The sequence below is a fragment of the Sphingomonas sp. Leaf5 genome, assembly GCF_001421155.1.
Classification (GTDB): Bacteria; Pseudomonadota; Alphaproteobacteria; order Sphingomonadales; family Sphingomonadaceae; genus Sphingomonas.
On record NZ_LMJZ01000004.1, the window covers coordinates 57,518 to 145,077 of the forward strand.

The 87,560-nt window shown below is 64.9% G+C and carries 86 protein-coding genes and 2 tRNA genes (1 of these 88 cut by a window edge); 46 read left to right on the forward strand and 42 right to left on the reverse strand.

Annotated features, from left to right (window positions below; all coding sequences use genetic code 11):
- Positions 1-217, reverse strand: partial view of an ArsR/SmtB family transcription factor gene (locus ASE50_RS05195; protein ID WP_056396624.1) — the start only. It extends 737 nt beyond the left edge of the window; 217 of the gene's 954 nt are visible here — the first part of the coding sequence; the start codon lies at positions 215-217; the stop codon falls past the left edge of the window.
- 129 nt (positions 218-346) lie between these two features.
- Here ASE50_RS05195 and ASE50_RS05200 point away from each other — a divergent pair, with 129 nt between their 5' ends.
- The 3 genes from ASE50_RS05200 (at position 347) to ASE50_RS05205 (ending at position 1,900) form a co-directional block, all read left to right on the forward strand.
- Positions 347-688: a hypothetical protein gene (locus tag ASE50_RS05200; RefSeq protein WP_082438809.1), complete on the forward strand. Its 342-nt coding sequence runs from the start codon at positions 347-349 to the stop codon at positions 686-688.
- Between the two features lie 76 nt (positions 689-764).
- Positions 765-947, forward strand: a complete 183-nt coding sequence (locus ASE50_RS18470; RefSeq protein ID WP_156347302.1) for a hypothetical protein — start codon at positions 765-767, stop codon at positions 945-947.
- Positions 944-1,900 (forward strand): aldo/keto reductase, encoded by a 957-nt coding sequence (locus tag ASE50_RS05205; RefSeq protein ID WP_056396627.1) that lies wholly within the window; start codon positions 944-946, stop codon positions 1,898-1,900. Before ASE50_RS18470 ends, ASE50_RS05205 begins: the two co-directional genes overlap by 4 nt.
- Positions 1,901-1,940: 40 nt before the next feature.
- On the opposite strand, the gene trxB is transcribed toward ASE50_RS05205, so the two are convergent.
- Positions 1,941-2,888, reverse strand: a complete 948-nt coding sequence (gene trxB / locus ASE50_RS05210) for a thioredoxin-disulfide reductase (RefSeq protein ID WP_056396630.1) — start codon at positions 2,886-2,888, stop codon at positions 1,941-1,943.
- 129 nt (positions 2,889-3,017) lie between these two features.
- On the reverse strand, positions 3,018-3,149 hold the full coding sequence (locus ASE50_RS19595) for a hypothetical protein (protein ID WP_268794915.1): 132 nt from the start codon (positions 3,147-3,149) through the stop codon (positions 3,018-3,020).
- A gap of 584 nt (positions 3,150-3,733) precedes the next feature.
- Between ASE50_RS19595 and ASE50_RS05215 the strand changes: the two genes are divergently transcribed.
- Positions 3,734-4,507 (forward strand): hypothetical protein, encoded by a 774-nt coding sequence (locus ASE50_RS05215; RefSeq protein WP_056396633.1) that lies wholly within the window; start codon positions 3,734-3,736, stop codon positions 4,505-4,507.
- A 220-nt stretch (positions 4,508-4,727) separates the two neighbouring features.
- Here ASE50_RS05215 and ASE50_RS05220 read toward each other — a convergent pair whose 3' ends face one another.
- From ASE50_RS05220 to ASE50_RS05245, 7 genes are all read right to left on the reverse strand, one after another.
- Positions 4,728-5,039 carry a hypothetical protein gene (locus ASE50_RS05220; RefSeq protein WP_156347303.1) on the reverse strand — a complete coding sequence of 104 codons (312 nt, stop codon included), beginning with the start codon at positions 5,037-5,039 and terminating at the stop codon, positions 4,728-4,730.
- A 78-nt stretch (positions 5,040-5,117) separates the two neighbouring features.
- The gene (locus ASE50_RS05225) at positions 5,118-5,378 is read right to left on the reverse strand and encodes a hypothetical protein (protein WP_056396637.1); all 261 of its coding nucleotides are present in this window, start codon (positions 5,376-5,378) and stop codon (positions 5,118-5,120) included.
- A gap of 152 nt (positions 5,379-5,530) precedes the next feature.
- Complete coding sequence (locus ASE50_RS05230; RefSeq protein ID WP_156347304.1) at positions 5,531-6,154, reverse strand: hypothetical protein; 624 nt, start codon at positions 6,152-6,154, stop codon at positions 5,531-5,533.
- On the reverse strand, positions 6,135-6,509 hold the full coding sequence (locus tag ASE50_RS05235) for a LexA family protein (RefSeq protein WP_156347305.1): 375 nt from the start codon (positions 6,507-6,509) through the stop codon (positions 6,135-6,137). The genes ASE50_RS05230 and ASE50_RS05235 overlap by 20 nt, the downstream gene beginning before the upstream one ends.
- 52 nt (positions 6,510-6,561) lie before the next feature.
- A complete protein-coding gene (locus tag ASE50_RS18475; RefSeq protein ID WP_156347306.1) occupies positions 6,562-7,182 on the reverse strand; it encodes a hypothetical protein in 621 nt (206 codons plus the stop codon).
- A 15-nt stretch (positions 7,183-7,197) separates the two neighbouring features.
- Positions 7,198-7,623 (reverse strand): hypothetical protein, encoded by a 426-nt coding sequence (locus tag ASE50_RS05240; RefSeq protein WP_056396646.1) that lies wholly within the window; start codon positions 7,621-7,623, stop codon positions 7,198-7,200.
- Between the two features lie 279 nt (positions 7,624-7,902).
- Complete coding sequence (locus ASE50_RS05245; RefSeq protein WP_056396649.1) at positions 7,903-8,214, reverse strand: hypothetical protein; 312 nt, start codon at positions 8,212-8,214, stop codon at positions 7,903-7,905.
- Positions 8,215-9,780: 1,566 nt separating this feature from the next.
- Between ASE50_RS05245 and ASE50_RS18480 the strand changes: the two genes are divergently transcribed.
- Together ASE50_RS18480 and ASE50_RS18145 are read left to right on the forward strand one after the other, a co-directional pair.
- Positions 9,781-9,999, forward strand: coding sequence for a hypothetical protein (locus tag ASE50_RS18480; protein ID WP_156347307.1), 219 nt, complete (start codon positions 9,781-9,783; stop codon positions 9,997-9,999).
- Positions 10,000-10,158: 159 nt separating this feature from the next.
- A complete protein-coding gene (locus ASE50_RS18145) occupies positions 10,159-10,623 on the forward strand; it encodes a hypothetical protein (RefSeq protein ID WP_082438810.1) in 465 nt (154 codons plus the stop codon).
- 216 nt (positions 10,624-10,839) lie between these two features.
- Here the strand turns inward: ASE50_RS18145 and ASE50_RS05255 are convergent, their stop codons facing one another.
- Together ASE50_RS05255 and ASE50_RS05260 are read right to left on the reverse strand one after the other, a co-directional pair.
- Positions 10,840-11,325 carry an immunity 26/phosphotriesterase HocA family protein gene (locus ASE50_RS05255; RefSeq protein ID WP_056396652.1) on the reverse strand — a complete coding sequence of 162 codons (486 nt, stop codon included), beginning with the start codon at positions 11,323-11,325 and terminating at the stop codon, positions 10,840-10,842.
- A 145-nt stretch (positions 11,326-11,470) separates the two neighbouring features.
- On the reverse strand, positions 11,471-13,216 hold the full coding sequence (locus ASE50_RS05260; protein WP_056396657.1) for a hypothetical protein: 1,746 nt from the start codon (positions 13,214-13,216) through the stop codon (positions 11,471-11,473).
- 466 nt (positions 13,217-13,682) lie between these two features.
- Between ASE50_RS05260 and ASE50_RS05265 the strand changes: the two genes are divergently transcribed.
- Positions 13,683-14,081, forward strand: coding sequence for a VOC family protein (locus tag ASE50_RS05265; RefSeq protein ID WP_056396661.1), 399 nt, complete (start codon positions 13,683-13,685; stop codon positions 14,079-14,081).
- Positions 14,082-14,272: 191 nt separating this feature from the next.
- Here the strand turns inward: ASE50_RS05265 and ASE50_RS05270 are convergent, their stop codons facing one another.
- A complete protein-coding gene (locus ASE50_RS05270) occupies positions 14,273-15,253 on the reverse strand; it encodes an L-lactate dehydrogenase (protein ID WP_056396664.1) in 981 nt (326 codons plus the stop codon).
- 448 nt (positions 15,254-15,701) lie between these two features.
- Positions 15,702-16,124 (reverse strand): helix-turn-helix domain-containing protein, encoded by a 423-nt coding sequence (locus ASE50_RS18485; RefSeq protein ID WP_156347308.1) that lies wholly within the window; start codon positions 16,122-16,124, stop codon positions 15,702-15,704.
- Between the two features lie 8 nt (positions 16,125-16,132).
- Between ASE50_RS18485 and ASE50_RS05280 the strand changes: the two genes are divergently transcribed.
- From ASE50_RS05280 to ASE50_RS05305, 7 genes are read left to right on the forward strand one after another with little or no spacing between them, the layout of a single operon-like run.
- Positions 16,133-16,630 (forward strand): phage tail sheath C-terminal domain-containing protein, encoded by a 498-nt coding sequence (locus ASE50_RS05280; protein ID WP_235512198.1) that lies wholly within the window; start codon positions 16,133-16,135, stop codon positions 16,628-16,630.
- Positions 16,631-16,668: 38 nt separating this feature from the next.
- The gene (locus tag ASE50_RS05285; protein ID WP_056396673.1) at positions 16,669-17,178 is read left to right on the forward strand and encodes a phage major tail tube protein; all 510 of its coding nucleotides are present in this window, start codon (positions 16,669-16,671) and stop codon (positions 17,176-17,178) included.
- Positions 17,179-17,235: 57 nt separating this feature from the next.
- Positions 17,236-17,541: a phage tail assembly protein gene (locus tag ASE50_RS05290; RefSeq protein ID WP_056396676.1), complete on the forward strand. Its 306-nt coding sequence runs from the start codon at positions 17,236-17,238 to the stop codon at positions 17,539-17,541.
- An 8-nt stretch (positions 17,542-17,549) separates the two neighbouring features.
- Positions 17,550-17,684: a GpE family phage tail protein gene (locus ASE50_RS19400; protein WP_156347309.1), complete on the forward strand. Its 135-nt coding sequence runs from the start codon at positions 17,550-17,552 to the stop codon at positions 17,682-17,684.
- Positions 17,677-20,160 (forward strand): phage tail tape measure protein, encoded by a 2,484-nt coding sequence (locus ASE50_RS05295; RefSeq protein ID WP_200909484.1) that lies wholly within the window; start codon positions 17,677-17,679, stop codon positions 20,158-20,160. The genes ASE50_RS19400 and ASE50_RS05295 overlap by 8 nt, the downstream gene beginning before the upstream one ends.
- Positions 20,160-20,537, forward strand: coding sequence for a phage tail protein (locus ASE50_RS05300; protein WP_056396678.1), 378 nt, complete (start codon positions 20,160-20,162; stop codon positions 20,535-20,537). Before ASE50_RS05295 ends, ASE50_RS05300 begins: the two co-directional genes overlap by 1 nt.
- A complete protein-coding gene (locus tag ASE50_RS05305; RefSeq protein ID WP_056396681.1) occupies positions 20,534-21,553 on the forward strand; it encodes a contractile injection system protein, VgrG/Pvc8 family in 1,020 nt (339 codons plus the stop codon). The genes ASE50_RS05300 and ASE50_RS05305 overlap by 4 nt, the downstream gene beginning before the upstream one ends.
- A gap of 292 nt (positions 21,554-21,845) precedes the next feature.
- Here the strand turns inward: ASE50_RS05305 and ASE50_RS18950 are convergent, their stop codons facing one another.
- The 3 genes from ASE50_RS18950 to ASE50_RS05320 form a co-directional block, all read right to left on the reverse strand.
- Entirely contained in the window at positions 21,846-22,022 is a 177-nt protein-coding gene (locus ASE50_RS18950; RefSeq protein WP_162236159.1) for a helix-turn-helix domain-containing protein, read from the reverse strand.
- A gap of 116 nt (positions 22,023-22,138) precedes the next feature.
- A complete protein-coding gene (locus ASE50_RS05315) occupies positions 22,139-22,342 on the reverse strand; it encodes a hypothetical protein (protein ID WP_056396687.1) in 204 nt (67 codons plus the stop codon).
- 111 nt (positions 22,343-22,453) lie between these two features.
- Positions 22,454-22,987 carry a hypothetical protein gene (locus ASE50_RS05320; protein ID WP_156347310.1) on the reverse strand — a complete coding sequence of 178 codons (534 nt, stop codon included), beginning with the start codon at positions 22,985-22,987 and terminating at the stop codon, positions 22,454-22,456.
- A 196-nt stretch (positions 22,988-23,183) separates the two neighbouring features.
- Between ASE50_RS05320 and ASE50_RS05325 the strand changes: the two genes are divergently transcribed.
- The 3 genes from ASE50_RS05325 to ASE50_RS18500 all read left to right on the forward strand — a co-directional run bounded on the left by ASE50_RS05325 (position 23,184) and on the right by ASE50_RS18500 (position 26,124).
- The gene (locus ASE50_RS05325) at positions 23,184-23,840 is read left to right on the forward strand and encodes an SOS response-associated peptidase family protein (protein ID WP_056396693.1); all 657 of its coding nucleotides are present in this window, start codon (positions 23,184-23,186) and stop codon (positions 23,838-23,840) included.
- Positions 23,841-24,072: 232 nt separating this feature from the next.
- A complete protein-coding gene (locus ASE50_RS18495) occupies positions 24,073-24,822 on the forward strand; it encodes a hypothetical protein (protein ID WP_156347311.1) in 750 nt (249 codons plus the stop codon).
- A gap of 594 nt (positions 24,823-25,416) precedes the next feature.
- Positions 25,417-26,124 (forward strand): hypothetical protein, encoded by a 708-nt coding sequence (locus tag ASE50_RS18500; RefSeq protein ID WP_156347312.1) that lies wholly within the window; start codon positions 25,417-25,419, stop codon positions 26,122-26,124.
- A gap of 419 nt (positions 26,125-26,543) precedes the next feature.
- Here ASE50_RS18500 and ASE50_RS18505 read toward each other — a convergent pair whose 3' ends face one another.
- Positions 26,544-27,122, reverse strand: coding sequence for a helix-turn-helix domain-containing protein (locus tag ASE50_RS18505; RefSeq protein WP_156347313.1), 579 nt, complete (start codon positions 27,120-27,122; stop codon positions 26,544-26,546).
- A 53-nt stretch (positions 27,123-27,175) separates the two neighbouring features.
- Between ASE50_RS18505 and ASE50_RS05330 the strand changes: the two genes are divergently transcribed.
- The 9 genes from ASE50_RS05330 to ASE50_RS05360 all read left to right on the forward strand — a co-directional run bounded on the left by ASE50_RS05330 (position 27,176) and on the right by ASE50_RS05360 (position 31,519).
- A complete protein-coding gene (locus ASE50_RS05330) occupies positions 27,176-27,460 on the forward strand; it encodes a hypothetical protein (RefSeq protein WP_082438814.1) in 285 nt (94 codons plus the stop codon).
- Positions 27,461-27,676: 216 nt separating this feature from the next.
- Positions 27,677-28,186 (forward strand): hypothetical protein, encoded by a 510-nt coding sequence (locus ASE50_RS05335; protein WP_056396698.1) that lies wholly within the window; start codon positions 27,677-27,679, stop codon positions 28,184-28,186.
- Positions 28,183-28,503: an ogr/Delta-like zinc finger family protein gene (locus ASE50_RS05340; protein WP_056396701.1), complete on the forward strand. Its 321-nt coding sequence runs from the start codon at positions 28,183-28,185 to the stop codon at positions 28,501-28,503. The genes ASE50_RS05335 and ASE50_RS05340 overlap by 4 nt, the downstream gene beginning before the upstream one ends.
- Before the next feature lie 105 nt (positions 28,504-28,608).
- On the forward strand, positions 28,609-29,067 hold the full coding sequence (locus tag ASE50_RS05345; RefSeq protein WP_056396704.1) for a hypothetical protein: 459 nt from the start codon (positions 28,609-28,611) through the stop codon (positions 29,065-29,067).
- Positions 29,064-29,195: a hypothetical protein gene (locus ASE50_RS19600; RefSeq protein WP_268794916.1), complete on the forward strand. Its 132-nt coding sequence runs from the start codon at positions 29,064-29,066 to the stop codon at positions 29,193-29,195. The genes ASE50_RS05345 and ASE50_RS19600 overlap by 4 nt, the downstream gene beginning before the upstream one ends.
- Before the next feature lie 295 nt (positions 29,196-29,490).
- Positions 29,491-29,934, forward strand: coding sequence for a hypothetical protein (locus ASE50_RS05350; RefSeq protein ID WP_056396706.1), 444 nt, complete (start codon positions 29,491-29,493; stop codon positions 29,932-29,934).
- A complete protein-coding gene (locus ASE50_RS05355; protein WP_156347315.1) occupies positions 29,927-30,256 on the forward strand; it encodes a hypothetical protein in 330 nt (109 codons plus the stop codon). Before ASE50_RS05350 ends, ASE50_RS05355 begins: the two co-directional genes overlap by 8 nt.
- Complete coding sequence (locus tag ASE50_RS18155; protein WP_082438816.1) at positions 30,253-30,456, forward strand: hypothetical protein; 204 nt, start codon at positions 30,253-30,255, stop codon at positions 30,454-30,456. Before ASE50_RS05355 ends, ASE50_RS18155 begins: the two co-directional genes overlap by 4 nt.
- Complete coding sequence (locus ASE50_RS05360) at positions 30,446-31,519, forward strand: tyrosine-type recombinase/integrase (protein WP_056396712.1); 1,074 nt, start codon at positions 30,446-30,448, stop codon at positions 31,517-31,519. The genes ASE50_RS18155 and ASE50_RS05360 overlap by 11 nt, the downstream gene beginning before the upstream one ends.
- 101 nt (positions 31,520-31,620) lie before the next feature.
- Here ASE50_RS05360 and ASE50_RS05365 read toward each other — a convergent pair.
- From ASE50_RS05365 to ASE50_RS05390, 6 genes are all read right to left on the reverse strand, one after another.
- Positions 31,621-31,697: transfer RNA gene (locus ASE50_RS05365), tRNA-Met, on the reverse strand.
- A gap of 50 nt (positions 31,698-31,747) precedes the next feature.
- Entirely contained in the window at positions 31,748-32,266 is a 519-nt protein-coding gene (locus ASE50_RS05370; protein WP_056396715.1) for a 2'-5' RNA ligase family protein, read from the reverse strand.
- On the reverse strand, positions 32,263-34,188 hold the full coding sequence (locus ASE50_RS05375) for a potassium transporter Kup (RefSeq protein ID WP_235512180.1): 1,926 nt from the start codon (positions 34,186-34,188) through the stop codon (positions 32,263-32,265). Before ASE50_RS05375 ends, ASE50_RS05370 begins: the two co-directional genes overlap by 4 nt.
- 163 nt (positions 34,189-34,351) lie before the next feature.
- A complete protein-coding gene (locus tag ASE50_RS05380; protein WP_056396718.1) occupies positions 34,352-37,033 on the reverse strand; it encodes a hypothetical protein in 2,682 nt (893 codons plus the stop codon).
- Between the two features lie 17 nt (positions 37,034-37,050).
- The gene (locus tag ASE50_RS05385; protein ID WP_235512182.1) at positions 37,051-37,674 is read right to left on the reverse strand and encodes a DUF6250 domain-containing protein; all 624 of its coding nucleotides are present in this window, start codon (positions 37,672-37,674) and stop codon (positions 37,051-37,053) included.
- A gap of 92 nt (positions 37,675-37,766) precedes the next feature.
- Complete coding sequence (locus tag ASE50_RS05390; protein ID WP_082438817.1) at positions 37,767-40,982, reverse strand: TonB-dependent receptor; 3,216 nt, start codon at positions 40,980-40,982, stop codon at positions 37,767-37,769.
- A gap of 171 nt (positions 40,983-41,153) precedes the next feature.
- Here ASE50_RS05390 and ASE50_RS05395 point away from each other — a divergent pair, with 171 nt between their 5' ends.
- From ASE50_RS05395 to ASE50_RS05420, 6 genes are all read left to right on the forward strand, one after another.
- A complete protein-coding gene (locus ASE50_RS05395; RefSeq protein ID WP_162236160.1) occupies positions 41,154-43,040 on the forward strand; it encodes a rhamnogalacturonan lyase in 1,887 nt (628 codons plus the stop codon).
- Between the two features lie 14 nt (positions 43,041-43,054).
- A complete protein-coding gene (locus ASE50_RS05400) occupies positions 43,055-44,236 on the forward strand; it encodes a rhamnogalacturonan acetylesterase (RefSeq protein ID WP_056396830.1) in 1,182 nt (393 codons plus the stop codon).
- Entirely contained in the window at positions 44,236-45,723 is a 1,488-nt protein-coding gene (locus ASE50_RS05405) for a glycoside hydrolase family 28 protein (protein WP_414881815.1), read from the forward strand. Before ASE50_RS05400 ends, ASE50_RS05405 begins: the two co-directional genes overlap by 1 nt.
- A 66-nt stretch (positions 45,724-45,789) precedes the next feature.
- Entirely contained in the window at positions 45,790-46,104 is a 315-nt protein-coding gene (locus ASE50_RS05410) for an L-rhamnose mutarotase (RefSeq protein ID WP_056396727.1), read from the forward strand.
- Positions 46,101-49,094 carry a glycoside hydrolase family 35 protein gene (locus ASE50_RS05415; RefSeq protein ID WP_235512186.1) on the forward strand — a complete coding sequence of 998 codons (2,994 nt, stop codon included), beginning with the start codon at positions 46,101-46,103 and terminating at the stop codon, positions 49,092-49,094. Before ASE50_RS05410 ends, ASE50_RS05415 begins: the two co-directional genes overlap by 4 nt.
- Before the next feature lie 133 nt (positions 49,095-49,227).
- On the forward strand, positions 49,228-50,340 hold the full coding sequence (locus tag ASE50_RS05420) for a glycoside hydrolase family 105 protein (protein ID WP_056396732.1): 1,113 nt from the start codon (positions 49,228-49,230) through the stop codon (positions 50,338-50,340).
- 171 nt (positions 50,341-50,511) lie between these two features.
- Here ASE50_RS05420 and alaS read toward each other — a convergent pair whose 3' ends face one another.
- Positions 50,512-53,157, reverse strand: a complete 2,646-nt coding sequence (gene alaS, locus ASE50_RS05425) for an alanine--tRNA ligase (protein WP_056396734.1) — start codon at positions 53,155-53,157, stop codon at positions 50,512-50,514.
- A gap of 108 nt (positions 53,158-53,265) precedes the next feature.
- Between alaS and ASE50_RS05430 the strand changes: the two genes are divergently transcribed.
- The 4 genes from ASE50_RS05430 to ASE50_RS05445 are packed head-to-tail and all read left to right on the forward strand — an operon-like array spanning position 53,266 to position 56,917.
- Positions 53,266-54,600 carry a dicarboxylate/amino acid:cation symporter gene (locus ASE50_RS05430; protein WP_056396735.1) on the forward strand — a complete coding sequence of 445 codons (1,335 nt, stop codon included), beginning with the start codon at positions 53,266-53,268 and terminating at the stop codon, positions 54,598-54,600.
- Positions 54,600-55,424, forward strand: a complete 825-nt coding sequence (locus ASE50_RS05435) for a tryptophan 2,3-dioxygenase (RefSeq protein WP_056396738.1) — start codon at positions 54,600-54,602, stop codon at positions 55,422-55,424. The genes ASE50_RS05430 and ASE50_RS05435 overlap by 1 nt, the downstream gene beginning before the upstream one ends.
- Before the next feature lie 23 nt (positions 55,425-55,447).
- On the forward strand, positions 55,448-56,647 hold the full coding sequence (gene kynU / locus ASE50_RS05440; RefSeq protein ID WP_056396842.1) for a kynureninase: 1,200 nt from the start codon (positions 55,448-55,450) through the stop codon (positions 56,645-56,647).
- A 48-nt stretch (positions 56,648-56,695) separates the two neighbouring features.
- Positions 56,696-56,917 carry a DUF3072 domain-containing protein gene (locus tag ASE50_RS05445; protein ID WP_056396741.1) on the forward strand — a complete coding sequence of 74 codons (222 nt, stop codon included), beginning with the start codon at positions 56,696-56,698 and terminating at the stop codon, positions 56,915-56,917.
- Between the two features lie 348 nt (positions 56,918-57,265).
- Here the strand turns inward: ASE50_RS05445 and ASE50_RS05450 are convergent, their stop codons facing one another.
- From ASE50_RS05450 to ccmC, 6 genes are all read right to left on the reverse strand, one after another.
- A complete protein-coding gene (locus ASE50_RS05450) occupies positions 57,266-57,901 on the reverse strand; it encodes a tetratricopeptide repeat protein (protein WP_056396742.1) in 636 nt (211 codons plus the stop codon).
- Positions 57,898-58,302 carry a cytochrome c-type biogenesis protein CcmH gene (locus ASE50_RS05455; RefSeq protein WP_056396745.1) on the reverse strand — a complete coding sequence of 135 codons (405 nt, stop codon included), beginning with the start codon at positions 58,300-58,302 and terminating at the stop codon, positions 57,898-57,900. The genes ASE50_RS05450 and ASE50_RS05455 overlap by 4 nt, the downstream gene beginning before the upstream one ends.
- Positions 58,299-58,826, reverse strand: a complete 528-nt coding sequence (locus tag ASE50_RS05460; RefSeq protein WP_056396748.1) for a DsbE family thiol:disulfide interchange protein — start codon at positions 58,824-58,826, stop codon at positions 58,299-58,301. The genes ASE50_RS05455 and ASE50_RS05460 overlap by 4 nt, the downstream gene beginning before the upstream one ends.
- Positions 58,823-60,739, reverse strand: coding sequence for a heme lyase CcmF/NrfE family subunit (locus ASE50_RS05465; RefSeq protein ID WP_056396751.1), 1,917 nt, complete (start codon positions 60,737-60,739; stop codon positions 58,823-58,825). Before ASE50_RS05465 ends, ASE50_RS05460 begins: the two co-directional genes overlap by 4 nt.
- Positions 60,736-61,164 (reverse strand): cytochrome c maturation protein CcmE, encoded by a 429-nt coding sequence (gene ccmE / locus ASE50_RS05470; protein WP_056396756.1) that lies wholly within the window; start codon positions 61,162-61,164, stop codon positions 60,736-60,738. Before ccmE ends, ASE50_RS05465 begins: the two co-directional genes overlap by 4 nt.
- A 100-nt stretch (positions 61,165-61,264) precedes the next feature.
- Positions 61,265-61,990: a heme ABC transporter permease CcmC gene (gene ccmC, locus ASE50_RS05475; protein ID WP_082438818.1), complete on the reverse strand. Its 726-nt coding sequence runs from the start codon at positions 61,988-61,990 to the stop codon at positions 61,265-61,267.
- Positions 61,991-62,152: 162 nt separating this feature from the next.
- Here ccmC and ASE50_RS05480 point away from each other — a divergent pair, with 162 nt between their 5' ends.
- Positions 62,153-62,920 carry a Crp/Fnr family transcriptional regulator gene (locus ASE50_RS05480; protein WP_056396760.1) on the forward strand — a complete coding sequence of 256 codons (768 nt, stop codon included), beginning with the start codon at positions 62,153-62,155 and terminating at the stop codon, positions 62,918-62,920.
- Between the two features lie 87 nt (positions 62,921-63,007).
- On the opposite strand, the gene ASE50_RS05485 is transcribed toward ASE50_RS05480, so the two are convergent.
- Both ASE50_RS05485 and ASE50_RS05490 read right to left on the reverse strand, forming a co-directional pair.
- The gene (locus ASE50_RS05485; protein WP_056396763.1) at positions 63,008-64,015 is read right to left on the reverse strand and encodes a ferritin-like domain-containing protein; all 1,008 of its coding nucleotides are present in this window, start codon (positions 64,013-64,015) and stop codon (positions 63,008-63,010) included.
- Between the two features lie 17 nt (positions 64,016-64,032).
- Entirely contained in the window at positions 64,033-64,992 is a 960-nt protein-coding gene (locus ASE50_RS05490) for a ferritin-like domain-containing protein (protein ID WP_056396766.1), read from the reverse strand.
- 141 nt (positions 64,993-65,133) lie between these two features.
- On the opposite strand from ASE50_RS05490, the gene ASE50_RS05495 reads away from it, so the two are divergent.
- Complete coding sequence (locus ASE50_RS05495; RefSeq protein ID WP_056396769.1) at positions 65,134-65,874, forward strand: Crp/Fnr family transcriptional regulator; 741 nt, start codon at positions 65,134-65,136, stop codon at positions 65,872-65,874.
- Positions 65,875-65,877: 3 nt separating this feature from the next.
- On the opposite strand, the gene ASE50_RS05500 is transcribed toward ASE50_RS05495, so the two are convergent.
- Both ASE50_RS05500 and ASE50_RS05505 read right to left on the reverse strand, forming a co-directional pair.
- Positions 65,878-67,188, reverse strand: a complete 1,311-nt coding sequence (locus ASE50_RS05500; protein WP_056396773.1) for a sigma-54-dependent transcriptional regulator — start codon at positions 67,186-67,188, stop codon at positions 65,878-65,880.
- A complete protein-coding gene (locus ASE50_RS05505; RefSeq protein ID WP_056396776.1) occupies positions 67,185-68,903 on the reverse strand; it encodes a sensor histidine kinase in 1,719 nt (572 codons plus the stop codon). The genes ASE50_RS05500 and ASE50_RS05505 overlap by 4 nt, the downstream gene beginning before the upstream one ends.
- A 239-nt stretch (positions 68,904-69,142) precedes the next feature.
- On the opposite strand from ASE50_RS05505, the gene ASE50_RS05510 reads away from it, so the two are divergent.
- The 4 genes from ASE50_RS05510 to ASE50_RS05525 all read left to right on the forward strand — a co-directional run bounded on the left by ASE50_RS05510 (position 69,143) and on the right by ASE50_RS05525 (position 74,334).
- Positions 69,143-70,483, forward strand: a complete 1,341-nt coding sequence (locus ASE50_RS05510) for a dicarboxylate/amino acid:cation symporter (protein WP_056396848.1) — start codon at positions 69,143-69,145, stop codon at positions 70,481-70,483.
- Between the two features lie 84 nt (positions 70,484-70,567).
- The gene (locus ASE50_RS05515) at positions 70,568-72,151 is read left to right on the forward strand and encodes an alginate export family protein (protein WP_082438820.1); all 1,584 of its coding nucleotides are present in this window, start codon (positions 70,568-70,570) and stop codon (positions 72,149-72,151) included.
- A gap of 74 nt (positions 72,152-72,225) precedes the next feature.
- Complete coding sequence (locus ASE50_RS05520; RefSeq protein ID WP_156347316.1) at positions 72,226-73,839, forward strand: NAD-dependent malic enzyme; 1,614 nt, start codon at positions 72,226-72,228, stop codon at positions 73,837-73,839.
- A 105-nt stretch (positions 73,840-73,944) separates the two neighbouring features.
- Complete coding sequence (locus tag ASE50_RS05525) at positions 73,945-74,334, forward strand: hypothetical protein (protein WP_055994542.1); 390 nt, start codon at positions 73,945-73,947, stop codon at positions 74,332-74,334.
- 33 nt (positions 74,335-74,367) lie between these two features.
- Here the strand turns inward: ASE50_RS05525 and ASE50_RS05530 are convergent, their stop codons facing one another.
- Together ASE50_RS05530 and ASE50_RS05535 are read right to left on the reverse strand one after the other, a co-directional pair.
- Positions 74,368-74,568 (reverse strand): hypothetical protein, encoded by a 201-nt coding sequence (locus ASE50_RS05530; RefSeq protein ID WP_082438822.1) that lies wholly within the window; start codon positions 74,566-74,568, stop codon positions 74,368-74,370.
- Positions 74,569-74,606: 38 nt separating this feature from the next.
- The gene (locus tag ASE50_RS05535; protein ID WP_414881808.1) at positions 74,607-76,817 is read right to left on the reverse strand and encodes a TonB-dependent receptor; all 2,211 of its coding nucleotides are present in this window, start codon (positions 76,815-76,817) and stop codon (positions 74,607-74,609) included.
- Positions 76,818-76,890: 73 nt separating this feature from the next.
- On the opposite strand from ASE50_RS05535, the gene ASE50_RS05540 reads away from it, so the two are divergent.
- Complete coding sequence (locus ASE50_RS05540; protein WP_235512188.1) at positions 76,891-79,347, forward strand: PepSY domain-containing protein; 2,457 nt, start codon at positions 76,891-76,893, stop codon at positions 79,345-79,347.
- Between the two features lie 7 nt (positions 79,348-79,354).
- Here ASE50_RS05540 and hspQ read toward each other — a convergent pair whose 3' ends face one another.
- A complete protein-coding gene (hspQ, locus tag ASE50_RS05545; RefSeq protein WP_056396782.1) occupies positions 79,355-79,729 on the reverse strand; it encodes a heat shock protein HspQ in 375 nt (124 codons plus the stop codon).
- Positions 79,730-79,861: 132 nt separating this feature from the next.
- Here hspQ and ASE50_RS05550 point away from each other — a divergent pair.
- Both ASE50_RS05550 and ASE50_RS05555 read left to right on the forward strand, forming a co-directional pair.
- Positions 79,862-79,951, forward strand: a tRNA-Ser gene (locus ASE50_RS05550).
- A 283-nt stretch (positions 79,952-80,234) separates the two neighbouring features.
- Positions 80,235-83,537: a glycosyltransferase gene (locus ASE50_RS05555; RefSeq protein ID WP_056396784.1), complete on the forward strand. Its 3,303-nt coding sequence runs from the start codon at positions 80,235-80,237 to the stop codon at positions 83,535-83,537.
- A gap of 16 nt (positions 83,538-83,553) precedes the next feature.
- Here the strand turns inward: ASE50_RS05555 and ASE50_RS05560 are convergent, their stop codons facing one another.
- The 4 genes from ASE50_RS05560 to ASE50_RS05575 all read right to left on the reverse strand — a co-directional run bounded on the left by ASE50_RS05560 (position 83,554) and on the right by ASE50_RS05575 (position 86,267).
- Positions 83,554-83,856 carry a hypothetical protein gene (locus tag ASE50_RS05560; RefSeq protein WP_156347317.1) on the reverse strand — a complete coding sequence of 101 codons (303 nt, stop codon included), beginning with the start codon at positions 83,854-83,856 and terminating at the stop codon, positions 83,554-83,556.
- Between the two features lie 62 nt (positions 83,857-83,918).
- The gene (locus ASE50_RS05565; RefSeq protein ID WP_235512190.1) at positions 83,919-85,217 is read right to left on the reverse strand and encodes a sensor histidine kinase; all 1,299 of its coding nucleotides are present in this window, start codon (positions 85,215-85,217) and stop codon (positions 83,919-83,921) included.
- Between the two features lie 38 nt (positions 85,218-85,255).
- Positions 85,256-85,939, reverse strand: coding sequence for a response regulator transcription factor (locus tag ASE50_RS05570; RefSeq protein WP_056396794.1), 684 nt, complete (start codon positions 85,937-85,939; stop codon positions 85,256-85,258).
- The gene (locus ASE50_RS05575) at positions 85,911-86,267 is read right to left on the reverse strand and encodes a hypothetical protein (protein ID WP_056396797.1); all 357 of its coding nucleotides are present in this window, start codon (positions 86,265-86,267) and stop codon (positions 85,911-85,913) included. The genes ASE50_RS05570 and ASE50_RS05575 overlap by 29 nt, the downstream gene beginning before the upstream one ends.
- A 115-nt stretch (positions 86,268-86,382) precedes the next feature.
- On the opposite strand from ASE50_RS05575, the gene ASE50_RS05580 reads away from it, so the two are divergent.
- Complete coding sequence (locus tag ASE50_RS05580) at positions 86,383-87,465, forward strand: LacI family DNA-binding transcriptional regulator (RefSeq protein ID WP_235512191.1); 1,083 nt, start codon at positions 86,383-86,385, stop codon at positions 87,463-87,465.
- Positions 87,466-87,560: the final 95 nt, after the last annotated feature.

Below are 87,560 nucleotides of genomic sequence, written 5' to 3' on the forward strand. Positions count from 1 at the left end.
GTGTCCCGAGTGCAACGAAGACCCAGCTACCCTCCTTGCGGCGGACCGCCAGACCGGCATCGCACAGGATTTTCACGTGCCGGCTGACCCGTGGCTGGCTCTGGTCCAGCACCTGTGCCAACTCGCCGACCGACAATTCCATCGATCGCAACAGCGTCAGCACCCGCAGCCGGGTCGCGTCGCTTGCCGCGCGCAGGATATCGAGGGCGAATGCCATGAGTCATCATATAAAGATATCTTTATATGGGGTCAATCGACCGCGTGCTGCTTTGCGTCATCGTTGCGCAGATGAAACCGTACCGTTGCTGGCGCGTTGGGCCGCGATCATACCGGAAGGGAAACCGCCATGAAAAAGCTTCTTCTGCTGCCAATCGCCGCCGTCGCACTCTCGATCGGAGCCTGCAGCCAAAAGACCCAGAACGAAACCGGCGAGGCCGCCGATGCCGTTGCCGCCGACGTGAACGCCACGATGGGTGAGGCCGTGAACGACGTCCAGACCGCTGGCGAGCGTGCGCTGGGAGCAGCGGAGAACGCCACCGATCGCGCGGGCGACAAGATCGAGAACGCAGCCGATCGCGCCGGTGCCGCCATCGATCGCGGTGCTGCAAAGGCAGATGCGGCCACCGACAACGCCCAGCGCGAAGCCGGCCAGAGCCTCGAACGGGCCGGACGCGACCTCCAGCGCTGACGGAAGACGGTTATCTGGATCAAAAGGCCGTACCCCGACGCAACGGGGTGCGGCCTTTTTCGTAGGAAGACGATCGATGCGGCAGACCTATGTCCTACCCCTCCTGCTACTCGCCGCTTGTAGCGCGGGCGACGAGCCGAGTGCGCCGGGTGGAGTCACCGATAGCGAAGCGGCGGCTTTGAACGATGCTGCGGCGATGCTGGATGCGAACAGTGTCGACGCCAATGTGCTGACGGCGCAACAAAAGGAACCACGATGACCGATGTCCCGCTGCGCAATTTGGGTGCGACCGAACTCGCCACCCCGCCGCTGATCCTTGGCGGCAACGTCTTTGGCTGGACGATCGACCGCGCCGAAAGCTTCCGTATTCTCGACGCGTTCGTCGACATGGGCGGTACGATGATCGATACGGCCGACGTCTATTCGGCATGGGTCGACGGCCATCGCGGCGGGGAGTCCGAGACGATCATCGGCGAATGGTTACGGCAATCGGGCAAGCGCGACCGCGTGGTGCTCGCGACCAAGGTCGGGATGCTGCCCGGCGACGGTATCGAAAAGCTGGCACCGGCGCGCATCGCGGCAGCGGCGGAGGCGTCGCTCGCACGGCTCGGCACCGACCATATCGACCTCTATTATGCGCATCAGGATGACGAGGCGGTGCCGCAGGCCGAGTATCTGGCCGCATTCGGCCGGTTGATCGATGCCGGCAAGATCCGGGCACTCGGCGCGTCGAACTTCCGAGCGATGCGACTGAAATCGGCGATCGATATCGCCATTGCAGAAGGGTTGCCGCGCTTCCACGTCCTGCAACCCGAATATAATCTCGTCAGCCGGCATAAATATGAAGGCGAGCTTCAGAATTTATGCGTCGAACATAATATCGGCGTCGCGCCCTATTACGGCCTCGCCGCCGGCTTCCTGACCGGAAAATACCGCTCGATGCAGGACCTGTCGCAAAGCGTCCGGGGCGCGGGCATGGCGACGTTGCTGGAGGGCAAAGGTGCGGCGGTTCTGGCTGCAATGGATGCGGTAGCCGCGGAGACCGGTGCGACGCTCGCGCAACTGGCGCTGGCGTGGCTGGCCGCGCAGGAGGGTGTCGCGGCCCCGATCGCCAGTGCGACCAGCGTCGCGCAGTTGGAGGAGTTGGTTGGGTCGTGGCGCGTGCAACTGTCCGACGACCAACTCGCCCGACTGACCAACGCTGGCGTTTAGGGTTTCGTGCGGGGGTGCCGGAACACCCCCGCTCCCGGCGTCATTCCGCGGCTTCGGCCAGTGCGTCGAACTCGGCGGCCTGCAGAAACCGCTCGGCGTCCAGTGCGGCCATGCAACCGGTCCCCGCTGCCGTCACTGCCTGGCGGTACACCTTGTCCATCACGTCGCCGCAGGCAAATACGCCTGGTACGCTGGTGCGGGTCGATCCGGTCTCGACCGCGATATAGCCGTCCTCGTCGAGCGCCAGATGCCCGCGGAACAACTCGGTCGCCGGGTGATGACCGATCGCGACGAAGCCGCCATCAACCTGCAGCATCGACAGTTCGCCGGTCACCGTATCTTTCAGTTCGATACCGACCAGCCCGTGCGGACTGCCACCACCGACGAAACGTTCGACCTGCTTGTTCCATAGCACGCTGATCTTGTCGCTGGCGAAAAGCCGCTGCTGCAGGATGCGTTCAGCGCGGAAGCTGTCGCGGCGGTGGATGATCGTGACATCGTCGCTGTGATTGGTCAGGTACAGCGCCTCCTCGACCGCGGTGTTGCCGCCGCCGATGACCGCGACCTTCTTGCCGCGATAGAAAAACCCATCGCAGGTCGCGCAGGCCGATACGCCCTTGCCCTTCAACAACTCCTCGCTTTCGAGGCCGAGCCACCGGGCCTGTGCGCCGGTCGCAATCACCAGCACGTCGCCTTCGTATACGTCGCCGCTGTCGCCGGTCAGGCGGAACGGACGGCGCGTGAGGTCGACATCGACGATCGTGTCCCACATCATCCGGGTACCGACATGCTCGGCCTGTGCCTGCATCTCGCCCATCAGCCATGGACCCTGCACGACATCGCGAAAGCCCGGATAATTCTCGACGTCGGTGGTGGTCATCAACTGGCCACCGGGTTGGATACCCTGAACTACAATAGGCTCCATCCCGGCCCGCGCCCCGTAAATTGCTGCGGATAACCCCGCCGGGCCGGAGCCAAGGACGAGCATACGGGTGTGATGGACTACAGACATTGCGACATTTTCCGTTCGAGACACTCGACCCGTCTAATCAGAGCCGACATTCGAACGCAACATGGGGCGTCCCGAACCCGCTGCAAGCGCATCCTAGGGAACGGGTTAGAGGACGACGGCGAGGACCACTCCCCAGAATGGGAACGCCAGCAGGGTGCACAGGATCAACCCGGTCATGTTGGGCGGACGATCGCGCGACCCATCGATCATCGGGCGGCGTTGACTAATGGTAACCATGTCCGAACCTCTCCGTTATCGTTGTAGAAGCTAAACCAACGAACCGGGCAACAGTTCGATTTTGGGACACAAAAACCGACCGCACGGACGCCGGCATGGGCTGCTGGCCGTATTTTGCATCAATGGGTTTAGACGGACCACCATTGCGGTCCGGAACGGCGAAACCGCAGCCTTCACCAGACGCAAAGCTCCAGTCGCGGCTTGATCGTCCAAAGTAATGCGATCGACCCGATCTTGGCAAACCTGGAGTCCAGCCCACCGACTGATTCCGTCACACGCGGCCAAGCCGGAATATGAGGATGCTGCCACATCGGATGTCGTCGGAGCTACGGGAGCTCGGATGATGCTCTGACCGGATGGACAAAGTGGTAGCGAAGGAGCGCGACCACCACGACAGACCCCTCAAGCTCTATAAGGCTTGAGACGCCGGGCCGCTGCCCGCGGTCCCCCTCCATCCCGCAGAAGTCCACGAGTCCCGCCATAGTCGCGGCTCGCTGATCGAACCCATACACGATGCGCCGCGTCGGATGCGATTCCGGCAGCGCTTTCGTGCGCCCATCGACTTCCCTGTTGGGAGCCGACCGATGTCGCTTACCCCTTCGACCCCTCGCGAGATTGCCCGCGCATCACGCGCGGTCACCCGCGGCTTTGCCGCAAAGCTTTCCGGCCGCGAGCGCGGACACGATCGCGCCGTCCATCGCGAGAGCTATGACGTTCACGACAGCCGTGCGCAGGTGTCGCAGCGGTTGGCGGATGGCAGCGAGGCGGCGACGCACGCCTATGTCGACGCACTGGTGAAGACCGCGCGCGAGTACGACCTGTTCGAGCGGGGCAAAAAGAAGCCGCGGCCGTTGAAGGACACCGGCATCGTCGTGCTCGAGGCGCTGCTGCGCAACCATTGGCACGAGTTTAAGACCGGCCGGATCGATCCGGCCATCAGCCAGCTCATGAAGGCCACCAGCTATGTCCGCCAGACGATCGTCGACGCGCTCGCCCGTCTCGAACGGCACGGCTTCATAGGCTGGGTTCGCCGCACAATACGCATAAGCGACCCGGTGCCGGGCGGTCCGATCCGCCAGCAAACGAACAACAGCTATTTCGTCGACGAAGCGCGAATCGCCTCGCGCGCCGGCCGGAACGTCCGCGACCGCTTCCGACAGCTGCTCGCCCGCGCGAAGGCCCGGATGGTACTCCGGGCAAAGCAGCAGCCTTCGGCGCCACCCACTGTCACGCCCCGCCCTGCTCCCCGTCCGGTCCCTCCCAGTGACCTCGCCGCCGCCGTCGCCGCCTTGGGAGCCGCCTTCGATCGAGGATCAAGTCCGAGTCTGGAAAATGGACTGTCTCCCCCCTCAGAATGAAGATCAGAAAGTGTCGCTCCCGCGACACGCATCAATAGGCAGCACCACCCAGCCCAACCGACCCGCCTTGCGTTTTGTCCCCGCCTGCCACCGCCCGGCAGACGAACCCTCGCGTCCCGTGGACACCGCGGGACAGGGCGGCTGCGCCGCCCCGGGGCTTAGCGACGGGGACGAGCACGGACCGTGCCGAAAGAGCCGCCCCGCCCCCCGCGGGGACAGGTCAGGCAGCAGGGAATAGGAGATCGGCCCAGATCTGCATCAGCCGGCGGCGCGCGCGGATCTGCTTCGATCGATTGTACGCACCCTCGACCTTCACGTTCACGTCGGCTTCCTTCTTCCCCGCGTGCGCCAGCGCGCGATCGATCGTCACGCGCTCAACGGGGAACCGCTCGTTCAGGATCAGGCCGAGCAGGATCTGACTGACGTTCCAGTAATAGGAGCCGCCGCTGCCCTGGTAATCCTGAAACCGCAGCTCGTATCTGACGTCGCCTTCCGGCGGGAAGGCCAGAGCCGAGCAGCTGCCGCAACGCACCAACGGTCATGCCCACAAGGGCGCTGTCGGGGTGTCCGGCGTCGATCACCTTCTGCATCTGATCGCGTACCGTCGCCATTACCATGCTGCCCTGGTGCCGTCGCGGCTCACGTAGAGCGGCGGGTTGGTGGGGTTGGCCCGACGGCCCCGAAAAATTGCCACCAGATCGGCAGCGATGGCCTGCGCCGCGCTCTCCAGCTCTTCGAACTGGTGAGGGGATGGGTCGCCCAAGCGCGCCCGGTGCGTCAGGCTGTCGAACCGGTCGGTGAGCCGTTCGAGCTGATCGGGCACGTTCGACCGCGCTTGGGCGGTACGACAGTGGTCGGAACGGGTGTGCATCGGATCAGCCTCCCTCGAACGCACGACGCCCGCTGATCCCGATGGGGGGAAGGATCAGCGGGCGTCGGACGCAACTATCGCGGGGTCATTTGTGCCGGTTCGGTGACCGCTTTCACACGTTCCCTTGTGGGAAGTTCCCCAAAGGTAACCCCCTAGACCCGTTTCCACCCGTCCAGTGCGCGGATCAGGATCGCCTTTGCCCGACGATTCGACATGCGCCAGCGCCGGGCCGCCTCGACCAGTCCCATGTCGTCGACGATGATCGCCAGCAGCATGGCACCGTCGACGCCGATCGCCTCGCGCCACCGGCTATAGGCCATCTCGCGCAGGACTGCGCCAACGCGCTCCGCCGATGCCGCGTTCGGGCCGCCTCCGGTACCACGCGGCTCGTATCGTGCCGTGCGAACCGCGACGTCGGCGGTGATCACTTGATGCGCCGTTGCGATCTCCTCGGCTGCGGCCAACTGGTGCACATCGAGCGCGCCGGTCACGACGAGGCGGGCGATCGCGCCCTCGCGCCGTAGCTCGGCCTGCGCAAACTCGTGCGTCTCGGCTGTGCCGAACGCCTTGTGCGACCAGCGCTCGCGCAGTTGCACGCGCTCCTCGATGCCGGGCGCGAGGCGGACGATCGTCGCGATCTTGCCCTTACGAGCCTTGTTACGTCCCGGCTTCGGCCGCGGCGCACCCATGACCAGGTGCGCGACGCGCTGTCTTTCCCGTTCGGCCGCGCAAATGTCCGCGACAATCGGCGTTCCGTTATTCGCTAGGTGTGCCATCGAAATCCCCCTCAGTGGGAGGAATATGATCGATGATCGCGACGAGCGGCAGATGACCTTGTGGTAACGGGACCGTTTTAAACGGGCACAGGAAATCGTCGTTGATGACGAAGCCGCCCATCTCGCGCATGCGTTGCTGAATATGCCGATCCATCAAACCGGGCACGGTAATCGCGCGCTGTGATCCGGGCGGTCGCTCGATCATTTTGTCGGCCGCGAGTTTCTTCACCAGCGCCTTGGCGCGAGTGTCGCTGACGACGAGAAACACAGCGATCTCGCGCATCGTGGGGCTGCGGCCTTCACGAACGATGTATCCCGAGATGAACGCCAGCGCCTGGTCTTTCTTGCTGGACACGCTCACCTTTTCCCTCGGTTCATATACCGACGACCTTACCGCCTGTTCCACATTATCGAAGACTAAAGTGGAGCCGATAACTGTCAAAAAGGTCTCGGCAGGTACCTGCATTTATCATGACTGCTTCAGCATCTACCCCGCTCAACGCAATCATGGCGTCTCTCATGATCACTTGATCATAGATCGAAACTCCATAGGCGGTACTAAATGTTCTGCTAGCCCTTACGGACCCAGAAGGTGAAAGCAGCTGAATGTTCTGATCTAAATAGCCGAACCCTAGTACGACATGAGTAGTTGCCCATTCCATTGCTTCTTTGACTATACCCCCAATATCGCTTTGTACACTTTCCGTGAACGTTCGGATACGTGGAACGATGTACGCAATATCTTCGACCGTCCCGCCGCCAAGAGGAACGGCGCTAGAACCACCGCTCCATGGGAGTGGGCCGAGCGACCCATACGGATGGATAAAGCGAACCTTGGAAAGAACCTCCGATGCCTCGTCAGCGCTAATCAAGAAGTAATCTTGCAGCGCAGACCAAATATATTGCTCAAAGCATCTATCGTAATTGAATATTATGAAACGTACATTCTCAAAGGCAGAGGTAATGTCTGACTTTTGAACTCCAGACATTAATAGCTGAGCAAAAGAAGGATACCAGCTCTTCAACATATCTGCATTACTTATTCAAAGCCTCTTCTCGGTTTTTTCATAGCGATATGAGGCAAGCGGGTCCGGCTGCAAAAATAGGTGGGAGCTCCCTTCCGCACGCAATATACAAATTGCAATCGCTAGTTTTCCCAAATACTCGACATCTCCATCTCCGTAATGGCTATGTAGAAAATTATCGATAGACATCGCTAGCGGCAATCCACGCCGGATGCGCTCTGCAGCTTGCTGCATTGGAGCAAGCTTAGCTTGAGCCTCCCATACGTCCGGTCCAACTCGCAGCCGCATAATCTCGATCATCGTTTTATCGACGAACCCGTAGACATTATCATCTGTAGGTTGCAGCAGGTCGAGGATCTGCAACTTGAGAGTCTCACCGGAAGGCAGCCCAAGTTCGCAGCTTGCTCCCGCTCCGATGACGAAGGTCGTTTTTTGTCTGAACATTCAGTAACGATAGAGCCTCGTGACCCAATCACGCTACTACTTATAAGGCAGAAATCGCTTTAATCGTCGTATGAAACTTTCTTGAAAACACCCGAATCACGCGACTAGGCAGATCCTCCGCTGGTCGGTAGAACCGGGTGTTTAGATTCGCCGCGAAAGCGGCGGACATGCGCTCCGTCTCCGTTGTACGAAAGCCCCAGAAAAGCGCGGTTCTCAGGATGGTCTAAACGATAAATACCCGCACGATACCCACGGTCGGTAGCGCCCGATTTCGGCCGCTCAATCCGCGGGGGTTGCATCGTTGCCGGGAAAGCGCTTGCCCATTTCGTTGAAGTGCTCGTCGCTGGTGAAGCCACCACCGAGGTCGTAGAGGTACAGTGTAACTGGGCACCGCTGCGCGTTTGCCCAGGCTATCGCGTCCTGAACCGAAACGGCTTCTAGCGCATCATAATCTACCACCAGCGACGGATCACTCTCCGGTGCTTGATCGGCATCATGACAACTATTGTCGTGCTGGACCGCTTCCACGATCGCGTTGACCTCGCGCCAGCGATAAGGGCGGGTGCGTTTGTCTATGACGTTCCAAAGCATGAAGGCGTTGTAGCCCGGCCGTGATCATCCGCAACGGCAGCTTTCCACCAATCTTCCGCAGTGGCAGCAACCGACCCTCTTGCGAGAATTGGGGTTCCCGATGATGATCCGCTGGTGAGCATTACGCCCGACATCCTGGCTGCAATACCGCTCTCGGAGGTAGACGCTGTTGTGTTCTACAAGCGGGACGAGATCACGACTGACTAGATCTGCTGCGATGTAGAGGTGGCAGGTCGATTTTGGACCTTTCATGAGGAGACAGCAGGCTGGAAAGACCTGATGGCACATCTTGCGAGCCTACCGGGCTTTCGGACAGACTGGTACGCCGATGTGGTCGATCCGCCGTTCGCATCAAGCGAGACTGTGGCATATCGAAACCGCTGAAGGTCCGCTCTCCAACAGTTGCAGACACCGGCCGGCTGACGACCCGTCCGCCGCCGCAAAGGAAGGGCCCCAGAAACCCGGCGTTCTGGCAATTACATTACCGGACGATACCCGCGCGATACCCGCGTCCGGTTACGCCCAGAAGCGGACTTCGTGCGGGTCAACTGCGATGCCCATTGCAGACATTCGAAAGATGAAGCAGCATGCCCTGATGCTGAGCTTCACCCGAGCATCATGGCCACTTGTTGCCGCGACAGCTATTATCAGTGGGGGCGCGGGCTGGGTCGCTGCCGAGGTGATGCGCTCGCCACATAAAGCTGGCTCGGAGATTGTCACAACTGTGGCGCAAGTGCGGTCTCGGCCAGATGATTACGCCGGTAAAAGGGTGCGCCTGACGGGGCAGCTTGACGAATGTTACCAGTGGGAGTGCTCGCTGTGCCCAGAAGGAATGACGAGCAAAAGCCGCAACGCGGACCGTTGTCTCGCGATTAGCTTCCGACCTCTGGTGAACGACACAGGCTTTGGCTCCGATGAACAAGAGAGTGTCTTTCGGTTCTCAAGCGTTAGCTTGAGCGCAAAGTTTGATCCTTCATGCTGGAAAGGCGGGTGCCTTGATCGGCAAACCGTTCTGGAGGACGCGACGGTTAACCGGGTCACGAAAAGGAGGGCTGGCGCTTCGGGTCTGTGGATCACCGACACAAACAAGCTTGTCAGGCTCGAAGGAGCCATCGCAAATGAGATAGTCGCGGCCGCACGTCGCTCAGGCTATCCCGGTAATCCTCCCATCAGAGCGTTCGCGACTAGCGGTTCTGAGCCTAGACTTGTTGTTTGTTGGTCGTTCCCGGCCTTCGGCGAGCAGGACCCCGGCGCATGGCCCCTTACACTTGAGAGCGCACTTTACGCTCGGAGCACCTTGGACTTCTTCCGATGCAACGAGGTGCGCAAAGCCGACGGGCAGATGGTGGTGCAAGCCAACGCGTGAAGTCCGGTGATCCCGAGATGCAAGCCGAAAGCCGCCATTTCGCCTTCCACGACCTATCGCCGTTCAGTGGCCCTTTAGCTGTCCGCGCCGCCCGGAAGCCGACCGGCAGCTATCGGGAGGAAAAGCAGCCATTCCGCTGACGCCCAGTTGCGGACCTTCGACGCTTCTGCCAGAAATTATCGCCGAAGGGACCGGACCTTATGACCAGCGACGCCCGCGACTCTGTTAGTGCTTTAGTGACTGTCGGTGCGTTCTTTGGCTTCACGTGGGCCGCACTGCATTACGGTTGGTTTGACGGCCTCTCGAACGCGTGGGTTGGCATTGTTGGCGGTGCACTAACTGCTACAAACTTGGTATGGTTCGTTCGAGGCATTTGGCAACGCCGCGCCGCGAACCCCAACAATCCAAACGTCCGCTGACCACCATAGCCGGACATTCGAGCGCCGGACGTACCGTCCGCCCCACGTGCAGATATCCGCAGGTTCCGAGGCGGGTGATACCCGGAATTTTGTCATGCAGTACCCGAACCTGGCTACCACCAGCTTGCGGCCAACCTGCCAAGCGTCCACCGTTGATACATGCGGTTCCACATCCTCCCTGCATTGGCGCTCTGGCTAGCAGCATGTGGTGGACCAAGCCCCCCCAAGCTGCAGCAATTGATGATCTGGGCACCCGGCTTGGAGGTCACGATCGATGATCAGGGCAAAGGCCGGTTCATAAAAAAATCTACCGGCGAAAAGGGGCGCTTCTTGCTAACGGCAAAGCAGTTTTACGAGCTTGTTGTCCGCATGGAAGTGTTCCGGCGCGCGCCTGATGCCGTTTCAGGCAAGGATATTGCAGCGTATCTCGCCAGCGGCGATCAATGTAGAGATTCATACGTCACCGATAGCGGAGGGATATCGTTTCAGTGGATTGGCCCGTCAGTCAATAATTTCTATTCCGTAGACTACGGTTGTGATCTTGAAAGGTATGTTTCGAGAAACAAGGAGCTTCAGGCAATTCTAAAATCGCTGCCTGTTCCAGAGCCAGATGGTTTGCCATAATTGGGGAGATCGGCGAGACGCGGGCCAGTTTCTCGGGCAGTTGAAACGACCGATCCACATCATGGCCGGATCTTCGGGCGGCGGACGTACGCTCCGCCGTTAAGGTATTAGGATTATGAAAATGAGCCGGTTTGACGGCTACAGGGGGCACCAAGTACCCTCACTATACGCCCGTCCTATCACGCCAACTTTGGCCATCGCACTGGCGCAGAAGGTTTACGACAGCGCCCTTTTGTCGATCCGCAGGCTTTCAAACCAACTGTTGGGTTGGCCCGCATAGTGGTCTCTGAGGCGGTCCTCCACGTGCTCTGCGTCCCACACCGCCGCACGTTCTAATCCCTCACAATCCGTGGCTGACGCAGGATGCTCCCAACCTGTATCTGCAAAGCTAGAATGGTGAAGGAACAGCCGCCCGGTTATCCTATCTTGCTTATAAAAATACGGCTCGGCCGCATGTTCGGGTGCAAGTGGTTGACTGCCGATAACCGGCCAAATGCCCTTCTTCACCGCATCATTGTGAACCCAAATACGGAAAAGCTTGGGGAGCCCAATAACGTCGTCGATAGGCAATTCCTCGCTCCATGCCCCATCAAAAAAAACGATCAGCGGCTCTTCGGCGACTTGCGCATACGAGTGGACGCCTCCGCCCAAACTGATCTTCAAAATATCGCCTACACGGCGTCGAATTCGCTTGTTCATCATGTTCGAAGCTAAATCGACACGCGGCCTCGCGCAATGCCGCTTACTACTAACCCTAGCCATCCTAGCGGCGGACGCACCGTCCGCCAGGACGACTAGACTTAGCCGTCCAGTGAAGCTTGCAGGCCCCGCTCGAGAAAAAACGGCCTTAGCGACTACCGGTTGTTCGTAGCAGAGCGGCGGCGGCGGGTTGTTCGGGGGTGTCGAACGGTCCGCGTGCGACGGGAAGTAGCGTGCTGCGGGCGTCGCCCTTTAGATCGCGGTCCAGCAGTTCCTTGCCAAGCGCGAGGCGTGACGTCGCTGCGGCGGGGACGGACTGGACGACCTTGTACAGCCCGCCGGCCGCCGCATCGGTGGCAGGGTCGCCCGCCACCGCGAAGCTGTCATAATAGGCGATCAGCGGCAGAATGCCTTCGGGGTCGATGCGGTTGGCCTTGACCAAGAAACTGCGCGCTTCGGCCAGTTTCTGCGAACGTTCAGCGGCGGGGGCGCGGGCGGCGAGCTGGATCAGCGCGGTGCCTTTCCAGACCAGCGCGCGCGTATCGGTCGGTGCCTGCGCGATCGCACGGTCGGCGGCGGCGAGGCACTGCTGCGGATTGTCGGCGCGGCATTCAGCCTCAGCGAGCAGCAGCTGATTCTCGATCAGGTCGGGAAAGCGGGTCGCGTTGCCGCGCAGCTGGTCGAGCCATGCCGCGCGGCGGGCGAGCGCCTTGTCGCGGTCGGGGCCGCTGTCGGGCACCTCGATCCGCGCGCCGAGTTCGAGGCGGCCACGGATCAGCCCGGCCTCGGCGCGGGTTAGGCGGCGGACGCTGGGTTCGGGGGCGCGCTCGGCGGGGAAGGTCAGGCGGTCATAGGGCGCCTTGCTGCCGCGAAAGATGGTCACCGCGCGTTGCAGGGCGCGGGGATCGCCGAAGGCCTTGGATGCGCGCTTCGGATCCACCCCGGCGGCGATGTCGGCTAGATATTTGTCGAGGCGCGGTTTCCATTCCTTCGAGAAGTAGAAGAAATGGACCAGCCGCCATGCGTGATACGGCGTCCATGCCTTACCCTCGCCCGACAGATAGCGGCCGTTGAGCACGTCCTTGACCGGATAATCGCCGTAGCGGTCGAGGACCTGGAAATAGCCTTCCGGCCGCTGGCCGTAGTCGACATAATCCTTGTCGGCGACCAAAGGTGCGAAGAGTTCGCCGAACCCTTGGACGAACCAACGGGGATAGGCCGCCGGGAAGTAGGTCATGAGATAGTTTTGCGCGAACGCGGCGTATAGCCGGGATTGTGCTGATTGGCAGATGGCGATCTCGTTCTTCCGTATTTGTGCGGCAAATTCTGCTGCGGTTAATTCACCGCTCGGGCCAGCTACAAGAAAATTATCGATTAACGGGCCATCATTTTCGGTACAATTTCGTCTCGTCGGCCGACCATCGGAGGGTTGCAGGATGAGGTTGACCCCCTCCTCGGTCGTCGCAAGTACCGGTCCATCCCTGCGCGGGTCGTAGTAGATCGATTTGGCGAAAGCAGCCGGGTACGGTCCATATTGCCATCGGCGATCGGTAAGGCGGAGTTGTTCAAACTCGGCGACATCGCCGATCATCGTCACCGCAACCTTTATCGTTTCGTCGGGCTTGTCGGCCCGGTCGAACAACGCGGACAGCAGGAAATGCAGCTTTTCGAGATTGTGCGCCGCCTCACGCAATTTCTTCTCGTCACCCTGACTGAACACAACCACATGCGGCGTTTCGGCCATGCGCCAGTCGCTTAACTCGACCTTGGCCTCGCGCGGACGTGCGCCGGTGACGGTGATGGTCTGGTCGCCGTTTTTGACCGGTCCGGTCAACTGCGCATGGGCGGGCAGGCTGATGGCCAGGGCGAGAACGGAAACCAGGGATCGCAGCATGACTCGAAGCTCCGCTTCAGAAGTCGATATCAAGCGCCAAGCAACCATCAAACTCAAGCAATATCGTTACTGAGCATTCTAGGTACGGACAGTTCAATTCAGAAGATCTAATAATGCTAGGTATATTTAATAAAATAGCGTTTCGCCATTGTCTCAACTTTTTCGCAAATACGGCATTTTGGTAACTGGAACCGACATTGCGGTGCACAATTTTATAATGTTATAGTTCAGATATAACCTCTGCGGAAACCTGCACGTGTAGCGGCGGACACTCCGTCCGCCGCCGCCTCCCTGATCTGCCGGTCCTGTAATTGCCGATACCCGCAATCTGCCCGGTCATACCCTCGCAACCGCTGCCGCCCGGTAGCGGACAGTACGAGGGCTTGGGGGTGACCGCGGGTTATGTACCGGTTAGGCGAGACCGGTAATGGCGATCGGAAGTCGATCAGCCTTTGGGAGAGTATTCGTGCTGTTTCACACCATGGTCGGATCGAACGACATTGAACGGTCCAAGCGCTTCTACGACACGGTGCTCGGCACCTTGGGTGCAGGAGAAGGGACGCGGAACATCGCCGACAGCGGCCATACACGGTTGATCTACAACAACGGCAACGGGACCAACTTCATCGTCAGCCAGCCCATCAACGACGAACCGGCAAGCGTCGCCAACGGCAGCACCGTCGCCTTCTCCTGCGACTCACCCGAGCAGGTAAAGGAACTTCACGATACCGCCGTTGCAGCCGGCGGAACCTCGATCGAAGCTCCGCCCGGACCGCGCGAAACTGCCTCGTTGGGCACCATCGAACTGGCCTATTTTCGTGACCCTGACGGCAACAAGCTGTGCGGAATTCATTTTCCCGCCTGATCCGTCCGGCACGGGTCCGCTTCTGACCCTTAGCGGACCCGAATCGGGCGATCCCGCGAATGCGACTCTTCGACAATTTCAAACATGCTAGCGGCGGACACACCGTCCGCCGCGACGGCCAATCCGCGCTGCTTCATACCACGCTGATACTCGCCGCCGCGCGAGGCATACCCTTCGCCCGCCCTAGTAGATCAGCGGACACCTAAGCCTTGATGTCCATTGTCGCTGTCAAGCTTGGAAAATGCCTCCGTCAGTTTCGCAGCAGACGCGCGTAACGCGGCTTCCTCGTCAGTATCGAGCGCCGGGAAAAGTACACGTTCGGTGCCACCAGCGCCGACGATGCACGGCAGGCTCAGGCATATGTCGCGCATGCCATATCCATGCTCAATCCATGCGGTAACGGGCAACACCGACCGTTCGTCCCGGACCACTGCCTCACAAATGCGGACGATGGCGGTGGCAACGCCGAAGGATGTGAAGCCTTTGCCCGTGACGATGCGATAACCGGCATCGCGGACATGCTCGCCCAACGCCGGCAGATCGAGCGGGCTACTGGTATCGATGAAGTCACCAAGTGGCTGCCCGCCAATCCGAACCGTTGAGAACGCCGCCACTTCGCTGTCGCCATGCTCCCCAAGCACGTAACCGTCGATCGCTCCGGCTGAGAGGTTGAGCGCTGCGGACAGGCTCTGCTTGAGCCGACTGGTGTCTAGCAGAGTACCTGTACCGATGACCCTGTGTCGGGGCAGCCCGGCGTAGCGGATGGCAATCATCGTCATCAGGTCGACAGGATTCGACGCAATTACCAGCACACCGGCAAATCCAGCGTCTGCCAGATGTTTGACGCAATCCTCGACGATAATCGCGCTGCGCGAGGCGAGCGACAGCCGTGTCTCACTCCCGTGTGAGGCCGCTCCGGCTGTAACCACAGCGATATCCGCTGTTGCGGCATCCTCATAGGAACCGGCCCAAATTCGTGCAGGCCTCGCAAGCGCGTTTGCATCGGTAAGGTCGGCAGCCTCGGCTGCGGCAAGCGCCGCGTTGCTGTCGACCAGCACAATCTCGCGAAACAGCGCTCTCAACATCATGGCGTAGGCCGCTGTTGCGCCGACGTGCCCAGCTCCAATGAATGCGACCCGACCGGAAGCCGGTGACTGAGTGGGTGCCGTCATGACCTGACCACCACCGAGAGCGGTGCCTCGCCCTTTGCTCCGAGGGCACCGCCTGCCTTCAACGAGCGATGCAAAGCGGCCAGCTTAGTGTGACAAATGCGAGCAACGGCACTGTCCGCGGCGTTTGCCATCCTCTGTTCGGTTAACGCACGACGATGATGGTATGAACGTATGCACATAGCAAAATTCCCACAAAGCGGGAGCACGTGCGTCTCTCTGCCCCCGCTGCGCCGTGGCAGTCTGCGGGAGTATCGCAGCTATACCGCGAATCTCAGGATGTACCTAATCTCGGACGCGGCGGCGGAAGCGCGCTTTGTGGCAGTGTACGGGCGGACACGCCGTCCGCGACCGTACCGCGAAGCGCGCGGTCAGAGCGACTTAGAAATGTGGTGCTTCAAACGATACCCCCAACATACCCACAATCTCGGGCCGTCAGGATCGCGTGGGATCAGTCCGTGTCGGATGGATCAGGGACGATTGTTGCTAAGAAGGTCAACAGGCTGCGTCTCTGATCGTCCGCCAACCTTCTCACGCTGCTGACGATGGCGCTCGTTTCCTGATCCAACGAATCGCAAGTGTGCCGGCCGGTGAGAAGATAGCCAACGTCGATTTCGTTCGCCCCAAGCAGCATCAAATAATTTACGCCGGGCGCAGTTTCGCCCTTCTCGTAACGGCTTTGCGAACCCAACCCGACCCCACCTAACGCTGCAAAGTCAGTCTGATTGCAACGACTTGCCTTTCGCGCCTCCCTAAGACGCGAAGCGAAATTCGCCAAATCTGGAAATTCCGCTTGATCTTTCACACAATCCTGCGCATTTTTGGACCAGTTTCTACAAACTGATACATGACACATGCCGAACGAAGTCGCCAATATTGACGGTGATCCCCGGCGTCACCGGCACCACCGCCGACGTCCCCTTCGATTTGCAGGATCCCGACGCCGACGCCAATCGCCTGAACGCCGACGAGATCACGACCATCGTCCGCCTGAACGGCGAGCTGCGGTTCTGGGGATCGCGCACCTGTTCGACCGACGCCGACTTCTATTTCGAAAGCGCCACCCGCACCGCGCACATCGTCGCCGACACCATAGCCAATGGCCTGATCTGGGCGATCGACAAGCCGCTGACCCCCTCCCTGGCCAAGGACATCGTGGCCAAGGTCAATCAGAAGCTGCGCGCGATGACGCAGGCCGGCGAGCTGCTCGGTGCCGACGCTTGGTACGATCCGACCCGCAATCCGGTCGCCGACCTGAAGGCGGGCAAGCTGTCGATCCGGTACAAATACACGCCGGTCCCGCCACTCGAACACCTGCACCTGTCGCAGGAAGTCACCGACGAATTCCTCGCCGATTTCAGCACGCTGGTCGGGGCCTGATCCCACCCGCGCCCTGATCCCCTTTCCGGAGCATCCCCATGGCCCTTGCCGAAAAATTCAAGCAATCCGACCTCTATATCGACGGTGTCTGGCGCGCCGAACAGGTGTCGGTCACCCTGCCCAAGCTGGGCCGTAAATTCGAGGAATTCCGCCCCGCCGGCCTCAATCGCCCGATCAAAGTCGACATGGGCGGCGAGGCGCTGGAGGCCGAATGGACCGCCGGTGGCTGGGTCCGCGACGTCATCACCGGATTCGGCTCCACCGCGATCGAGCGCCAGCTCCTGCGCTTCGTCGCGTCCTTCCAGGACGATTCGACCGGCGCGGTCCATAGCTGGGAAGCCGTCATCGGCGGTCGCCACGAGGAAATCGACCTCGGCGAATCCAAGCCCGGCGAGGACAGCGAGATGAAGTGCAAGACGGCGGTCGCCTTCTACTCGCTCCACCGCGACGGCGAGGAGCTGGTCTATATCGACGTCCTTGCAATGATCGAACGCTACGGCGGTCGCGACATCATGGAAGCCCATCGCGCCGCCCTCGGCCGCGCCTGATCCCCTGCGGCCCGGCCGCGCGCCGGGGCGGTTGCCTCTGTCACGAAAGCCTGACCCATGAAGACCACCACCTTCACCCTGCAGTCGGCGATCTCGGCCGCCAGCCTGATCGTCCACGACGCCGGTACGGTCATCACCATCCGCCAGCCCAAGGCCGGCGAGCTGCGTGGCCTGTCCACCAATCCGCTGATCCAGGGCGACTACACCGCGCTGGAGACGCTCGCCCCACGCATCACCCAGCCCCGGCTCGAGAAGCAGCATTTCGCTGAAATGGACCCCGCCGACCTGACGCAATTCCATTTGGAAGTGCTGGATTTTTTGCTGCCCTCGGCCGCGAAGCAGGCGGTCTCCCCGATCGAATAGAGCCGGTCATGGCCGACATCTGGTGGGTGCTGCGCGGCCAGCCCGACCTGCAGGCGATGTCCGACATGTCGCTGGCCGAGCTGATGGACTGGCACCGCCTCGCGATCGAGCGCGCGCCGAAGAAGGAAAAGACAAGTGGCTGATCGCGACTTGCGCCTGCGCATCCTCATGGACGCCGCCGATCGCGTCAGCCGCCCCCTGCGCGACATCACCGGCGGGTCGCGCCGCGCCGCCGATGCGTTGCGCGGCACCCGGCAGGAGCTGCAAAGGATCGGCGACGCGCAGGGGCAGATCGACGCCTTCCGCACCCTGCGTGGAAGTATGCGCGGGTCGGAGGCGGCAATGCAGGCCGCCCAGACCCGCGCCGCCGCGCTCGGCCGCGAGATCGCCCAGACCGCCAATCCCACGAAGGCGCTGACCCGCGAATTCGAAAAGGCGAAGCGCGAGGCCGGCCAGCTCGAATCCCAGCATCGTGGCCAGACGCAGCAGCTGCAGGAGCTGCGCACCCGCCTGCGCGAGGCCGGCATCGACACCCGCGACCTCGCCCGCCATGATCGCGAACTGCGCGACCGGTCGCGCGACCTGACCCGCACGCTCGAAGACCAGGGCCGCGAGTTGGAGCGCCTGACCGGCCGCCAGCAGCGGTTCGGCGCGGCGCGCGACCGCTTCAATCGCACCATGGGCACTGCGCAGAATGTCGCGGGTGCCGGCATGGGCATGTTCGCCACCGCCGGCGCGATGGCCGTGCCGATCGTCGCCGGCGTGCAGGCCGCGCAGGAATACGAATCGAAGATGACCGACATCGGTCAGAAGGCCAATCTGGCCCGCGCCGCCACCGCGAAGATGGGCGTCGACTTGCTGAAGGCAGCGCGCGCCGCCAATCAGATGCCCGACGCGATGCAGGGCGGCGTCGACACCCCGTCGGGCTTCGGCCTCGATCCGCGACAGGCGACCGCGATGATGCAGCCGATCGGCAAGGCCGCGACCGCGTACAAGGCCGAGATCGCCGACCTCGCCGCCGCCCGCTTCGCCGTCCACGACAATCTGAAAGTGTCGATCGCCGATACCTCGCGCGTGATCGACGGCATGGCCGCCGCCGGCAAGGCCGGTGCCTTCGAGGTGAAGGACATGGCGCAGCACATGCCTGCGCTCACCGCCGCCTATCAGGGGCTGGGGCAGAAGGGCGTCGCCGCCAGCAACGACCTCGCCGCCGCGCTGCAGATCACCCGCAAGGGTGCCGGCGACAGCGCCACCGCCGCCGGCAATCTCGGCAATGTCCTGCAGAAGATCACCAGCCCGGCGACGGTAAAGGCCTTCGAAAAGATGGGCGTCGACCTGCCCGCCGCGCTCATGCGTATGTATGCCGAGGGCAAGACGCCGATCGAGGCAATTGCCGAGCTGACGAATAAGACCTTGAAGGGCGACCTGTCGCGCATGGGGTATCTTTTCGAGGACGCCCAGGTGCAGGCCGGCCTGCGCCCGCTGATCCAGAATATGGAGGAATTCCGCCGCATCCGCGAGGAGGCGGGCAAGGCCGGCGGCACCACCGACCGCGACTTCGCCGAGCGCATGCGCGACAGCGCCGAGCAGACCAAGCGGCTCACCGTCAATGCGCAGACGCTGGGTATCCAGATGGGCACCGTGCTGCTGCCGGCCGTGAATGATCTGCTGTCCGGCGCGGCTGCAATGGCATCGTGCCTCGGCGACTGGGCACAGCGCCACCCGACCCTGACCAAGGCGGTGGCCCTGCTGGCGGTCGGCCTCACCGCGCTGCTCGGCGCTGCGGCACTGCTCACCCTCGGCTATGCCGCGATGATGGGACCGATGGCGCTGTTCGGCGCGCTGTCGACCGCCACCGGCATCGCCATGCTTCCGCTGCTCGGCACCGTCCTGCTGGTGGTCGCCGCCGTCGCGCTGCTCGCCGCCGGCGCGTACCTGATCTACAATAACTGGGACGGAATCGTCGCCTGGTTCGGTGGGCTATGGGGACGGATCAAGGCGTTCTTCAACAGCGGCATCGCCAATATCGGCACCACCATCCTCAATTTCTCGCCGCTCGGCCTCTTCTATCAGGCCTTCGCAGGGGTCATGAATTGGATGGGCATTTCCATGCCCGCCAAATTCTCCGACTTCGGCCGCATGCTCATTACCGGTCTCATCACCGGCATTACCGGCATGCTCGGCGCGCTGAAATCGACGATCGTCAACGCCGCCGGCAGCGCGGCGGCGTGGTTCAAATCGAAGCTCGGTATCCGCTCCCCGTCCCGCGTCTTCATGGGCTTCGGCGGCTTCATGATGCAGGGGCTGGAGCGCGGCATCGATCGCGGCGCGGGCGGGCCGCTCGACCGCATCGCCCGCCTATCCGCCGAGCTGGGCGGTGCGATGGCATTGGGTGCGGCCACCCCGGCGCTGGCCGCCGGCGCGGGACCGCCACCGGGTGCCGGCGGACCGGGCGGCGGCCCTGCGCCGGTCGCCCGCACCTACAATATCACCATCAATGCCACCGGCGACGCGCAGTCGATCGCCGACGCGGTCCGCGACGCGATCGACAGGATCGACCGTGAGGATCGCGCCGCATCCTATTCGTCCTTCGCCGACCGTCCCGACTGGAACGTCTGATGCTGATGTCGCTCGGGCTCTTCCCCTTCTCCCTCCCCACCCTCGCCCATGACGATCTGTCGCGCCGCACCGCATGGCGGCATGCCACCGCGTCCCGCGTCGGCGCGCGCGACGCCACCCAATATGTCGGCCCCGGCGAGGAATCGGTCAGCATCGCCGGCACCGCCCATGCCGAGCTGACCGATGGCCGCGCCAATCTCGATCGGCTGCGGGAGATGGGTGCGTCCGGTCAGGCGTGGCCGCTGGTCGACGGTGCCGGCACCGTCTTCGGGGCCTTTGTCATCCAGACCCTCGACGAAAAGCACCGCGCCCTCTTTCCCGACGGCACCCCCCGCGCGATCGACTTTGCGATCGAGCTGCTGCGCGTCGACGGATGAGCAATATCCCCGACTACCGTGTCGAGGTCGACGGCCGCGACATCACCCCGGTCCTGCGCGAAGGCCGCCCCGGCAACGCCGCGCGCCCGCGGCTGATCTCGCTCGGCCTGACCGACAAGCGCGGGTCCGAGGCCGACCAGCTCGACCTCGTCATCGACGACAGCGACGGCGGCGTCGACCTGCCCCCGACCGGCGCGAAGATCCGCGTATCGCTGGGCTGGCGGTCCGGACCCGAGGTCACCCCCGGCCTGATCGACATGGGCACCTACATCGTCGACGACGTCGGCCATAGCGGCCCGCCCGACCAGATCACCGTGCGCGCCCGCGCCGCCGACTTCACCGGCGCGATGCGCGTCCGGCGCGAGCGGAGCTGGCACGGCACCACGCTGGGTGCGATCGTCGCCGACGTCGCGCAGGCACACGGCCTCCAGCCCCGCTGCGCCGCCGCCCTCGCATTGATCGCGGTCACGACCAGGGCGCAGAGCCGCGAAAGCGACCTCGCCTTCCTGCGCCGTCTGGGGCGCGATCACGACGCGGTCGCCACGATCAAGGATGGCCGCCTGATCCTCAAGCCGATCGGCGACCGCGCCACCGTCTCCGGCGCGGCGCTCCCGGCCGTCACCATCCGCCGCCGCGATGGCGACCGGCACGACTATCAGGTGCAGAAACAGGAAGAGGCGTCCGGCGTGTCGGCCGACTGGCACGATCGCGGCACCGCGAAGAAGCGGACCGTCACGGTCGGTAACGGCGACGGCGCGCGAAAGCTGTCGCGCACCTACGCCACCGAGACCGAAGCCCGCGCCGCCGCCAAGGCCGAGGCCGGCCGCGCCTCCCGCCAGCCCCGCACCCTGTCGCTGTCCCTCGCACTCGGCCGCCCAGACCTGAAGCCCGAGACACCGATCGTGCTGTCGGGGTTCAAGGCCGCGATCGACGCCCAGCGCTGGGTCCTGGCCGAGGTGACGCACACCCTCGGCGATCGGGGCTTCGCGACCGGACTGAAGCTCGAAAGCGCGTGAAATTAACCTTCTCGGGTCGGAATCCGTCCCGAGAGCTTCGCTGGTTCAATATGAACCAGCGGCGTGCGCGCAGAAATTGCAAAGGAGGGGCACAGCACGCAAATACCCTCCACGTCCGCACAAAAAACCCTAGAAATTGGCGGGACGCAGGCGTTTACACCGAGAGGGTCGGTGGTTCAGAATCCGTCGGGACGCCATACTCCGCCGCAACGGCCAAAAATTATGGTGGCAGAAATAACAGATAAGTGAACCACATAGACCCCGAACCGACAGTTGCGTTCATCGCCGTCGTTTACGGCACGATCAACTCGCTTGGGATCGACGCGCGCAAATCTCCGGCGCTGATCGACCAGGCCCGCGCCAGCGCATCGATCTCGGCGAGTGACACCCGGTCTGGATGACACAGCGTCGACAGCCTACGCTGGGGGATACCCGTCGTTCGTGCCAGTCGATCCAACGGCGTTGCCATCTGCGCCATCCACGCTTGAAACCACCATGTTCCACTCGCGATGCTACGCGCCACCGGGTGACTATCCGACCAGCTGTCCAGATACACCGGCAAGGGCTGCTCGCCCTTCCGTCGCATCACAGCAACGCATCCATAGCGAGCTGTTCGCCCGGCACTGTCAGGACGGAGCGGACTTGGCGGGCGGCGTCTACGGATTGACGATATTCAACCGTGCGGTGGCGTTCGGCGTCGTCGAAGTCGAGCCGCGCCCAGTCGTCGGTTGGATAGCATGCCTCGTACACTGCCAGCGCGGCGGCGCGCATCTGTGGATCGTGTTGCACCGGTCGGTTCCTTTCCTGCTCGAATCACCAAGCGCGGAAAATAGAACATATTGAGAACATTCCGCAAGGTGGCGGCGGATCGTAAGGGCGGGGGCCGAGTCAGACGCCCGGTCAGATATCCTCCACTCGACACGCGATATACCACTCGATCTTGCCCGTTTCGTCACTCGCTCGCGACCAGATCGAGATTGCAGTCGTGCCGGCCGCCGAGGACGTCTCTGCGACGCGCAGACCGTCTTGGCCGGGCGGTGAACCCCCCGATCGGAACGACCCACCGATACGCCGCTCGATCGCTTCGCCGGTCATTTCTGCCGCCGGGGACAGGATGAGCCGAGCCGATAAACTGTCGGTGCCCTCTTCGAAGTCAAAACGCAGGTTCCAAAGCGCCGCGGTGCCGCCCCGATAGTCACCCTCCCATCGGCGGAAGGTTCGGTCGTTCTTGCTCACCGGACCGTCGACCGCGTAATCCACACCCTTCGCTACGTCGTTTCGGACCAGCGTCAGCCCCATCGATGTCAGGTCGGACGTGTCCAACCGGCTCGCCCCGGGGCGACAAAACGTGCGGTCGAACGCGGCGATGATCGCCCCGGCGTCGGCCGGGGTCGGGCTTGCCGCCAGAAGGACCGCACCGATCGCATGGAACATCATCTGCCTCCCGTCACGCAGGTCCCGCGAAGGACGTGGCAGACCGCGACGGAATAGGTGTCGCAAAGGCCATCGTTTTCGTGCCGCCAGAACAGCATGCCCCCATCTGCCAACACCTCGCAAGACGCATCGTGCTGTTTCCAAAGCAATCTGCGGAGGCACTGGCGGCCGGGATGGAGGGGACTATGTTTGAACCATGTGCAATCGAGCCCGCTTCGACGGCGAACCCACCACCCTGTTCGGATCGGCGAAAAAGCTGTTCACCGAACGCCCGCGCGACAACCGGTTCGATCCGAAGGAGCTGCGGCCGAAGGGGCGCGCCTATGTCATCCGCGAACAGGATGGCGAGCGCGCGTGGGACGTGATGGCGTGGGACGTGCTGGGCGGACAGGCGGCGTGGCCGATGACCAATGTCCGCAACCTTGCCCTGCCCCAGTGGCGCAAGCTGGCGTCCAACTCCGCCAATCGCTGCCTCGTGCCGCTGACCGAGTTTTGCGAATGGACGCCGGACAAGCACGACCTCGGCGACGGCAAGCCGCCGCTGAAGGGGGAGATGTGGTTCCGCGTGACCGATCAGCCGGTCTTTGCCGTCGCAGGCTTCTGGCAGGCGACGGCGCAGGGCAACGGTTTTACCATGGTGACCTGCGACGCCAACGAACTGGTCGCGCCGATCCACCCGAAGGCGATGATTACGATCCTGCGGCCCGAGGAATGCGATACTTGGTTGCAGGGTGATTATGCGGACGCGGTTAGGCTCCAAAAACCGTATGCTGCAACAGCGATGTTGGTCGGAGGCCCGACATTTCCAACCAGGCGTTACACTCTCGTGAATGGCCACCAACTTGGACGCTAGGCCTCACCTCACTCACCGTCGTGTCCCCAATCGCCTTGACGCATCGAAATCGACGCGAAGATATCCTATGTAGGATTCGAACGATGTTAACCGAACTCGAGAAAGTTGGCTTCAAGGTACGTTGAAGCCAGTCAACGGAAGGGTTGCGTTGGCAGTCTTGAAAATCGTTGCTAACGCTCGGTCTACTGCCCCCCGGGGCAAAAAAATGTGACGTTTTGAGAAGGAAATTTCCATGCAATGGCAAGCGGATACAATCCAAGCTATTGTATACTACCTCCCAAATGACCCAACCTACGGGGCGGCAGAAATATGGGGACAGCTTTTTCCTGGTGATTCGCCAGATGCGTTTCAACGCAATCCAACTTCACCAGTACTAGAATCAAGTGCCTCAGGCGAACGCCGCGGCCATAATGTTGCGATCAATTCTCGACAGGGGCAATTGATCATTAATATCAACCCTGTTTTTCAGTCTATTCCCGGCCTCACGCCGCCGTTGAGTGAGCCACCGCGCATACAGAACATCGAAGATGCCACTTTCCTAGTAATAGAATTTGCCAAAATTGTTTCGGTTGCACGCTCCGTGGCGCGAATTGCCTTAGTTCTCGATTTAGCCCGGACTGTTCCGAATGGCTTTCCTTCGGTGGATCTTTTGAAGTCTTCGCTTCCCCATGTCTTCTTTCCTGAAAACGCTATCGAACCGTCATACGGTTTTAACGCGCAGCGAAGATTTGAAGTAGCAGACCATATAACAATGAATCGAATTTGCGCTTGGACGACAGGGCAAGTTACTTTTTTCGCGGGAAATACACCTGGAACCGTCAGCAACGCCTCAGTCAGCACGACCAACTACCTTGGTTTTAAGATCGATGTTAACTCGATGCCTACTGTTCCCCTAATAGGCGCGCCTATTAGAGAAATGTGGGACGAACTAAGTAGAGAAGCAGTTGCAGTGTGGAAGTATGAACTGGCATATTTCTTATGATAGATAACGACGATAAAGCTCTTTCCAGCCTTTCTGCTTGGACGGCAGCTACGGGACCCGTCTGGGGCAAGCAATCAACCAGATCGTCGGATACGTCATCGCAGCGCACGAACTCGGATGTTATCACTGCAGACTATCGCTTGCATAAGTCGATGCTTGCAAACGCAACGTCTGCTGTAAACATTTATCCATACTGTTATCTACGATTTTCGCCTGCCCAACAGCATGTTTCCACGTCAAATAGCTCTGATTCGTTGATCGGTTTGGCTAAATCGTATTACGAACGGGCGCATAATCAACTTCAGTCTTTACGCAATGAAACCGATGACCTTGGCGACGAGCTCATGGAAGAAGCAGCTATAAACTCTGCGGAGGAGATACTAGTCCGGCTTCAACGGTTTAATTACACCCCCCCGGAACTGAGCTGGCACGGGGGCGACGCAGTCGTAATGCTGTGGGCAGCGGGCGATATGACGTATGCAATAACGGTAACTGACGGTGAATGGGGATACGTAGCAACTAGAGGCTCCACCCAAGTTCGCCTGGTCGACTCGCTTAAGGTGGAAAGGTTTGCGCTAGAGGATATGCGCTAGCATGGCGATCGTTATTGGTGCAACAGATGTGGTAGCGCGCTGTCTGATTTATCCTCAGCTGTTCCTAGGCAATATTCAAGCAAATGAAAAGCTGTGGGAGTTCGGTAAGCGGGCCGCCGATGGAGCGTCTCATCAATCCGCAGTTTTGAGGCGGCTTGCACCTCAAGCCTCTGATGTCCATCGGATTGGCTGCAAGATCGCTGCGAGCGGTAACGCGCGACTGTTTGAGAGGATAGCCCCAGAACAAATCCCACTAGAAAAAAAACGGTATTATTGCGGTTACAAAGAAGCTGTTGCGAGTAACTTACAGATAAATGGTGACGAGTATCGTGTTGAACTGCGAAGCCTTCCAGAGTTTGGTGAAGAAGCGCATGTAGATGTTGCGCTATTCATAAATGAAAACGTACCAAAGAATAAGCAGGCAAATTTAAGGACAGCCGTAGGTGTTGCCCTCGCGTTACAATTTGGCACTGCTACACCGCATATATGCGAGAACGACAAAGACGATACGAATCACCCCATTCGACGGCTCGGCGCGGGTTGCTTAGGAAGCCTTCCAGGACCGTGGCAGTCTATGACTGTGCATTTGGTTGACGGTAGAATTACGTCGTTAACGGGTGATGCTGACGGATTTTCTGGGGTTTTCGACACAAGAAATCTACCGGAACATTGCAACTCTTTGAACGATCAAAAAACAGTGCCGGATTAAAGGTCTACTTGCTTCATGCCGATCACTTGAATGTCGGGTATCCAGGTTCGAGCGACTTTCATTGGATGAACGGGATTCGTAGTCTTGCCTAGCTTGAAGCGACCACGATCCCACAGAAGGTAAACGAACCCTGGGTCGCTTGTTGGATCGAAGAACCGTTCCGCTTCCTCGACATCAAATACAACGTTCACGCTATTTACCTTCCTTTGTCGCACATTTGCACCTAGCCCCTCAGCAAGGCCGCGCTGATAGCCCTTCAGATAAGGCCATCCGCTGTAATCACTTTCCTACAAGATCGCCCGCCCCGTACGAGAACGTATACGGAACATGCGGGGCGGTAGTGAACAAGCCAGTTTTTCGATCGGCACCGGGGTGCGAGATGGGTTGTTCAGCTTGCGAGGTTATGTGCGCCGTGCTGGCTAGGACGCGGGATGAGGCTTGGCGCTCGTTGGAGACCGCGTGTCGGGAGCGGGGGTTGCTGCCGGGTACTGTGGCGGATGACCGGGTCCGGCTGCGTCGAGCGAGGCTGGAAGTTGCTGAGCGAACGTTCTTGCGGTTTCTTCGAGAGCGTCGCCCAGATCGAGCGGTAGCAGCATCGCTTGAAACATGCGGGCCAATGCATCTTCACTAGGAAGGCTAACGAGAACGTCCGGTAGGTTCGTTGGCGATACGGCCGATGCAAGAAGGTATTCAACCGCCACCTGCGTCGAGGGACCGGCTGAACGGTAATGATCGATGAGAGCGGCTTCCTTGCTCGTTAGTGCGTCGCCGCTACTGCGCTGTCCTGTCAGAATAAACTGCGTGTCTGCACCGAACGACGCGATCGAAAACAGGTAGTCCAGCTTGGGTCGCTGTTTGGCGGTCTCGTAACGGCTTTGCGTTGCCAGTTCGATACCCGCCGCATTAGCAAAATCGGTTTGGTTGTAGCCCAGGCGCTTGCGCTCCGCACGAATGCGTTCGCCGATTTTGAGTTTATTGTCTAAATCGGCTTGACTCATTTGACAGTTTCGACAATCATTCTGCTACATTCTGCAAAAACGAGGCATGGCACATGCCAACCGATTCTGTCTCCCCCGTCATTGACGTTGCACGGGTTGCTGCCGCTCGCGCCCGGCTGTTCGCCACGGGTTTGAGCATCAGCGACTGGGCGCAGCGGCATGGCTTCGCGCCGAAGCTGGTCTATTCGATCCTCGAAGGCCGCCGCCGCTGCGCGCGTGGCCAATCGCACCGGATCGCGATCCTGCTCGACCTGAAGGACGGCGAGCTGGACGACATCGCCCAGCGCGGCGGCGGATCGCCGGTGCGGTGCGCGGAGACTGATGATGCGCGTGTCTGATCGGTTCCCCCCTTCCCGTTCCCCTGCGTCGTGTGCCGATCTCCCCGGCGACGTAGCCACTGGCGCGGCGATCGTCGCATCGAATCGCCGCGCCATTTTCCATTCCGGTCGGGCATGGGCAGCCGTCGCCCTGTCGCTGGCGCTCGCCGCCTGTGGCGCAGCTTCGTACGGCGGAGCGGTCTGTGATCGGCGGGCGCCGCCATGGGCCACCGCCGAATGCCGGACGGTCGCGCGATGACGCTGCTCCGCACCCCCGACAGTTCGGCCGCAGCGGTCAAGAAGATCGGTGACTTTCTCGGTTGGCGCGCGGCGAAGGTCGCTGCGGGTGCGCGAACCGTCTCGGCGGTGCGCAGCTGGTCGGACGAACGCACGACCAGCTGCCCGAACTGGGCGCAGGCGCTTGGTCTGGACGCCGCCTATCTGGCGGCCGGGGGCGATCATGCGCCGTTGCTGGACGCCTATGCCGCGTCCCTCGACTTCGCGATCGGCGAACACAATGCCTGCCGCCGCGCCCTCGCCAGCAAACTGGCCGAGACCGCGCGCGAATATGGTGACGCGATCGCCGCCACATCGATGCTGACCCAGCCCGGGCACAGCGACAACGATACGCTCCGCGCGTTGATCGAGATCGATCAGGCGCAAGGGGTGCTTGCGGCGCTGAAGCGCTGCGTCCGCAGTTTTCGAATGCCCGGCGCGGGGCCGGGTCACCACGGGGGTGGCAAGTGAAGAAACAACGTTCGCCGCTCGTCCCGTGTCCGCATTGCGGCACGCGGGCGATCATCCGTTCGTCCGAACAGATCAGCGCGCTGGTCCGCGAGGCCGATTATCGCTGCGACAATATCGACTGCGGCCACACCTTCGTCGTGGAGCTGGCGATCGTCCGCACGATCGTACCCAGTGCCATGCCGCGCGCCGGGGTGCATCTGCCCTATGGCAACCGCAATCTGGGGCCGAAGCGCGCCAAGCCGGCGAACGACGACACCCGTCTGCCCGCGAATGACGACGGGCCGCTGACCTCGGCGGCCAGCGACGTGAGCGACTGATCCTGCGCGGCGGCGACGCCGCGCCCCCCCCTCCCCCGACTTAACGACCCGGCTGCACCCCTGCCGTCGGGACCGCCCCGGCTTTGCCTGAAAAGGAGACAGACCTTGCTGCACCGTCATGACTTCTCGACCGCCACCCGTCGCGCGCCGCTGCCCCGTCGCGCCGATCCGCGTCCGCTATCGCCATCGCGATATCTGATGTTGCGGCGGAAAGCGGCGGGGTTGTCGGTGCACGACCTGGCGCAGCGGATGGCGACGCTGTACCTCGCGACCCAGCCTCGCAAGCCGGACGAACGTTTGACGCACGTCGCGACGACGATGCTGCTGGTGGTGCAGGCGCTGGAGCTGCGCGGTGCCACCGCCCGCCGGCCGGCAACGATCGATGCCATCGCAGCGGTGATGCCGTTCGATGCAGCGGTCTATTGGCAGCTCGCGCATACCGGTCCGGATCGGCACCCGCGAATCTGTCGCGGCTGCGGCGCTTCGACCCATGACGATGCACCGGTCGCATGGGCGACGAAGACAAGCTGCACCCGCTGCAATCCTGCTGGAGACGGCATGTGAAGCCGGCCCCTACCCATCGCGGTCGCATCCTCCGGGTGGTCGGCATGGTGTTGGCGGTCGTCTTGGCGATGCTGCTGGCCCCGGTCCTGATCGCCAAGCTGATCGCAGACGCACGGGGGACGCGGTGAGGTGCCCCGCAAACGGCGACCCGGCAGCGTTGCGACCGGCGACCGCGCGGTCTTCCTCGGCCTCGGGCCGCGGGGAAAGCATTGCGACGTCCTCTGCGTCTACGGCATCCACGCCAACGTTCGGCTCGAATGTGGTCGCGGCATGCTCTGCCTTGCCAGCGATCTTCACCCAATTCCTCGTCGACCTCCTCCCATGTGGTGATCGCATGCAACGAAATTCGGCAATCGTAGAGACGCACTCTACGATCCCTCGGCCTTGCCCCGTCGCCCGGCTCGACAGCACCCGTGGTGGCCGATGACCGCGACGCGCACGATCCGCCTGACCTGCGACCGCTGCGGCGTGGAGGTCACGCATGACGATGCCGATGGCCATCGTCCGCGCGACTGGGAACGGTTCGCCCTGTCGAACGCCGCGCGTAACCAGCGCATCGACGGCGACCTGTGTCCGCCCTGCGCCGTGCAGGTTGCGGACGCGCTACGCCATCCGGACGCAGCCCCGCCGCCGGCACCACCGCCGGCACGACTGAGCCTGACGATGGAGGATCGCCGGATCGCCGTGGATCTCGCCGAAGTCGCGATCAGCGCCGCGATCGAGGACGCCGTAGAAGTGTTCCGCACGTCACCCACTCGGCTGCTCGATCCCGACGCCTTCCTCGATGTCCAGAAGGATCAGCGTCCCCATGCCGTGACGCTGGTCAATAACATCCTCGCCAAGGTGAAGGAGCTGCCGAATGGCTGATCTCGCAGCGGGGCGGATTGTTCGTAAAAACACGAACACCCCCACACTCGGGGAGGAGGCAGCGCGCCTTGTGATGTTCGATCGCGCCGCGGGTCACCTGAAGCAAAAGCGCCTGGCCGACGCGCTGGGTATCGGCCTGCGCGCACTGCAATACAAGATCGCCGTCGCGCGCGGGGTCAGCGACCACGACTTGCTACTCGCCGCCGGCGCGCTCGATCAGCTGGGCCGCCAGATCGCAGCACTGGGAACGCGCCTTCGCGAAGCCGCGTGCGCGCAAGCAGTCGGAGCCCCCGCAACGCCCAATGAGGGAGGAGCAGCATGACCAGAATTTCCAAAGCTCCCCGGAAAGTACCCTTCCGCCAAATCGATGTGACGCGCGCGGTGCGTGCCGTCGTCGCGTGTGGTCAGGAAGTGCTGCGGACCGAGATCAAGCCCGATGGCAGCATCGTCGTGATTCACCGCACGGCAAGCGCCGATCCCGCCAGCCCTTTCGACAAATGGAAAGCGCAGCATGCGGGTTAAGATGAAGGGTCTGAAGAAGGTCCGCAAACGCCTCGCGAGCGGGCACGTCGAAATCTACTACTACGCATGGGCCGGCGGTCCGCGGGTCGAGGGAAAATTCGGCACCCCGGCGTTCCTCGCCAGCTACAACTCGGCCGTCGCTACGAAGGTCGCGGCTCGAACCGATACGCTCGAATCGCTGGTCGACGCCTTCCTCGACTCATCGGACTTTCGGGCGTTGGCCGCCGCGACGCAGGCGGACTACCGCCGCCACCTGAAGATCGTGACCGGCGAATTCGGCGACTTTCCGATCGTCGCGCTGACCGACACCCGGACGCGCGGCGAATTCATGGCTTGGCGTGATCGTCGCGCGCTGAAATCCAAACGGCAGGCCGATTACAGCTTTGCCGTGCTGGCCCGTCTGCTGTCATGGTCCGTCGATCGTGGCCTTGCGCCGTACAATCCCTGCAAGCGCGGCGGCACGACGTACCGCGCCAAGCGTACCACCGCCGTCTGGAGCGAAGTGGACGAAGCCGCCTTCTACGCAAAGGCCCCGCCCCACATGCACATGGCGCTACGCTTGGCACTGTGGACCGGTCAGCGGCAGGGCGACCTGCTGAAACTGACATGGGCGCAGTACGACGGCGCGCATATTCGCCTCACACAAGGCAAATCGATCCGGCGCGGAGATACCGGCGCGGCGACCCGGATCATCATCCCTATCGGCAAGCCGCTCCGCGACGCGCTGGACGCCGCCAGGACCGCGCTCGACGCATTGCCGGAGGACGAGCGTCCCAGCGCCGATACGATCCTCCTGACGGCGCGCGGCACGTCCTGGACGCGAGATGGCTTCAAGACGTCGTGGGGGAAGGCGTGCGCGAAAGCAGGCATCCGCGACGTCACCTTCCACGATCTGCGCGGCACCGTGGTGACCCGCTTGGCACTGGCGGGGGCGACCCCACCGGAGATCGCAACGGTCACCGGCCACTCGCTTCGCGACGTCCACGAAATCCTCGATCGCCACTACCTGAACCGCGACCTGCGTCTGGCGCAATCGGCGATCGGAAAGCTCGAAAAGGGCTGAATTAGGAAACCGCGCTGGAAACCACAGCAAGGGTTTCCGCGACTGCCAATCGTTCAATCAGAAAATTTGGGGGATTTCCGACGTTTTCGGATCGTGAACGGTGGTAGCGAAGGAGGGATTTGAACCCCCGACCCCAGGATTATGATTCCCGTGCTCTAACCAACTGAGCTACTTCGCCCCGCCACTTCCTGTCGGGAGGCGGCCCTATACGAACGGGAATTGCCGTGGTCAAGCGAACATGTGGCGGGAAAGTGCTTCCCAAGGGCCACCGCGATACCACCAGCTTGCCAAACCTACGATTTTGACCGGTCGCGGCGAAAATTCGACCGACAATGCCGCCAACAGGGCTTTGGCCTCGGCGGGCTCTACCTTGTTCTGGATGGTGACGTGCGGCCGCCATCCGCCCCGGTCCTGCGGTATCAGCATCGAGCCGAAGGCATCCGCGAGATCGGCACGGATCGCTTCGAGATCGGGCGATTCGATGCGATAGGCGACTCCGCGACCCAGATTCATCAACCCTCCGACCCGCGCGACCGGTGCCGCCTGCCCGCGCGTCGCCGCGTTCAGGCGGCGTTTGAGTTCGGCACCCAATTCCGGGGACAGATGATGGAACATCGTGCAGTGTGCCGCCAGCACATTGCGCTCCGGCGGAAAATAAGCACGACGCTGCCGCTCGAACCATGCCTGATCCTCGCGGTGGAATACGGCGGTGACGATGATGGGAGCGGGAAGTAACGCGTCGGTCAAATTTCGACCTGGCTGCCCAGTTCGACCACGCGGTTGGTCGGCAGGCGGAAAAACTCCATCGCGCTTTCCGAATTCTGCAGCATCCAGGCGAACAGCTTCTCCCGCCAGATCATCATTCCGGGCCGCGACGATGGCAACAGCGTCTGCCGGGCGAGGAAGAAGCTGGTGTCCATCATCCGGAAATCGCCGCCACAGCAACCCACCACCTTCAGGGCACCCGGTACGTCGGGATCCTGCATGAACCCGAATTTCAGGATCATGCGGTGGAAGCCCTGCCCCAGATCCTCGTTCTTGGTCCGCACTTCCGGATCGACATAGGGCGTATCGGCGATCTTGACCGTCAGCAGGATGACCCGGTCGTGCAACACCTTGTTGTGCTTTAGATTGTGCAACAGCGCGTGCGGGACCCCTTCGGGCGTCGACGTCATGAACACGGCCGTGCCCGGGACCCGCGTCGCCGAACTGGCCGCCGACTGGATGAAGACCTTGATCGGCATTGCGGACTCCCGCATCCGCTCGATCATCAGCTTGCGCCCCTTGGCCCAGGTCGTGAGCAGGACGAAGACGACGATCCCGACCAGCAACGGGAACCAGCCGCCATCGGGAACCTTGGTCAGGTTCGACGCGAAATAGGCACCGTCGATACACAGGAAGATCGCCATGAACGCTGCCACGGCGGCGACCGGCCAGTTCCAGACGCGCTTGACCAACACCGCGATCATGCAGGTGCTGATGAACATCGTCCCGGTCACGGCAATGCCATAGGCAGCGGCGAGGTTCGACGATTCCTGGAACCCGAAGATCAGCAGCAGGACCATGATGAGCAACGCCCAGTTCACGGCGGGAATGTAGATCTGCCCGGCCGCATCCGCGCTGGTATGCTCGATACGCAGGCGGGGCATCAGGCCGAGTTGCACCGCCTGCTGCACCACCGAGAACGCGCCGGTGATGACCGCCTGGCTGGCGATGATCGTGGCAAGCGTCGCAAGGATGACCAGCGGCAGACGGAAATCCTCTGACGCCATGAAGAAGAACGGGTTGGATGCGGCAGCGGGGTTTTCGAGCAGCAGCGCCCCCTGCCCCAGATAATTGACCATCAGTGCCGGAAACACGCAGTACAGCCACGCGATGGAAATCGGACGCCGCCCGAAATGACCCATATCGGCGTACAGCGCCTCCGCCCCGGTCACCGACAGCACGACCGACCCGAGCGCCAGAAACGCCATCACGCCGTCCTGCGCAAAGAAGCGGACCGCCCAGATCGGGTTCAGCGCCTGAATGATCTCCGGCCGGTCGAGGATGTTGATGACGCCGAGGCCGATCAACGTCACGAAATAGGCAATCATGATCGGCCCGAAGAGACGCCCGACTCCGGCCGTCCCCACCGCCTGCAACCAGAACAGGGCGATCATGATGACCACCGCGATCGGGATCACGAACGGGTCGAACCCGGCATTGACGGTCGCCAGACCCTCCACCGCCGATAGCACCGACACCGCCGGGGTAATCATGCAGTCCCCGAAGAACAGCGCCGTCGCCAGCACGCCGAGGATGACGAGGCTGGACGTCCAGCGCCCACCGCCCGTCTTGCGCTGGATCAGCGCAAGCAACGCAAGGCTGCCACCCTCTCCGTTATTGTCGGCGCGCATGATGATGAAGACGTATTTCAACGTCACGATCAGCATCAGCGACCAGAATACCAGGCTGACGACACCGAAGATATTGACCTGATCGACCGGCAGCCGGTGGTGCCCGACAAAGGTCTCCTTCATCGCATACAGCGGCGAGGTGCCGATATCGCCGTACACGATGCCGAGCGCGCCGAGCGACAACTTGGCGAGCGACTGCGACGGGCCGTGATGGCCCGATCCCTCGGCGGGAAGGTCGGTGGCTCCGCTGGAAGCCTCTCGGGAAAATATCACGGGCGCGGGGACCGCGCCGAAGTGGCAACGAAGTTGGTCATGTAGACCGCGTCCCAATGGTTTGAGCGCGGGCCGGTAGCACGCGCACCACAGCCGCGCAACGTTCGATGATGGACGCAGTCACCTGCATGGCGGATGAACGACGTTCCGCTCCATTTTCGCGCTACATAGCGATACTGCCGACGTCGATCGCCGCCGGGATCAACGCCAGATTTTCGATCGCGGCGAGCCCCCATTGCGATGCGGCATTGGTGCTGACCCCCGGCCATTCGACAACGCCACCGGACAGTTTGCGCCGGGGATCACCGGGCCGTGTTCCAAGACCAGCCTTGCCCGCAAAAAATTCGCTCGCCGCCCGGGTAGCAAGGCCCGCATCGTTTCCGGCCCACGCGGCAAAGGCGGTCAGTCGCGAATGCGCTTCGGCAAGATTTTCCGATCCCTTACGCGGCCCGAACCGTGCTTCAAATTCCGTACGGGGAGCATTGTAATATCGGCAATAGTCGAGCCACGCCTGGCGGTAGCGCGGCACATCGATCAGTTGCAGCAACTCCGCATTGATCTCGACCGCGCCAAAGACCGCATTGAGGTGCGATATCGATACCCGGTCGCCGGGCCCGGTGAACCGTCCACTGGCCAGATCGTAGGGCGCGCTGCCGGCGATCCAGCCATTTTTCAGGCGCCCGATGCTGTCCATACCGGCGATCAGCCGGTCGCGCCAACGTCGGTCGCCGGTGCGTTCCCATTCGGTCAGCCACGCGGCGGCCAGCGAACACCAGACCGTCCCGAACGACATCTCGACCAGCCCCGCCGACAAGGTCGGACGTTCGCCGCCGGGAACCTTCCGTCCGATCTCTACGGTGTTCAGCGTCCGATCCGACTCCAGCAGGTCACGCATCAGATCGCCTACCCGTTCGTCGGCCGTCAGATAATAGTAGATCCGGCGGTAGGCGGCGTTGCTGACGCGGGGTTGTTTGGAGCTGTCACTGAAGTGCTGGACGCCGTGGCGGGTGCCCATCCCGCGGAAGCGGCCCAGATGATACACGTCGACCTCGCCGGTATGGCGCGTCATCGCCTCCGCCAGACGGTACGCCGGTCCGCCGCCGGTGCGCAGCGCCTGCATCCATAGCCACAGGTCCGGGGACAATTCACTGTTCGCCCATGCGAAGCCGCCGATGTCGTAGCGCCATTGATGCCGGTCGGCATCATAGCTGTGCATCACGTCGCCATGGTTCCAGAAACCGTACCAATGCCGCCGATCGACCTCGCCCGCATAGAAATCGACGAGATTGGCCAGCTGGTCCTCGATAATGGTGCGATTGGGGGTCGAACGATCGGGGAGGCTCCAATGGCCGAAAACCCCCGCCGCGTGCAGCCCGGCCGGATCGGCGACCAGTTGCGGCGGATCGGCGACGACCGATGCGAGCACCTCCAATCGCTCGGTCGGCGGGGTCGCCGCGAACGCCCACAGCATCAATTCGCTGGTGCGCGCGATTCCCGTGGCGCTGTCCCAGCCCGGCTCGTAATCTTCGTAGGTTACCGCCAGACCTTCGTTCTGGGCGTCGAAACGCTCCATCCCCATCACCCCGCGATAAGGGCGTAGGTCCATCGCTCCGGCGTGCGGCGACCAGAGCCACATCGTCAGGTCGGCGCGGTCGGCCGCCGCGTTCGTTATCGCGATCTCGGCCGGATGCCGTTGCCAGAACCAGCGCGCACCTATCGCGGCACCACCCTGCGGCGAACCGACATAAGCGAATCCGGGTGCCCGGCCGCCCTCGCCCGCATCGATCCAGGCGTGATCGGGGCCGGTGCGCTTGCGCAGCGTAAAGCCCTGTCCCGAGAATTGCGTCAGCGACACGTCGCTCCATGCCGGAATCCGTTCGAGCAGATCGCCAACCGGTTTCGCCATCGCCGTCGCGGGCGGCGTCGCTCGCCCGGCGATCTGCGCTAGACGGGTGGCCTCGCCCGGATCGCGCCGCAGCCCGGTCAGCGGGCGCACCGCTTCGACAAACATCGCCCCGTCGTCGAGCGCGATCCGGACATGCCGGTCGTGCAAGGGGGCTGCCATCGGTACCGCGGTGGTCAAGCCGATCCCCGACACGAACAATGCCGCCGGATCGACGTCATGGACGAAGCTGTGCACGATCCGCAGCCCTTGCGACCCGGCATAGGCGTAGAGGCGCACGACGAACGGCAGGACGCGCTGACCGGGGCCGACGTGATAGCCCTCGATCTTCACCACCGCGCGGACCGGCCCGCGTTGCTCGACGCGGACGTGGTCGACATGGCCTTTCAGCGACAGGCGCGGCCCTTCGAGTGATCCCTGCCGCAGTTCGGCGACCAGTCCCGCGTCGCGCAGCACGGTCCGGTCGCCGCAGGTCGCGCGGCGGACCAGCGCGTCGCCGCTGCGCGCGATCTCCCAGCGATGGTCGCCGGTCGCGAGGACGATGGTGTCGACCTGCTCCTCGACCCGCACCGGCGCGGCGGGTTGCGTCGCGCGGCCGGGGGCGACGACGACTGCCGCGCCCGGCATGATGTCGGCGGGCAAGGCATGGGCGGTCCATTTGACGCTGCCGTCGGGCCAGCTTGCCGTGATCCAGCTTTGCGCAGGCAACGCACGTCCGGCATCGTCGCGGACCGTCCAGCCCTGCCGCGGCGAAACCCGACCGCGCGGCCATGCCATGCCGAAAGTCTGGCCGGCGTGCGCGGCCGGTGCCGCTCTTTCGACCCAAGCCGCCCTTGCTTCGACCGGTCGACGCCGATCGCCAACGGTGGCGATGGCCGGCAGGCTGCGCAGCCCGGTCGCAAGCATGGTCGCGCCCAACAGGCCGCGGCGGGTGATCGGCATGGTCGTCTCTCCGAGGATCAGGGCCGGGAAATCTTCAATCGGCGGATGCGCAAATGGCTCTGCGTCGTCCGGATCGCGAACCAGCCGCTGCGATAGGGATAGGGGTCGGTCATCGTGAAGAGCGAGCGGCCGTCGCGTTCCACCGCGATGCGGTTTCCGTCCGCGATCAGCGCGATCCGGGTCCAGCGATTGGGCTGCAACAAGGCGGGCGGATCGGCACGATCATGTTCGGGCAGCAACGGCCGATCGCCGGCGCGTCCGGTATAGCGCCGCATCCGCGTGGTCGTATTCCGGTTGCCACCGATACCGACATAATAGGTGGTCAGCATATCATAGGCCTCGAACCGGCCATCGCGGGGTCGCGCGAGAACCGACCGGTCGATCGCCGCCGGATCGGTCGCCATCCAAAAGGCGTTGAGATCGCTCACCTGATCGTTCGGACCGCCCGCCGACACCGCCGTGGCATCGAACGTGATCCGCACCGGCGCTGCCAGTCGTCGTCCGTACCACAGCGTCAGCCCCCTCGCGGTATCGATGTCGATGCTGTCGGACGTGAATTCGACCCGGGCGGCGGGGTCCTGTGCCTCGACCGTCCAGTCGCTTGCCGCCGGCGCATGGATACAGCCGCCTAGCGCGAACAAAAGGATGCCCGGCCACCATCGCGGCAGCCGGGCACAGGGGGGGGAATATCGGAACCGGTCGCGCCGCAGCACGGGGTGACCGGTCCGTCGCATTACAGCTTGAACTGCGCGCCGACGAAGATGCGGCGGCCGAAGTCGCTATATTCGATCGCGCGGGCATCATCGATGTACGAGCGGGCGAGTTCGTTGGTCAGGTTCAGCGCCTCGAAGAAGATGCTGTACTGCGGCGTGATACGGAACTGGACCTTGGCATCGACATAGGTTTCGCCGCGCCGGAACACCGGGTTGTTGCTGACCGACGCATCGGCGGCCAACAGCAGGTAATCGCTGCGCTTGTTGTAGCTGACGCGCGCGTTCAGCCAGTCCTTGTCGTAGAAGACGCTGCCATTGTACGTGTACTTCGACAGACCGGGGAACGCGTCGAGCGGCTCGCCGGTCGCCACATTGGTCAGCGAACTGTTGAGCGCGCGGCTGTAGGTGAAGTTGCCGTTGATGCCGAAGCCGTCGAACGGTGCCGGCAGGAAGGTGAACGCGGTCGAGGCGCTGACCTCGAACCCGTCCAGCTTCGCACCGAAGCCGTTGGTCGGCTGACGGACGGTGTACAGCACGCCGTCGCCGAACAGGTTGACACCGGCGATGACCGACGCCGGCAGGACGAAGCTCTTGATGTCCTTGTAATAGTACCCGATGCTGACGACGGTGTCGGCATTGGGATACCATGCGGCGTTCAGGTCGTACTGATCGGCGCGGTAGGGCTTGAGGTTCGGATTGCCCGCCGAGCAGGTGTCTTCGCCGGCGATGGTGTCGGCGACGTCGATCACGCAGTTGACCGCCGGCGACAGGTCGCTCGGCCGCGGCCGTGCGAGGTTCTTGGCATAGGTCGCGCGGACGAACAGGTTGGGCTGCACTTCCAGCGACAGGTTCACCGCCGGCAGCCAGTCGTGATAGTCGTTCGACAGGGTGACTTCCTGCACCGCCGTCGTGACGGTTTCGATCACCGCCGGGATGCCGGGAACCCCGGTGCCCGGCCGCACCCGATTTTCACGCCGCGTGTTGCTGCTGGTCGAATCGTCGCGGGTGTAGGTGTAGCGCATGCCGGCGTTGCCGGTCAGGTTCATGCCGAACACCTCGGTGCCGAAATTGGCGCGCAGATACCCGGCCACGATCTTCTCGTTGATGATGTAGCCCGGGATCTGCGGCAGGCCATCGGCCTCGCGCACGCGGTTCTGGTTGAACCCGGACAGGTCGTAATTGCGCGACAGGTTGGCGAAATCGAACAACGGCTGCGCCAGTCGGGTCGGTGCGCCGTCGACCGCCTTGATCCCGCCGAACAGCGGAGCGCCACCGGTAACGCCGCCGTTGACCGCCAGGAACTCCTGATACTGCGCCGGGGTGAAGTAGGTGACGCCAGCCACCGGACCGGTCGCCGGGGGCGAGCCGATCACCGTGGTGAGCGACACGTTGTTGTTGTACTGGAACACCGCCGGCCGCGCGACGATGCCGGCTGCCGGAACCGCGACGACGGCCGGCGACAGCAGGCGTGCGCCGCCGGCGTTGTAGGCCACAAGATCCTGGCTGCGATACTGGCCGCCGAACTTGATGCTCCTGAGGAAACCCCAGTCGAGGTCATAGTCGACGTCGAGCTTCAACTGGTCTTCGGACGAATCGTTCTGGCTCGGGCGATACTGCACGTTCGGCCCCGACTGGACGAGCAACTGGCCGTTGGCGCCGCGCCGCGTGGCGTCGGCATAGGACGCGATATTGGCCGGATCGAACCCGGTCGGGAACGACAGGATCGGCAGGCCTTCCGAATTGCGACGGTCGACCGAAATGCCGGAAACGCCGGTGGTGATCGACACGAGGTTGGTCTCGTTCACCCGGTTGCCTTCGGCGCGCGAGGCGAGGACCACCATCTTCATCCGGTCGAGGTCCCATTTGAACCCGGTCTGGTAATAGCGCGTATTCTCGTCGTAGCTGAAGTCGCGGCGCTGCACGCCGACGATGTTGCTGGCCCCGCCTGAATTGGCGACGACACCGGTGCCCGGCGGCGTGCCGGCGTTCAGCGCGGTCGTCCAGCTTGTCAGCACATGCCCTTCGGTCGTCACGAACGACTGGGTGGGACGTGCGCGCGAAGCGCCGCCGGCGGCGTTGTTGGCAAGCGCCGCGTCGAGATTGTAGCGGGTGAGGTCGGGCGTGCTGCCCTGCAGACCGTTGGTTCCCAGACCCCCGCCCATGTTCACCGCATAGTTGGTGTCGCGCAGGTTCTGGTTACGATAGTTGAGCGTGACCTGACCCCAGGCCGAGAAATTGTCGGCCAGCTGCACCTGCGCCTGGAAATCGAGCGTGGTGCGCGCGTCGGTGCGTTCGTTGTTGCGATAACGGACCGAACCCGGCGACCAGTCGAAGAACTGGCTTTCGCAGGCGAGGCGATTGGCGGTTGCCAGTGCCGCCGTCGCACCGGTCGTACCCGAGCAGCTCTCATAGCTGCCGAAATTGGTATAGGCCGGATCGGCGACGGTCTTTTCGGCCGACCGGTCGAAATCGAGATAGCGTTGCCAGTTGGTGTTGGCGACCGAATCACCGCGCGTGTCGACGACGCTGTGCGTCACGTTGAACAGCACGCCCAGCCGCCCGTCGAGCAGGTCCGAGCGACCCGCCGTCAGGTTGAAACGCGGACGCCATTTCTGGGTGAGGTTAAGGCGCTGCGCCTCGCCCTTCACGCTGAACAGCGGCTTGGTGAGTTCGAGCGGGCGGCGCGTCTCGACGCGCACGGTGCCGCCGATGCCGCCTTCGGTCAGGTCGACGGTATAACCCTTGTACACGTCGATCGACTTGACCAGCTCGACCGCCAGTTCGCGGAAATCGCCGCTGCGACCGCCGCCGGGCGATTGCTGGCTGACGCCGTTAATCTCGATCCGGTTGAGGTCGGGCTCGACGCCGCGGATCGAGATCTGCGAGCCTTCGCCGAAGTCGCGCTGCAACTGGACACCGGTTACCCGGGCGAGCGCCTCGCCGACGTTCTTGTCGGGGAAGCTGGCGATATCCTCCGCGACGATCGAATCGACGACCGTGTCGGCGTTCTTCTTGCGGGCATTGGCCGACTGAAGCGACGCGCGCGTGCCGGTGACGAGAATTTCCGCTTCCTGGTCAAGCGGATCGGTCGGCGAGGTGCGGACCTCATCGGTCGTGTTGCCCGTTTGCGCAGCGACCTGCGCGAGTGCCGGCGCGCTGCCCGATGCGATGATCAGCGCGAGCGCGGAAGCGGCGCTGCGAAGCCGCATCCCACGGATATTGGCGAACGACGTCATGCAAACCCCTCCTGTTGTCTGGCACGGCGCGTGGGTGTTCCCGGTCGCCGATCAAATACGCTTTGCTCGGACATGACGTACCCATGAACGGACGGGTTGCAAAGCAAAATCTTCGCAATATGATATTTGTGTCCATATGGTGAAACAATATGGGTGATGGGAGAATGGGTGATGCGTGGTTCGATCTTGGTCATGCTGGCGGTGACGGTGGCGTCGGGTGCCATCGCCGCGTCGCCGGGGACGGCCGCAACACCCTCGCGTCAGTACGAACGACTCGACAGAGGACTGGTCGCGGTCCCGGCGATCGGCGGCGGGAACCATGTGTCGTGGCGGCTGCTGGCGACCGATCGCCCGGGCGCAGCGTTCCGGCTGCTGCGCGATGGCAAGGTGATCGCGGCTCGGGTAACCGGCGCATCGAGCATCCATGACCGGACCGGGACGCCCGCCGCCCGCTATCGCCTCGAAACGATCGGCAGGCGTGAGCAACCGGCGAACGCCGCGGTTTGGGACAAGGGCTATTGGTCGATCCCGCTCGACGTGCCCGGCGAACGGGTGACGCCGGCGGGGGAGCACTATGGCTATACCGCGAACGACGCCAGCGTCGGCGACGTCGATGGTGATGGACGCTATGAGATCATTCTGAAATGGGACCCGACCATTTCGAAGGATAACGCCTTTGGCGGCTATAGCGGCGAGACGCTGATCGATGCCTATACGCTGGAGGGCAAGCGGATGTGGCGGATCGACCTTGGCCGCAACATCCGGTCGGGCGCGCATTATACGCAGTTCATGGTGTACGACTTCGACGGTGACGGTCGGGCGGAGATCATGGTCAAGACCGCCGATGGCACGGTCGACGGCACCGGCCGCATCCTTGGCGACGCGCGGGCGGACTGGCGAGCGAAGGATGGCGAGCTGCCGCAGGCCGACCGGACCGGTGCCACGACCCTGCCCGACGGGCGGAAGGTCGCACGAGTGCAGGGGCGCATCCTGTCGGGGCCCGAATATCTGACCGTGTTCGAGGGGACGACGGGACGCGCGCTGGCGACGCAGCCCTATGCCCCGCCCCGTGACAGCGACACGCCCGCCGGGCTGCAGGCATTGTGGGGCGATGGCTATGGTAACCGCTCCGACCGGTTTCTGGCGGGTGTGGCCTATCTGGATGGCACGCGACCGAGCGGCATTTTCGGGCGTGGCTATTATGCGCGCTCGACGGTCGCCGCATGGGACTGGCGTGACGGCAAGCTGACGCAACGCTGGCTGTTCGACAGCGCCGCGCCGGGCAATGCGAAGTTCGGCGGACAGGGGAACCACAATCTGTCGGTCGCCGATGTCGACGGCGATGGTCGCGACGAGATCGTCTATGGGTCGATGGCGATCGACGACGATGGCAAGGGGCTGTGGAGCGCGGGGCTGGGACATGGCGACACGATGCACCTTGGCGATCTCGATCCGACCCGACCGGGATTGGAAAAGTTCGGCGTGCATGAGGAAGTGCCGCGCAACGGCGGGATCGGATCGGCGATGCTCGACGCGCGAACCGGCGAGATCCTGTGGACGACGCCAGCGACCAAAGACACCGGACGCGGGCTGTCGGCCGATATCGACCCGCGCTATCCGGGCGAGGAGAACTGGAATTCCAGTACGCCGCAGTTGTACACCGCGAAGGGACAGGTCATCCCCGGTGCGAAGCCGAAGGTCGCCAATTTCGCGATCTGGTGGGATGGCGATGCGTTGCGCGAATTGCTCGATCGCAACCGGATCACGAAATGGGATTGGCAGGCGGGAACCGAGGTGCCGCTGCTGATCGCCGAAGGGGCGACGTCGAACAACGGCACGAAATCGACGCCCGCGCTCTCGGCGGATATCCTAGGCGACTGGCGCGAGGAATTGATCCTGCGCAGCGAGGATAATCGCGAGCTACGGATCTATGCCACCCCCTTCCCGACGACGATCCGGCGGGCGACGCTGATGCACGATCCGATCTATCGGTTGGGCGTCGCGTGGCAGAACACCGCCTATAATCAGCCGCCGCATCCGTTGGTCGCGCCGAAGTGATCGCGGCATTGGCGATGCTGCTCGCCGGACCGGCGGTGCCCGTTACCTATCGGCTCGACGATGCCACGCCACACAGTGGCGAGATCCGGGTCGAGCGCGATCGGCCCTATCGCGACGGCTATGGCTATGAACCCGGTGGCGGACGGCGGTTCTCGGTGGCGGTGCCGGAAGGGAATTGGCGGGTTACGCTGACCATCGGCGACAAACGGGCCGCGACGACGACGGTTAAGGCGGAAGCGCGACGGCTGATGCTGGACCGGGTGGCGACGCGCGCCGGGCAGCGGCTGGAACGCAGTTTCGTCGTCCATATGCGAACGGCGGCGCTGGCACCGCCGCCGGCCAACGCGCCGGGCGGTACGATGGTCCGCCTGAAGCCGCGCGAGTTCGGCAGCCCGACGTGGGACGATCGGTTGACGCTGGAACTGTTGGGCGACGCGGCCGTCCACACCGTTCGGATCGAACCGGCCGCGGTGCCGACACTGTACCTTGTCGGGGACTCGACCGTCACCGATCAACCGTCCGAACCGGCGGCGAGTTGGGGGCAGATGCTGCCCGCCTTTCTCGACGGGCAGGTCGCGGTGGCCAATCATGCCGAATCCGGCGAGACGCTGAAATCGTTCCTGACCGAATTGCGGCTCGACAAGGTGCTGTCGACGATCGGCAAGGGCGACTGGCTGTTCATCCAGTTCGGCCATAACGACCAGAAAGCGCAGTGGCCGCAGACCTATGTCGAGGCGGGGACGACCTATCGCGCGTATCTGAAGGCCTATATCGCCGAGGCGCGGCGGCGCGGCGCGACGCCGGTGCTGGTAACCAGTCCCGAACGGCGCAATTTCGATGGCGCGGGACGGATCACGCCGTCGCTCGGCGACTATCCGGCGGCGGTCCGGGCGGTCGGTGCCGAAGAGGGGGTCGCGGTGATCGATCTGAACGCCGCCAGCATCGCGATCTACGAAGCATTGGGACCGGCGGTCAGTCCGCAGGCGTTCAACGATGGCGGGTCGGACAGGACGCACCATGACAATTACGGCGCGTGGCTGTTGGCGCGCGCCGTTGCGGAGGGGGTTCGGACGTTGCCGGGGATGGCGGCGCATGTGACGGCCGCGCGGTTCGATCCGGCGCGGCCGCCACTGCCGGCGGCGGTGGCGATCGTCCCGAGTGGCGCGCGCAGCGACGTGCGGCCGGACGGCAATTGATCGACCGGCGCGCCATGTTGCTGGGGATGCTCGCCCTGCCCTTTCCCGCCCACGCCGCGCGGCGGTTCGACGTGCGGGCGTTCGGGGCGAGGGGCGATGGGCGCACGCTCGACACGGCGGCGGTGCAGCGCGCGATCGATGCGGCGGCGGGTGGCGGGACGGTCGTCGTTCCGGCAGGGCGATACCGGTGTTTCACGCTGCGACTGGCCAGCGAGGTGACGCTGGTTCTGGAACGGGGCGCAGTCATCGTCGCCGCCGATCCGGCGCGGGACGGTGGGCGCTATGCGCTGCCCGAGGATCGCGGCGAGCAGCTATATCAGGATTTCGGGCACAGCCATTGGCACAACAGCCTGATCGTCGGCGACGGCGTGTCGCGGGTCTCGATCCTCGGGCCGGGGACGATCGATGGCGAGGGGCTGACCCGTGACGGGCCGGGTGCGCGCTGGCGCAAACAGGCGGGCGAGCGACCACTGTCGATGCGGCAGATGACGGCCGAGGAGATCGCGCGGCTGGAACCCGATGCGGCGCGGATGGCAGGATTGGGGAACAAGGCCATCGCGATGGTCGATGCGCAGGACGTGCGGATCGAAGGGCTGACGATCACGCGCAGCGGGCATTTCGCGATCCTTGCCACCGGATGCAGCTGCATGGTGCTGCGCGACCTGACCATCGATACCAATCGCGACGGGATCGATCTGGACGGGGTTCGCGACGTGCTGGTCGAGCGGTGCCGGGTGAATACGCCCAATGACGATGCCATCGTATTGAAGAGCAGTTTTGCGCTCGGCCGGGCGATCCCGTGCAGCGACGTGACGGTGCGCGACTGCGTGGTGTCGGGCTATGATCCGGGGACGCTGATCGATGGCACGCGGCGGCGGACGCAGCAGTTGGCCCCCGACCGCGACCGGGTGACCGGGCGGATCAAGCTGGGCACCGAGAGCAATGGCGGTTTCCGACGAATCCGGATCGAGCGGTGCTGGTTCGAGCGGTCGCGGGGGCTGGCGCTGGAGACGGTCGATGGCGGGGTGATTGAGGACGTGGTGGTCCGCGACCTGACCATGGCGGAGGTGACCACCGCCCCGCTGTTCCTGCGGATCGGCGACCGGCGGCGGGGGCCGGCGGGGACCGGGGTCGGCGCGATCCGGGGCGTGACGGTCGAGGGGCTGCGGGCGACGGGGATCGACCACCGGTTCGCGGCGACGTTGGCGGGACTGCCGGGGCACCGAATCGAGGACGTAACCCTGCGCGATATCAGCCTTTCCTATCTGGGCGGGGGACGGCCGGTGGCGATGCCGCCGGAGCTGGCCGATGCCTATCCCGAGCCGAGCATGTTCGGACCGACGCCGGCATGGGGGCTGTGGTGCCGGCATGCGCGGGGGCTGACGGTCGAAGGGCTGGAACTGACCACGCCGGGCGACGGGCGGGCGGCGATCGGGTTGGAGGATGTGGCGGGGGCGAAGTTGACGAAGGTGACACGTAGCGATTGACCCGACGTGCGCACTATTCTATATTTTGAATATAACGTTCACATAGTGAACATACAGGAGGGGCCGATGGCGCGCCACGCGTTTCGGATGCAGTTGAAGCCGGGGATGGCCGCCGAGTATCGCGCGCGCCACGACGCGATCTGGCCCGAATTGTCGGCGCTGCTGCGCGAGGCAGGGATTTCCGACTACTGGATCTTCCTCGACGAGGAGACCGGCGCGCTGTTCGCGACGCTGGAACGGGCCGAGGATAACCGGCGCGATACCCTGTCCGCGCACCCGGTCATGCAGCGATGGTGGGAGTCGATGGCCCCGCTGATGGAGACGCAGGCCGATCACCGGCCGCTCGAATGGCCGCTCACGCCCATGTTCCACATGGCATGACCGGCATGTTGCGTAGCCTGCTCTTCTGCGGCGTTGCCGCGTCGATGTTGACGCCGGCGGTGGCGCAGACCGCGAAACCGACCGCCAATCTGGCCGCGCCGGTCCAGAAATTCGGGCGTGTGTCGGTTGATGCGCGGTCGCTGATGATCGATGGCAAGCGGCTCACCATCTGGTCGGCCGAGGTCCATGCGTTCCGCCTGCCCTCCCCCGATCTGTGGCGCGACGTGTTGCAGAAGATGAAGGCGAGCGGGTTCAACACCGTCGCCTTTTATTTCGACTGGGGGTTCCACAGCCCGGAGCGCGGCGTGTACGATTTCAAGGGCATCCGCGACATCGACCGGCTGCTCGACATGGCGGCCGAGGAGGGGCTGTACGTCATCACCCGCGCCGGGCCGTATGTGAATGCGGAGCTGACGCGCGGCGGCTTTCCGGGATGGTTGCAGAACCAGCGGGCACGGGCACGGACCGACGATCCCGACTATCTGGCCGCCGCCGACGAATGGCTGTCGCAGATCAACCCGATCATTGCCCGCCACCAGATCAACGGTGGGAAGGGTACGGTGATCCTGCACCAGATCGAAAACGAACTGGCGCTGACCACCCCGGCGCAGGGGCGGTATATGGATCACCTCTATGCCAAGGCGCGGGCGGACGGGATCACCGTGCCGCTGTTCCACAACGATCAGGGGCGCAACGGATATTGGGTGCCGCGCGGGTCGAACGTGGCCAAGACCGTTGAGGGTTCGCCCGACCTGTATGCGTTCGACGGCTATCCCGGCGGCACCTGCACCGTCGGTGGCAAGGTCACGCGCGGGTCGGCGGCACCCGACTGGGGGTTCTACGGTCCGGGCGGGGCACGCGGCGGGGCTTCGGCCAGTCCGAACACGCCGGGGTTCGCGGCGGAATTCGGCGGCGGCTGGTTCGATTACTGGGGATCGAACGGCGGGTATGAATGTAACGCCCGCCAGCGTGGCAAGCGGTTCCAGCGGGTGTTCTATGGCACCAACCTAGCCAACGGCATCGCCATCCAGAGCTTCTATATGGGGTTCGGCGGAACCAGCTGGGGCTGGCTGCCGGCACCGGTAGTCTTCACCAGCTATGATTATGGCGCCGCGTTCAGCGAGGCGCGCGAGGTGCGCGAGAAGGCCGAGGAACTCAAGGCGCTGGCCGGCATGATCGCGGCGGTGCCCGATCTGGCGGGGATGGTGCCGGCGGGGCCGGTGACGATCTCCTCGCCGAACATCCAGGTCTATCACAACAGGTCGCCGGAAACCGACGCCCGGTTCCTGCTGGTGACGCATAATCCGTCGAACAAGGCTACCGACGACCGCTTCACCATCACCGCCGCCCTGCCCGATGGGCGCTATACGCTGCCGGAGATGCGGCTGAACGGGTTCGATGCGAAATGGCTGGTCGCGGGCGTCGATCTGGGCGGGCAGCGGCTGGTCTATGCGACGTCGGAATTGCAGTCGCATCTGCGGATCGACGGCGGCGATGTCGTGCTGCTGTACGGGCGGTCGCAGGAGGCGGGGACGACGGTGCTGCGCTATGCCAGTGCGCCGACCGTTCGCGTGATCGCGGGTGAGGTGCGGTCGGCGTTCGATGCGGCGACGGGCGATTTGCGGCTCGACTATACCCATGGTGCTTTGGCGCGGGTGCAGGTGTCGGGGGGCGGACGGCCGCCGATGACGCTGCTGATCGGCGATGAGGCCGAGGTCGCGACATTCTGGAAGTCGGGCGACGTGCTGGTGCGCGGGCCGGCACTGGTGCGGTCGGCGAAGTTGCGTGGATCGGTCTTGGCACTGGCGGGCGATACGAAGCAAGCGACGCCGCTGGAGCTTTGGGCACCCAAGGTCGCCCGGTCGGTGACGTGGAATGGCGTGCGGGTCGCGACCGGTGTCGGGAGTGCGGGGAGCGTCGTTGCCCGTAGCGCCCTGCCCGGTCCGGCGGCGGTGACGCTGCCGGTGCTGGGCGATTGGCGGATGGCACCCGGCACGCCCGAGGCGGAACCGGGCTTCGACGACAGCCAGTGGCAGGCGATCGACAATCGCGCCTATGCCAGCATCACCGCGCGGCCCGATGGGCAACCGAACATGCTGATGGACGCCTATGGCTTTCACGAGGGCGATGTCTGGTATCGCGGGCGCTTCACCGGCACGCCCGATGCCGAACGGTTGCGGCTGTATTACGGGGCCGGCGGATCGGGGATGGTGCAGGTCTTCCTCGACGGGAAGCTGATCGGGCAGGACGAACTGCCCGGCGGGCTGCCGCGACCGATCACGACGGGGACGGCGACGATCGCCCTTCCGGATGCGGCGCGGACGCCGGGCGAGCATATCCTGTCGGTGATGCTGCGCAACAACGGCCATAACTGGGATCTCGACGCCGACGATTTCCACAAGGAAGCGCGCGGGTTGGTATCGGCATCGGTCGAGAAGCAGGCGGGCGACTCCTTCGCCATTCCCGTCGCGTGGAAGATTCAGGGGCGGCAGGGCGGCGAGGATATCGTCGATCCCGTCCGCGGTGTCGCCAATAATGGCGGGCAATTTGGCGAGCGGATGGGCTGGCATCTGCCGGGATTCGACGATGCGCGCTGGGCGAAGGTGTCGCTGCCGGCGACCTCGGCACCGGCGGGGACCAGCTGGTATCGGACCCGTTTCGACCTGAACGTGCCCAAGGGGCAGGATGCGACGATCGGGGTGTCGTTCGGCGATGCCTCGGTTCCGCGATCGCCGGTCGATTACCGGGTGCTGGTGTTCGTCAATGGCTGGCACATGGGGCAGTTCATCGCCCATGTCGGGCCGCAGCGGACCTTCGTCGTGCCCGAGGGCGTGCTGAACCATCGCGGGCGCAATGTTCTGTCGCTGGCGGTGACCAGCGATGGCGCGCCGGGCAACGCGCTGGAAGCCGTGAAGCTGGTGACGATGCGCAACGTTCGCGGCGGGGTGCCGGTGCGGATGGTCGATGCACCGGCGGTGTTGGGGGAGTGATCCCTCACCCCTTTCCGTACCCCCGCGAAGGCGGGGGTCCAGAGCCGCAGGCGGCACGCTTGTGGCCCTAGGCTCCCGCCTGCGCGGGAGCACACCAAGTTTTGAACGAAACAACCTTTCTTCCGGAGCTATCATGGCCGCGCTGACCCACGACATTCCCCGCCGACAGGTGACCGACGCCATCGCGCTGCTGATGGACAATCTGGTCAATATCAAGGACGAGACGGGCGAGTTCCTGCTCCACCTCGACGACGGACGAATCATCGATACCAAGGGCTGGGCCGGGTGGGAATGGACGCATGGCGTCGGCCTGTTCGGCATGTGGCGCTATTATGAGCAGACCGGCGACAAGGCGGCACTGGCGATCATCAAGCAATGGTTCGAGGATCGCTTTGCGGAAGGGACTCCGACCAAGAACATCAACACCGTCGCGCCGTTCATTACCCTCGCCTATCTGTACGAGCATGAGCCGGATCCGCGCTATATCCCGTATCTGGATACATGGGCGGAATGGCTGATGGCCCCGGACGGCCTGCCCAAGACCGAGGAGGGCGGGTTCCAGCATATCGTCTATAATGACGAGAATCCGGGCGAGATGTGGGACGACACGCTGATGATGAGCGTGTTGCCGCTGGCCAAGATCGGGCTGTTGCTGGGCCGGCCGCACTATGTCGAGGAGGCGAAGCGCCAGTTCCTCGTCCATATCAAGTATCTGTTCGACAAGAAGACCGGGCTGTGGTTCCACGGTTGGGATTTCAACGGGCGGCACAATTTTGCCGAGGCGCTGTGGGCGCGGGGAAATTGCTGGGTCACGATCGCGATTCCGGAGATTATCGAGATTCTGGACCTGCCCGTTGGCGATGCGTTCCGGATGTTCCTGATCGATACGCTGGCGGCGCAGGTGAAGACGCTGGCCGAGACGCAGGACGAAAGCGGGTTGTGGCATACGCTGATCGTCGATCCGACCAGCTATCTGGAAGCGTCGGCGGCGGCGGGGTTTGCGTATGGCATCCTGAAGGCGGTGCGGAAGGGGTATCTGCCGCGTGCGTATGAGGCGGTCGGAATCAAGGCGGTGCGCGGCGTGCTGGCCAATATCGATGCGACCGGCGAGTTGAAGCAGGTGAGCTTCGGAACGGCGATGGGGGATACGCAGCAATTCTATAAGGATATCGCGCTGACCTCGATGCCGTACGGGCAGAGTTTGGCGGTATGTGCGCTGGCCGAGTTTTTGCGGACGTATATTTGAGGGGTCCGGCGGCGGGGTGGCTGATTGCTCCCCTCCCTGGAAGGGAGGGGCTGGGGGTGGGTCGGCCAGTTGGCGGGCGTTACCTTTCCCTCGCGGGCCAACCCACCCCCGACCCCTCCCTTCCAGGGAGGGGAGAGGCACCGGTGGTTGCGGTTCTACCGACCGCTGGCGTCAGCCCACCAACAACGCCTTGATCGCGTCGATCGCCTCGGCACCCTTCGACCCATCGGGGCCGCCGCCCTGCGCCATGTCGGGACGGCCGCCGCCGCCCTGCCCGCCGAGTGCCGCGACTGCTGCCTTGACCAGATCGACCGCGCTTACCCGGCCGACCAGATCGCTCGACACGCCGACCGCGACTGAGGCGCGGCCGTCGTTGACCGCGACCAGCGCGACCACGCCCGACGGCACGCGGGTGCGGGCCTCGTCGATCGTGCCGCGTAGCGCCTTGGCTTCGAGGCCGTCGATGACCTGTCCGAGGAAGGCGATGTCGCCGACCTGTTCGGGACCGGCGGGGGCGGCACCGGCACCGCCGCCCATCGCGAGCGCCTTCTTCGCTTCGGCGAGTTCGCGTTCGAGGCGGCGGCGATCCTCGACCAGTTGCGCGACACGCGCCGGCACTTCGTCGGGGGTCGCCTTCAGCGCGGCGGCGGCTTCGCGCAGCTTCGCGTCGCGGTTGCCGAGCCACTGGCGCGCAGCCTCTCCGGTCAGCGCCTCGACCCGGCGGACGCCCGACGACACCGCACCTTCGGACACGATCTTGAACAGGCCGATTTCACCCAACGCATTGACGTGCGTCCCGCCGCACAGCTCGATCGAATAGGTGCCGTCCGCATCCTGCCCCATCGACACGACGCGGACCTCGTCGCCATATTTCTCGCCGAACAGCGCCATCGCGCCCATCGCGATCGCGTCGTCAGGGGTCATCAGCCGGGTGGTGACGCCGCCATTGCCGCGGACCTGCGCGTTGACGTCGGCCTCTACGAGCGCCAGCGCATCGGCGGCGATCGGCGAGGGTTGCGAGAAGTCGAAGCGCAGGCGTTCGGGCGCGACCATCGATCCCTTTTGCGCGACATGGGTGCCCAGCTGTTCGCGCAGCGCCTCGTGCAGCAGATGCGTCGCCGAGTGGTTGGCGCGGATCTGCGCGCGGCGGGCATGGTCGATGGTGAGGGCGACGCTGTCGCCGACCTTGAGCGTCCCCGCCTCGATCGTCGCGACATGGGCGTGGAGCTTGCCGAGCTGCTTGGTGGTGTCGGTGACGGTCGCCTTGAACCCGGCATCGGTCGCCATGGTGCCGGCATCGCCGACTTGGCCGCCGCTCTCGGCATAAAAGGGGGTCTGATTGGTCAGCACCAGCACCTCGTCGCCGGCCTGCGCCGATTCGACGCGCGCGCCGTCGCGCACGATGGCGACGACTTGCCCCTCGCCCGCCTCGACCGAATAGCCGATGAATTCGGTCGGGCCGGCGGTTTCGAAGACATCGAACCAGATTTCGTCGGATGCCTTGGCCCCCGAACCTTTCCACGCGGCGCGGGCGGCCCGCTTCTGTTCGGCCATCGCCGCGTCGAACCCGGCGCGGTCGACGGCGTAGCCCTGCGCGCGCAGCGCGTCCTCGGTCAGGTCATAGGGGAAACCGAACGTGTCGTAGAGCTTGAAGGCGGTCTCACCGGCCAGCGTCGCGCCATCGGCCATGCCGGCAGTCGCTTCGTCGAGGAGCTTCAGCCCCTTGTCGAGGGTACGGCGGAACTGGGTTTCTTCCTGTTGCAGGGTCGCTTCGATCAGCGGCTGCGCGCGGACCAGTTCGGGATAGGCCGCGCCCATTTCGGACACGAGCGAGCCGACCAACCGGTGCATCAACGGGTCCCTGGCCCCCAGCAGATGCGCGTGGCGCATCGCGCGGCGCATGATGCGGCGCAGGACATAGCCGCGACCGTCGGCGGCAGGCAGCACGCCGTCGGCGATCAGGAACCCCGACGCGCGCAGATGGTCGGCGATGACGCGATGGCTGGCCTGCATTTCCCCTTCCGCGCGGGTGCCGGTCAGTTCGCACGATGCGGCGATCAGCGCCTTGAAGGTGTCGGTGTCGTAATTGTCCGACACGCCCTGCATCACCGCCGCGATGCGTTCGAGGCCCATGCCGGTGTCGATCGACTTCTTGGGCAGGTCGCCGACGATCTCGTTCGCGTCCTGCTCGAACTGCATGAACACGAGGTTCCAGATCTCGACGAAGCGGTCGCCGTCCTCGTCCGGCGAACCGGGAGGGCCGCCGGGAATATGGTCGCCGTGATCATAGAAGATTTCCGAACATGGTCCGCACGGGCCGCTGTCGCCCATCGCCCAGAAATTGTCCTTGGTCGGGATGCGGATGATCCGGTGATCGGGCAGCCCCGCAATCTTCTTCCACAGGTCGAACGCTTCGTCGTCGGTGTGATAGACGGTCGCGGTCAGCTTTTCCGGGGCCAAGCCCCAGTCGCGGGTCAGCAGCGTCCAGGCATTCAGGATCGCCTGTTCCTTGAAATAATCGCCGAACGAGAAATTGCCGAGCATTTCGAAGAAGGTGTGATGCCGCGCGGTATAGCCGACATTGTCGAGGTCGTTATGCTTGCCGCCGGCGCGCACGCACTTTTGCGACGATGTCGCCGTCACATAGGGTCGCGTTTCGAGGCCGGTGAACACGTTCTTGAACGGCACCATCCCCGCATTGACGAACATCAGCGTCGGGTCGTTCTGCGGAACGAGCGGCGCGGAAGCTACGCGGGCGTGGCCCGCCTTCTCGAAAAAATCGAGGAACGAGCGGCGAACATCGTTGGTCGAGGTCATTTCGGTTCGATACGCAGGCACGCGCCACTTGCCAAGCTGGGACAAGCACGGGGTTGACCCGGACGAAACATTCCCGTCCTTTCCCACGCAAACGATCAGGGACGACGCATGGCCAAGCGGCTTACGACTTTCATTCTCATCGCGCTCGCCGGGGGCCTCGCGCTCGGCTGGGCGCTGAACGCCGCGCTGGACGATGGCGGCGGTGCCGGCACCGCGACGCTGAAGAATATCGCCTATTACCTGTCCGCCGTGACCACCGTGTTCCTGCGGCTCATCAAAATGATCATCGCGCCGCTGGTGTTTTCGACGCTGGTCGTCGGCATCGCGCATATGGGCGACAGTTCGTCGCTCGGCCGCGTTGGGCTGCGCTCGTTCGGCTGGTTCGTGATGGCGAGCTTCATCTCGCTGATGCTGGGGCTGCTGCTGGTCAATCTGTTGCAGCCGGGCGTCGGGCTGGGCCTTCCCGTCCCGCCGGTCACCGCCGCGACCGGCGTCGACAAGCCCGCGTTCGATTTCGTGAAGTTCGTCGGCCATATCTTTCCCGCTTCGGGTATCGAGGCGATGGCGACCAACGAGATTCTGCAGATCGTCATCTTCTCGCTGTTCATCGGCGTCGCGCTGACGGCGGTCGGCGAGAAGGCCGCGCCGCTGGTCCGCGCGCTCGAAGGGCTGGTCGCGGTGATGTTGCAGGTCACCGATTACGTCATGCGCTTCGCCCCGTTCGCGGTGTTCGCGGCGGTGACGGCGACGCTGGCCGAGCGGGGGCCGGGGATCATCGGTGACCTCGCCTATTTCATGGGCAGCTTCTATCTGGGGCTCGCGGCACTGTGGACGGTGCTGATCGGCATCGCGTTCGCGATCATCGGCCCGCGGGTGAAGATGCTGCTGCGCTATCTGCGCGATCCGATCCTGCTGGGCTTTTCGACCGCATCGTCGGAAGCGGCCTATCCGCGCACGCTGGAGGCGCTTGACCGGTTCGGGGTGCCGCCGCGCATCGCCAGCTTCGTGCTGCCGCTCGGCTATTCGTTCAACCTCGACGGGTCGATGATGTACATGACGTTCGCGTCGATCTTCATCGCACAGGCGTACGGCATCGATCTCAGCTGGGGACAGATGTTCCTGATGCTGCTGGTGTTGATGATTACGTCGAAGGGGATTGCCGGCGTGCCGCGTGCCAGCCTGGTGGTGATCGCCGCGACGCTGGGCATGTTCAACATTCCCGAAGCCGGATTGCTGCTGATCCTTGCCATCGATCACTTCCTCGACATGGGGCGTACCGCGACCAATGTCGTCGGCAATGCGATCGCCGCCAGCGTCATCGCGAAGTGGGAGGGCGGATTCGACACGCCCGAATCGCCGGTGATCGAACCGCTGCCGACGCCGTCGGGCCATCCGCGCACCGATGTGCCCGACAGCTTCCGTGATATGGGCGAGCCGAAATAATGGAGAGCCGCGAGGCGGATCGCCCCGCCCCGCCGGAGTGTGGGCCGACCTATACCAGCTATCTGCGGCTCGACACGTTGCTCAACTGTCAAACGCCGCTGTCCGACACGCATGACGAATTGCTGTTCATCGTCATCCATCAGGCGTCGGAGCTGTGGATCAAGCTGTGCCTCCACGAGCTGGAAGCGGCGCGGCAGGCGCTGATCGCCGACCGGCCGGGCATCGCGTTCAAGATGATGGCACGCGTCGCCCGCGTGCAGCAGCAGCTGATCCAGAGCTGGGAAGTGCTGGCGACGATCACCCCCGCCGATTATTCGGCGATGCGCGGCAAGCTGGGCGGCAGTTCGGGGTTCCAGTCGGTGCAGTACCGGCTGCTCGAATATATGCTGGGGGCCAAGAAGGCGGGGATGCTGGCCGCGCATGACGGCGACCCGGCGGCGCAGGCGGTGCTGACCGAGGCGCTTGCAAGAACCAGCCTGTATGACGAAGCGCTGCGGATGCTGGCGCGGCGGGGGTTCGACATTCCGGCCGACCGGCTGGAGCGCGATTTCACCTTACCCTACGTCGCGTCGTCCGCGGTCGAGGCGGCGTGGCAGGCGGTGTATCAGGACCCCGATCGCTGGTGGGACCTGTACGAACTGGCCGAGAAGCTGGTCGACCTCGAATATCGGGTCCAGCTGTGGCGGTTCGGCCATCTGAAGACGATCGAGCGGATCATCGGCTTCAAGCGCGGCACCGGCGGCACGGCGGGCGTCCCCTATCTGGCGAAGGTGATCGACGAAGTGTTCTTTCCCGAATTGCTGGCCGTGCGGGTGGCGTTGTGAGGTCGCTGGCGGAAGCGGAGGCGATGGATGCCGCCGATCCCCTGCGTGCGTTTCGCGACCGGTTCGCGCTGCCCGAAGGGGTGATCTATCTCGACGGCAATTCGCTGGGCGCGCTGCCGAAGTCGACCCCGGCACGGTTGCAGACGGTGGCGGTCGAGGAGTGGGGTCAGGGGCTGATCCGCAGCTGGAACGCGCATGACTGGGTCGGTGCGGGCCGGCGGGTCGGTGCGACGATCGCGCCGTTGATCGGGGCGCAGCCGCATGAGGTGGTGGTCGCCGATTCGACCTCGGCTAATCTCTACAAATTGCTGGTGGCGGCGGTGAAGGCGCAGGGCGGCAGGCGGACGATCCTGTCCGAGCCGGGCAATTTCCCGACCGACCTGTATATGGCCGATGGCGCGGCGTGGAGCGTCGGCGACGGACGGGTGCGGACGGTGCCGGTGGCCGATATCGTCGATGCGATCGACGACGACGTCGCAGTCGTGCTGTTGACGCATGTCCATTACAAGAGCGGGACGATGCTCGACATGCGCGCGATCACGGCGGCGGCGCAGGCGAAGGGGGCGCTGGTGCTATGGGATTTGAGCCATAGCGTGGGTGCCGTCCCGATCGACCTGAACGGCTGCCATGCCGATCTGGCGGTCGGTTGCGGCTATAAATATCTGAATGGCGGGCCGGGTGCGCCGGCATTCCTGTATGTCGCCGAACGGCATCAGGCGGTGCTGCGGTCGCCGCTGTCGGGATGGTTCGGCCATGCCGCGCCGTTCGAGTTCGGCGACGATTATGCCCCGGCGGCGGACATCGGCCGGTTCCAGTGCGGGACGCCGCCGATCCTCGGCATCGCCGCGCTGGAGGAAGGGATCGCGCAATTCGAGGGCGTCGATCGCGCGGCGCTGTTCGCCAAGGGGCGGGCGCTGGGCGATGCGTGTATCGCGCTGGTCGAGGCGCAGTGTCCGGCGATGGCGCTGGTGTCGCCGCGCGACGCCGTATCGCGCGGGAGCCATGTGTCGTTCCGGCACCCACAGGCGTACGCGATCTGTCAGGCGCTGATCGATCGCGGGGTCATCGGTGATTTTCGTGCGCCGGACGTGCTGCGACTGGGCTTCGCGCCGCTCTATATCGGGTTTGCCGATCTATGGCGGGCGGTGGCGGTGCTGGCCGACCTGTTGCGCGACGGCAGTTGGGACCGGCCGCACTATCATGCGCGCAACGCGGTCACCTGACGGAACGAATTGGGAACGGGGCGGTTGGTGGCGTCGAAAGGAACTGCCATGACCGAGCATGCCAATCCCAAGAGTGAACCCTTTTCGAACGCCGAGAAGGACCCGGACGACTGGACGACCGGCGACGAGAAGATGACCGGTGCGCAGGCGTCGTATCTGAAGACGCTGAGCGAGGAAGCGGGCGAGCCGTTCGACGATACGCTGACCAAGGCCGATGCGTCGAAGGCGATCGATGCGTTGCAGGAAAAGACGGGGCGTGGGGTGAACTGATCTCAGTCCCCTCCCCCTCCTCCAGGACCGATCGACATTCGGCGATAACCACGGATGTTCGTCATTCCCGCGCAGGAGGGAATCCATAGACGCTGACGTTTCGGCCGGATTCGCGACGCTGGCGCATATGGACTCCCACCTACGCAGGAGTGACGAAAGGAGATGGAACGCTGTTCCTGCGTTCAGCGAACTGACGGTCGATCCCGACTAGTCCATACCCGTTTGGGTCCAGCGGTTTCGAGCGCGTTGACAACGATAGTCGAGAAGGTGTCGCCCCAAACGATGCGTTCTCGACGGGCGCTTCTGGGCAAGCTCGAAGCTGCTCGAACCGAACGGGATGGGATTGCGTTAGGGCGTGGGCCGCATCGCCATCAGTCGGTCGAGCAACACCAGTCGGGTTGCCAGATCGACCCGGTACGATGCGTTGGGTCGAGATCGCTTCAGCGCCGCCAGCCATGCCCGCTTCGCGCCGGGCAGGTCACCGGTCTGGATCAGCGCCATCCCGTAGTAGAAATACGGCCCCGGATGGTCCGACGCGTTGGCGATGCCCTGTGCGAAGGCAAGTTTGGCGGCAGGTGACAGGACGCGGCCGCCGTCATGGGCGAGGATCGCGGTGCCGAGCCGGGTCCATAGGCGGGCGCTTTGCGGATTGCCTTGCAGCCCGCCCAGCACCGCGTTCACCGCCGCCTGCGTTGCGCCGGCGCGGGTGAGGCCGTCGGCGGCGACGGCATAGGCATAGTCGTAGGTGAAGCGGCCCCAGATCGCGTCGCGCAGGTCGTCGGCGGCGATATCGACCGGTTCGGTGACGCGCTGCGCGCTTCGCGGGGCACCGGGCAGTTCGGGCTGCCCCTGCCAGGCATAGCCGGCAGCCCCCAGCATCAGCGCGGCCCCGACGAAGCCCCATAGCGGGCGCGAGACGCGCGCGACGACGAGCAGCACGAAACTGCCGATCAGCAGTGCGGCAAGGATCAGCCAACCGTTCATCGCGGTCCCCGCTTCAGGCTGCGCCGCGCCAAACCCACGCCGATGCCGAGCAGCAGCAACGGCGTCGCCCATAACAGGCCGGTCGCGGGCGACAGCGGCGGATCATAGCTGACATAGTCGCCATAGCGTTCGATCAGCCAGTCGCGGACGCGGTCGGGCTGCTCGCCGCTCGCGATCCGCTGGCGGACCAGCGCGCGCATGTCCGCGGCCATGTCGGCGTCGCTGTCGGCGATCGACTGGCCCTGACAGACCAGACAGCGCAGCGTTTCCATCAGCGCCTTGGCCGATCGCTCCTGCGTCGCGTCGGGCAGTTGCGTGTCGGCAAGCGCCGGCGGCGGCACGTTCGATTGCGCCGATGCCGGACCGGCGAGCAACAGGGTCACGGCGAGCGCGCGCTTCATCGGGCGGCCTTCAGCGCGGCGAGCAGGACCGGCACGTCGTCGTCGCGGATCGCACCGATATGCTGGTGGGCGATGCGGCCCTGACGATCGATGACGAAGGTTTCGGGCACGCCCGACGACCCGAGCGCCAGTTGCACCGAACTGTTCCGGTCGTCGCCGATCGCGGCATAGGGATCGCCATAGTCGCGCAGGAAGGTGGCGACCTTGTCCGGCGTGTCGCGGATAGCGATCGCGTCGATCGGCACACCGGCTTCGGCCAGCTTGGCGAGTTGCGGGGCTTCGGCGGCGCAGGGGACGCACCAGCTGCCGAAGACGTTGAGCAAACGCGGCTGACCGGTGCGGAAGGCGGCGGTGGTCAGGCCAGGTTTGCCCGGAACCGCCGGGGCGAGGGTGAAGGCCGGCAGCGGCTGACCGATCAGGCGCGAGCGGACCTGCCGGTCGGGCTCGCGCGTCAACATCCATGCGAACAGCGCGGCGATGGCGACGAAGGCCAGCAGCGGCAGCCAGAGCACCCGACGCTTCACCGCGCCCTCCGCCGCCGGACGCGCCCGACCAGCGACACGAATCCGCCGAGCGCGATCAGCCCGCCGCCGGCCCAGATCAGCGTCACGAACGGTTTCCACCACAGCCGCAACTGCCGGCGCCCGCCATGATCGTCGCGGCCGAGGACGGCATAGAGCTGCCCGTCCCAAAAGGTCGCGAGCGCGGCCTCGCTGGTTTCGGTGGGAGGATTGGCGAAGAACCGCTGCTCGGGCCGCAACAGGAAGGGTGCGCCGCCGTCACGGGTGACGATCAGCCGCCCCTGCACCGCCGACCAGTTGTCGCCGACGACCGGCTTGATCCCGTCGAAGCGGATCCCGAACGGGCCGACGCGGTTGGTCTCGCCCGGCGCGGCGGCGACGAGGCGTTCGGCGGTGAAGGCACTGTCGCTGGCCATGCCGGCCAGGCTGACGGCGATGCCGAAATGCGCCACGACCATGCCCCAGATCGGCAGCGGCGTGCGCCACGGACTGCGCCCGACCAGCGGCAGGACGCTGGCGACCGCCAGACCGGCGGCGAACGACAGGCCGAGGATCGGCATCCAGCCGGCCCCGGTGAACAGCAGCGCGACGAACGCGACCAGCGTCACCGCGCCGGGTATGGCGATCCGCCGTGCGACCGCCCTGCCCCGGTCGCGTCGCCAGCGCAGCAATGGCCCGACCGCCATCCCGGCGACCAGCAGCAGCGCGACCGGCCCGGCGGCGCGGTTGAAGAAGGGCGGACCGACCGACAGTTGCACGCCGAACGCTTCGGCGAGCAACGGATAGAGGGTACCGATCAGGACGATGCCGAGGATGACCGACAGCAACAGGTTATTGAGCACCAGCCCACCTTCACGGCTGACCGGTTCGAACAATGCCCCCTGCCGCACCGTGCCGACGCGAAAGGCGAACAACGCCAGCGCGCCGCCGATATACAGGATCAGCAGCGCGAGGATGAAGCTGCCGCGCGTCGGATCGACGGCAAAGGCATGGACGCTGGTCAGGATGCCCGATCGAACCAGAAAGGTGCCGACCATCGACATTGAGAAGGCAACGACCGACAACATGATCGTCCATGCACGCAAGCCGTCGCGGGTCGCCAGCACCGTCACCGAATGCAGCAACGCGGTCGCCGCCAGCCACGGCATCAGCGAGGCATTTTCGACCGGGTCCCAGAACCACCAGCCGCCCCAGCCAAGCTCGTAATAGGCCCAGTAGCTGCCCGCCGTGATCCCGATGGTCAGGAAAATCCATGCGCCCAGCACCCATGGCCGCATCGCGCGCGCGAAATCGCGACCGACATCACGGGTGACCAGCGCACCGACCGCGAAGGAAAACGCCACCGACAGCCCGACATAGCCGAGGTAGAGCGTCGGCGGGTGGAAGGCGAGACCTGGGTCCTGCAACAACGGATTGAGACCGAGGCCGTCGAGCGGCACCGGCGACAGGCGGGCAAAGGGGTTGGAGGCGAACAGCAGGAACGCGTAGAAACCCGCCGCGATCGCCGCCTGCGCCGCCAGCGTCGCGACATGGGTGCGCGCGGCCAGCAGCCGTTCGAACAGGGCCATACCGCCACCCGCCACCGCCAGCACGGTTACCCATAGCAGCATCGACCCTTCGTGATTGCCCCATGTCGCGGCGACCTTGTACAGCATCGGCTTCGCGCTGTGGCTGTTTTCGGCGACCAGCAGCACCGACAAATCGGTGCGCGCGAACAGCGCGGTCAGTGCCGCGAACGCGCCGAGCGCGAGCACCCCCTGCACCACCGCCACCGGCCGCACCGCCGCCAGCAGGTCGCGAACGATCTGCGGCGGCTCCTGCGCGCGCGACGACAGCGCGATCGCCGCCATCGCGAACTGCAACAGCGCCATCGCCGCCGCCAGCCACAGCGCGGCAAGACCGGCTTCGGCGATCATTTGGCGATGCTTTCGCTCTTGTGCATCTTTCCGGCGACCTGCGGCGGCATGTAGCGTTCGTCATGCTTGGCGAGCAAATTGTCGGCGACGAAGCTGCCGCCCGCCACGAAGCGCCCCTCGGCGACCACGCCCGAATTCTCACGGAAAAGATCGGGGGCAATGCCGGAAAAGCGGACGGGCACGGTCGCCTTGCCATCGGTGACGGTGAAGGCGATCGTCACGCCATCGGCCATGCGCCGGATCGATCCCGGCGCGACCATGCCGCCCAGCCGCACCGGCTTGTCGATCGGGGCCGAGGCCGCATCGGCGGGCGCGTAGAAGAAGGCCGCTTCGTCGCTGAGCGCCGACATCGCCAGCAGCACCGCGCCGACGATCGCGATCACCGCCAGCAATGCCAGCGTCATGCGTTGCCGTTTGGGGGTCATCCCCGCTCCGCGCGGCGCATCGCCACCCATGCGAACACGATTAGCGCGACGATCGCGCCGATCGTCAGGCCATAGGCGGCGAGAATGAAGGGCCAGGGGTTCATATCGCGGCCCGGCGGCGCATCCGCGCCTCCACCTTGATCCGGGCGAGATCGGCGCGCATCCGCATCAGCACGATGCCGCCGAACAACAGGCTGGCACCGCCGGCGGTGAACCCCAGCGGCCACAGGATCGATGGATCGATCGTCGATTTGGTCAGCGTGATGCTCGGCCCCTGATGCAGCGTGTACCACCACAGCACCGAATAGCGGATGACGGGCAGCAGCGCGGTGCCGGCGATCCCGAACAGCGCCGGGATGCGGCCGTCGCCATCGCGATCGGCATCGGCCCGCGCCAGCGCCAGATAGGCGAGATAGACGAAGAACAGCAGCAGCATCGAGGTCAGCCGACCGTCCCATTGCCACCACGTTCCCCAGGTCGGTCGCCCCCAGATCGATCCGGTCGCCAGACAGATGCCGGCGAACACCGCGCCCGGCAACGCGATCGCCCGTGCGGCGACCGCCGCCAGCGGATGCCGCCACACCAGATAGACGATGCTGGCAATCGCCAGTCCCGACCAGCCGCCCATGCCGAGCCACGCCGCCGGCACATGGACATAGAGGATGCGGACGCTTTCCCCCTGCAGATAATCGGCCGGCGTCTGCGTCAGCCCCGCCCAGCAACCGAACAGGAACAGGATCAGCCCGCCCCACAGCAGCACCGGGGTCAGCGGTCGCGCGATCGACAGAAATCGACGAGGATTGGCAAGGGCATGAATGCTGGGCACGGTCGCGCACTGTCTATGCAACCCGCGCGCAAACGGCAATGCGGATCGACGTTCGCATATGGGTCGATCGGACGACGACGATCGTTGGCAACCCGCACGCCGTTCCGCCGTTGGTACGAAGCGGACTTAGATTCCCTTGGCACGATTTTGTACGGAGCGAAGATGAGCTTGCAGCACGACCATGCCGGGTTAGCGAACCGGGCAACCACGACCAGCCCCGCCGGCCGGCGGATGTCCGCCAATCTGTTTCTGGCCCAGCTGAACGATGCCGACTTCGCATTGCTGTCACCGCATCTCGAACGGGTGTCGATCGCGGTCGGCGACGTCATCATTCCGGCAGGCGGGCGGATCGAGCATCTCTATTTCCTCGACGCCGGGATCGCCGCGTTGCTCGATGCGATCGAAGGCGAGCGGTTGCACGCGGTCGGGCTGATCGGAAACGAAGGCTATCTGGGTTGGCCGGTGCTATTGGGCGACGATCGTTCGCCCTATGCGACCATCCTGCGCGCCGAGCCAGGCACCGCCCTGCGGATACCGGTCGAGCGGGTGGTCGAGGCGGCGGACCGGAGCGAGACGTTGCGCCGGGCACTATTACGCTTCATCGAGGTCTTCATGATCCAGATGGGACGGACGGTCGTGTCGGCACTGGGCCATCCGGTCGAACGGCGGCTGGCGCGATGGATCCTGCTCTATCACGACCGGGTGCGCGGCGACGAGATCGCGATGACGCATGAGGAGTTCCGCATCATGCTGGGCGTGCGTCGCAGCAGCATCACCGATGCGCTGCACCGGCTGGAAGAAGCACATGCCATCCGGTCGGTGCGCGGGCGCGTGATCGTGCGGGAGCGGGAAAAACTGCTGGCGCTGGCGGCGGATACCTATGGCTCTGCCGAGGCCGCCTATGACCGGCTGGTTCGCGTCGCGCCTTGATTTTGGCGATCACGTAGATCGGGTAACCGGGTCGGAACAATAAAAAACGGGCCGTTCCTTTCGAAACGGCCCGCTTATTTTTCTCGATCAGGTGCCGCTGGCGGCGCTCTGACGGATCGTGCCGTTCACCCCGTTGGGGAAGAACCCGCCGGCGGTCTGAGCGGTACGGTTCAGGTACACGATGTTCAACACCTGTCCCGGCGTCCGGCTGAACGCGATGCCGCTATTGTCGGTCGGTACGATGTTCGACGCGAGGGTCGAACCGCTACCGGTGGCCCGAATCCCCTGATCGAGATCGGTGCTGCCATCGAGACTGTCGCGTGCGTTCGAGATCGCGTCGGCGGCATCGAGGAGCGCGGGTGTCGCCACGCCCTTGCGATACAGCACGGTGCGAACCAGACCGGCATGATAGGCCTCTGCCGCATGGATACCCGCAGCCGCTTCGAGGAAGGTCTTGTTGCTGATGAACCCGACCGCCCCCTTGTACGCGGTTACGCCGACATCCTCGAAGATGTACGCGCCGAGCAGGAAGTTTTCGTCATTGGCATAGACGTCGAACGCCGCGCCGGTGCCGATCAGTCCGGCGGCACGGGCCGCGTTCGAGAAGGCACTGGTCGCGGTCACGCCGATATCGATCGCCGGCTGTGCGACCGCCGCCGACCCCAGCGTCGTGCGCAGGAAGTTGACGTGCGCCAGTTCGTCCGCCGCGATTTCACGCGCATAGCGGGCGACCAGCGGATCGGAGAACGTCACCTGACGCCCGCCGGTGACCGCACCCTGCGTACCCGTTCCGGTCAGGCTGCTGTTGGGCAAGCCGCTGCCGGTGGCGGCGAACGCGTAGAATTGCGCTTCCAGATATTCGAGGTTCAGCGCGAAGTTGAACACATCGGCATCGGTCACGCCGGTGGTGGCGGTCGGCGTCGGCGTGGGGGTAGCGCCGTTGATCGGGCCGCCGCCGCTGTCGCTGCAGGCCGCGAGCAGCGATGCCCCGGCGGTCGCGACCGCCGCGGTGCCGGCATAGCGCATGAAATCGCGCCGGGCGTTGCGACGTTGTTCGCAGGCTTCGAGCACCTGCAGGATTGGATCGTTGGTCATGATTCTCTCTCCCTGGCTCAGTTCGCAGCGCTGGCGCGGATGGTGCCGTTCACCCCGTTGGGGAAGAAGCCGCCACCGCTCACCTGGGCCCGGTTCAGATAGACGATATTCAGCACCTGGCCCGCCGAACGGCTGAACGCGATGCCGTTGCTGTCGAGGGGGACGATATTGCTGGCGCTGGGGTTGGTCGACAGCGGGGTCAGACCCTGATCGAGGTCGAGCGTGCCGTCGAGGCTGTCGCGCGCGTTGGAGATCGCGTCGGTCGCCGCGATCAGCGCCGGGGTCTGAATGCCCTTTGCATAGAGCGTCGTGCGGACGATCGCCGCGTGATACGCCTCGACCGCGAGGATGCCGGCGGCTGCTTCGAGGAAGGTCTTGCTCGACAGCAACGGTGCCGCACCCTTGTAGGCGGTGACCCCGACGTCTTCGAAGATATACGCGCCGAGCAGGAAATTCTCGTCGCTGGCATAGGGGTCGAAGCTGTCGGTCGCGCCGATCAGACCGGCCGCGCGGGCCGCACTGGAAAACGCACCATTGACCGACGAACCGATATCGATCGCCGGCTGGGCGACCGCCGACGTGCCGAGGCCGGCGCGCAGGAATTCGACATGGGCGCGTTCATCGGCCGCGATTTCGCGGGCGTACTGGGCGACGACCGGATCGGTGAACGTCACTTGCTTCCCGCCGGTTACCGCACCCTGCGTACCGGTGCCGGTCAGCAGCGAGCTGGGCAGTCCGGTACCGAATGCCGCAAAATAATAGAACTGCGCTTCGAGATATTCGAGGTTGAGCGCGAAGTTCAGCACATCGGCATCACTAGGCGCGGTCTGAGCGATCGCTTCGTTGGATTCCGATGCGAAGATCACGGCACCACCGACTGCCGCAGCACCGCCGATCATTCGGAAGAAATCGCGCCGGTCCTCCCGGCGTTTGGCGCGTGCTTCGAACGCCTCCGTCAACAGCGTTTGGTCGGACATGGTACCGTCTCCCTGTATCGTTCTTCGCCTGAAACGAGGCACGGTCGATTAAAGATGCAGCGACGACGTGGATGTACGGTTTCGTACGCGGGGGCACCGACGACTGGATTGCGAAAAATCTTACAGGCAAAAGGTCGTGAGATGGCGTTCGCAGTTCAAACAGACATTTCGCCCGACAATGGCAGTTTCCTGCCGACGACGGACAACCGGCTGGTCGGTTCGTTGCGGCCGGAAACGCGGCGACGACTGGCGATGGCAGCAACCCGTATCGATTTGAATACGGGCGACGTTTTGACACGTGCCGGCGAGCCGATCGATCGTCTTGTATTTCCCGAAGGTGCGCCGGCGATGTTGTCGGTGTCGACCGGCGGGTCGTCGCAGGATGTCGGCATGATCGGACGCGACGGTGTGGTCGGATGGTCGCGCCTGTTCAGCGATCAGCCGACCCCGTTCACCGCGCGGGTCCATATCCAGTCGGGCAGCGCGATCGAGATTCCGGCGGCGGCCGTGGTCGATGCCGCCGATGACGATCCCGAATTGCTTAAGCGCATCCTGACCTTCGCACAGCGTTTCACGATGCAGATGGCGCGGACGCTGGCGTCGGCGCTGCGCGACGTTCCCGAACGGCGCATCGCGCGGCTGCTGCTGATGATCGACGACCGGATCGCGGGCGATACCATGTCGGTCACCCATGCATCGATCGCGGCGACGCTGAACCTGCGCCGCGCCACGGTCACCGACTGCCTGCATATCCTTGAAGGGGAGCATATGGTGCGGTGTTCGCGCGGACGGATCGCGATGCGCGACCGGGCGGCACTCGAGGCGCGGGCCGGGCTGGCCTATGTCGCCGACGACGGACTGGCACCCGAAACCCTGCGCTGACGATCAGGGCTGACCGCGCACCGTCTTCAGGTCGATGCCGAGCCGCTGCACCTTGTAATAGAAGGTCTTGCGCGGGATGCCGAGGCGATCGATCGCCGCACCGATCTCACCGCCGGTCGCCGCGATCGCCGCGAGGATCGCCTCGCGCTCGAACGCGGCGAGGCGTTCGGGCAGCGGACGGCTGGCATCGTTCGGGGTCACGTCGCCGCTGCTGCCGTCCAGCCCCAGCACGAACCGGTCGGCGAAATGGGCGAGTTCGCGGACATTGCCCGGCCAGTCGTGCCGGGCGAGCAGGTCGCGCGCGGCATGGGTCAACGCGGGCACCTCGCGCCGCAGCCGCGCCGCCGACAGATCGACCAGATGCGCGAACAATTGCGGCACGTCCTCACGCCGTTCGCGCAGAGGTGGGATGCGCAGTCGCACCGCCGCCAACCGGTACAGCAGCGCCGGCGCGATCGCGTCGGCCGCACGCCGCCCCTCCTCCGCCGCCGTCGCGATGACGCGGATATCGACCGGCACAGCGTCACGCGGACCCCGGATCGCCCGATCCTCGATCACCTGCGTCAGCCGCCCCTGCAAGGCACGGGGTGCCTGATCGATATCGTCGAGAAACAGCGTGCCGCGCTGCGCACCGACGATGCCGCGGTCGCCCACCGTCGCGAACAGTTCGTCCTCGATCACCTGTCCGGGCAGCGCGGCGCAGGCGATGGCGACGAACCGATGGCGGGCGCGCCGGCCGGCGCGGTGGATCGATCGCGCCAGCAATTCCTTGCCCGTGCCGGTCTCCCCCTCGATCAGCAGGTCGATATCGGTATCGGCCAGGACCGGGATCATCTCGCGCAGGCGGACGATTGCCGGGGAGCGGCCGATCAGCGCAACCTGCTCCCCGCCCGCCGCCTGCGCCCGCAACCGGCGATTGTCGAGCGCCAGCGATCGGGCGGCGATCGCGCGGGTGACGGCGGCGATCAGCGCGTCGGGATCGAACGGCTTGGGCAGAAAATCCCACGCCCCCGCCTTCAGCGCATCCACCGCCATTTCGACATCGGCATGACCGGTGACCAGCACGATCGGCAGCGTCGGATCGCGTTCGCGCAGGATGCGGAACAGCTCGATCCCCGACATTTGCGGCATCCGCACGTCGGTGACGACGATGCCGTCGAAATCGGCGTCGATCGCCAGCAGGGCAGGCGGCGCGGCGACGAACGGGACGACGTCGAACCCCGCCAGCATCAGCAACTGCATGGTCGAGGCGCGCAGATCGGCGTCGTCCTCGACAAGGGCCACCCGCCCCTGCGTCGTTCCGGTATCGGTCATGGCACCCGCCGCAAGGTCGCTTCGAACCGTGCGCCGCGCCCGGTCGGGATCAGCCGCAGCGTGCCGCCAAGGTCGGTCATGATATCCTGCGCGATCACCAGCCCCAGGCCGAGGCCGGTCGGGCGGCTGGTGACGAACGGCGTGAACATGCGTTCGGCGACCGCCGGGTCGATGCCCGGTCCGTTATCCGCGACGACGAGCGCGACGATCGTCGGTTCGACCTGCACCTCGACCGCGATGGCGGGATCGGGACGCCCGTCGAGCGCCTCCAGCGCATTCTGCAACAGATTGACCAGCACCTGTTCCAGCCGCACGCGACCGGCGACGACCATAAGGTCGGGGGGGATATCGGGTATGGTGAACGCGACTTCCGACAGGCGTTCCTTCAGGATCAGTCGTGCCCCGTCGACGACATCGGCGAGCGGGACCGGGCCGATCGTGCCACTGCCCTTGCGCGCGAACCCGCGCAGTTCGGCGGTGACCAGACCGATCCGGTCGGTCAGCCGGGCGATGGCGCCGAGATTGTCGTCGACCTGACGCGAATCGCCCCGCGCCAGCAACTGCCGCGCCGCCGCGACGTAATTGCGGATCGCGGCGATCGGCTGGGCGGTTTCGTGAGCGACGCTGGCGGTAATCTGCCCCAGCGCGGCGAGGCGATTGGCCTGTCGCAGCCCGTCACGCAGATCGGCGGCGCGCGCTTCGGCGGCGGCGCGTTCCTCCATCTCGTCGCGCAGCAGGCGCGTGCGATCGGCGACGGCGGCCTCGAGTTCGCTGGTCCGCAACGCCCGGCGACGCGATCGTTCGCGCAGACCCCATGCAATCGCGATCAGCGCGAGGGTGGCGATGGCGGCCGCAATCGCGCTGCCGCGCACGACGCCGCCGACGGCGGGTTGCAGCGGCATGGCCAGATGAACGCGCCAGCCCGCGGTATCGGCGTCGGTCGCGACATGCTGCAACCGCCGCCGGTCGCCGTTCAACCGGATCGCGTCACCGATCATGGCGAACGGGGCCGTGCGCAGCGCCCCGGCTCCGCTATCGGCGCGCAACGCCGCCGCGACGGCGGGTGCGATCGGCCGGGTCGCGGCGAAACGCCAACTCGGCCGGCTGGAGATCAGCACGACCCCGGCGCGATCGGTCACGAAGGTGATGCCGCCGGCGGCGCGCCATTCCTGTTCGATCCGGTCGAATTCGAGTTTCACGATGACGACGCCGCCCTCGGCGGTACGGCGGCTGAGATACAGGCCGGGCCGATGGCTGACCGTCCCGAGCGCGAACTGCGTGCCCGACCCGTACCGCATCGCGTCGCTGTAATAGCGGCGGAACGTATAGTCGTTGCCGACGAAACTTTGCGGATCGGCCCAGTTGCTGGCGGCGATGGCGAATTTTCCCCGGCCGATGACATAGATGACCGACGCCCCGGTCGATCTTGCCAAGGCGGCGAGCTTGCGATCGAGCGACCGTGCCGCACCGTCCGCCCCGCGCACCGCCGCGACCACGTCGCGATCGTCCGCCAGCGCGAGCGGCAACAGGCGGAACCGGGCGATCTCGCTGGCCAGCAGGACCTGCCGCAACCGGGCATCGGCCTCCATCGACGCGACCAGATCGGCGCGTGCCCGGCGTTCGGCCACACGGCCGACGGCCACGGCGACGAGGATGCTCAGCAGCACCGCCGCGAACACCCAGCGCAGCCAAGTCGATCTCAGTCCCCCTCGCATCGACCGACGCTGTACAAATACGCAACCATTTGTGCAACAATTTGCACTTTCGGAGAAGTTCCGTGGCGAAATTTGACGCAATCGGAAACGTTCGAAACGTCTATATATCTGTAATATATACCTTTATTTGACACGATTGCGTACAGGACAACCCGGCTTGCAGTCCGTTAAACCGTTCGTGTCGCGCCGATAGCCAGGAAGAGCAGGGGCGGGCGCATCAGAGGATGAAAGGTCGTCGCATGATAATCACTGGTCATTCCACCCACCCGCCGATCCCGCCGGCAGCGAAGCCGTGGTACAAGCATCTGTACGCGCAGGTGCTGCTCGCCATCGTTTGCGGCGTGCTGCTGGGCCATTTCTATCCGGCCACCGGCGAAGCGCTGAAGCCGATCGGCGACGGCTTCATCAAGCTGGTCAAGATGATCATCGCGCCGGTCATCTTCCTGACGATCGTCACGGGCATCGCGGGGATGCGCGACCTTGCCAGCGTCGGCCGCGTTGCCGGCAAGGCCTTCGCCTATTTCCTGTTCTTCTCGACCCTCGCGCTCATCATCGGGCTGATCGTCGGCAACCTCGTCCAGCCGGGGGCCGGGCTGAACATCGATCCGTCGACGCTCGATACTACGAAGATCACCGAATATGCCGAAAAGGCGCATGATTCGACGATCACCGGGTTCCTGTTGGGGATCATCCCGGACACGTTCATTTCGGCGCTGACCGAAGGCAACATCCTGCAGACGCTGTTCGTCGCGATCCTGTTCGGCATCGGCCTCGCCATGATCGGCGACAAGGGCGAACGCGTCCTCGACGGTCTGAACGAAATCTCGATCGCCTTCTTCAAGGTCGTCGCGATCGTCATGAAGGCGGCACCGATCGGCGCATTCGGCGCGATGGCGTTCACCATCGGCAAATACGGCATCGGCACGCTGTTCAGCCTCGCCGCGCTCGTCGGCACCTTCTACCTGACCGCGTTCCTGTTCGTCGTGGTCGTGCTGGGGGCGGTCGCGCAGTTCTGCGGCTTCTCGATCTTCAAGCTGATCTCGTACCTGAAGGCCGAATTGCTGCTGGTACTCGGCACCTCGTCGTCGGAAAGCGCCCTGCCCTCGCTCATCGAGAAGATGGAACGCGCCGGCATCCCGAAGTCGATCGTCGGCCTCGTCGTCCCGACCGGCTATTCGTTCAACCTCGACGGCACCAACATCTACATGACGCTGGCGGCGCTGTTCATCGCCCAGGCGTGCAACGTCGACCTGACCCTCGGCCAGCAGCTGCTGCTCCTCAGCGTCGCGATGCTGTCGTCGAAGGGTGCGGCGGGCGTCACCGGTGCGGGCTTCATCACGCTGGCCGCCACCCTGTCGATCGTACCGACCGTGCCGGTCGCCGGCATGGCGCTGATCCTCGGCGTCGATCGCTTCATGAGCGAATGCCGCAGCCTGACCAACTTCATCGGTAACGCAGTAGCAACCGTTGTCGTCGCAAAGTGGGAAGGCAAGCTCGACAAGCACCAGTTCGACGAGGCACTGGCCGGTCGCAGCGTGCGCGTCGACCAGATGCCCGAAGGCGCCATCGCCGCCGAATGATTGATCAGGGGAGAGCCGGTGCAGGGTGAAGAATCCCGCACCGGTTCCCGGCTACTGCCCCGCGAGGCACCGGAGAGAGTTTCGATGAACAAGTTCCTGCGGCTCTGCTGCACCACGGCCGCCCTGACGATCCCGACGATCGGTCATGCCGCCGAATTCGTCGCCGGCGCTCCGGCCACCGCCGAAGCGGCGGCAGCCGACGCTGGCACGCCCGCGACCGAAGCGCAGGCGGCGACCGGCAATGCGAACTCGCCATCGGTTTTCCCCGGCCCCGTGGCGGACAAGGGCACCGCCCGTCCGGTCGCGCAGGAATATCCCAGCATCGGCGTCGGCGACGGTATCACCGCCGGGGGCTACAACCAGTCGCGCTGGGCCGAGGACTGGAGCAAATATCGCGATCCCAAGAAGCGCGAGGACATCCTCGACAAGCTGAAATACATCCCGATCGCCGGCGACGACGTCTATCTGACACTGTCGGGCGAATTCCGGGCTCGCGTCAACCTGACCACCAATCCCAACCTGCGGGACCGCGAAGCGCAGCGGCAGGATATCTTCCGCGTCGTCGGCGGTGCCGATCTGCATCTGGGCGACCATGTCCGCGTGTATGGCGAACTGGCGCATGCCGGCATGTCGGGCCGCAATCTGGGCGCGAAGGCCGGACAGCTGCACAACGACCTGGTGGTGCAGCAGAGCTTCGTCGACCTGAAGGCGACGGTGGCGAACGTCGATGTCGGCGTGCGCTATGGCCGGCAGACGTTTGCCGACGGCCCGAACCTGATGGTCGTGCCGCGCGACAACAACACGATCTTCTTCGTCTATAACGGCGTTCGCGCGTGGGCGAAGGGCGACACGATCCGCGGCGACGTGTTCGATTTCAAGACGACCCGGCTGGGCGTTGGCGGCACGCGCGACGACATCGTCGACGACAATCGCCGCTTCTCGGGCGCGACTGCCGGGTTCGTGCTGCCCAAGACGTTCCTCGGTGGATCGAACCTGTATTTCGATCCGTTCGTCTGGCGGCTTCGCAACAGCGCTGCCGTATGGGGCGGGCGGACCGCAGAGGAAGTCCGCAAGTTCTACGGCCTGCATCTCTATGGCGACACCGGCCCGATCAATCTCGACTGGACGGTCAATTACCAGGGAGGCGAGTTCGACAACCGCCCGATCTCGGCCTGGCTGATCCTGATGCAGCAGATGTACAAGGTCGGCAAATCGAAGACCGCGCCGCGCGTCGGCTTCCACTTCGATTACGCCAGCGGCGGCGGTTCCTATGGCAACGGTACGTTGAAGACCTCGCTCGCGCCGTTCGGCAACAACATCTACTACAGCTATCAGCTCTATTCGACGCCGACCAACCTGTTCGCGTTCGCGCCGAGCGTGCAGTTGCAGCCGACTGCCAAACTGCGGCTGGCCGGCGAGTATCAGCTGTCGTGGCGCGACAGCCTGAACGACGCGGTATACCGCGCCAACGGACAGGCGTTTGCCGGCACGCAGCTGGGCAATTCGCGCAAGATCGCCGACACGATCCGGTTTCAGGCAATCTATACGGTCAGCCCGAGGGTCAGCCTGACGGCGCGCTACGAGCATCTGATCGCCGGCCCGGCGCTGACCGATGCGAACTATAAAAGCTCCGACTTCGTGGCCGGCTGGGTCAGCTTCCGCTTCTAGTTCCCTGGAGCAACCTCGCGCCCCGGCGGATTCCGCCGGGGCGTTTTTTGTATTCCGATCCGAAGGGCCTGCCGATGTCCCCCGCCGTTCATGCCGCAGCGCGCGCGCTGCTTGCCGATCCGCTGACCAATAAGGGCACGGCCTTTACCGAGGCCGAGCGCGAGCAGTTTGGGCTGCACGGGCTGCTGCCCCCGCATGTCGGCACGCTCGACAGCCAGATCGAGCGGCGGCGCAAGGCGCTGGCCGGGATGCCGGACGATTTTCATCGCTATTCCTTCCTGCGCGAATTGCAGGATTCGAACGAGATCCTGTTCCACGCGCTGGTCCAGCGCGACCTGCCCGCGATGCTGCCGCTGGTCTATACCCCGACCGTCGGCGAGGGATGCGAGCGGTTCAGCGAGATCTGGCGGCGGCCGCGCGGGCTGTTCCTGTCATGGCCGAACCGGCACCGCATCGCCGACATCCTCGCCGACCCCGCGCTCGACCGGGTAAAGGTGATCGTGGTGAGCGATGGCGAACGCATCCTCGGCCTTGGCGATCAGGGCGCGGGCGGCATGGGCATCCCGATCGGGAAGCTGGCGCTCTACACCGCCTGTGCCGGCATCCATCCGGCGGAAGTGCTGCCGATCCTGCTCGACGTGGGCACCGACAATGCCGAACGGCGCGACGATCCGCTGTATGTCGGCTGGCGCAATCCGCGCATTCGTGGGGCCGAATATGACGCGTTCGTCGAGGATTTCGTGAGCGCGGTCGCCGAGCGCTTCCCCGGCGTGCTGCTGCAATGGGAGGATTTCGCCGGGCACAACGCCTACAAGCTGCTGGAGCGGTATCGGGACCGGCTGTTGAGCTTCAACGACGATATCCAGGGGACCGCCGCCACCGCCGTCGGCACGCTGCTGTCGGCGATCGAGCGGACCGGCACGCTGCTGACCGAGCAGCGCATCCTGCTGTTCGGGGCGGGGGCGGCCGGATGCGGCATCGCCGACATGCTGTTGCAGGCGCTGCAGGCAGAGGGGCTGGACGAGGCGCAGGTGCGGCAGCGCCTCTGGGCGGTCGATCGCTACGGGTTGATCCTGTCCGACATGGACGATCTGTCGCCGGCACAGCGCGAACTGGCCCGCGATCCCGACGACGTCGCGGCGTGGACGCGGACGACCCACGGCACGATCGACCTGTTCGATACCGTCGCCAACGTCCATCCGACCGTGCTGATCGGTGCGTCGGGCCAGCATGGGGCATTCAACGAGGCGGTGATCCGCACCATGGCGCAGGCGATCGAGCAGCCGGTGATCTTTCCACTGTCCAACCCGGTGTCGCGGGCGGAGGCGCATCCCGACGACCTGCATCGCTGGAGTGCCGGTCGCGCGCTGATCGGCACCGGCAGCCCGTTCGGGGTGGCCGGCGTCACCCAGGTCAACAACGTCTATATCTTTCCGGGCGTCGGGCTGGGTGCTATCGCGGCGGGCGCGACGAAGATCACTGACACGATGTTCATGGCCGCCGCACGAGCGCTGGGCGCGATGGGGGGTGAAGACACGTTGCTGCCGCCGATCGAGCGGCTTCGCGACGTGGCGCTCGACATCGCCGTGGTCGTGGCCGAGCAGGCCGTCCGCGATGGCGTCGCGGCCAAGGGGGCGGCAACCGATCGCGACGCGATCGCGGCCCAGATGTGGACACCGACCTACTGACCGGTCGGGAACCCGGCCGCCCGCATCGGCTTTCGCTTTCCTGTCGACACCGTCCAGCGCCGGTTCACCTGCTCCAGCGCAGAACCGGGACAGAGAGGAACCGATATGAAGTTGATGCAGATCTTTGCCGGGGTCGGCCTGACATTGGCCGGGCTGACCGCCGTGCCCGCCATGGCCGACGCGCACCCGCGCCACCATGCGCAGCGCTATGACGATGGTCCACGCGCCCGCGATCAGGACCGCCGCCGCTGGGACGACCGCCGTCAGTGGGACAATCGTCGTGGCTGGAACGACCGGCGCGGTCGGGACGATCGCCGCGCATGGAACGACCGCGGCCGATGGGACGATCGTCGCGGGGACGGTCGCCGCGATCGTTCGGGCTATCGCGGCGAACGGATCATCCATGGCGGATCGCGCGAAGCCGCCGCGATGGGGGTCCAGTATCGCGGCCCCTGCCGCTACGTGATCCGCAACGGCCGCGAAGTTTGCGGATAAGCGACCGACCCCTTCCGGCGACGCCGGAAGGGGTTATTTTTTGGGCGTGACCCAGACCGATACCGGCACCACGACCTTGCCCGGCGCAGGCTTGCCGACATCGACGCGGTCGGCGGTGACCAGTTCGCCGGTTTCGAGATTAAACGATGCCCATGGCTTGGGCATGCGGCCGAAGGTCATCTTCTGGATCGGCTGGCCGGTGGTCGAATTCATGATCGTTGCAGTGACAGGCATGGGCGGCGGGTAGCCCCTGCCCCGCCCGTCTGTCCAGTTCAGAAACGCACGTCCCAGCCCAGCGTGAACGTCCGACCGCGCCCTGCGAAGAAGGCGAAGTTGTCGGTCGGAAGCCGGGTATCGCTGTTATAATCGATATAGAAGCGATCGAAGATGTTCTGCGCGCTCAGCGTCACGCCGCCGAACCTGGTCTGATACCGGAGTTGCGCGTCGGTCACGTCATATCCGCCGAAATTATTGTCGGGGTTCGGGTTCGCCTTTCCCCGGAACGTCCGCGACAGGTAGAATTGCGTCTGGACGCGCGCAGTGAGCGGACCGTGCACGACATCGGCGGCAAGGTTCAGCCGATCGGGCGAGATGTTGGTGCCGTCGAGATCGGTGTCGACCACGCCGTCGCCGGGTGCGCGGTCGCTGTCATAGCGGCCGAGGATATGGGCATAGCCGGTCGAGACGCGCAGCCCTGGTAGCGGGGTCTGTACGGCGAGGCTGACCTCCAACCCCTCGATCTCGACGCGCTGGCGCTGGACCTCGAAAATGCCGTTGCCCTGCGCGATCAGCAACTGGCCGCGATCGCTCGACGACCAGAAATAGGTGGTGCTGGCGTCGAGCGGCCCGCGCTTCACCTCGACGCCGACCTCGCGGTTGTTCGATACGACCGGCTGGATATCGAGGAAGCCGTCGAGGCGGACATTGGGCGTCGAGATAGCGCGGGTGATGCGGCCGATATCGGCCATGGTGAAGCCCTGTGCATAGCTGGCATAGGCGCGAACGCCGGTGACGGGTTCGAAGATCGCCCCGCCGTTAAACAGCAGGTCGCTGAATTTCGGGCTACCGCCGGTCACCGCGACCCCGCCATACGTCGCGACGTTGCGCCCGTCATAGGTGTTCGACGCAAGCGTGCGGAAATCGTCGATGCGGACCCGCACATTTTCCCAGCGCGCCCCGCCGGCCAGCCGGACGACCCCGTCGAACAGCTTCAGATTGGCTTGGGCAAACGGAGCGAGGCTGCGAAAATCGGCGGGCGGGACCCAGATGCGGTTCGTCGCGATCAACCGCTGCTCGGTCCGGTCTATCAGGGCGTCGAAGCCGATCGTCGCGACCAGTGCCTCAAAACCCGGCACGGCGCGCTCGTAGCTGAGCTTCGCTCCCAATTTGCGCGAGCGGTTTTCCGACTGGTCGAACAACGTCCCGACCGGCGCCAGTGCCGGGTCCTGAAAGGTCGGAGTGAAGGTCACTTCCCCGCCAAAGGTGTCGTGCGTGCGGTTGAAGAAGAACTGGGTGACGAGATTGCCCCCGAACAGGTCGCTGTCGGAATAGGACAGCGACAATGCCTCGGCCCGGTTGGCGGCCGGCTTGCCGGGCGGCGTCCCGCGTACCGCACTGGTCGGCAGGCCGGTACGACGGTTGCCGGCGATCGCGATATAATCGCCGTCGCCGTTCAGTTCGTAGCGATTGGCGATCAGGTCGAGCCGCCCGGTCGCGCCGACCGCGAGCCCCAGCCGCGCGAAAAAATCGGTCGCGCGCGAATCCTGCGTTTCGCCCTGCGTCAGGTTGACGCCGATCCGCCGGTCGCGCGCGTCGTAGAATGCGCCACGCCGTTCGTAACTGGCCCCGAATGTCGCGTCGAACCGCCCGGCCTTATACTGGACCAGCCCGGCCGCTTTGCCGCCAGAGCCGTCCTTGTCGAAGTCGTCGGCGGTCGTCGCCTGCACCAGCGCCCGGCCGCTGACGCCCTCTTCGCGCGGTGCGCCGACCGTCACCTGGTTCACGATGCCGCCGGTGCCGCCGACACCCTGCAACGCGTTCGAACCATAGATCAGTTCGACCCGATCGATGAAGAAGCCATCGATGGTAAAGCCGTCGCGGCTGCCATCGCGCAGCGGCGTCGTCTGCGGGATGCCATTGATCGCATAGAGCGGCGAACGACCGCGCAGCGTCTCCCCCGCGCCCGATAATTTGCCGCGTGTCGGCGAAAAGCTGGGCGTCAGCGTGGCGACGGCATCGGTGATGCTGCCCGACAGCGCGATCTGCTGGTCGAGCGCCTGCTTGTCGATCAGGTCGATGGTCAGCGGCAACGCATTGGGCGGCAGGATGGTGCGGGCGGCGGTGATGACGATCTCGTCGTCGACCGGTCGCGCGGCGGTCGTGGCCGCTTCCGGTCCCGCTTCCTGTGCGATCACCGGCTGCGGCACCAGTGCGAGCGCCGCCCCGATCATCCAGCGCGAACGCCGCGTTTCCGACACCATCATCATTTCCCCCGCGCAACAATTGACCTCATCTTGCGCGGCCGCTATCGCGATCAATTATCAATAGCAAGCGCAGATGAGCGAACCATCGATGATCCGCACCGTATTGTTCCAGCTTCACTGGTTCCTCGGGATCACCGCCGGGCTGGTGCTGGCGGTGATGGGCGTGACCGGCGCGTCGCTCAGCTTCGAGCCGGAAATCCTCGCCGCGCTGAACCGGGACCAGCCGGTTGCCGCCGGTGCGCGGCTGTCGGGGCCGATGCTGGCGGAGCGGTTTGTGGTGCAGCGGCCCGGCGCGACGATCACCCGGCTGACCGTGCCCGCCACGTCGAGCGAACCGACGCTGGTCGGCTATACGCTGCCCGGATCGAAGGAGCGGCATGTCGAACGGATCGATCCGGCGACCGGGCGGCTGGCCGGCGCGCTCCGGGGAAGCGCAGTGTTCGAGGTGATGGAGGACCTGCACCGTTGGCTGGCGCTGCCCGACGACGGCGACGGTATCGGTCGGCAGATTACCGGTTTCTCGGCGATCGCGTTGATCTATTTCGCGCTTTCCGGCCTGTATCTGCGCTGGCCGAAACGCCCGCTCGACTGGCGCAACTGGTTCGTGCTCGATCTGCGCAAGACCGGGCGCAACCTCTACCGTGCGCTCCACGCCGTAATCGGCGGCTGGGTGCTGGTCTTCTACCTCCTCAGCGGGCTGACCGGGCTATGGTGGTCCTATGACTGGTATCGCGACGGGGTGAAGGCGATGCTGGTCGCGCAGGTCGCCGAGCGCAAGCCGGTCAAGGGCGCGAAGGCCGACCTTTCGCTGGCATGGTCGGGGTTCGAACGCGCGACCGAAGGCCGCCGGTACGACCGCATCGTCGCCAGCGTCCGCGACAACCAGGTGCAGTTCCGCGCGAAACTGCCCGGCGCGCGGCACGATCGGGTCACCGACGAACTCACCATCGACGGAACCAGCGGCGCGGTGCTGTCGGCAACGCCCTATGCCATGCGGACCGTCGGCGAGGATATCGTCACCAGCGTCTATGAACTGCATCGTGGTGCCTATTTCGGGGTCGCCGGGCGTATCGCGGTCCTGCTCGCCAGCCTGTCGATGCCGCTGTTCACCATCACCGGCTTCCTGCTCTATTTCGCACGACGGCGGCGCAAGGCGGCGCTGGCGGCGGTCGTCGGCGATACGCCCGACCGGCCGGTCGCGGAGGCGACGACGCTGGTCGCCTATGCCAGCCAGACCGGATCGGCCGAACGGCTCGCCCGGTTGACCGCCGAGGCGCTGCCCGCCGCCGCCGCGCTGCCGATCGCCGCGCTCGACGATGCGGCGCTGGCGCGGGTGAAGCGGCTATTCGTGATCGCGAGCACTTATGGCGAAGGCGAACCGCCGGACAATTCGCGTGGTTTCGCGCGCGCGCTCGATCGCGCTGCCCCCGATCTGTCGCACCTCGAATATGCGGTGATGGCGCTGGGCGACCGCGAATATGCCGAGTTCTGCGCGTTCGGCCACCGGGTCGATCGCTGGCTGCACGACAGCGGCGCGACCCGGCTGTTCGATGCGGTGGAGGCCGATGGCGAGGATGCCGATGCGCAGCGCCATTGGCAACGGCAGCTGGCGGGTCTGGGCGCGCGGACCGATCAGCCCGACTGGGCACCGGCGGCGATGGGCGAATGGCGGCTGGTCGAACGGCGACTGCTCAATCCGGGCAGCAGCGGCGGGGAGGCATGGCATGTCGCGCTGGAACCGATCGGCGCGACCGTCGACTGGATGCCGGGCGATATCGTCGAGGTCGTGCCGCAGCAGGATGCCCGCAGGGTCGATGCCTTTCTGAACGCAGCGGGGATCGCGGATACGCCGGAGATGCGGGCGTTGCTGATGACGCGGATCCTTCCCGACGCGGCGGATGCCGATGTCGCGACACTCAAGCCGATCGGGCACCGCGAATATTCGATCGCATCGATCGCGGCATCGGGCCGGGTCGAATTGATCGTGCGGCGCTGTCCCGCCGCCGATGGCTATGACGGGCTGGGATCGGGGTGGCTGTGCCACGGCGCGCCGCTGGGCGGGACGATCGCGGCGCGGGTCCGGGCGAACCCCGCCTTCCATCCGCCACGCGACGCGGCAACGCCGCTGGTGCTGATCGGCAACGGCACCGGGCTGGCCGGGCTGCTCGCCCATGTGCGGCATCGCGCGGTACAGGGTGGCGGGCCGGTCTCGCTCTATTGGGGCGAGCGACAGGCGGCACAGGACGATTTCCACGCAGTCGAGCGGCAGGCGCTGGCCGACCGGGGCGTAGTGACGCGGTCGATCACGACCTGGTCCCGCGATCCGGGCGGCCATCGCTATGTGCAGGACGCGGTCGCGGCGGACGCGCCGGCGATCGCCGAGGCGGTTGCCGCCCGAGCGACGATCTATGTCTGTGGCAGCGTGCAAGGCATGGCACCGGCGGTCCATGCCGCGCTGGCGACGATCCTCGGCGAGACGGCGATCGAGGCGATGCTGGACGAAGGACGCTATCGCCGCGACATCTACTGATCGTCGGTCAGTGGCGATGCTCGCGGCGCAACCGGTAGCGGCCATCGGCATAGTCATCGAACAACCCGGTGATCGCGGGATGGTCGACCGGCTCCTCGCTGTCGTCGGCGATCAGATTCTGCTGGCTGACATAGGCGACATAGCTTGCCTCGGCATTCTCGGCGAGCAGGTGGTAGAAGGGCTGGTCCTTGCGCGGGCGTGCTTCGGCGGGGATCGACTGATACCATTCCTCGCTGTTGGCGAAGATCGGGTCGATATCGAAGACGACCCCGCGAAAGTCGAACAGACGGTGGCGCACGACGTCGCCGATCGAAAAACGGGCATGGGCGACCGGCGGCAACGGCGTGCCGCGGTCGAGCGAGGGGGAGGACGGGGCCTTCATGCGAAATAATCTAGGTCCGATGTGCGATTGCAGCAAGGAGGCGCTTGCAAGTCGCGAATCCTTGGGCTAACCGGCCTCCCTCGCTGACCACCGTGCCGCGCTGACCTGCGGCATGGAGCGAGAAACCTCTGCGGAGAGGTGGCAGAGTGGTCGATTGTACCGCACTCGAAATGCGGCGTGCCTTAACGGGTACCGAGGGTTCGAATCCCTCCCTCTCCGCCAGATACCCTCCGCGCGCAGCGCGTCGCGATGAAGCCGCCCGGATGGGCAGCGCTTCCTTTCCTGCCCATCGTCTGTCCGTCGCGCCGCGCGTTTGGAGTTGATCCGACCGCCAGTGTCTGTCGCTTGCCACGCCGATCGCCCGCGATGGCTTCCGGGTCGGCGAAGCGTCGCGATCCGACAGGTGACCAAAAGTTCATGCCATGCTCACCGCCCCGCCCGAACGGCGGCGCTAAGCGGCGGGGCATGGCCGTAACGTACGGCCGGTGCAGCCAGGGTCGACCGTGTGAGCAAGCCGATTTTCTTCGATCCGACCGGGCGTCGCGGTGTGTGGGCACGGCGGAGCGTGGCGTTGCTGATCCTTGTGGTCATCGGCGCCGCGGTGGCGTTCGCAACGACGCTGGTGGCGACGCCGCGCACGCTGGGCATTCCCCTGCCCTTTGCCCGGCGCCATGGCGAGGCGTTCGCACCGCGCAGCGATACGACGGGGCGGCATGGGCGGTGGTTGCCGCACGCTACCTCGCCCAAGACCGGCGGCACGCCGCTGACGATCGGTTTCTATTCCCCCGATACGGCAGGCGGGATCGCGTCGTTGCAGCGGCACCTCGCCACGCTCGATTGGGTCGTGCCCGCCTATGTCAGCGTGGTCGGTACACAATTGCACGCGATCGACGATCCGCGGCTGGAGCAGGTGCTCGCCGGAGCGCGCCATGCCCCGAAATTGTTGCCGATGGTGCAGAATTTGACCGATTCCGACTGGGACGGCGCGGGTGCGGCGCAGATGCTGGCCGATCCGACGGCGCGCAAGGCATTGATCGACCAGCTGGTCGCGTTCGTGAAGGCGCGCCATGCCGCCGGGCTGGTGATGGATTATGAAAGCCTGCCCGCCGCCGCCGTTGCGCGCTATCCGGCGTTTCTCGCGCAGTTGAACGCGGCGCTTCCCAAGGACGCGGTGCTGGCGGTGACGGCACCGGCGGGCGATCCCGACTGGCGGCTGGCCGACCTTGCCCGTGCCACCGACCGCGTCATCCTGATGGCCTATGACGAACATTGGGAAAGCGGATCGGCGGGGCCGATCGCGTCGCAGCCATGGTTCGTGGGTCAGGTCGAAAGCGCGTTGCGGCAGGTCGGTCGCGACAAGCTGGTCGTGGCGCTCGGCAGCTATGCCTATGACTGGCATGACGGCAGCGCCGACGCGCTGTCGATCGAGGAGGCGTGGCTGGCCGCGCATGATTCCTCGGCGACGGTCGGGTTCGACCGCGCCAGCGGCAATGCCGGCTTCGCCTATCAGGACGAACGTGGCAGCCAGCACAAGGTGTGGATGCTGGATGCGGCGACCAGCTGGAACCAGATGGCGGCGCTGCGGCGGATGGGGATCGATGCGGTCGCGATGTGGCGGCTGGGCAGCGAGGATGCCGGGTTCTGGAACGACCTGACCGCCTATCGCACCACCGACCGCGTGCCGCGCATCACGCAGCTGCAATCGGCGCTGAACGTCGATGTCGAGGGGAGCGGCGAAGTGCTGCGCATCACCGCGCGGCCGACGCCGGGACAGCGCAGCGTCACCTTCGATCGCAACGGCATGATCGCCAACGAAGCCTATGCCGCACTGCCAACACCCTATGTCGTGCAGCGCGCCGGTGCCGCCGATCCGAAGGCGATCGCGCTGACCTTCGACGATGGACCCGACGCGACGTGGACGCCGCCGATCCTCGACGCGCTGGAGGCGGCGCATGTCCCGGCGACCTTCTTCGTCGTCGGGGAAAATGCGATCGAGCATCCCGGGCTGTTGCAGCGGATCGTGCGCGACGGCGACGAGATCGGGAACCACAGCTATACCCATCCCAATCTGGCGACGACCGGCGAGCGGACGACGACGCTGGAGCTGAACGCCACGCAGCGGCTGATCGAGGCGTATACGGGCCGGTCGACGACGCTGTTCCGCGCGCCCTATTTCGGGGATGCCGAGCCGACGACGATGGACGAGATCGCGCCCGCGCTGCTGGCGCAGGATCTGGGCTATACGGTGGTCGGGCTGCACGTCGATCCCAATGACTGGCAACGGCCGGGCACCGGTGCGATCGTCCGACAGGTAGTCGAGCAGGTCGAGGACGCCAGCGCCGACAGTTCGCGCAACGTCGTGCTGCTGCACGATGGCGGCGGCGACCGGGCGCAGACGGTGGCGGCGCTGCCCCGGATCATCGCGATCCTGCGGGCCAAGGGCTATCACTTCGTCACCACCTCCGCGCTGGTCGGTGTGCCGCGCGCCGTTGCGATGCCGGTGGTGGCCGGGCGCGATCTGGCGGCGGTGCGGACCGACGTCGCGATCTTCATCGTTATCGCCGCGATCTCGGTGCTGCTGGCATGGCTGTTCTACCTCGCCATCGCGCTGGGCATGGCGCGGGCGGTGCTGATGGCCGGGCTGGCATGGTTCCAGTCGCGGCGCGAACGGCCGACGCCGCCGGTGTTCCAGCCGAGCGTCACGGTCATCATCCCGGCGTACAACGAGGAGCGGGTGATCGCCGATTCGGTCGCGCGGGTGTTGGCCAGCGACTATCCGGGCCTGCACGTCATCGTTGCCGATGACGGGTCGAGGGACGGGACGAGCGCGGTGGTCCGTGCCCGGTTCGACGACGATCCGCGCGTCACGCTGCTGACGCTGGTCAATGGCGGCAAGGCAGCGGCGCTCAACCGGGCGCTGTTGCAGGCCGAGGGCGAGGTAATCATCGCGCTCGACGCCGATACCCAGTTCGAGACGACGACGATCGCCCGGCTGGCGCGGTGGTTCGAGGACCCGGCGCTGGGTGCGGTCGCAGGTGACGCGCGGGTGGGCAACCGGGTCAATCTGGTCACGCGCTGGCAGGCGGTCGAGTATATCACGGCGCAGAACCTCGAGCGTCGCGCGCTGGCCGGGTTCGATGCGATGACGGTCGTACCGGGCGCGGTCGGCGCATGGCGGCGCGCGGCGCTGGATGCGGTCGGCGGCTATCCCGAAGATACGCTGGCCGAGGATCAGGACCTGACCATCGCCATCCAGCGCGCCGGGTGGCGCGTCACCTACGACCCCAATGCCGTTGCGTGGACCGAGGCGCCGGAGACGTTCAAGGCATTGGCGAAACAACGCTATCGCTGGGCATTCGGGACGCTGCAATGCCTGTGGAAGCACCGCGCGATCCTGCGCACCGGCAAACCCGCGGGACTGGCGCGGATCGGCCTGCCGCAGGCATGGCTGTTCCAGATCGCGTTCGCTGCGGTCTCTCCGCTGATCGATCTGGCGCTGCTGCTGTCGATCGTCGGTACGGCGGTGCGGGTGGCGCAGCATGGCTGGGCACAGACCAGCGGCGACGTGTCGCAAATGGGACTCTACTGGCTGTGCTTCACCGCGATCGACGTGGCGTGCGGCTGGGTCGCCTATCGGCTGGACGGGAGCAAGGCCCGCTATCCCGCACATCTGCTGGTCGCGCAGCGGCTGGTCTATCGCCAGATCATGTACTGGGTCGTCCTGCGCGCGATCGCGTCGGCGATCGGCGGGTTCGTGGTCGGTTGGGGCAAGCTGGAGCGGACCGGGAGCGTGCAGGCGGCGGCGTGAGCCGTCGGTGGGCGGGTCAGAACGGCAGTTTGACGCGAAACATCATCCGCTGGCTGGTCACGCCACCAGCAAGCTCCGCGCTTTCAAGTTCCGCTGCACCCGTCACCGTGTCGAACAACGTCGTCTCGGCTTTCTGTTCTTGCTCGAAACCTGAGTCCACGAACGGTTTAAGACGGTAGCGCGATTCATCGCTTCGTCCACAGACAAGGATCTCGTCGACGGAGCAACGATCGCAATCGTGTTGCTGTAACGAGGGCTTGAGTTCGATGTCGGGCGGTGGTGCCGCGGCAAGTTGCACGAGCATCATCGCAAGCCGCATCGCGTTCTCCTTCGTCCTGAAGAACGTCCTTGCCAAATGCGGCGCGGACAAGGCGTCGGCCGTTACGCGATCGTCATCCGCACGATCAGGCCGGGGGCGTTGTCGTCGAGCGCCAGCGTACCGCCATGCAAATGCGCGACCGCTGCGACCAGCGACAGCCCCAGCCCCGCCCCACTCTCAGCCCGCGCCGCATCCAGTCGACCGAAACGTTGCAACGCTTCGGCGCGACGGTCAGGCGGAATACCGGGACCGTCGTCGCTGACCGCGATCACAACCGGATCACCTTTGGTCAGCGATATGCGGATCGTCCCCTGCCCGTATTTCAGTGCGTTATCGATCAGGTTTGCCACCGCCTGTCCAATCATCTCGCGGTGGGCGGAAACCGTCACCGGCTCGGGCGCGTCGACCACGATCGCCAGCCCGCAGTCCTCGGCCAGCGGTTCGAACAGGTCGGCGACGTCCGTCAGCAGCGCGGACAGGTCGACCGCGACAAAGGCATCGCGGCCGATCCCCGCCTCGGCACGCGTGATGCGCAGGGCGGTGTCGAGCATACCGAGCAACCGGTCGCCCTCGTCCATCGCGCGCAGCACCGCGATCCGGCCGTCTTCGGTATCGGCGGCGGCCAACGCCCGTTCCAGCGTCGCGCGCAGCCGCGTCAGCGGCGATCGGAGGTCGTGGGCCAGGGCGTCGGTCGCCATCTTCAATTCGCCGACCAGCATCGCGATCCGGTCGAGCATGGCGTTGACCGACTGTCCGAGCTTGTCGAACGCGTCGCGCCCGCCCGGCAAGGCGACGCGCCGGTCGAGATCGCCGGCGGTGACCGCCGCGACGGTATCGACGGTGCGCCACAGCCGCCGGGCGATGATCCGCGCCGCGACCCATCCGGCAAGGGCGGCGAGCGCGAGCGCGACAATCATCGCGGCGACCATCGCCATTTCCATGGCACCGACAAAGGCCCGTTCGCCCTCGATCACATGGCCGGTCAGCAGCCGGGTGCCGTCAGGCAGGACGGTCCCGATCACCCGCATCGATTCGGGCCGGTCGCGACGGACGCGGAACAGTTCGATGGTGGCGGGCGATCCGGGGGACACGTTGGGCGGCCACGCCGCGACATTCCCGGCCAGCGGCGTACCGTCGCGCGCCGTCACCAGCACCACCGACAAAGGCCGGTCGCTGCGGTCGAGCCGCAATTCGACCGCCGCCCGCAAGCCCGGCACGCCCCGCGCCGCCCATGCCTCCAGCAGGGTTGCGCGCAGCCGTTGCGCTTCTTGCGTGGCGCTGGCGGTCAGGCGGGTTTCGGTGATCGTCCGCACCGTCAGCAGCGTCACCGCCGCCCCGGCCAGTTGCAGCGCAAAGACCAAGGCGGCAAATCGCAGCGTCGCCGACCGGGTGAGCAGCCTCAGGGTTCGACCCCCAGCTTATAGCCCGACCCGCGCACGGTATGCAGCAGGCGACGCGGCTCGCCATCGTCGATCTTGCGGCGCAGACGGCTGATATGCACGTCGGTCACGTTGCTGCCCGGATCGAAGTGATAGTCCCAGACGCCCTCCAGCAACATGGTCCGCGTCACCACCTGTCCGGCATGGCGCAGCAGATATTCGAGCAGCCGGAATTCCCGCGGTTGCAGGTCGATGACCCGCGCGCCGCGCCGCACCCGGCGTGCCAGCAGGTCCATCGTCAGATCATCGCAGGTCAGCATCGTTTCGGCCGCCGGCGCACCGGCCGGCTGCCGCCGGGTCAGCAGCCGCACCCGCGCCAGCAATTCGGCAAAGACGAACGGTTTGGTCAGATAATCGTCGGCCCCCTGCGTCAGCCCCGCCACCCGGTCGTCGGGCGATCCCATCGCCGACAGGATCAGCACCGGCGTCGTCACGCCGGCGGCGCGCATCGCCGCAATCGTCGCCATCCCGTCCATCTGCGGCAGCATCCGGTCCATGACGATACAGTCATACCCGCCGTCGATCGCGTGGAATAATCCGTCGCGCCCATTGGCGGCACGATCGACCACGAACCCCGCTTCGGTCAGCCCCTTGCCGATATAGGCTGCGGTCTCTTCATCGTCCTCGACGGTCAGGATCTTCACGTGACGCCACCTCCGGCGGTCGCAATATCAGCGAGTGGGCACCGACGTCACCCCTTGCCGCGACATGCAAGAGAACGGGACCGGCAGCGAGGTTCCACATGTCGGCAGAGGCTGGCGCATGGCCCGCGACGGCGTCGACGACGTCGCCGACCCGCAAGCCCGACCGCGCCGCCATGCCATCGGTGCGCAGACTGGTAACGACCCAGCCATCGGGCAGGCTGTGTGGGGCAAGGGTCGCGCCGTCCGCGGCGAAGGTCCCGCCATCCACAGCGACGCCGCGCCATCCGGCGATCAGCACCGCGCAGGCGACCAGTCCGCGCAGCGTCATGCCGCGGACGATAGCGAAACGAGGTGCGTCGTGAACCGGCATCCTGCGACTCCTCTACGCAGACCCTGCACGGCGCGACCCGACCGGACGATGGGCAGCAGATGACGATGCGGTCATGTTGCGATTGACACGGGCGCGGCGGCATGGCGGTGATGCGGTCATGCAGCCACCTCGATCGCGCCCGCCGCGGCGCATCACCATCGTCGACGTCGCCCGTCATGCCGCCGTATCGACCAAGACCGTATCGCGCGTGCTGAACGGCGAGCCGCACGTCACCGACGCGGTGCGCGACCGGGTGCGCGAAGCGGTTCGCACGCTCGACTATCATCCCAACATCATGGCGCAGGGATTGGCGCGGCAACGGTCGCATCTGATCGGGCTGGTCTATGAAAATCCCTCGCCCAGCTATGTCGTCGACCTGCAGATGGGGGTGCTGGATCGATTGCGCGGCGAACGGTATCGGCTGGTGGTGCTGCCGGTCCGTTCGGTCACCGACCATGCCGACGAGGTCGTCGGGCTGCTGCGATCGGCGGCGGTCGACGGCGTGGTGCTGGCCCCGCCGGCATCGGACAGCCGCCGCATCCTCGACGAACTGACCGCGATCGGCATGCCCTTTGCCCGGATCGCGCCGACCCGCTGGCCCGAACTGACCCCCGGCGTGGTCGTCGACGACGTCGTCGCAGCGTGCGAGGTCGCGGCACTCGTCCTGAAGCAGGGGCACCGGCGGATCGGCATCATCAAGGGCGATCCGACCCATGCCGCCGCCGAGGCGCGCATGGCGGGCTATGCCAAGGCATTCGCCGCCGCCGGCCAGTCGATCGATCCCGATCTGGTGCTCGATGGACTGTTCACGTTCGATTCCGGGTTCGCGGCGGCGCAGACGCTACTCGCGCGGCCCGACCGGCCGACCGCGATCCTTGCGCAGAATGACGACATGGCGGTCGGTGCGCTGATGGCCGCGCGAGAGGCCGGGATCGATGTGCCGGGCGACCTGTCGATCGTCGGTTTCGACGATTCCGAAATCGCGCGCATCACCTGGCCCCGGATCACCACGATGCGCCAGCCGGTGTTCGACATGGCGGTCAGCGCGACCACCCTGTTGCTCGACCAGCTGGGCGGTGCACAGGTGCCAGCCAACGTCGCGCACGAACATCATCTGGTCGAACGCGATTCACTCGCGGCCGCACCGGGCCCCTAGAGTCCGATGACATCAAGCTGACCCATATCCTGCGTTAACGAGGTAGTTGCGGCATTCTGCGGCGGAGAAGGCATCGAGAAGCGTGCCGACGCGTC

Coding starts and splice junctions, on each gene's coding strand:
- ASE50_RS05200 (WP_082438809.1), top strand. CDS start 347: ATGAAAAAGCTTCTTCTGCTGCCAATCGCCGCCGTCGCACTCTCGATC.
- ASE50_RS18470 (WP_156347302.1), top strand. CDS start 765: ATGCGGCAGACCTATGTCCTACCCCTCCTGCTACTCGCCGCTTGTAGC.
- ASE50_RS05205 (WP_056396627.1), top strand. CDS start 944: ATGACCGATGTCCCGCTGCGCAATTTGGGTGCGACCGAACTCGCCACC.
- trxB (WP_056396630.1), bottom strand. CDS start 2,888: ATGCTCGTCCTTGGCTCCGGCCCGGCGGGGTTATCCGCAGCAATTTAC.
- ASE50_RS19595 (WP_268794915.1), bottom strand. CDS start 3,149: ATGGTTACCATTAGTCAACGCCGCCCGATGATCGATGGGTCGCGCGAT.
- ASE50_RS05215 (WP_056396633.1), top strand. CDS start 3,734: ATGTCGCTTACCCCTTCGACCCCTCGCGAGATTGCCCGCGCATCACGC.
- ASE50_RS05225 (WP_056396637.1), bottom strand. CDS start 5,378: ATGCACACCCGTTCCGACCACTGTCGTACCGCCCAAGCGCGGTCGAAC.
- ASE50_RS05230 (WP_156347304.1), bottom strand. CDS start 6,154: ATGGCACACCTAGCGAATAACGGAACGCCGATTGTCGCGGACATTTGC.
- ASE50_RS18475 (WP_156347306.1), bottom strand. CDS start 7,182: ATGTTGAAGAGCTGGTATCCTTCTTTTGCTCAGCTATTAATGTCTGGA.
- ASE50_RS05240 (WP_056396646.1), bottom strand. CDS start 7,623: ATGTTCAGACAAAAAACGACCTTCGTCATCGGAGCGGGAGCAAGCTGC.
- ASE50_RS05245 (WP_056396649.1), bottom strand. CDS start 8,214: ATGCTTTGGAACGTCATAGACAAACGCACCCGCCCTTATCGCTGGCGC.
- ASE50_RS18480 (WP_156347307.1), top strand. CDS start 9,781: ATGACCAGCGACGCCCGCGACTCTGTTAGTGCTTTAGTGACTGTCGGT.
- ASE50_RS18145 (WP_082438810.1), top strand. CDS start 10,159: ATGCGGTTCCACATCCTCCCTGCATTGGCGCTCTGGCTAGCAGCATGT.
- ASE50_RS05255 (WP_056396652.1), bottom strand. CDS start 11,325: ATGATGAACAAGCGAATTCGACGCCGTGTAGGCGATATTTTGAAGATC.
- ASE50_RS05260 (WP_056396657.1), bottom strand. CDS start 13,216: ATGCTGCGATCCCTGGTTTCCGTTCTCGCCCTGGCCATCAGCCTGCCC.
- ASE50_RS05270 (WP_056396664.1), bottom strand. CDS start 15,253: ATGACGGCACCCACTCAGTCACCGGCTTCCGGTCGGGTCGCATTCATT.
- ASE50_RS05285 (WP_056396673.1), top strand. CDS start 16,669: ATGGCCCTTGCCGAAAAATTCAAGCAATCCGACCTCTATATCGACGGT.
- ASE50_RS05290 (WP_056396676.1), top strand. CDS start 17,236: ATGAAGACCACCACCTTCACCCTGCAGTCGGCGATCTCGGCCGCCAGC.
- ASE50_RS19400 (WP_156347309.1), top strand. CDS start 17,550: ATGGCCGACATCTGGTGGGTGCTGCGCGGCCAGCCCGACCTGCAGGCG.
- ASE50_RS05300 (WP_056396678.1), top strand. CDS start 20,160: ATGCTGATGTCGCTCGGGCTCTTCCCCTTCTCCCTCCCCACCCTCGCC.
- ASE50_RS05305 (WP_056396681.1), top strand. CDS start 20,534: ATGAGCAATATCCCCGACTACCGTGTCGAGGTCGACGGCCGCGACATC.
- ASE50_RS18950 (WP_162236159.1), bottom strand. CDS start 22,022: ATGGCAACGCCGTTGGATCGACTGGCACGAACGACGGGTATCCCCCAG.
- ASE50_RS05320 (WP_156347310.1), bottom strand. CDS start 22,987: ATGTTCCATGCGATCGGTGCGGTCCTTCTGGCGGCAAGCCCGACCCCG.
- ASE50_RS05325 (WP_056396693.1), top strand. CDS start 23,184: ATGTGCAATCGAGCCCGCTTCGACGGCGAACCCACCACCCTGTTCGGA.
- ASE50_RS18495 (WP_156347311.1), top strand. CDS start 24,073: ATGCAATGGCAAGCGGATACAATCCAAGCTATTGTATACTACCTCCCA.
- ASE50_RS18500 (WP_156347312.1), top strand. CDS start 25,417: ATGGCGATCGTTATTGGTGCAACAGATGTGGTAGCGCGCTGTCTGATT.
- ASE50_RS18505 (WP_156347313.1), bottom strand. CDS start 27,122: ATGAGTCAAGCCGATTTAGACAATAAACTCAAAATCGGCGAACGCATT.
- ASE50_RS05330 (WP_082438814.1), top strand. CDS start 27,176: ATGCCAACCGATTCTGTCTCCCCCGTCATTGACGTTGCACGGGTTGCT.
- ASE50_RS05335 (WP_056396698.1), top strand. CDS start 27,677: ATGCCGGACGGTCGCGCGATGACGCTGCTCCGCACCCCCGACAGTTCG.
- ASE50_RS05350 (WP_056396706.1), top strand. CDS start 29,491: ATGACCGCGACGCGCACGATCCGCCTGACCTGCGACCGCTGCGGCGTG.
- ASE50_RS05355 (WP_156347315.1), top strand. CDS start 29,927: ATGGCTGATCTCGCAGCGGGGCGGATTGTTCGTAAAAACACGAACACC.
- ASE50_RS18155 (WP_082438816.1), top strand. CDS start 30,253: ATGACCAGAATTTCCAAAGCTCCCCGGAAAGTACCCTTCCGCCAAATC.
- ASE50_RS05360 (WP_056396712.1), top strand. CDS start 30,446: ATGCGGGTTAAGATGAAGGGTCTGAAGAAGGTCCGCAAACGCCTCGCG.
- ASE50_RS05380 (WP_056396718.1), bottom strand. CDS start 37,033: ATGCCGATCACCCGCCGCGGCCTGTTGGGCGCGACCATGCTTGCGACC.
- ASE50_RS05390 (WP_082438817.1), bottom strand. CDS start 40,982: ATGACGTCGTTCGCCAATATCCGTGGGATGCGGCTTCGCAGCGCCGCT.
- ASE50_RS05395 (WP_162236160.1), top strand. CDS start 41,154: ATGCGTGGTTCGATCTTGGTCATGCTGGCGGTGACGGTGGCGTCGGGT.
- ASE50_RS05400 (WP_056396830.1), top strand. CDS start 43,055: ATGCTGCTCGCCGGACCGGCGGTGCCCGTTACCTATCGGCTCGACGAT.
- ASE50_RS05410 (WP_056396727.1), top strand. CDS start 45,790: ATGGCGCGCCACGCGTTTCGGATGCAGTTGAAGCCGGGGATGGCCGCC.
- ASE50_RS05415 (WP_235512186.1), top strand. CDS start 46,101: ATGACCGGCATGTTGCGTAGCCTGCTCTTCTGCGGCGTTGCCGCGTCG.
- ASE50_RS05420 (WP_056396732.1), top strand. CDS start 49,228: ATGGCCGCGCTGACCCACGACATTCCCCGCCGACAGGTGACCGACGCC.
- alaS (WP_056396734.1), bottom strand. CDS start 53,157: ATGACCTCGACCAACGATGTTCGCCGCTCGTTCCTCGATTTTTTCGAG.
- ASE50_RS05430 (WP_056396735.1), top strand. CDS start 53,266: ATGGCCAAGCGGCTTACGACTTTCATTCTCATCGCGCTCGCCGGGGGC.
- ASE50_RS05435 (WP_056396738.1), top strand. CDS start 54,600: ATGGAGAGCCGCGAGGCGGATCGCCCCGCCCCGCCGGAGTGTGGGCCG.
- kynU (WP_056396842.1), top strand. CDS start 55,448: ATGGATGCCGCCGATCCCCTGCGTGCGTTTCGCGACCGGTTCGCGCTG.
- ASE50_RS05445 (WP_056396741.1), top strand. CDS start 56,696: ATGACCGAGCATGCCAATCCCAAGAGTGAACCCTTTTCGAACGCCGAG.
- ASE50_RS05450 (WP_056396742.1), bottom strand. CDS start 57,901: ATGAACGGTTGGCTGATCCTTGCCGCACTGCTGATCGGCAGTTTCGTG.
- ASE50_RS05455 (WP_056396745.1), bottom strand. CDS start 58,302: ATGAAGCGCGCGCTCGCCGTGACCCTGTTGCTCGCCGGTCCGGCATCG.
- ASE50_RS05465 (WP_056396751.1), bottom strand. CDS start 60,739: ATGATCGCCGAAGCCGGTCTTGCCGCGCTGTGGCTGGCGGCGGCGATG.
- ccmE (WP_056396756.1), bottom strand. CDS start 61,164: ATGACCCCCAAACGGCAACGCATGACGCTGGCATTGCTGGCGGTGATC.
- ASE50_RS05480 (WP_056396760.1), top strand. CDS start 62,153: ATGAGCTTGCAGCACGACCATGCCGGGTTAGCGAACCGGGCAACCACG.
- ASE50_RS05485 (WP_056396763.1), bottom strand. CDS start 64,015: ATGACCAACGATCCAATCCTGCAGGTGCTCGAAGCCTGCGAACAACGT.
- ASE50_RS05490 (WP_056396766.1), bottom strand. CDS start 64,992: ATGTCCGACCAAACGCTGTTGACGGAGGCGTTCGAAGCACGCGCCAAA.
- ASE50_RS05495 (WP_056396769.1), top strand. CDS start 65,134: ATGGCGTTCGCAGTTCAAACAGACATTTCGCCCGACAATGGCAGTTTC.
- ASE50_RS05500 (WP_056396773.1), bottom strand. CDS start 67,188: ATGACCGATACCGGAACGACGCAGGGGCGGGTGGCCCTTGTCGAGGAC.
- ASE50_RS05505 (WP_056396776.1), bottom strand. CDS start 68,903: ATGCGAGGGGGACTGAGATCGACTTGGCTGCGCTGGGTGTTCGCGGCG.
- ASE50_RS05510 (WP_056396848.1), top strand. CDS start 69,143: ATGATAATCACTGGTCATTCCACCCACCCGCCGATCCCGCCGGCAGCG.
- ASE50_RS05515 (WP_082438820.1), top strand. CDS start 70,568: ATGAACAAGTTCCTGCGGCTCTGCTGCACCACGGCCGCCCTGACGATC.
- ASE50_RS05520 (WP_156347316.1), top strand. CDS start 72,226: ATGTCCCCCGCCGTTCATGCCGCAGCGCGCGCGCTGCTTGCCGATCCG.
- ASE50_RS05525 (WP_055994542.1), top strand. CDS start 73,945: ATGAAGTTGATGCAGATCTTTGCCGGGGTCGGCCTGACATTGGCCGGG.
- ASE50_RS05530 (WP_082438822.1), bottom strand. CDS start 74,568: ATGCCTGTCACTGCAACGATCATGAATTCGACCACCGGCCAGCCGATC.
- ASE50_RS05535 (WP_414881808.1), bottom strand. CDS start 76,817: ATGATGGTGTCGGAAACGCGGCGTTCGCGCTGGATGATCGGGGCGGCG.
- ASE50_RS05540 (WP_235512188.1), top strand. CDS start 76,891: ATGAGCGAACCATCGATGATCCGCACCGTATTGTTCCAGCTTCACTGG.
- hspQ (WP_056396782.1), bottom strand. CDS start 79,729: ATGAAGGCCCCGTCCTCCCCCTCGCTCGACCGCGGCACGCCGTTGCCG.
- ASE50_RS05560 (WP_156347317.1), bottom strand. CDS start 83,856: ATGCGGCTTGCGATGATGCTCGTGCAACTTGCCGCGGCACCACCGCCC.
- ASE50_RS05575 (WP_056396797.1), bottom strand. CDS start 86,267: ATGACGCTGCGCGGACTGGTCGCCTGCGCGGTGCTGATCGCCGGATGG.
- ASE50_RS05580 (WP_235512191.1), top strand. CDS start 86,383: ATGTTGCGATTGACACGGGCGCGGCGGCATGGCGGTGATGCGGTCATG.